General features: G+C 70.8%; 99 protein-coding genes and 1 tRNA gene (2 of these 100 running past the window's edge). 46 read left to right on the plus strand and 54 right to left on the minus strand.

Features of this window, described 5'->3' with window-relative positions; all coding sequences use genetic code 11:
* The 3 genes from ACFYZJ_RS28470 to ACFYZJ_RS28480 all read right to left on the minus strand — a co-directional run.
* Positions 1 to 12, minus strand: the start of a protein-coding gene (locus ACFYZJ_RS28470; RefSeq protein WP_388572576.1) for an ADP-ribosylglycohydrolase family protein. 1080 nt of this gene lie to the left of the window's left edge; the window shows 12 of its 1092 coding nt (coding positions 1-12); it begins with the start codon at positions 10 to 12; its stop codon lies beyond the left edge, outside the window.
* Positions 9 to 1844 (minus strand): DUF262 domain-containing protein, encoded by a 1836-nt coding sequence (locus ACFYZJ_RS28475; RefSeq protein WP_388572578.1) that lies wholly within the window; start codon positions 1842 to 1844, stop codon positions 9 to 11. The genes ACFYZJ_RS28470 and ACFYZJ_RS28475 overlap by 4 nt, the downstream gene beginning before the upstream one ends.
* 299 nt (positions 1845 to 2143) lie before the next feature.
* A complete protein-coding gene (locus tag ACFYZJ_RS28480; protein WP_388572580.1) occupies positions 2144 to 2419 on the minus strand; it encodes a hypothetical protein in 276 nt (91 codons plus the stop codon).
* A gap of 184 nt (positions 2420 to 2603) precedes the next feature.
* On the opposite strand from ACFYZJ_RS28480, the gene ACFYZJ_RS28485 reads away from it, so the two are divergent.
* The 5 genes from ACFYZJ_RS28485 (at position 2604) to ACFYZJ_RS28505 (ending at position 10707) form a co-directional block, all read left to right on the plus strand.
* Positions 2604 to 5021, plus strand: coding sequence for an AAA family ATPase (locus ACFYZJ_RS28485; protein WP_388572582.1), 2418 nt, complete (start codon positions 2604 to 2606; stop codon positions 5019 to 5021).
* A gap of 20 nt (positions 5022 to 5041) precedes the next feature.
* Positions 5042 to 5425, plus strand: coding sequence for a hypothetical protein (locus ACFYZJ_RS28490; RefSeq protein WP_388572584.1), 384 nt, complete (start codon positions 5042 to 5044; stop codon positions 5423 to 5425).
* An 80-nt stretch (positions 5426 to 5505) separates the two neighbouring features.
* Positions 5506 to 7323, plus strand: coding sequence for a DUF4357 domain-containing protein (locus ACFYZJ_RS28495; protein ID WP_388572586.1), 1818 nt, complete (start codon positions 5506 to 5508; stop codon positions 7321 to 7323).
* Positions 7320 to 8531 (plus strand): McrC family protein, encoded by a 1212-nt coding sequence (locus tag ACFYZJ_RS28500; RefSeq protein ID WP_388572587.1) that lies wholly within the window; start codon positions 7320 to 7322, stop codon positions 8529 to 8531. The genes ACFYZJ_RS28495 and ACFYZJ_RS28500 overlap by 4 nt, the downstream gene beginning before the upstream one ends.
* A gap of 40 nt (positions 8532 to 8571) precedes the next feature.
* Entirely contained in the window at positions 8572 to 10707 is a 2136-nt protein-coding gene (locus ACFYZJ_RS28505) for a UvrD-helicase domain-containing protein (protein ID WP_388572589.1), read from the plus strand.
* Positions 10708 to 10737: 30 nt separating this feature from the next.
* On the opposite strand, the gene ACFYZJ_RS28510 is transcribed toward ACFYZJ_RS28505, so the two are convergent.
* Positions 10738 to 12399 (minus strand): N-6 DNA methylase, encoded by a 1662-nt coding sequence (locus tag ACFYZJ_RS28510; RefSeq protein ID WP_388572591.1) that lies wholly within the window; start codon positions 12397 to 12399, stop codon positions 10738 to 10740.
* A 1032-nt stretch (positions 12400 to 13431) separates the two neighbouring features.
* On the opposite strand from ACFYZJ_RS28510, the gene ACFYZJ_RS28515 reads away from it, so the two are divergent.
* Positions 13432 to 15141, plus strand: a complete 1710-nt coding sequence (locus ACFYZJ_RS28515) for a recombinase family protein (RefSeq protein WP_388572593.1) — start codon at positions 13432 to 13434, stop codon at positions 15139 to 15141.
* Here ACFYZJ_RS28515 and ACFYZJ_RS28520 read toward each other — a convergent pair.
* From ACFYZJ_RS28520 to sucC, 4 genes are all read right to left on the minus strand, one after another.
* Positions 15106 to 15190, minus strand: a tRNA-Leu gene (locus ACFYZJ_RS28520). The genes ACFYZJ_RS28515 and ACFYZJ_RS28520 overlap by 36 nt on opposite strands.
* A 349-nt stretch (positions 15191 to 15539) precedes the next feature.
* Entirely contained in the window at positions 15540 to 17081 is a 1542-nt protein-coding gene (locus tag ACFYZJ_RS28525; protein WP_388572595.1) for an aldehyde dehydrogenase family protein, read from the minus strand.
* A gap of 171 nt (positions 17082 to 17252) precedes the next feature.
* The gene (gene sucD, locus ACFYZJ_RS28530) at positions 17253 to 18170 is read right to left on the minus strand and encodes a succinate--CoA ligase subunit alpha (protein ID WP_388572597.1); all 918 of its coding nucleotides are present in this window, start codon (positions 18168 to 18170) and stop codon (positions 17253 to 17255) included.
* A gap of 11 nt (positions 18171 to 18181) precedes the next feature.
* Positions 18182 to 19312, minus strand: a complete 1131-nt coding sequence (gene sucC, locus ACFYZJ_RS28535; RefSeq protein ID WP_388572599.1) for an ADP-forming succinate--CoA ligase subunit beta — start codon at positions 19310 to 19312, stop codon at positions 18182 to 18184.
* A 176-nt stretch (positions 19313 to 19488) separates the two neighbouring features.
* Between sucC and ACFYZJ_RS28540 the strand changes: the two genes are divergently transcribed.
* The 5 genes from ACFYZJ_RS28540 to ACFYZJ_RS28560 all read left to right on the plus strand — a co-directional run bounded on the left by ACFYZJ_RS28540 (position 19489) and on the right by ACFYZJ_RS28560 (position 26401).
* Positions 19489 to 21186: a thiamine pyrophosphate-binding protein gene (locus ACFYZJ_RS28540; protein WP_388572601.1), complete on the plus strand. Its 1698-nt coding sequence runs from the start codon at positions 19489 to 19491 to the stop codon at positions 21184 to 21186.
* Between the two features lie 10 nt (positions 21187 to 21196).
* Positions 21197 to 22429 carry a formyl-CoA transferase gene (frc, locus tag ACFYZJ_RS28545; RefSeq protein WP_388572603.1) on the plus strand — a complete coding sequence of 411 codons (1233 nt, stop codon included), beginning with the start codon at positions 21197 to 21199 and terminating at the stop codon, positions 22427 to 22429.
* A 4-nt stretch (positions 22430 to 22433) separates the two neighbouring features.
* Positions 22434 to 24578: an acetate--CoA ligase family protein gene (locus tag ACFYZJ_RS28550; RefSeq protein ID WP_388572855.1), complete on the plus strand. Its 2145-nt coding sequence runs from the start codon at positions 22434 to 22436 to the stop codon at positions 24576 to 24578.
* A 118-nt stretch (positions 24579 to 24696) separates the two neighbouring features.
* On the plus strand, positions 24697 to 24993 hold the full coding sequence (locus ACFYZJ_RS28555; protein WP_388572605.1) for a hypothetical protein: 297 nt from the start codon (positions 24697 to 24699) through the stop codon (positions 24991 to 24993).
* Between the two features lies 1 nt (position 24994).
* Positions 24995 to 26401, plus strand: a complete 1407-nt coding sequence (locus ACFYZJ_RS28560) for an OFA family MFS transporter (protein ID WP_388572606.1) — start codon at positions 24995 to 24997, stop codon at positions 26399 to 26401.
* A 136-nt stretch (positions 26402 to 26537) separates the two neighbouring features.
* On the opposite strand, the gene ACFYZJ_RS28565 is transcribed toward ACFYZJ_RS28560, so the two are convergent.
* From ACFYZJ_RS28565 to ACFYZJ_RS28585, 5 genes are all read right to left on the minus strand, one after another.
* Entirely contained in the window at positions 26538 to 27719 is a 1182-nt protein-coding gene (locus ACFYZJ_RS28565; protein ID WP_388572608.1) for an ROK family protein, read from the minus strand.
* 164 nt (positions 27720 to 27883) lie between these two features.
* Positions 27884 to 28561, minus strand: coding sequence for a GntR family transcriptional regulator (locus ACFYZJ_RS28570; RefSeq protein WP_388572610.1), 678 nt, complete (start codon positions 28559 to 28561; stop codon positions 27884 to 27886).
* A 113-nt stretch (positions 28562 to 28674) separates the two neighbouring features.
* Entirely contained in the window at positions 28675 to 29622 is a 948-nt protein-coding gene (locus tag ACFYZJ_RS28575) for a beta-ketoacyl-ACP synthase III (RefSeq protein WP_388572612.1), read from the minus strand.
* Between the two features lie 155 nt (positions 29623 to 29777).
* Positions 29778 to 29906, minus strand: coding sequence for a hypothetical protein (locus tag ACFYZJ_RS28580; RefSeq protein WP_388572614.1), 129 nt, complete (start codon positions 29904 to 29906; stop codon positions 29778 to 29780).
* Complete coding sequence (locus ACFYZJ_RS28585) at positions 29881 to 31206, minus strand: OFA family MFS transporter (protein WP_388572616.1); 1326 nt, start codon at positions 31204 to 31206, stop codon at positions 29881 to 29883. Before ACFYZJ_RS28585 ends, ACFYZJ_RS28580 begins: the two co-directional genes overlap by 26 nt.
* A gap of 256 nt (positions 31207 to 31462) precedes the next feature.
* On the opposite strand from ACFYZJ_RS28585, the gene ACFYZJ_RS28590 reads away from it, so the two are divergent.
* The 5 genes from ACFYZJ_RS28590 to fdhD are packed head-to-tail and all read left to right on the plus strand — an operon-like array spanning position 31463 to position 37892.
* Complete coding sequence (locus ACFYZJ_RS28590; protein ID WP_388572618.1) at positions 31463 to 32434, plus strand: 2-dehydropantoate 2-reductase; 972 nt, start codon at positions 31463 to 31465, stop codon at positions 32432 to 32434.
* A complete protein-coding gene (locus ACFYZJ_RS28595) occupies positions 32431 to 34350 on the plus strand; it encodes a molybdopterin oxidoreductase family protein (protein ID WP_388572620.1) in 1920 nt (639 codons plus the stop codon). The genes ACFYZJ_RS28590 and ACFYZJ_RS28595 overlap by 4 nt, the downstream gene beginning before the upstream one ends.
* 5 nt (positions 34351 to 34355) lie before the next feature.
* The gene (locus tag ACFYZJ_RS28600) at positions 34356 to 36179 is read left to right on the plus strand and encodes an NADH-ubiquinone oxidoreductase-F iron-sulfur binding region domain-containing protein (protein ID WP_388572857.1); all 1824 of its coding nucleotides are present in this window, start codon (positions 34356 to 34358) and stop codon (positions 36177 to 36179) included.
* Positions 36176 to 37036 (plus strand): 2Fe-2S iron-sulfur cluster-binding protein, encoded by an 861-nt coding sequence (locus tag ACFYZJ_RS28605; RefSeq protein WP_388572622.1) that lies wholly within the window; start codon positions 36176 to 36178, stop codon positions 37034 to 37036. The genes ACFYZJ_RS28600 and ACFYZJ_RS28605 overlap by 4 nt, the downstream gene beginning before the upstream one ends.
* A 7-nt stretch (positions 37037 to 37043) precedes the next feature.
* Complete coding sequence (gene fdhD, locus ACFYZJ_RS28610) at positions 37044 to 37892, plus strand: formate dehydrogenase accessory sulfurtransferase FdhD (protein ID WP_388572624.1); 849 nt, start codon at positions 37044 to 37046, stop codon at positions 37890 to 37892.
* A gap of 118 nt (positions 37893 to 38010) precedes the next feature.
* Here fdhD and ACFYZJ_RS28615 read toward each other — a convergent pair whose 3' ends face one another.
* Entirely contained in the window at positions 38011 to 38283 is a 273-nt protein-coding gene (locus tag ACFYZJ_RS28615; protein WP_388572626.1) for a LysR substrate-binding domain-containing protein, read from the minus strand.
* Positions 38284 to 38302: 19 nt separating this feature from the next.
* On the opposite strand from ACFYZJ_RS28615, the gene ACFYZJ_RS28620 reads away from it, so the two are divergent.
* Positions 38303 to 38758 carry an SDR family oxidoreductase gene (locus ACFYZJ_RS28620; protein WP_388572628.1) on the plus strand — a complete coding sequence of 152 codons (456 nt, stop codon included), beginning with the start codon at positions 38303 to 38305 and terminating at the stop codon, positions 38756 to 38758.
* A gap of 4 nt (positions 38759 to 38762) precedes the next feature.
* Here ACFYZJ_RS28620 and ACFYZJ_RS28625 read toward each other — a convergent pair whose 3' ends face one another.
* Together ACFYZJ_RS28625 and ACFYZJ_RS28630 are read right to left on the minus strand one after the other, a co-directional pair.
* Complete coding sequence (locus ACFYZJ_RS28625) at positions 38763 to 39290, minus strand: isochorismatase family protein (protein WP_388572630.1); 528 nt, start codon at positions 39288 to 39290, stop codon at positions 38763 to 38765.
* 19 nt (positions 39291 to 39309) lie between these two features.
* Positions 39310 to 39747 carry a MarR family winged helix-turn-helix transcriptional regulator gene (locus ACFYZJ_RS28630; RefSeq protein ID WP_388572632.1) on the minus strand — a complete coding sequence of 146 codons (438 nt, stop codon included), beginning with the start codon at positions 39745 to 39747 and terminating at the stop codon, positions 39310 to 39312.
* 83 nt (positions 39748 to 39830) lie between these two features.
* Here ACFYZJ_RS28630 and ACFYZJ_RS28635 point away from each other — a divergent pair, with 83 nt between their 5' ends.
* The gene (locus ACFYZJ_RS28635; RefSeq protein WP_388572634.1) at positions 39831 to 40748 is read left to right on the plus strand and encodes a zinc-binding alcohol dehydrogenase family protein; all 918 of its coding nucleotides are present in this window, start codon (positions 39831 to 39833) and stop codon (positions 40746 to 40748) included.
* Positions 40749 to 40794: 46 nt separating this feature from the next.
* On the opposite strand, the gene ACFYZJ_RS28640 is transcribed toward ACFYZJ_RS28635, so the two are convergent.
* Positions 40795 to 41808: a bile acid:sodium symporter family protein gene (locus tag ACFYZJ_RS28640; RefSeq protein ID WP_388572636.1), complete on the minus strand. Its 1014-nt coding sequence runs from the start codon at positions 41806 to 41808 to the stop codon at positions 40795 to 40797.
* A gap of 185 nt (positions 41809 to 41993) precedes the next feature.
* On the opposite strand from ACFYZJ_RS28640, the gene ACFYZJ_RS28645 reads away from it, so the two are divergent.
* Positions 41994 to 42863 carry a LysR substrate-binding domain-containing protein gene (locus ACFYZJ_RS28645; RefSeq protein WP_388572638.1) on the plus strand — a complete coding sequence of 290 codons (870 nt, stop codon included), beginning with the start codon at positions 41994 to 41996 and terminating at the stop codon, positions 42861 to 42863.
* A gap of 229 nt (positions 42864 to 43092) precedes the next feature.
* Complete coding sequence (locus tag ACFYZJ_RS28650) at positions 43093 to 44088, plus strand: aldo/keto reductase (RefSeq protein WP_388572640.1); 996 nt, start codon at positions 43093 to 43095, stop codon at positions 44086 to 44088.
* 23 nt (positions 44089 to 44111) lie between these two features.
* Here ACFYZJ_RS28650 and ACFYZJ_RS28655 read toward each other — a convergent pair whose 3' ends face one another.
* Positions 44112 to 46271 carry a condensation domain-containing protein gene (locus tag ACFYZJ_RS28655; RefSeq protein WP_388572642.1) on the minus strand — a complete coding sequence of 720 codons (2160 nt, stop codon included), beginning with the start codon at positions 46269 to 46271 and terminating at the stop codon, positions 44112 to 44114.
* Between the two features lie 294 nt (positions 46272 to 46565).
* Here ACFYZJ_RS28655 and ACFYZJ_RS28660 point away from each other — a divergent pair, with 294 nt between their 5' ends.
* A complete protein-coding gene (locus tag ACFYZJ_RS28660) occupies positions 46566 to 48338 on the plus strand; it encodes an amino acid adenylation domain-containing protein (RefSeq protein ID WP_388572644.1) in 1773 nt (590 codons plus the stop codon).
* An 84-nt stretch (positions 48339 to 48422) separates the two neighbouring features.
* Here the strand turns inward: ACFYZJ_RS28660 and ACFYZJ_RS28665 are convergent, their stop codons facing one another.
* From ACFYZJ_RS28665 to ACFYZJ_RS28680, 4 genes are all read right to left on the minus strand, one after another.
* The gene (locus ACFYZJ_RS28665) at positions 48423 to 49094 is read right to left on the minus strand and encodes a serine/threonine protein kinase (RefSeq protein WP_388572646.1); all 672 of its coding nucleotides are present in this window, start codon (positions 49092 to 49094) and stop codon (positions 48423 to 48425) included.
* A 46-nt stretch (positions 49095 to 49140) separates the two neighbouring features.
* Positions 49141 to 50376 carry a condensation domain-containing protein gene (locus ACFYZJ_RS28670; RefSeq protein WP_388572648.1) on the minus strand — a complete coding sequence of 412 codons (1236 nt, stop codon included), beginning with the start codon at positions 50374 to 50376 and terminating at the stop codon, positions 49141 to 49143.
* A gap of 240 nt (positions 50377 to 50616) precedes the next feature.
* Positions 50617 to 51366, minus strand: coding sequence for a thioesterase II family protein (locus ACFYZJ_RS28675; RefSeq protein WP_388572650.1), 750 nt, complete (start codon positions 51364 to 51366; stop codon positions 50617 to 50619).
* Positions 51359 to 53899: a beta-ketoacyl synthase N-terminal-like domain-containing protein gene (locus tag ACFYZJ_RS28680; protein WP_388572651.1), complete on the minus strand. Its 2541-nt coding sequence runs from the start codon at positions 53897 to 53899 to the stop codon at positions 51359 to 51361. Before ACFYZJ_RS28680 ends, ACFYZJ_RS28675 begins: the two co-directional genes overlap by 8 nt.
* A 312-nt stretch (positions 53900 to 54211) precedes the next feature.
* Between ACFYZJ_RS28680 and ACFYZJ_RS28685 the strand changes: the two genes are divergently transcribed.
* From ACFYZJ_RS28685 to ACFYZJ_RS28695, 3 genes are read left to right on the plus strand one after another with little or no spacing between them, the layout of a single operon-like run.
* The gene (locus ACFYZJ_RS28685) at positions 54212 to 54916 is read left to right on the plus strand and encodes a thioesterase II family protein (RefSeq protein WP_388572859.1); all 705 of its coding nucleotides are present in this window, start codon (positions 54212 to 54214) and stop codon (positions 54914 to 54916) included.
* Positions 54913 to 55737 (plus strand): SDR family oxidoreductase, encoded by an 825-nt coding sequence (locus ACFYZJ_RS28690; RefSeq protein WP_388572653.1) that lies wholly within the window; start codon positions 54913 to 54915, stop codon positions 55735 to 55737. The genes ACFYZJ_RS28685 and ACFYZJ_RS28690 overlap by 4 nt, the downstream gene beginning before the upstream one ends.
* 15 nt (positions 55738 to 55752) lie before the next feature.
* Entirely contained in the window at positions 55753 to 58506 is a 2754-nt protein-coding gene (locus ACFYZJ_RS28695; protein ID WP_388572655.1) for an amino acid adenylation domain-containing protein, read from the plus strand.
* 99 nt (positions 58507 to 58605) lie between these two features.
* On the opposite strand, the gene ACFYZJ_RS28700 is transcribed toward ACFYZJ_RS28695, so the two are convergent.
* Positions 58606 to 59787 (minus strand): MFS transporter, encoded by a 1182-nt coding sequence (locus tag ACFYZJ_RS28700; RefSeq protein ID WP_388572657.1) that lies wholly within the window; start codon positions 59785 to 59787, stop codon positions 58606 to 58608.
* Between the two features lie 793 nt (positions 59788 to 60580).
* Between ACFYZJ_RS28700 and ACFYZJ_RS28705 the strand changes: the two genes are divergently transcribed.
* Positions 60581 to 62407 carry an AMP-dependent synthetase/ligase gene (locus ACFYZJ_RS28705; protein WP_388572659.1) on the plus strand — a complete coding sequence of 609 codons (1827 nt, stop codon included), beginning with the start codon at positions 60581 to 60583 and terminating at the stop codon, positions 62405 to 62407.
* 177 nt (positions 62408 to 62584) lie between these two features.
* Positions 62585 to 63421, plus strand: coding sequence for an aldo/keto reductase (locus ACFYZJ_RS28710; RefSeq protein WP_388572661.1), 837 nt, complete (start codon positions 62585 to 62587; stop codon positions 63419 to 63421).
* Positions 63422 to 63532: 111 nt separating this feature from the next.
* Here the strand turns inward: ACFYZJ_RS28710 and ACFYZJ_RS28715 are convergent, their stop codons facing one another.
* Both ACFYZJ_RS28715 and ACFYZJ_RS28720 read right to left on the minus strand, forming a co-directional pair.
* Positions 63533 to 64234, minus strand: a complete 702-nt coding sequence (locus ACFYZJ_RS28715; protein ID WP_388572663.1) for an SDR family oxidoreductase — start codon at positions 64232 to 64234, stop codon at positions 63533 to 63535.
* A gap of 58 nt (positions 64235 to 64292) precedes the next feature.
* Positions 64293 to 65159, minus strand: a complete 867-nt coding sequence (locus ACFYZJ_RS28720) for a class I SAM-dependent methyltransferase (RefSeq protein WP_388572664.1) — start codon at positions 65157 to 65159, stop codon at positions 64293 to 64295.
* Between the two features lie 123 nt (positions 65160 to 65282).
* Here ACFYZJ_RS28720 and ACFYZJ_RS28725 point away from each other — a divergent pair, with 123 nt between their 5' ends.
* Entirely contained in the window at positions 65283 to 66059 is a 777-nt protein-coding gene (locus tag ACFYZJ_RS28725) for a phytanoyl-CoA dioxygenase family protein (protein WP_388572666.1), read from the plus strand.
* A 29-nt stretch (positions 66060 to 66088) separates the two neighbouring features.
* On the opposite strand, the gene ACFYZJ_RS28730 is transcribed toward ACFYZJ_RS28725, so the two are convergent.
* Positions 66089 to 67831: a glycoside hydrolase family 6 protein gene (locus ACFYZJ_RS28730; protein ID WP_388572667.1), complete on the minus strand. Its 1743-nt coding sequence runs from the start codon at positions 67829 to 67831 to the stop codon at positions 66089 to 66091.
* A 95-nt stretch (positions 67832 to 67926) separates the two neighbouring features.
* A complete protein-coding gene (locus ACFYZJ_RS28735) occupies positions 67927 to 69369 on the minus strand; it encodes a cellulose binding domain-containing protein (protein ID WP_388572669.1) in 1443 nt (480 codons plus the stop codon).
* A gap of 302 nt (positions 69370 to 69671) precedes the next feature.
* Here ACFYZJ_RS28735 and ACFYZJ_RS28740 point away from each other — a divergent pair, with 302 nt between their 5' ends.
* The 4 genes from ACFYZJ_RS28740 (at position 69672) to ACFYZJ_RS28755 (ending at position 74276) form a co-directional block, all read left to right on the plus strand.
* Positions 69672 to 72587 carry a glycoside hydrolase family 48 protein gene (locus tag ACFYZJ_RS28740; RefSeq protein ID WP_388572671.1) on the plus strand — a complete coding sequence of 972 codons (2916 nt, stop codon included), beginning with the start codon at positions 69672 to 69674 and terminating at the stop codon, positions 72585 to 72587.
* Positions 72588 to 72740: 153 nt separating this feature from the next.
* Complete coding sequence (locus tag ACFYZJ_RS28745) at positions 72741 to 72914, plus strand: hypothetical protein (RefSeq protein WP_388572673.1); 174 nt, start codon at positions 72741 to 72743, stop codon at positions 72912 to 72914.
* A 38-nt stretch (positions 72915 to 72952) separates the two neighbouring features.
* On the plus strand, positions 72953 to 73870 hold the full coding sequence (locus ACFYZJ_RS28750) for an oxidoreductase (protein WP_388572675.1): 918 nt from the start codon (positions 72953 to 72955) through the stop codon (positions 73868 to 73870).
* A gap of 247 nt (positions 73871 to 74117) precedes the next feature.
* Complete coding sequence (locus tag ACFYZJ_RS28755) at positions 74118 to 74276, plus strand: hypothetical protein (protein WP_388572677.1); 159 nt, start codon at positions 74118 to 74120, stop codon at positions 74274 to 74276.
* 63 nt (positions 74277 to 74339) lie between these two features.
* Here ACFYZJ_RS28755 and ACFYZJ_RS28760 read toward each other — a convergent pair whose 3' ends face one another.
* From ACFYZJ_RS28760 to ACFYZJ_RS28770, 3 genes are all read right to left on the minus strand, one after another.
* Complete coding sequence (locus ACFYZJ_RS28760) at positions 74340 to 75086, minus strand: class I SAM-dependent methyltransferase (protein ID WP_388572679.1); 747 nt, start codon at positions 75084 to 75086, stop codon at positions 74340 to 74342.
* A gap of 13 nt (positions 75087 to 75099) precedes the next feature.
* The gene (locus ACFYZJ_RS28765) at positions 75100 to 75405 is read right to left on the minus strand and encodes a 4a-hydroxytetrahydrobiopterin dehydratase (protein ID WP_388572681.1); all 306 of its coding nucleotides are present in this window, start codon (positions 75403 to 75405) and stop codon (positions 75100 to 75102) included.
* Between the two features lie 111 nt (positions 75406 to 75516).
* Entirely contained in the window at positions 75517 to 76581 is a 1065-nt protein-coding gene (locus tag ACFYZJ_RS28770; protein ID WP_388572683.1) for an ADP-ribosylglycohydrolase family protein, read from the minus strand.
* 28 nt (positions 76582 to 76609) lie between these two features.
* On the opposite strand from ACFYZJ_RS28770, the gene ACFYZJ_RS28775 reads away from it, so the two are divergent.
* A complete protein-coding gene (locus ACFYZJ_RS28775; RefSeq protein ID WP_388572685.1) occupies positions 76610 to 77452 on the plus strand; it encodes a helix-turn-helix domain-containing protein in 843 nt (280 codons plus the stop codon).
* A 124-nt stretch (positions 77453 to 77576) separates the two neighbouring features.
* The gene (locus ACFYZJ_RS28780) at positions 77577 to 78440 is read left to right on the plus strand and encodes a helix-turn-helix domain-containing protein (protein ID WP_388572687.1); all 864 of its coding nucleotides are present in this window, start codon (positions 77577 to 77579) and stop codon (positions 78438 to 78440) included.
* A 54-nt stretch (positions 78441 to 78494) separates the two neighbouring features.
* Here the strand turns inward: ACFYZJ_RS28780 and ACFYZJ_RS28785 are convergent, their stop codons facing one another.
* From ACFYZJ_RS28785 to ACFYZJ_RS28805, 5 genes are all read right to left on the minus strand, one after another.
* On the minus strand, positions 78495 to 81212 hold the full coding sequence (locus tag ACFYZJ_RS28785) for a SpoIIE family protein phosphatase (RefSeq protein WP_388572861.1): 2718 nt from the start codon (positions 81210 to 81212) through the stop codon (positions 78495 to 78497).
* Between the two features lie 426 nt (positions 81213 to 81638).
* Entirely contained in the window at positions 81639 to 83501 is a 1863-nt protein-coding gene (dnaK, locus tag ACFYZJ_RS28790) for a molecular chaperone DnaK (protein ID WP_388572689.1), read from the minus strand.
* A gap of 163 nt (positions 83502 to 83664) precedes the next feature.
* A complete protein-coding gene (locus ACFYZJ_RS28795; protein ID WP_388572691.1) occupies positions 83665 to 84090 on the minus strand; it encodes an OsmC family protein in 426 nt (141 codons plus the stop codon).
* Between the two features lie 108 nt (positions 84091 to 84198).
* The gene (locus tag ACFYZJ_RS28800; protein ID WP_388572693.1) at positions 84199 to 86286 is read right to left on the minus strand and encodes an alkaline phosphatase family protein; all 2088 of its coding nucleotides are present in this window, start codon (positions 86284 to 86286) and stop codon (positions 84199 to 84201) included.
* 78 nt (positions 86287 to 86364) lie between these two features.
* Positions 86365 to 86817, minus strand: coding sequence for a hypothetical protein (locus tag ACFYZJ_RS28805; protein ID WP_388572695.1), 453 nt, complete (start codon positions 86815 to 86817; stop codon positions 86365 to 86367).
* Positions 86818 to 86902: 85 nt separating this feature from the next.
* Between ACFYZJ_RS28805 and ACFYZJ_RS28810 the strand changes: the two genes are divergently transcribed.
* On the plus strand, positions 86903 to 87673 hold the full coding sequence (locus tag ACFYZJ_RS28810) for an MBL fold metallo-hydrolase (RefSeq protein WP_388572697.1): 771 nt from the start codon (positions 86903 to 86905) through the stop codon (positions 87671 to 87673).
* Positions 87673 to 88296: a DedA family protein gene (locus ACFYZJ_RS28815; protein ID WP_388572863.1), complete on the plus strand. Its 624-nt coding sequence runs from the start codon at positions 87673 to 87675 to the stop codon at positions 88294 to 88296. Before ACFYZJ_RS28810 ends, ACFYZJ_RS28815 begins: the two co-directional genes overlap by 1 nt.
* Positions 88297 to 88311: 15 nt before the next feature.
* On the opposite strand, the gene ACFYZJ_RS28820 is transcribed toward ACFYZJ_RS28815, so the two are convergent.
* From ACFYZJ_RS28820 to ACFYZJ_RS28835, 4 genes are all read right to left on the minus strand, one after another.
* Positions 88312 to 89388 (minus strand): MBL fold metallo-hydrolase, encoded by a 1077-nt coding sequence (locus tag ACFYZJ_RS28820; RefSeq protein ID WP_388572698.1) that lies wholly within the window; start codon positions 89386 to 89388, stop codon positions 88312 to 88314.
* Positions 89385 to 90629, minus strand: a complete 1245-nt coding sequence (locus tag ACFYZJ_RS28825; protein WP_388572700.1) for an aminotransferase class I/II-fold pyridoxal phosphate-dependent enzyme — start codon at positions 90627 to 90629, stop codon at positions 89385 to 89387. The genes ACFYZJ_RS28820 and ACFYZJ_RS28825 overlap by 4 nt, the downstream gene beginning before the upstream one ends.
* 219 nt (positions 90630 to 90848) lie before the next feature.
* Positions 90849 to 92099 (minus strand): hypothetical protein, encoded by a 1251-nt coding sequence (locus tag ACFYZJ_RS28830; protein ID WP_388572702.1) that lies wholly within the window; start codon positions 92097 to 92099, stop codon positions 90849 to 90851.
* A 126-nt stretch (positions 92100 to 92225) separates the two neighbouring features.
* A complete protein-coding gene (locus ACFYZJ_RS28835; protein WP_388572704.1) occupies positions 92226 to 92972 on the minus strand; it encodes an ANTAR domain-containing response regulator in 747 nt (248 codons plus the stop codon).
* Between the two features lie 121 nt (positions 92973 to 93093).
* Here ACFYZJ_RS28835 and ACFYZJ_RS28840 point away from each other — a divergent pair, with 121 nt between their 5' ends.
* Positions 93094 to 94206: a GAF domain-containing protein gene (locus tag ACFYZJ_RS28840; protein ID WP_388572706.1), complete on the plus strand. Its 1113-nt coding sequence runs from the start codon at positions 93094 to 93096 to the stop codon at positions 94204 to 94206.
* Here the strand turns inward: ACFYZJ_RS28840 and ACFYZJ_RS28845 are convergent.
* Together ACFYZJ_RS28845 and ACFYZJ_RS28850 are read right to left on the minus strand one after the other, a co-directional pair.
* Positions 94203 to 94472 (minus strand): hypothetical protein, encoded by a 270-nt coding sequence (locus ACFYZJ_RS28845; protein WP_388572708.1) that lies wholly within the window; start codon positions 94470 to 94472, stop codon positions 94203 to 94205. The genes ACFYZJ_RS28840 and ACFYZJ_RS28845 overlap by 4 nt on opposite strands.
* Before the next feature lie 322 nt (positions 94473 to 94794).
* Positions 94795 to 95589: an RNA polymerase sigma factor SigF gene (locus tag ACFYZJ_RS28850; RefSeq protein WP_388572709.1), complete on the minus strand. Its 795-nt coding sequence runs from the start codon at positions 95587 to 95589 to the stop codon at positions 94795 to 94797.
* 458 nt (positions 95590 to 96047) lie between these two features.
* On the opposite strand from ACFYZJ_RS28850, the gene ACFYZJ_RS28855 reads away from it, so the two are divergent.
* The 5 genes from ACFYZJ_RS28855 to ACFYZJ_RS28875 all read left to right on the plus strand — a co-directional run bounded on the left by ACFYZJ_RS28855 (position 96048) and on the right by ACFYZJ_RS28875 (position 100148).
* Positions 96048 to 97847, plus strand: a complete 1800-nt coding sequence (locus ACFYZJ_RS28855) for a thiamine pyrophosphate-requiring protein (RefSeq protein WP_388572711.1) — start codon at positions 96048 to 96050, stop codon at positions 97845 to 97847.
* A gap of 113 nt (positions 97848 to 97960) precedes the next feature.
* Positions 97961 to 98353, plus strand: a complete 393-nt coding sequence (locus tag ACFYZJ_RS28860) for a DUF2795 domain-containing protein (RefSeq protein ID WP_388572713.1) — start codon at positions 97961 to 97963, stop codon at positions 98351 to 98353.
* 89 nt (positions 98354 to 98442) lie between these two features.
* Complete coding sequence (locus tag ACFYZJ_RS28865; protein WP_388572715.1) at positions 98443 to 98883, plus strand: CBS domain-containing protein; 441 nt, start codon at positions 98443 to 98445, stop codon at positions 98881 to 98883.
* 23 nt (positions 98884 to 98906) lie between these two features.
* Entirely contained in the window at positions 98907 to 99584 is a 678-nt protein-coding gene (locus tag ACFYZJ_RS28870; RefSeq protein ID WP_388572865.1) for a diguanylate cyclase, read from the plus strand.
* A 33-nt stretch (positions 99585 to 99617) separates the two neighbouring features.
* A complete protein-coding gene (locus ACFYZJ_RS28875) occupies positions 99618 to 100148 on the plus strand; it encodes a type 1 glutamine amidotransferase domain-containing protein (RefSeq protein ID WP_388572867.1) in 531 nt (176 codons plus the stop codon).
* A gap of 109 nt (positions 100149 to 100257) precedes the next feature.
* On the opposite strand, the gene ACFYZJ_RS28880 is transcribed toward ACFYZJ_RS28875, so the two are convergent.
* Positions 100258 to 100515, minus strand: coding sequence for a DUF6158 family protein (locus ACFYZJ_RS28880; RefSeq protein WP_388572717.1), 258 nt, complete (start codon positions 100513 to 100515; stop codon positions 100258 to 100260).
* An 87-nt stretch (positions 100516 to 100602) separates the two neighbouring features.
* Here ACFYZJ_RS28880 and ACFYZJ_RS28885 point away from each other — a divergent pair, with 87 nt between their 5' ends.
* The 4 genes from ACFYZJ_RS28885 to ACFYZJ_RS28900 all read left to right on the plus strand — a co-directional run bounded on the left by ACFYZJ_RS28885 (position 100603) and on the right by ACFYZJ_RS28900 (position 104617).
* Entirely contained in the window at positions 100603 to 101709 is a 1107-nt protein-coding gene (locus tag ACFYZJ_RS28885; protein WP_388572718.1) for a Vms1/Ankzf1 family peptidyl-tRNA hydrolase, read from the plus strand.
* Between the two features lie 207 nt (positions 101710 to 101916).
* Positions 101917 to 103440, plus strand: a complete 1524-nt coding sequence (locus tag ACFYZJ_RS28890) for a bifunctional phosphatase PAP2/diacylglycerol kinase family protein (RefSeq protein ID WP_388572720.1) — start codon at positions 101917 to 101919, stop codon at positions 103438 to 103440.
* Between the two features lie 149 nt (positions 103441 to 103589).
* Positions 103590 to 104405 (plus strand): class I SAM-dependent methyltransferase, encoded by an 816-nt coding sequence (locus tag ACFYZJ_RS28895; RefSeq protein WP_388572723.1) that lies wholly within the window; start codon positions 103590 to 103592, stop codon positions 104403 to 104405.
* Positions 104406 to 104446: 41 nt separating this feature from the next.
* The gene (locus ACFYZJ_RS28900; protein ID WP_388572724.1) at positions 104447 to 104617 is read left to right on the plus strand and encodes a hydrophobic protein; all 171 of its coding nucleotides are present in this window, start codon (positions 104447 to 104449) and stop codon (positions 104615 to 104617) included.
* An 85-nt stretch (positions 104618 to 104702) separates the two neighbouring features.
* On the opposite strand, the gene ACFYZJ_RS28905 is transcribed toward ACFYZJ_RS28900, so the two are convergent.
* The 12 genes from ACFYZJ_RS28905 to ACFYZJ_RS28960 are packed head-to-tail and all read right to left on the minus strand — an operon-like array spanning position 104703 to position 112651.
* Complete coding sequence (locus ACFYZJ_RS28905) at positions 104703 to 104987, minus strand: gas vesicle protein K (RefSeq protein ID WP_388572726.1); 285 nt, start codon at positions 104985 to 104987, stop codon at positions 104703 to 104705.
* Position 104988: 1 nt separating this feature from the next.
* Positions 104989 to 105183: a gas vesicle protein gene (locus ACFYZJ_RS28910; protein WP_388572728.1), complete on the minus strand. Its 195-nt coding sequence runs from the start codon at positions 105181 to 105183 to the stop codon at positions 104989 to 104991.
* Complete coding sequence (locus ACFYZJ_RS28915) at positions 105180 to 105956, minus strand: GvpL/GvpF family gas vesicle protein (RefSeq protein ID WP_388572730.1); 777 nt, start codon at positions 105954 to 105956, stop codon at positions 105180 to 105182. Before ACFYZJ_RS28915 ends, ACFYZJ_RS28910 begins: the two co-directional genes overlap by 4 nt.
* Entirely contained in the window at positions 105953 to 106279 is a 327-nt protein-coding gene (locus tag ACFYZJ_RS28920) for a gas vesicle protein (RefSeq protein WP_388572732.1), read from the minus strand. Before ACFYZJ_RS28920 ends, ACFYZJ_RS28915 begins: the two co-directional genes overlap by 4 nt.
* Positions 106276 to 106638, minus strand: a complete 363-nt coding sequence (locus tag ACFYZJ_RS28925) for a hypothetical protein (protein WP_388572734.1) — start codon at positions 106636 to 106638, stop codon at positions 106276 to 106278. Before ACFYZJ_RS28925 ends, ACFYZJ_RS28920 begins: the two co-directional genes overlap by 4 nt.
* Positions 106635 to 106901: a gas vesicle protein GvpG gene (locus tag ACFYZJ_RS28930; protein ID WP_388572735.1), complete on the minus strand. Its 267-nt coding sequence runs from the start codon at positions 106899 to 106901 to the stop codon at positions 106635 to 106637. The genes ACFYZJ_RS28925 and ACFYZJ_RS28930 overlap by 4 nt, the downstream gene beginning before the upstream one ends.
* A gap of 4 nt (positions 106902 to 106905) precedes the next feature.
* Positions 106906 to 107670, minus strand: coding sequence for a GvpL/GvpF family gas vesicle protein (locus tag ACFYZJ_RS28935; RefSeq protein WP_388572737.1), 765 nt, complete (start codon positions 107668 to 107670; stop codon positions 106906 to 106908).
* Complete coding sequence (locus ACFYZJ_RS28940) at positions 107667 to 108089, minus strand: gas vesicle structural protein GvpA (protein ID WP_388572739.1); 423 nt, start codon at positions 108087 to 108089, stop codon at positions 107667 to 107669. Before ACFYZJ_RS28940 ends, ACFYZJ_RS28935 begins: the two co-directional genes overlap by 4 nt.
* Positions 108090 to 108132: 43 nt before the next feature.
* On the minus strand, positions 108133 to 108468 hold the full coding sequence (locus ACFYZJ_RS28945) for a gas vesicle protein (RefSeq protein WP_388572740.1): 336 nt from the start codon (positions 108466 to 108468) through the stop codon (positions 108133 to 108135).
* Positions 108469 to 108528: 60 nt separating this feature from the next.
* Positions 108529 to 109455, minus strand: coding sequence for a non-homologous end-joining DNA ligase (ligD, locus tag ACFYZJ_RS28950; RefSeq protein WP_388572741.1), 927 nt, complete (start codon positions 109453 to 109455; stop codon positions 108529 to 108531).
* Between the two features lie 14 nt (positions 109456 to 109469).
* On the minus strand, positions 109470 to 111317 hold the full coding sequence (locus ACFYZJ_RS28955) for a transketolase (protein ID WP_388572742.1): 1848 nt from the start codon (positions 111315 to 111317) through the stop codon (positions 109470 to 109472).
* The gene (locus tag ACFYZJ_RS28960) at positions 111314 to 112651 is read right to left on the minus strand and encodes an NAD(P)/FAD-dependent oxidoreductase (protein ID WP_388572743.1); all 1338 of its coding nucleotides are present in this window, start codon (positions 112649 to 112651) and stop codon (positions 111314 to 111316) included. Before ACFYZJ_RS28960 ends, ACFYZJ_RS28955 begins: the two co-directional genes overlap by 4 nt.
* A gap of 188 nt (positions 112652 to 112839) precedes the next feature.
* Between ACFYZJ_RS28960 and ACFYZJ_RS28965 the strand changes: the two genes are divergently transcribed.
* Positions 112840 to 113373: the 5' portion of an LLM class F420-dependent oxidoreductase gene (locus tag ACFYZJ_RS28965; protein WP_388572745.1), read on the plus strand. Its footprint extends 423 nt past the window's final position; only the first 534 of its 957 coding nucleotides appear in the window; its start codon is at positions 112840 to 112842; the stop codon falls past the right edge of the window.

The raw sequence follows: 113373 nt of genomic DNA on the forward strand, positions 1-113373 counted from the left end.
GCGCTCGTTCACAGCCCTTCGTTCCCCGGATCGGGTGCGTCGTCCGGCATGGCGGCCGACGCATCCGGTGTGCCGACGGGCTGCTCCCCGGAAGCCGCCACCCCCAGGAGGGCGGAGAGGCGCTGACGCATGCGCGCACGGCGTGCCTCGTAGAACTCCAGGAACCCGGTCACATCCTCGGGCAGGCCGGTGGTGTCGTACTCCCTCAGCCAGCTCTCGCGCGCGGCATCTGAGTCGAAGTGCTTCCGGAGCCAGGCGGCCGGCAGGTCGGCCTGCTTCGCGATGTTCTCGGGTCCCCTCAGCAGTTGCAGGTTCGCCGCTCTGTCGACGCGGTCCTCGACGAGCGACAGCGCGTCGTCGGAGAGGCCGGCCGCCCGCAGCTTGGTCCGTGACCGCAGGAGGCTGCGCGGGAAGATGTGGTCCTCGTGGAAGTGGTCCCTGGTGTCGACACCCGGGTAGAGCATCGCGAGCATCGGGAACAGCCGCTTCGATCCGTACTTCAGATCCAGCAGGTCGTCGATCTCGCTGGGCTCGAAGCGGAGCGATTTGCCCTGCCGGGCCATCTCACGTTCGACGGCCTCGGTCGGCCACCCCTGTCCGCCCTCCTTCTCCAGGGTCGTGCGCAGACCGGTGAGCAGCCGGTCCAGGCCACTGCCCCACACGCCGGACTTCATCAGTGAGCGTTGGAGCCAGCGGCGGATCGCCGAACGGTCGTCCCTGAACGCCTCCGAGGTGCGGTAGTTGTCCCCGAGGCCTCGGCGGTGGAGGTAGTAAGCCAGAGGGATGACCGCGCTGTTGGCCGTGAGGGTGACGCCGGAGAAACCGAAGTCGGCGAGCAGGGCCACGCCGAGGCGCAACGCGTTCTCGATCTCGGTCCAGTGCTTCTCCAGGTTGGTCATGGTGTCGCGATCGAAGTTGTCGACCTTGAAGCGGATGTCGCCCTTACCCAGCAGTACCAGTCCGGTCTTGAGGACCAGGTCCTTGCCGAAGGCGAAGCCCTGCCCGAGCCCGTTGAGTTCGTCGACGAGCCTGTGGATGGTCTCGCGCGCGTCGTGCTCGACCCACTGGGCGGTGGCCACCGAGAGAAGGAGGTCGGAGTAGGAGAGGACGGCGCCTCCCGAGTTGACCCGGATGAAGATGTTGAGGACCTTGTCCAGCTCCTGCGCTTCCTCGAGGAAGAAGTTCACCATCGGGGTGACGTGGACGACCTCGTGGAGTCTGGTGAGCACGTCGCCGGCGGTGGCGTTGTCCGCGACCCCGTGCTGCTGAAGCGTGCGAATGACGTCCCCGACAGTGCGTGCTTCGCGCATGTCCTGAACGCGGTACCACCGGGCGTGGCCGCTCTCGGTGCCGGCCTCGGCTTCTTCCTGGGTGAGGAACCGGAAATCGTACTCGACCCCCAGGTCGTCGTCCTGGCCGCGGTGCAGCAGGTTCAGGTAGAGGAGCTTTTTCGGGTACGCGAGCGGGTTGTTCGCCCACATGCGCGGAAGCTTCGCCGTGAACGACCCGCACAGACCGATGTTGAGCGCTGTCAGTCGCTGCTGGCCGTCCAGGATCGCCGTGATGGCCCGGCTGCCCAGCGGACCGGTCGGCGCGCAGTGGGCGTTGTCGCGCTCGTGGTAGTCGCGCATGAAGTCGTAGAAGGCGAAACGGCCGGAATTACCCTCATTGACCTGCCACATGAGGAATGAGCCGATGGGATAGCCACGCATCAGGCTGTCATACAGCCGCGTGATTTTGTCGCGCCCCCAGACGAACTCACGCTGAATCGCCGGCAACACGTACTCGCGACGATGGATCTTCTCCAACGCGCTGGCGATCGTGATGGGCGTCTGGAATGACATGCGTCCCCCCACTGGACTCAGGCTTCACACACACCGTAGCGTCCGAAGTCAGGGCCTCGCAGCGCGTGGTGACGCTGAGGCCACCGCCGGTTCCCAGCGGTACCCCTCGCGCGTTTCGCCGTACGGACGCAACAGCGGTTCAAGCTCCGTGCGTAGGAGTTCGGCGTCAGTAGGTGGCAGGGTCAGCGACGCCCGCCGCATGCGGACCCTCCAGGTCGCCGGGGCGGGGAAGACCGACAGCCGCGGCACCGGATCGCGCAGGACCAGACCCTCACGGAACGGGGCCAGACCCGACACCTTCAGGCGGCAACCCTCGGAGTAGGAGCGCTCGTCGAAGACGACCGGCTCGTCCAGGACGCGCACGGGACTGCGATCGTCGCCCGGCCGATGACCCGTCCCAGGTCCCGCGTCGGATTCCGGAAGCAACCGCGCGTGGTGTAGAGGAAGACCTCGTCACCCTCCCCCAGCGCACGCGCCGCCTTGGCCCGGCCTGTCGGAAACGCCATCCGCTGCCCGGTGACCACCCAACTCAGTGCGGCGCGGTCTTCGATGATCAGCAGGTGCGCGGACGCCATGCGGTCACCTTAGCGGGCCTGGGCGACCGACCCGACGACTCCGGTACGTACACAAATTCGAATACTCGGAATCCCATAAATATGTTGACAGTGCTAACGCGATATCGCCATGCTCAAATCGCCAACAAGGTGCATCAGCAGTCCGCGTGGCTCCTTCCGCCGCGCCCGACAACGGGAACCGACCATGACCGATCAGCCTCCTGCGTCCCTGCGCGATCTCCTCCTCGACCGAATGCGCGACTTCGGCCTCGTCCCTGAGGTGCGGGAGTTGCTGCGCGAGCTGGTCCCCGACGAGCCGGCCAGGAGCAGCGGAGGGCGAGCCGGACCGGTGCAGCTCCGGTCCATCACCGCGGCCGGCTGGCGCGGCATCGGTCCGCGGACCACCCTCGAACTGCCGCCCGGGCCCGGCCTGGTCGTCGTCGCGGGTCCCAACGGCTCCGGCAAGTCGAGCTTCGCCGAAGCCGCCGAGACCGCGCTGACGGGGCGCAACTCCCGGTGGGACGGGCGGCGAGCCACGGACTGGCAGAAGGGCTGGCGCAACCTGCACAGTCCCGACGTCACCCCTGAGGTCTGCGTCGAGCTGGCCATCGGTGAGCGGGGCGAGACGGTCACCGTGCGGCGGACCTGGCACGGGCTCAAGGTCGACGCGGCGCGTACCAAGGTTGAGGGATCGGACGGCTCGGAGCGGAAGCTGGAGGAGGTCCTCGACGCCGAGGCGCTGGACCTCGCCCGGCCCTTCCTGCCGTACAGCGAACTCGGTTCGATGATCAACGGCACGCTCGGCGGCCTGCACGACGCCTTCTTCAAGCTCCTTGGGCTCGAACTGCTCGCCGAGCTCGACGGCCGGGTCAAGGACGCCGTGAGCGAGAGCAAGCAGACGATCGATCACGCGGACGCGCTCACCGCGCAGCTCCTCGACGCGCTGGGCCCGCTCGACGACCCCAGGGCTCGCGAGGCCACCCAGGCGCTGTCGGGGGCCAAGCGCGACCTCGGCCGGGTACGTGCGCTGCTGGAGGGCCGTACCCCGGCCGCCGCGACCGAGGTGGCCCGGCTACAACAGCACGCGAGCCTCGCCGGGCCGGACCTGGCGGAGGTCGGCGGGGCCGTCGTCCGCCTGCGGGAGGCCGCCGCTCGTGCCGAGGAGGCTCGTTACGGGAGCGCCGAAGAGGCCCGACGCCTGGTCCGGTTGCTGGAGGCGGCGATCGAGCACCAGCGGCGCTCGCGGAGCACGGACTGCCCGGTCTGCGGCGCCGAGAACCGGCTGGACCGGGCGTGGGCCGAGCAGGCGCGGGCGGAGGTGGAGCGGCTCCAGACGGAGGCCGCCGGCGCCGAGGCCGCCCGGCAGGAGGTGGCGGTCGCCGTGCGGGCCGTGCACGACCTCGTACAGCCGGTTCCGGTGTGGCTGCGCGGCGAGACCTCCCCGCTCACGGCGGTGTGGCAGGAGTGGGCCCAGTGCCGGGACGTCACCCACCCCAGGGAGCTGGCGGACCGCGTCGAGCGTGCTGCGGCCAGGCTGGACGACGCCTGCCGGCAGGTACGAGAGGACGCCGCCGGGCGGATCTCCGAGCACGACGGTGCCTGGCAGCCGTTCGCCGTACGGCTCGCCGAGTGGCTCGGCGCGGAAGAGGCCGCCGAGGCCGCACGCGACCGGGGCAAGCATGCACGCAAGGCGCGGACCTGGCTGCGGCCGATCATCGACGAGCTGCGCGACGAGCGGCTGCGTCCCTTCGCCCAGCGGTCCCAGGAGGTGTGGCAGAAGCTGTGTGAGCACAGCAGCGTCACGCTCGGATCCGTCACCCTCGCCGGCACTCCCGGTCGCGGCAAGGTCGTACTCGACGTCTCCGTGGACGACATGTCCGCCCCCGCCTACAGCGTGATGAGCCAGGGCGAGCTGCACTCGCTCGCGCTCTCGCTCTTCCTGCCGCGTGCCACACACGCTGACAGTCCGTTCGGGTTCCTCGTCATCGACGACCCCGTGCAGTCGATGGACCCCGAGAAGGTCGAGGGTCTCGCCCGGGTGCTCGATGCGTGCGCCCAGGACAGGCAGGTGATCGTCTTCACCCACGACACTCGGCTCCAGCAGGCCGTCGCACACCTCGGCATCAGTGCGACCGTCCTGCGCGTGAGCCGCCAGACCGACTCCGTGGTGCGCGTGGAGTCGCTCACCGACCCGGTGGAACAGGCTCTCGCGGAGGCGCGGGCCGTCTCTCTGGATCCCCATCTCCCGCAGGACGTGGCCGATCACGTGCTGCCCGCAATGTGCCGGGTGGCGGTGGAGGCGGCCTGCCTGGAGACCGCGCGGCGTCGGCTCCGTGACGAGAAGGGGCTCGGTCTGCGGGCCGTCGAGGAGCGCGTCGCCTCTCTCGACCGCACCAAGACCTACGTCTCCCTCGCCCTGCTTGGGGACGAGCAGCGCCATGCCCGCGAGGCCGTCGAGCGGATCTGCCCGGGCGGTTGGGCACAGGTGGAGGCCTTCAACTCCGGTGCGCACGCGCCTCTCCCGACGGTGGAGGACCGCAAGAGGCTCGTACGCCGGACCGAGGCGCTGGCAACGGCCATCCGGCGCAGCGCCGCTGCCCAGGGTGCCGGGGGTGCCCGATGAGCCTGTCACCGGAGGCTCTCGTGGCCGCTGCCAGCCGCCTTCTGCTCCCCGAGCCCGGCACTGCGCCCAACCTGGCTCCCGGCCTGCGGGCCCGCGCCGCCGCGGTCCTGCTCCGCATGGCGCTCGACCATGCCCTGGACACCTACTGGCAGCAGGTCACTCCGTCCATGACGCGGATCGGCAAGCACCGGATGCTGTGCCTGGAGTGGTACGCGGGCCGCGACACCGCCCGCCGGTGCCGCACCACATGGTCGGCGCTCAGCGCGGCGTGCCACTACCGCACGTACGAACTGCCCCCACGCCCGGAGGAGATCCACAGCCGGATGCGGGAGGTCACCGACCTCCTGACGGCCCTGCATACCAGCATATCCCCGAACAATGGGGACACGGCAGTTCGTTCCTGATCAAGCCTCGAGGTGGTGGCCCTGTCGGTGGCGGCCAGTACGCTGCAGCAAAGATCGAACCAGCAGTACAAGGGGGGCTCATGGCCGACCACGACCCGCAGTACCCGGAGTTCCGGCTTCGGCTGCCCAACGGGGGCCCCGAGGCCCGGGGGCGGCTGCTGACCGAGAAGGGGACGAACGGAAGCCAGAAGTTCGTCGTCCTGGCCGGTTCTCCCGGCCGGTCCGAGGTGGTGCCCTCGTTCCCCGTACGCATGCCGTCGTCGTACCGGCTGCGGCAGCGCCTGATCGAGGACGACATCTTCGTGGAGTCGGAAACCTGGCCCGGCTGGATGGAACTCATTGAGGACGTCGAGTGCAACTCACCGACGGCCGCCGCCGAGATCCTGGTCGGTCGCAGTGCCAACGGATGGCGGAGGTGGAAGACGGCCGACGGCCATCCGCTCTCCGACTACCTCGACCAGGTGTGGTCGGGACCCAACCGGGCCTGGCTGGTGCGCGGTTCCAATGTCTCGGGCCTCGACCTCGTCCGGCGCCTGTGGCTGCCCGAGGGGTTGGTGACTCTGCGAGCACGTCACCTGCGGCAAGGTGTCGAGCAGGGCATCAGCAAGGACCTGCTGCGCACCGCCGTCGAGGAGGACTACGCCTCCACCGCGACGTACAACCAGAAGGTGCAGCTGGTCGAGGAACTGCACATGTTCCTCTCCCGGATGAGGCCTGGCGACACCATGTGCACCATCTCGGGCGGCCGGCTGTACGTCGGCCAGATCACGGGAGACGCCGAGCAGCTAGCTTCCGAGGACGGCCGGTCGGATCTACGCCGGCCGGTGGACTGGGCGGACGACGGACACGCGTACGAGGACCTGCCCGAGGCACTCCAGCAGAAGCTCTCCGCACAGCATGACGTCGTCGATCTGACCGCGGTGAAGGATCTCATCGACGGCCTGGGGATAAGCGACGAGGACCTGATCGAGGAGGCCGAAACCGCCGATCGGGACCCAAGCGTGGAGATCCCCGCACTCGCCGCCCGGCGTGAGCTGGAGCTGCCCGAGCCTACGGACAAGTTGGCCGACGAGCTCCTCGTGCACGACACCGCCTGGCTGCGCGAGGTGCGTGATCTGCTGTGGGACGAGCGGCAGTTGGTGCTGTACGGCCCTCCCGGAACCGGCAAGACGTATCTGGCCCTGAAGCTCGCCGAGTTCCTCGGCGGCGGGCCCGAACAGGTCAAGCTCGTGCAGTTCCATCCGTCGTACGCCTACGAGGACTTCTTCGAGGGTTTCCGCCCGCAGGAGGATCCACAGACCCGGGAGGTCGCCTTCCGGCTCACCGCCGGCCCGCTGCGCGAACTCGCCGATCTGGCCGCCCGCGAGGGCAATCGGCACATCCCGCACTTCCTGATCATCGACGAGATCAACCGCGCCAACCTGGCAAAGGTCTTCGGCGAGTTGTACTTCCTGCTGGAGTACCGCAACAAGTCGGTCCGGCTGACGTACTCCGGCGATGACTTCGCGCTGCCGCCCAACCTCTTCGTGATCGGCACCATGAACACCGCCGACCGGTCGATCGCCCTCGTCGACGCGGCGATGCGCCGCCGCTTCGCCTTCGTCGAACTGTCCCCGCGCACCGAGCCGACGAGCGGGCTGCTGCGCCGCTGGCTCACGCGCGAGGGTCGCGATACCGAGCCGGCCGATCTGCTCGACGCGCTCAACTCCCGTATCGAGGATGCCGACTTCCGCATCGGGCCCTCCTATCTGATGAAGAAGGGTGTCTATCGGGAGGGTGGACTCGATCGGACGTGGCGGACCAAGATCCTGCCGCTGCTCGAGGAGTACCACTACGGGGAGGGCTTGGACATCGAGAAGCGGTACGGTCTGGCGGCTCTGCGGGAGTCGCTCGGGTGACGCACGTCATCGAACTCGTCGAGCACGCTCCGGCCGTAGGCGTCGCGTTGCCGGACGTGGTCGGACGCGCGCTGGCGGCCGGTGACATCGTGGACGCGGCTCCTGATCCGTACGTCTCGGGGCGCTGGTCTGTGCGGGCCGGCAGCAGGGTCGGCGCCGTGGCGGTCGCGGTGCCAGGAAATGACGAGCCGATCACCGTACGCGTCGCCCCGAAGGTTTCCATCGCCCGTCTGTTCTTCCTCCTCGGGTACAGCCTCGACCCGAAGGGTGGCTGGCGAGACGGGCAGGTCGATGTCGCCGGGCACCGCGATCTGCTGCCCGCCCTCGCCCATGCCGTGGAGCGGCAGATCGACCGCGCCCTGCGGCAAGGGCTCCTCCAGGGATACCGGGCGACCGAGGAGACGTCCCTGGTCGTCCGGGGCCGCATCCGGGAAGCCGAGCAGATACGGCGGCGGTTCGGCGCGACGCTGCCGGTGGAGGTGGAGTACGACGAGTTCACCACCGATATCGCGGAGAACCGCCTGCTGCGTGCCGCCGTCGAACGCCTACTGCGGCTGCCCGGCGTACCCCACGATGCGCGTCGCGGACTGCTCCACCAGCGTGCCCGCCTGGCCGATGTCACCGTGATCGTGCGCGGTCAGCCGCTGCCTGCCTGGCAGCCGAGCCGGCTCAACTCGCGCTACCAGCACGCCCTGCATCTCGCCTGTATCGTCCTGGAGAACGCCTCCGTCGAGCACGCGCCCGGCGGGCTGCGCGTCGACGGGTTCCTCTTCGACATGAACAAGCTCTTCGAGGACTTCGTGACGGTGGCGCTGCGGGAGGCATGCCGTGGTTTCGGGTACTCGGCGCGGCTCCAGGATCCGCATCACCTCGACGAGGCGTCCGCGATCCGCATGAAGCCCGATTTCGTGCTCTACGGGCCGCACGGCGCCCCGTGCGCCGTGGTGGACGCCAAGTACAAGGCCGAGAAGCGGGACGGTTTTCCGGACGCCGACCTCTACCAGATGCTCGCGTACTGCACCGCCCTTGGCCTGCGCGAAGGCCACCTGGTGTACGCCAAGGGGAACGCGCCGCACGCGGCCCACACGGTGCGGCACGCGGGCATCGTCATCCACCAGCACGCCCTCGACCTCGGCCAGGAACCCTCCGAACTGCTCTCGGACGTCGAGAAGGTGGCCGCCCGGCTGGTGAGCACCCCGCGCGTATGATCGACTGCGGAGTGTCCGTTCAGGGTGGGGAGGGCGCCTCGTGCCGCAGCTCGCGTTCGCCAACAGCTTCTGGGAGAGCTACGACGTCCTGGAGCGGCCCGTCAAAGCCGGCGTGCGCAAGGCGATGCAGAAGTTCCAGCAGCTCACCGTGCCCGAACTGCAGGCGGACAAGGGGCTGCACCTGGAGTCCGTGGAGAACGCGCGCGATCCACGCATGCGGACCATCCGCATCAACGATTTCTGGCGGGGCGTCGTCCTCGCCCCGGACGACGGCAGTGACGTCTTCCTGCTCGTCAACGTCGTCCCCCACGACGACGCCTACACCTGGGCCGCGAAGCGGCTGTACACGACGAACTCCGCGACGCGGGCGCTGGAGGTCCGCAACGTCGCGGCGATCGAGCAGCTGACCCCGGCCCTGGAAAAGGCCGCCGCGGCCGCCGACTCACTGCTCTTCGCGAAGTACTCGGACACGGTGCTGCGTGAACTCGGCATCGACGACCAAGTACTCAGGGCCGTGCGGACCATCGTCGACAAGGCGCAGCTGCGGGCCTTCGAGACGCTGCTGCCGGAAGACCAGTGCGAGGTACTGCAGTATCTGGCCGAGGGATTCAGCCCCGAAGAGGTCTACCGGGACGTGGTCGCCGTCCGGCGGCCTGTCGACGCGGGACCCGACCCCGACGAGAGCCTGGCCGTCGTCATCGCCAACACCACGAGCCGCATCACCCTGGTCACCGGCCCGCAGGAGCTCGCTGACATCCTAGAGAAGCCGTTCGCGGCCTGGCGGGTGTTCCTGCACCCCTCGCAGCGACGCGTCGCCTACCGGGTGTCGTACGGCGGCCCGGTCCAGGTCACCGGCGGCCCAGGGACCGGCAAGACGGTCGCGGCACTGCACAGGGTCAAACACCTGCTCACCCGCTCCTCGGAAACCCGCGTCCTGCTCACCACGTTCACCAATGCCCTGGCCGCATCATTGCGGCAAAACCTGTCCGTCCTCCTGGACGACGACGAGTCTCTGCTCACCCGCGTCGAGGTGACCACAGTCAACGCCTACGCGCACGGCATCGTGACCCGCCTCGACGGCCGGGCCCCCTCCCCGATCGGCGACCGGGAGGAGCGGCAGATGTGGCAGCGGGCCGTCAAGAAGCTCGGCCTGCCATGGACGGAGCAGTTCTTGGCCCAGGAGTACCGGCACGTCGTCCTCGCCCAGGATCTGCGTACGCTGGGCGACTACCGCGCGGCCTCCCGCCGCGGTCGCGGCAGCGCACTGTCACCGACCAGGCGGGAGCAGCTGTGGCCGGCCATCGAGCTGTTCGAGTCCATGCTGCGCGACCAGAAGGCCACCACCCACCTCAGGGTGTGCGCCCGTGCGGCCGAACTCCTGGCCGCTTCCTCACCCACGCACGACCACGTCGTGGTCGACGAGGCACAGGACCTGCACCCGGCCCAGTGGCGCGTCCTGCGCGCTGCGGTGGCGCCCGGCAGCGACGACCTGTTCATCACCGGCGACCCGCACCAGCGGATCTACGACTCGAAGGTCTCACTCGGTTCGCTCGGCATCTCGGTGGCCGGGCGCACGCACCGCCTGCGCATCAACTACCGCAGTACGGAGGAGATCCTCGCCTGGTCGACGGGCATCCTCAGCCCGGTGTCGGTCGACGACCTGGGCGGCGAGGGCAGCGACACCCTGGCGGGTTACCGGTCGCTCCTGCATGGCCGCAAACCGCGCCTGGACGGGTACGCCTCGGAGCAGGCGGAGATCGCAGCGCTCGTCGAGCGCGTCGAGGGCTGGATCGCGCAGGGCATCCGGCCGTCGGAGATCGGCGTGTGCGCCCGCTTCAACGTGCTGCTCGACAAGGCGTACGACAAGCTGGCCGCGGCCCGGGTGCCGGTGGTCCGGGTCAAAGACCATCCGGGACCGGATGTGGACGGCGTACGGCTGGCCACCATGCACGCCATGAAGGGTCTGGAGTTCCGCTGTGTCGCCGTACTCGGTGCGACGGCGGGCGCGCTTCCCTTCGCCCGCGAAGTGACGCCGGCCTCCGTGGACGCGCTGCAGCACGACTCGGACCTGCTCCGGGAGCGGTGTCTGCTGTTCGTGGCATGCACACGGGCGCGGGAGGCGCTGGCGGTCTCGTGGAGCGGATCGGCCAGTCCATTCGTTCCGCAGGCGAAGTGACGTACAGCCCTTCTGATGTGAGTGGGCCCGTCAGTCTCCTGGGGCCAGCGCCCCGTTGCCCAGCCCGTCCCGTGCCAGCGCCGCAGCCTGCTTGCTGAGTTCGGCCACCTTCCGCGCCCGCTCCTCGAACTCCTGCAGTGCGCGGAACGCTGCCCCGTACCGACGCTGTTCGGCGATGTCCATCTGCGGGATGCGGGCGCCCTTGCCGTCGAGCCGGTAGGTGCCGCTGGCGCTCGTGGACCGCCTGGTGTTCGCCGCGCTGCGCAGAAAACCCTGGAGATAGTCGGTGTCGAGCTGATCGCTCACTGAGACCGGCTCCGGATCGCCGTACTCGACCAGCCCGGCACGCGCGAGGTCGGCGACGCTGACGGATGGCCCCTCCAAGGCGCTGGGGCCGACGCCCGCCATCAAGGTCGGCAGCAGGTCGGCCAGCAGCCGCACCTGCTCGGCCAACTCCCGCTGCAGAGACCGGTACTCGGTGGCGTAATCGCGGTGGGACTCCTCGACATGACGGCCGGGAGTGAGATCCACGGTGTCGTCGAGGAGTTCGATCAAGGGTACGTCCGCTGTCTGGTCGGGCCCTGGCTCCAGCGGGCCGTCCGGATGGTTCGCCGTAAGGTCGACCATGCGCACCCTGGCGACATTGTCATCCGGGCACTGCGGGCGGCGCAGAAGCCAGAGGTGCACGGGGAGCGCGTGCGAGGCAGCGCTCCCGGGTGGAAGGGCGATGATGTGCGTGAGGATACCGCGCCGCACGAGCTCTGCCCGGATACGGCGGCCGGCCTTTCGGTAGGCGACCGAGGCGGGCATGACCATGAGGACGCGCCCGCCCGGCGCAGTGTGCGCGTAGGCGTGTTGCAGCCAGGCCAATTCGCCTTCGGCACGCGAGGGCGTGCCGAACTCCCACCGGGGGTCGAGGAGCAGGTCCTCACGTCCCCAGTCGGTGGCACCGACGGGCGGATCACAGACGACCAGATCGGCCTTGAGGTCCGGCCAGTGGTCGCCGCGCAGGGAATCTCCGGCGAGGATGTCGACGCCGGTGCGCCCCGTGAGATCGGCTCGCAGCTGCGCGAATCGAGCACTTCGGGCGTCGGCCTCCTGACCGCACCGTGTCGGCCCGAGCTCGGGTCCGACAGCCAACAGGAGCGTTCCGATACCGCACGCAGGATCGAAGAGGGTCGCATCAGCGGGCACCTCGCCTGCGAAGTGCCGCACCGCATGGACGATGCGCGGTGAGGTGACCTGATCGGACCCGGCCCGGCGCACTGATTCGGTGAAGCGCTCCGTAAGCGCGCTCACCACGTCACCGGGTGATCCACTGCCTCCAAGCTGCCGCGCCAGTCGAACGGCATCTGCCGGCAGAGCTTCCGGGACGTCGCCCTCAACACCGGCGAACAGCTGGGCGACATCGGCGAGCCCGCCGACCATCTCGTCGCCGTAAGCCGCTCGCAGAGCCTGCCACAGCTGCACCTCCTCCGAGACACCCTGGCCCTTGCGCTGCTTGTCCAGCCACGCCTGCACCGCGGCCAGGTCGAACAGCGGACTGTTCGCACCGCCGCCTGCCGGTGCGGGAAAGTCCTCGTACCGCCGCCTCCAGTTGGAGACCGCGGCACGCGTAACGCCAGCGAGCCGGGCGATCTCAGAGCCGGCGACAAGCGGTCCACCGACTGGCGGGGCGGGATGGTCTGCCATGCAGGTCACCGTACACGGATCCCGTGTTTTCATCAATCAGAAGAGCTGTTGACAATGTACACGTATTTACGTCTACTGCCTGGCGACTCTCTGCTGATTGAGATCACCTGCCGCGCCTGGGCGCGCCTGCTGCGCGTGATCGCGTCGCATTATCGTGAGCGCGGCGCCTTCACTTCCCCAGCTGTCGGCAAGCGGTAGCGACGCCTCTGTCGCGGCCCCCATCCGCTGCCTATAGGCAACGACACGACCGCACACCCACCCGGCTCCGACATCACCGGCCACGGCCCATACCGCGCCCTCGGTAACGGAATCCGCAGCCGAGACACATCTACCCAACTGACGCCCCGTCAGCTACATCCAGCACCGATCCAGCAAGGGTGCGGATAACCAGGGATGACGACAGGTGACGACACGTCAGGAAATCCAGCACGGATCCAGCAGCGGATACAGCGACGGGGCCGACCCCGAACAGGAACGACCCCGTCTGACCTGCGCATTTGCCAGATCGCTACGCCGATGCTATAGCGTCAACTAAACGTTGAAGCGGAACTCAACCACGTCTCCGTCCTGGGCTATGTGGTCTCACCCTAGCCCTCTATGTGCGCATCGCCCTATCCGCGCGGGTTTCAGCCACCGAGCCTGCTCCACAAGGTCCCCGGTCGACGCAGGACGACAAATCAGCCGTGCGACGTCTCTATAGGGGATGTGCCATCACCAACGAGTTCTCCGGCCCCGGCGCCCGACGGGGCATGCCCCTCGCACCCACCCGAGCGGCACTCGAGCACGGACAGCCCCACTGGGAACCACGTGGACCTCCCCCAGGAACCACCCGAGGTGACCGGGCCCGTCGCTGCCGCCCTCCTGCAGCTCCTTCGCACCATGATCGCCTCTCCTAACCAGGCACGCCCCGAGGCCGGAGACACCTAGCAAGGGCAGGCCTCGCTGGCTCTTCTCGCCCAATCGAGGTACGACAGACCGCCACATAACACCCGCAACACGCTCCATGCCACACCCACTGGGGGCTGACCGCACGTGATCCGTTTCGCCTTCGCCGGACGCTGCTCCACCGAGGACCTTCAAGACCCCGAAGCCTCCAGAAACTGGCAGCTCACCCGCGCCCGAGCCCTGATCGAACCCGCCGGCGGCCAGATCGTCACCGAATACTTCGACATCGGGCACAGCCGCTCCCTGCCCTGGCAACGCCGCCCCCGCGCCAACGAACTCCTCCAAGCCCTCCGCGACCCCAACCGCGGATTCGACGCCGTCGTGATCGGAGAACCACAACGCACTTTCTACGGCAACCAGTTCGGCAACACCTTCCCCGTCTTCGTCCACTTCCGCATCCCCCTGTGGGTTCCGGAGGTCGGCGGCCCGATCGACCCGGACAACGAAGCCCACGACCTGGTCATGTCCGTCTTCGGTGGCATGAGCAAGGGAGAACGCAACCGCATCAAGATCCGGGTGCGCACCGCCATGAGCTCCCAGGTCCAGCTCCAGGGCCGCTACCTCGGCGGGCGACCGCCTTACGGCTACCGGATCGCCGACGCCGGAGCCCACCCCAACCCCTCGAAAGCCGCCGTCGGCCAGCGCATCCACAAACTCGAGCCCGACCCCGTCGCCGCACCCATCGTGCAGCGGATCTTCACCATGTATGTCGACGGCATGAGCGACAGCGGTATCGCCGCACAGCTCACACGCGAAGGTATCCCCTGCCCCTCCGCCCACGACGCCACCCGCAATCCGCACCGCACGAAGACCGCATGGCAGCAGGGCGCCGTGCGCGCCATCCTGATCAACCCCCGCTACACCGGCTACGAGGTCTGGAACAAGCAACGCAAGGAAGAACGCCTCCTCGACGTCGATGACGTCACCCTCGGCCACACCACCCGCATGACCCACAACCCCGCCGAGGAGTGGATCCGCTCCAACGAACCCGCCCACGAAGCGATCATCAGCCGCAGCCGGTTCGATACCGTCCAAACCCTCCGCAGACAGCGTGCCCGCAACCAGGGACGGCAGGAACGCGCCGGAAAGCAAGGCGCACGCCCCTACGCCCTGCGCGGACGGATCCGGTGCAGCCTGTGCGGGCGCAAGATGCAGCCCGCCACCATCCGCAACCACGTCTACTACCGCTGCGAATTCAAAGACCAGGAAGCCGCCCTCTACCCCGACCTCACCCACCCGCGCACCATCAACCTGCGTGAAGACATCGTCTGCCACGCCCTGGACCCGTGGATCGCCCGGGCCTTCGCCCCCGACCGGCTCACCGCCACCATCGAGGCGCTCGCCCTCGCAAGCGCCGCCGCAAGCACCGCAGAGACTCACACACCCGAGCAAGCTCAAGCACGCCAGACGATCAAGGACTGCGAGCGACGACTCGCCCGCTACCAAGCAGCCCTCGAAGCCGGAGCCGACCCTGCCGTCGTGACCCAGTGGATCAACGACGCGCAGCGAGACAAGGAAGCGGCGCAACAGAAGCTCGACGCGCTCCCTGCCGTCACCCGGAAGAAGGAGGCCCCGCTCAACGCACAACAGATCCGGCAGATCACTGAGAGTCTCGGAGGTATCGCACAGCGCATCCACACAGCCAGCGCCGACAAGAAAGGCCCGCTCTACGAAGCCTTGGGCATCACAATCAGCTACGAACATGCAACGAGGACCGCGACCGTTAGGTCGAGGCCCTCGTCGCCGTATCGTCAGTGGTTGTGTCCGAGGGGGGACTTGAACCCCCACGCCCGATAAAGGGCACTAGCACCTCAAGCTAGCGCGTCTGCCATTCCGCCACCCGGACGAGGTGTCCGTCGCCTTACCGGGGCTCTCCCCCGCGGCGACAGGGACAACAATACCAAGGTTTCGGAGTGCCTTTCACCTGCGTTTCCCCGCGGCAGCGGCCGTCACTCCCCGCCGCCGTCGCCCCCGCCGCGAGCGTCGCAGATCGGCCAGGCCGCGGTCCTCCAGGCCGTCGATCGGCGGGATCGCCGGGGAGAACCCGGCGATGGTCGAGTGCAAGGCGTACGGGCTCGCGCCGGTGCCCCTGTGGAGGGGATCGCGCGGCCCCACCCGCGGGGTGGCGCCGTGGGCCGGCAGGCGAGGTCGTCGCCGGGTGGCGCCCGCGTGCGTGGACACCACCCGTGCGCCCCTCACGGCATGAGCTGGTACTCGGGGAAGTTGCCGGGCAGCCGCTCCCCCGCCGGGCCCTGGGTCACCGCGCGGACCAGGAGTTCGCCGCCGACGAAGGCGCCGCGCCAGGACGCGCCGAAGCCGCCGAACAGCTCGTCGCGGTCGCCACGGGAGCGGGGCTTGCCGTGGCCGGTCTTGAAGGCGCGGATCTGGGGGGCCAGCCGGTCGAAGGTCGCCCGGTCGTCGGTGGACAGCGTGGCGACCAGGGCGCCGTTGGAGGCGTTCATGGCCGCCAGCAGTTCCGCCTCCGTGTCGACCAGGACGATCGTGTCGACCGGGCCGAACGGTTCCGCGTGGTGGAGCGGGGAGGACGGGGGCGGGTTGAGGAGCGTGACCGGGTGGACGTAGGCCGAGGTGTCCTGGCCGGGGAGGAAGCGGGCGTCGGCGGCCTTGCCGCGGTGCAGCGGGATCGCGCCGCGGTCGATCGCCTCGGTGACCTGGTCGGTCAGCTCCTTGGCCTTGGCGGCGTTGATCAACGGGCCGAAGTCCAGATCGGGGTGGGGGTCGTCCGGGTGCTCGACCGCCAGCGGGTGGCCGACCCGGAGTGTGCGGACCGCCGGCAGGTAGGCCGCAAGGAAGGCGTCGAAAAGGTGGCGCTGGACGACGAAGCGCGGGTATGCCGTGCAGCGCTGCTTGCCGTAGTCGAAGAGCTTGGGGACGACCGCGGTGAGCGTGTCCCAGTCGGAGTAGTTCCAGATGCCCCAGGTGTTGAGTCCCTCCTGTTCCAGGATGTGCCGTTTGCCGAGGTCGGCGACGGCCGTGGCCACCGCGGCGCCCGTGTCCCGGCCGCCCACGAAGGAGACGCAGCCGATCTCCGGCGCCCGCACCAACGCCTCGGACAGCTCGCCCCCGCTGCCGCTGACGAGGGTGACGGGGACCCCCTCGCGTGCGGCGAGCGCCGAGGCCAGGGTGAGACAGGCGACGCCGCCGTCGGTCGGGGTCTTGGCGATGACCGCGTTGCCGGCCAGGGCCTGGACCAGCATGGCGTGGACGAGGACGCTCATCGGGTAGTTCCAGCTGGCGATGTTCGAGACCGGACCGTCCAGCGGAGCCCGGTCGCCGATCATCTCTTCGATTCCGTCGACGTACCAGCGCACGCCGTCGATGGCCCGGTCCACATCGGCCTGGGCGAGCCGCCACGGCTTGCCGATCTCCCAGACGAGGAGGAGGGCGAGCAGTTCGCGGTGTTCGGTCAGGGCGTCGAGGGTGGCGGCGATCCGGGCCCGGCGTTCGGGCAGGGGTACGTGCCGCCAGGCACAGTGCTGGTCCAGCGCGGCGCGCACGGCGCGCCGGGCGGTGTCCCGGCCGAGGCGCGGCGGGCCCGCGATGGGTGTGCCGTCGACGGGGCTGGTGGCGGGCAGGGCCCGGCCGTCCGGCTGCCAGGTGGAGTTCCAGAGGTTGAGGACACGGTCGTCGCGGAACGCCTCGGGGGCGACGGAGAGAGCGCGCCGCCAGGCGTCGGACCAGGACGTGCCGGATTTGAGGGTGAGGGTGGGTGCCATGAATGAGCTCCGCTCTCGTTGCACGGGCGAGAGGAACTGGGCTCGTCCCGCACACGGCTCGCACTGTCGTGCGGGGACGTCGTGCATCGTGCGTCGTGCGTCCTGCGTCGTTCGGGGGAGCCGGTGGCGGCGCGTATCGCGACGGTCACCTCTCGTCCACTATGGGTGAGGTCAGGCCCGGTCTGCCAGTGCGCCGAGGGCCAGTCGTGCCGTTTCGGCCGGTGTGCCGCCCACCCTCACCCCGGCCGCCTCCAGCGCGTCCCGCTTCGCCCGGGCGGTGCCCGACGAGCCGGAGACGATGGCGCCGGCGTGCCCCATGGTCCTGCCCTCGGGCGCGGTGAAGCCGGCGACGTAGCCGATCACGGGCTTGGTGACGTGGTCGCGGATGTACGCGGCGGCCCGCTCCTCCGCGTCGCCGCCGATCTCACCGATCAAGACGATCAGCTCGGTGTCCGGGTCGGCCTCGAAGGCGGCGAGGCAGTCGATGTGACTGGTGCCGGCGACGGGGTCGCCGCCGATGCCGACGCATGTGGAGAAGCCGACGTCCCGCAGCTCGTACATGAGCTGGTAGGTGAGCGTGCCGGACTTGGAGACCAGGCCGATCCGGCCGGGCCTGGTGATGTCGGCGGGGATGATGCCGGCGTTGGACTGCCCGGGGGTGATCAGCCCGGGGCAGTTGGGGCCGATGATCCTGGTGCGCCTGGACTTGGCGTACGAGGTGAAGGCGACGGAGTCGTGGACCGGGATGCCCTCGGTGATGACCACGGCGAGGCCGATGCCGGCGTCCGTTGCCTCCAGGACGGCCGCCTTGGCGAAGGCGGGCGGTACGAAGACGACGGTGACGTCGGCCCCGGTCGCGTCCATGCCTTCGCGAACGGAGCCGAAGACGGGGACGGCGCCGGGGGCACCCACCGGGCCGTCAGGGCTCTGCGCAATGTCGAAGTCGACGCTGCGGCCCGCCTTGCGCGGGTTGACGCCGCCGACGACGTTCGTACCGGCCGCGAGCATGCGGCGGGTGTGCTTCATGCCCTCGGCGCCGGTCATGCCCTGGACGAGGACCTTGCTGTCCTTGGTCAGGTAGATCGCCATGTCGCGTCCCCTCAGGCGGTTCGGGCGAGTTGGGCGGCACGGCGGGCGGCGCCGTCCATGGTGGTGGCCTGCTGCACCAGGGGATGCGCGCGCTCGTCGAGGATCGCGCGGCCCCGGGCCGCGTTGTTGCCGTCGAGGCGCACGACCAGCGGCCTGGTCAGCTCGATGGTGTCCAGGGCCTGCACGATGCCCTCGGCGACCGCGTCGCAGGCGGTGATCCCGCCGAAGACGTTGACGAGGACCGACTTCACGGCCGGGTCGGACAGGATGACGGACAGTCCGTCGGCCATGACCCGGGCGGAGGCTCCACCGCCGATGTCCAGGAAGTCGGCGGGGCGGGCGCCGCAGGCCGCGACCACGTCGAGCGTCGCCATGACGAGGCCCGCGCCGTTGCCGATGACGCCGACCTCGCCGTCCAGCCTGACGTAGTTGAGACCGCGCGCCGCGGCGACGGCCTCCAGGGGGTCGTCCTGCTCGGCGGCCTCGGGTCCCCAACGCTCCTGACGGAAGCGGGCGTTGTCGTCGAGGGTGACCTTGCCGTCGAGCGCGACGATCCGGCCCTGCCGGGTGCGCACGAGGGGGTTGACCTCGACGAGGAGGGCGTCCTCGCGGACGAGTACCCGCCAGAGCCGTACGAGGACGTCGACGGCCTGTTGCGGCAGCGCGGCGGCACGGGCGATCTGGGCCGCCTTCGCGGAGGTGACACCCTTGGCCGGGTCGACGGGCACCCGTGCCACCGCCTCCGGCCTGGTCGCGGCGACCTCCTCGATGTCCATGCCGCCCTCCGCGGAGGCGATGGCGAGGAAGCGGCCGGCCGCGCGGTCGAGGACGTAGGAGACGTAGAACTCCGCGTCGATGTCCACGGGTTCGGCCACCATCACGGTGCCCACCGTGTGGCCCTTGATGTCCATGCCCAGGATCCGGCGTGCCGTCAGTTCCGCCTCGGCCGGATCAGTGGCGAGCCTGACCCCGCCCGCCTTGCCGCGCCCGCCCGTCTTCACCTGTGCCTTGACGACGGCCCGGCCGCCCAGCCGGCGGGCGATCTCGCGGGCCTCCTTGGGCGAGTCCGTGACCTCGGCCCTCGGCACCACGATGCCGTGTTCCTCGAAGAGTTGCCGTGCCTGGTGTTCGTACAGGTCCATCCCGGCTCCTGTCTGTTGAGTCGTCTGGAGGCGTCCCCCAGACCCCCGAAAAGTGCCGCACGCCCCCTGGACACCACCCACCGGATGCGGGATAACAAGCTTCATACAGTATTCGTCGACTGTATGCAATGTACCGCGAGCCGTTCCAACCCCCTACGAAGGGACAGGACTTCGCCATGCCCGACGACACCCAGGACGTCATCTCCGGTGGTCATCTCGTTGCCAAGGCGCTGAAGGCAGAGGGCGTCGACCGCATCTACACCCTGTGCGGCGGCCACATCATCGACATCTACGACGGCTGCGTCGACGAGGGCATAGAAGTCGTCGACGTACGCCACGAGCAGGTCGCCGCCCACGCCGCAGACGGCTACGCACGCATCACCGGTAAGCCCGGCTGCGCGGTCGTCACGGCGGGTCCTGGTACGACCGACGCCGTCACCGGTGTCGCCAACGCCTTCCGCGCGGAGTCACCGATGTTGCTGATCGGCGGTCAGGGTGCGCTCAGCCAGCACAAGATGGGGTCCCTGCAGGACCTGCCGCACGTCGACATGATGGCGCCCATCACCAAGTTCGCGGCGACCGTCCCGGACACGGCGCGCGCGGCGGACATGGTGTCGATGGCGTTCCGCGAGTGCTACCACGGTGCGCCCGGACCCTCCTTCCTGGAGATTCCCCGCGACGTCCTCGACGCCAAGGTGCCACTCGGCAAGGCGCGGGTCCCGCAGGCAGGCCACTACCGTGCCTCCACCCGCTCGGCCGGCGACCCGGAGGCCGTCGAAAGGCTCGCCGGCCTGCTCGTGCACGCCGAGAAGCCGGCCATCCTGCTGGGCAGCCAGGTGTGGACGACCCGCGGCACCGAGGCGGCCGTCGAGTTGGTGCGCACCCTGAACATTCCCGCGTACATGAACGGCGCCGGCCGCGGCACCCTCCCGCCCGGCGACCCGCACCACTTCCAGCTCTCCCGCCGCTACGCCTTCTCGAACGCCGACGTCATCGTGATCGTCGGCACGCCCTTCGACTTCCGCATGGGTTACGGCAAGCGGCTCTCCCCCGAGGCGACCGTCGTCCAGATCGACCTCGACTACCGCACCGTCGGCAAGAACCGCGACATCGACCTCGGCATCGTCGGCGACGCGGGCCTCGTCCTGAAGGCGGTCACCGAGGCGTCCTCCGGACACGCTCTCAACGGATACCGGAACGGCGGCGCCGCCCAGCGCAAGGCGTGGCTCGACGAGCTGCGCACCGCCGAGCAGACCGCGATCGAGAAACGGCTGCCGCAGCTGAAGTCGGACGCCTCGCCGATCCACCCCTACCGTCTGGTCAGCGAGATCAACGACTTCCTCACCGAGGACTCGATCTACATCGGCGACGGCGGCGACATCGTCACCTTCTCCGGGCAGGTCGTCCAGCCCAAGGCCCCCGGGCACTGGATGGACCCGGGCCCGCTGGGCACCCTCGGCGTCGGCATCCCCTTCGTGCTCGCGGCCAAGCAGGCACGGCCCGACAAGGAGGTCGTCGCGCTCTTCGGCGACGGCGCCTTCTCGTTGACCGGCTGGGACTTCGAGACGCTGGTCCGCTACGACCTCCCCTTCGTCGGCATCGTCGGCAACAACTCCTCCATGAACCAGATCCGTTACGGCCAGGCCGCCAAGTACGGCAAGGAGCGCGAGCGGGTCGGCAACACGCTCGGCGATGTCCACTACGACAAGTTCGCGCAGATGCTCGGCGGTTACGGCGAGGAGGTCCGCGACCCCGCAGACATCGGGCCGGCGCTGCGGCGCGCCCGCGAGTCCGGGAAGCCCTCGCTGATCAACGTCTGGGTCGACCCGGACGCGTACGCCCCCGGAACCATGAACCAGACCATGTACAAGTGAGGTGAGCCAGGTGACCACCAAGGCACTTGACGGCATCCGCGTCCTGGACATGACGCACGTCCAGTCCGGTCCCTCCGCGACCCAGTTGCTCGCCTGGCTGGGAGCCGACGTCATCAAGCTGGAGGCGCCGACCGGTGACATCACGCGGAAGCAGCTGCGTGACCTACCGGACGTCGACTCCCTGTACTTCACGATGCTCAACTGCAACAAGCGGAGCATCACCCTCAACACCAAGACCGAACGCGGCAAGGAGATCCTCACCGAACTGATCCGGCGCTCGGACGTCATGGTCGAGAACTTCGGACCGGGCGCGGTCGACCGGATGGGCTTCAGCTGGGACCGCATCAAGGAGATCAATCCACGGATCGTCCATGCCTCCATCAAGGGGTTCGGCGAGGGCCCGTACACCAACTTCAAGGCGTACGAGGTCGTCGCGCAGGCCATGGGCGGGTCGATGGCGACCACCGGCTTCGAGGACGGGCCGCCGCTCGCGACCGGCGCCCAGATCGGGGACTCGGGCACGGGTGTGCACGCCGTGGCGGGGATTCTCGCGGCGCTGTTCCAGCGGGAGAAAACCGGGCGTGGGCAGCGGGTCAACGTGGCCATGCAGCACGCTGTACTCAACCTGTGCCGGGTGAAGCTGCGCGACCAGCAACGCCTGGCACACGGGCCGCTCGCTGAATATCCCAACGAGGACTTCGGCGACGAGGTTCCCCGTTCGGGGAACGCCTCCGGCGGCGGACAGCCCGGCTGGGCGGTCAAGTGCGCGCCGGGCGGCCCGAACGACTACGTGTACGTCATCGTGCAGCCCGTCGGCTGGAAGCCGATCAGCGAGCTCATCGGGCGGCCCGAACTCGCGGACGACCCCGAGTGGGCGACTCCGGAGGCACGGCTGCCGAAGCTGAACAAGATGTTCCAGCTGATCGAGGAGTGGTCCTCGACGCTGCCCAAGTGGGAGGTGCTGGAGCGGCTCAACGCCCACAACATCCCCTGCGGGCCGATCCTTTCGACCAAGGAGATCATCGAGGACGAGTCACTGGCCGCCAACGAGATGGTGGTGCGCGTACCGCACCCGCAGCGCGGCGAGTTCGTGACCGTCGGCAGCCCGTTGAAGCTGTCCGACTCCCCCGTCGAGGTGCGCACTTCACCGCTGCTCGGCGAACACAACGAAGAGGTTTACATCGGCGAGCTGGGCCTCGGGGACGAGGAGCTGCGCCTGCTGAAGTCGGACGGAGTGATCTGACGTGATGGCCGAAGACCGGGTGCTGAGGGTGCGGTCGCTCCTCGACTCCGTTCGGGCTCAGGGCCGGACCGCGCTCACCGCGCCCGAGGGCAAGGTGATCGCCGACGCCTACGGGATCGCCGTACCGGGCGAGGAGCTGGCGAGGGACGTCGACGAGGCGGTGGCGTGCGCGGCGCGCTTCGGCGGGCCCGTCGTGATGAAGATCGTCTCACCGGACATCCTGCACAAGACCGACGCCGGCGGCGTGGTCGTCGGCGTGGAGGGCGCGGCGGACGTCCGGGCCGCGTTCCACAGGATCGTCGGGAACGCGCGCGCGTACGCCCCGGACGCCCGTATCGAGGGTGTACAGGTGCAGGAACTGCTTCCCCAGGGGCAGGAGGTGATCGTCGGGGCGGTCACCGATCCCACGTTCGGGAAGGTCGTCGCCTTCGGGCTCGGTGGGGTGCTCGTCGAGGTCCTCAAGGACGTCACGTTCCGGCTCGCGCCCGTGGACGCCGACGAGGCGCTGTCCATGCTGGACTCGATCCGCTCGGCGGAGATCCTGCGCGGGGTGCGCGGTCGGGCGGGTGTGGACCGGTGGGCCGTCGCCGAGCAGATCCGCCGGGTGTCGCAACTCGTCACGGACTTCCCGGAGATCGCGGAGGTGGACCTCAACCCGGTGATCGCCACCCCGGACGGCGCGGTCGCGGCGGACATCCGCGTGATCCTCTCGGACGCGCCCCCGAAGGAGCGCAGGCGCTACACCCGCGAGGAGATTCTCACCTCCATGCGCCGGTTGATGCAGCCGTCTTCCGTCGCCGTGATCGGTGCCTCCAACGAGCACGGCAAGATCGGCAATTCGGTGATGCGCAACCTCATCGACGGCGGCTTCTCCGGAGAGATCCACCCGGTGAACCCCAAGGCCGATGACGTTCTGGGCCGCAAGGCGTACAAGAGTGTCACGGACGTTCCCGGTGAGGTGGATGTGGCCGTCTTCGCCATCCCCGCCAAGTTCGTGGCCGCGGCCCTGGAGGAGGTGGGACGCAAGAGGATCCCCAACGCCGTCCTGATCCCCTCCGGGTTCGCGGAGACCGGCGAGCACGCCCTCCAGGCCGAGATCGTGGCGATCGCCGAGCGGTACGGCATCCGGCTGCTCGGACCGAACATCTACGGCTACTACTCGACGTGGCAGGACCTGTGCGCCACGTTCTGCACACCGTACGACGTCAAGGGCGGGGTGGCGCTGACCTCGCAGTCCGGTGGCATCGGGATGGCCATCCTGGGCTTCGCCCGCACCACGAAGACCGGCGTGTCGGCGATCGTGGGCCTCGGCAACAAGTCGGACCTCGACGAGGACGACCTGCTGACGTGGTTCGGTGAGGACCCGCACACCGAGTGCATCGCGATGCACCTGGAGGACCTCAAGGACGGGCGCGCCTTCGTGGAGGCGGCGCGGGCGACCGTCCCGAGGAAGCCGGTCGTGGTCCTGAAGGCGGGGCGTACCGCGGCGGGCGCCAGGGCCGCCGGCTCGCACACCGGTGCTCTTGCGGGCGACGACGCCGTGTACGACGACATCCTGCGGCAGGCCGGTGTGATCAGGGCTCCCGGGCTGAACGACATGCTGGAGTACGCGCGCGCGTTGCCGGTGCTGCCCACCCCCAAGGGGGACAACGTCGTCATCATCACCGGGGCCGGCGGCAGTGGCGTGCTGCTGTCCGACGCGGTCACCGACAACGGGCTGTCCCTCATGGAGATCCCGCCCGACCTGGACGCGGCCTTCAGGAAGTTCATCCCGCCCTTCGGGGCCGCGGGCAACCCGGTCGACATCACGGGGGGCGAGCCACCGTCGACGTACGAGGCGACGATCCGGCTCGGCCTCGAGGACCCGCGGATCCACGCACTCGTGCTGGGCTACTGGCACACCATCGTGACCCCACCCCTGGTGTTCGCCGAGCTCACCGCGCGCGTGGTGGCCGAATTCCGGGACCGCGGCATCGAGAAGCCGGTGGTGGCGTCGCTCGCCGGTGACGTCGAGGTCGAGGAGGCCGGCCAGTACCTGTTCGAGCGCGGGGTCGTGGCATACCCGTACACGACCGAGAAGCCGGTGGCCGTGCTCGGCGCGAAGTATCGGTGGGCGCGCGCGGCCGGGATGTTGGGGGGCGGTTCATGAGGTGAGTGAACGACGGGGCGGGCGACGGTGCGCGTCGGCCGCCCCGGGACCCGTGCGCGCACGAAAGGCATGGGACAGGGGGCGCTGGCCAGAACTTTCGACGCAAGAGGTGCACGACATGACATCCATCGATCACTCGACGTCCGTCACCTGCAGGGATGTGGCGGACACCAACGGCCGCGCGTACCGGATCGGCGAGTCGGACGCCGGCCTTCCGGAGCGGCAGGACTCTCGAACGACCCGGCGGTTCTTCGGGATCGCCCTCAAGGTGCCCTTCCGCGCACACCGCTGCGGGCGCCGCGACACACCGGTCACCGCCACCGCGATACCGGCCCGCTTCCTGAAGGCACCGGGCAGGCGCAGTGTCCGGCGCATCGTCCCCAACCCGCACCCGCTCGGCGAGGAGATGGCGTGACATGACGGCAGACCCCATGGCGACCGACAACTCGTCGGCCGGATCCGGCATCGCGAACCGTCCCTACCGGGAGGTGACGGACGCGCACGGCCGCGTCTACCGCATCGGCGAGACGGACCGCGACATACTCGGTCATTCACGCAAGCTCATGGTGTACCTCCCGTGGATCTCCATGATGGCCATCAGCGTCTCCGAGTACGCGTACGGCTCGGCGGAGGACACCCTTTCCACGGCCCACGGCTGGACGCAGAGCAACACCTTCTGGATCCTCAGCGTCTGGGTCCTCTTCCAGGCGGGCATCGCCTTCCCGGCCGGGTGGTTGCGCGAACGGGGCATCCTCACCGCCCGCAGGGCCATGTTCACCGGCGCGGCGCTGTGCCTGCTCGGCTTCCTGGCGCTGTCCCATCTGGACAACGTGCCGGCGGCCGTCCTCGGCTTCGGTGTCGTGGGCGGTGTCGGCTCCGGGCTGATCTACGCCACCTGCATCAACATGGTCGGCAAGTGGTTCCCGGAGCGGCGCGGCGCGAAGACCGGTTTCGTCAACGGCGGCTTCGCCTACGGCTCGCTGCCGTTCATCTTCATCTTCAACTACGCCTTCGACACCGGTAACTACGACGAGGTGCTCGACCTCATCGGCGTCTACGTGCTGGTCGTGGTCGCCTGCTGCGCCTGGTTCTTCCGGGACCCGCCGAAGAACTGGTGGCCGGCCGACGTCGACCCGCTGTCGTACTGCGGGAACGCCAAGAGCGCGGCGAGCCTCGCCAAGAACCCTCCGGCGGTGCGCCAGTACACGCCCAAGGAGGCCATCGGGACGGGCATGCTGCCGCTGATGTGGCTGACCGTCGTGATGACCGCCGGCGTCTCCATCTTCGGGATCTCCTTCCAGGTCGACTTCGCCAAGGAGATCGGCTTCGGACCGCTGGTCGCGGCCTCCTCGATGGGCGTCATGGCCGTCATCAACGGCGTCGGCCGCGCGGTGGTGGGCTGGCTGTCCGACGTGTGGGGCCGCAAGACGTCGCTCGTGTTCGTCATCGTGGTCCTCGGGCTCGCCCAGTTCGGCGTCATCTGGGCCGGTGACATGAAGAACGAGTGGCTGTTCCTGTTCTTCGCCTTCCTCTCCGGTTTCGGCGGCGGCGCCTTCTACCCCATGTTCGCCGCCCTGACGCCGGACTACTTCGGCGAGAACTACAACGCCACCAACTACGGGCTCGTCTACAGCGGCAAGCTGGTCAGCGGTCTGTTCGGCGGCGGCCTGGGCTCCATGGTGGTGGGTGCCTGGGGCTACAACGGCGCCTACGCGCTGGCGGGCGGCGTCTCCATGGTCGCGGCGGCACTGGCGCTGCTGCTGCGGCAGCCCGGTCGCAGCGGCAAGGGTGCACCGGAGCCGGGGTCGCAGACGGCGGGCTGACGGCACCGCTGATGTGAGGGGGCCCTCCCCGCTCGGCGGGAAGGGCCTCCCGACTGTGCGCCCGCGCTGGGCAGGCGGTCTACGGGCACGGCAGAGCAGGGCGCTGTGCTGATGAAGTTCGGTACCGCGGGTGTCTTTACGCGGGTGAGAACAGGTGGTCGCTGATGAGGCGGGCCGCGCCGATCACGCCGGCGTTCTGGCCCAACTCGCCGAGGACGATGGGCAGGTTTCCGGTCGCGAGCGGTAGCGACTGGCGGTAGACCTGGGTGCGGATGGCGGCGAGCAGGGTGTGGCCGAGGCCGGTCACCCCGCCGCCGATCACCACCAGGCCGGGGTTGAAGAAGCTGACCAGGCCGGCGATGACCTGGCCGGTGCGGGTGCCGCCCTCCCGGATGAGGTCGAGGGAGGTGGCGTCGCCCGCGGCGGCAGCGGCGGCGACGTCGGCGGCGGTGAGGGTGCCGTTGGTCTCCAGGCGGGTGGCGAGTTCGGCCGAGAGTCCCTGGTGGGCGGCCTCCAGCGCGTCGCGGGCCAGTGCCGCGCCACTGAAGTGGGCCTCCAGGCAGCCCCGGTTGCCGCAGGCGCACGGGCGTCCGTCGGGCACGGCCTGGATGTGCCCGATGTCGCCGGCGCTGCCCGTCGTGCCGCGGTGGACCTCGCCGCCGACGACGATGCCGCAGCCGATTCCCGTGCCGATCTTGACGCAGAGGAAGTCGCCCACGGTGCGGGCGACGCCCGCGTGCTGCTCCCCCATCGCCATCAGGTTCACGTCGTTGTCGACCATGACCGGGCAGCCGAGTTCCTGGCTGAGGGCCTCCCGCACCGGGAAGCCGTCCCAGCCGGGCATGATCGGGGGCGCCACGGGGACACCCTCGGGGAAGCGGACCGGTCCGGGGACGCCGATGCCGGCCCCGTCGAAGCCCTCCGCGAGGCCGGAGCTCTTCAACTTGCCCGCCATCGCCAGGACTTGCTCGAACACCGCGACGGGGCCCTCGCGCACGTCCATGGGCTGGTTGAGATGGCCGAGCACGTCCAGCTCGGCGTTGGTGACGGCGACGTCGACCGAGGTCGCGCCGATGTCGACGCCCAGGAAGCGGAGGTTCGGAGCGAGGCGGATGTTGTGCGAGCGGCGGCCGCCCCGGGAGGCGGCGAGACCATCGGTGACGACCAGTCCCGTCTCCAGGAGCCGGTCGACCTCCACGGCCAGCTTGGACCGGGACAGGTCGACCTGGTCACCCAGCTGCGCCCGGGAGTGCGGACCGCCGTCGCGCAGCAGCTTGAGCAGGCGGGCCTGGTGCGCGTTCGCCGGTCGTGCCGTCATCCGTCTCACGCCCTCCTCCCCGCCTCAATTCGGCCACCAGTTGCCGGGCTTTCGAGGGGCACGTAGCAGTGGTTGCCGAGGCTGGGAAGAAGTTTCGGCAAGTGTTGACCCCCCACTTTCTCCATTCACAGGACAAAGATGGAGTCGGCCGGGCCGGCCAGTGCTCAGGACGCCGACCGGGCGTGGTACGACCGCCGTGTGTGCTCGGTGTGTTCGCGCATGAGGTGGGTGGCGCGCTGTTCGTCACGGGCCGCGATCGCCGCGATCAGCTCCCGGTGTTCGATCCACGACTGACGGCCGCGCTGCCGGGCGACCGGCGTGTAGTACCAGCGCACCCGGCGATCGACCTGCCCGGCCAGCTCGGCGAGCACCGCGTTGCCCGCCAGCTCCATCACCTTCGCGTGGAAGCGGGCGTTGAGCGCGACCGCCCCGTCCACGTCGTCGTTCGCCACCGCGCGCTCACCCTCGGCGCACAGCTCCTCCAGAACCGCGACACCGGCGCCGTCCGCGTTCGCGGCGGCGAGCCGGGCGGCCTCCGCCTCCAGCAGCGTACGGACCGTGAGGAGCTGGTCGGCCTCCTCCTCCGTGGGCTCGTGCACGAACGCCCCCTGGGCGGGCCGCAGATCGACCCAGCCCTCGGTGTTCAGCCGCTGCAGCGCCTCGCGCACCGGCTGCCGGGAGACGCCGAGGTGCCCGGCGAGCTCGCTCTCGACCAGGTGCTGGCCCGGCTGCAGGGCGCGCGTGGTGATGAGTTCGAGCAACGCCTCGTAGACACGGTCCCGCAACGGGCCGGGCCGCTCCAGCCTGGGCACCGCTCCCTGCGGCAGTCCTGTCGACAACATCGCGGTCCCCCTCCAGGGCAGCTGCGGCGCGGTAGCCGGAAAGCCAGTATGAATTGTCTTTCGTCTACAGTCTACGGCGCACCAGGGCCGGGGCGGCGGGGAGTTGGCATCGCTCAGGGACAGCGAACCACCTGTCCCGCGTAGGAGAGGTTCCCGCCGAACCCGAACAGCAGCACGGGTTCGCCGCTCGAGATCTCCCCGCACTCCACGAGCTTCGACAGGGCCAGCGGGATGCTCGCCGCCGACGTGTTCCCCGACTCGGTGACATCGCGCGCGACGACCGCGTTCACGGCGCCCAGCTTCTCCGCGAGCGGTTCGATGATGCGCAGGTTGGCCTGGTGGAGCACGACCGCGGCGAGCTCCTCGGGGGCGATCCCGGCCCGCTCGCACACCCGGCGCGCGATGGGCGGCAGCCGGGTCGTCGCCCACCGGTACACGCTCTGCCCCTCCTGCGCGAACCGCGCGGGTGTGCCCTCGATCCGGACCGCGCGCCCCATCTCGGGCACCGATCCCCACAGCACGGGCCCGATGCCGGGCTCGTCACCGGCGGGGCACGCCTCGACGACGGCGGCGCCCGCGCCGTCCCCGACCAGCACGCAGGTCGTACGGTCCGTCCAGTCCGTGACGTCGGACATCTTCTCGGCGCCGATGACAAGTGCCCTGCCCGCCGCGCCCGCGCGCACGGCGTGGTCGGCGGTGGCGAGCGCGTGGGTGAAGCCGGCGCAGACGACGTTGACGTCCATCGCGGCGGGCTGCGGCATGCCGAGCCGGGCCGCGACGCGGGCCGCCGTGTTCGGGGAGCGGTCGGTGGCGGTGCAGGTGGCGACGAGGACGAGGTCGATGTCACCGGGCGCCAGGCCGGCCGCCGCGAGCGCCTTGGCGGCGGCGTGCGCGGCCAGCTCGTCGACGGGCTCGTCGACCCCGGCGATGTGGCGCGTGCGGATGCCCACCCGGGTCCTGATCCACTCGTCGCTGGTGTCGACCATGCCCGCCAGGTCCTCGTTGGTGAGCACCTTGGCGGGCTGGTAGTGGCCGACGGCGGTGATGCGTGAGCCGTTCATGGGTGGTTCCCCTCGTTGCCGTGGGTGTCGGGATCCACCAGTCTGATCAGTGACTCACGGGTAGGACGGCAGGTGAAACGACAGGAATGGGGCGCCCGGCTTGTCGGCTTCCCGCAGTTCTTCGGACGCCCGAACATGTCCCGGACCGGGCACTGTCACCCGGTGAAGAGCTGCTTGGCCTTCAGGACGAGCTCGTACAGGCCGTAGCCCAGCGGCGCCCCCACCCACAGCCAGGCGAGAACGATCAGGGGACGCCGCTCAGGCGGGCTGCTCTCGGCGGCCATCGGCGGCCTCCTTCGGTACGGGGACGTGGTGACGGGAGTGGACGGGCCGGACCAGCTCGTTGGCGACGAACCCGATGGCGAGCAGCCCGATCATGATCATGAAGGACACGCCGTAGAGGGACGACCCGTGCTTCCCGGCTTCCTTCTGGTGGTCGGCGATCCAGTTGACGATCAGCGGTCCGAGGACTCCGGCGGTCGACCAGGCGGTGAGCAGCCGACCGTGGATCGCGCCGACCTGGTACGCGCCGAACAGGTCCTTCAGATAGGCGGGAACGGTGGCGAAGCCGCCGCCGTAGAAGGAGAGGATCACCAGCGCGCAGAGGATGAACAAAGGCTTGGAGGAGTCGCCGAACAACGCGATGAGCAGGTACATGAGCGCGCCGACGCCCAGGTAGACGCGGTAGACGTTCTTGCGCCCGATCAGGTCGGAGGCCGACGACCACCCGATCCGGCCCGCCATGTTGGCCGCCGACAGCAGGGCGACGAAGCCGGCCGCGGCGGAGGCCGACACGGGGGTGGAGGTGTCCGCGAAGAAGTCGGTGATCATCGGGGCGGCCTTCTCGAGGATGCCGATACCGGCGGTCACGTTCATGCAGAGCACGATCCACAGGCACCAGAACTGCGGGGTGCGCACGGCGCTCCGGGCGGAGACCTGCACTCCTTCCAGGGCGCTCGGCCCGTCGTCCACCGGCTTCTCGCTGCGCGGCACCCGCACCAGCAGCACCCCGAGCGACATGAAGACGGCGTACGACAGCCCGTGCACGAGGAAGGCGAGCGCGATCCCGGAATGGTCGGAGCCGAAGGATTGGAGCATCTGGGCCGACCACGGCGAGGCGATGAGCGCGCCGCCGCCGAAGCCCATGATGGCGATGCCGGTGGCCGTGCCGGGCCGGTCCGGGAACCACTTGATCAGGGTGGAGACGGGTGAGATGTAGCCGATGCCGAGGCCGATGCCGCCGACGAACCCGTAGCCGAGGACGATCAGCCAGTACTGCCGGGTCTGCGCGCCCAGCGCGGAGATCAGGAAGCCGGTCGAGAAGCACACCAGGGCGACGGTCATGGCCCAGCGCGGGCCGTTGCGCTCGACGAGCGTGCCGCCGAATGCGGCCGACAGCCCGAGCATCACGATGGCGAGCTGGAAGGGCAGCGCGCTCTGGGTGCCGCTCAGGTGGAGCGCGGATTCGAGCGGCGGCTTGAACACGCTCCAGGCGTAGGCCTGGCCGATGGACAGGTGGACGGAGAGAGCGGCCGGCGGCACCAGCCAGCGACTCCACCCCGGGGGTGCGACGGGAGGGCTCATGATCCCGAACAGTACGAAGGGGAACGGGAGTTGAGAACCCCGCACGTCGACCGTATGCGGTGAGCGGTATCCGGTGTGCGCCGAACGGTCGTGCCGACCGGTTTTCGGTGCTGCACGAACCCTTGCCACCCCAACTTCCATACTGTAGACAATATTTCGTCGACACCTGGTGTCATCGTCTCTCTTCGGCAGTTCCTGCCACCTCCGCAGTTCCTGCCACCTCCGCGGTACTCCCTCGACCGAACGGAGTGTTCCTGTGAAAGTCGCAGTCCTCGGCGCCGGTGCGATCGGCGCCTACGTCGGCGCCGCGCTGCACCGTGCGGGCGCCGATGTGCACCTCATCGCCCGTGGACCGCATCTGGCGGCCATGAGGCGGCACGGAGTGCGGGTGCGCAGTCCGCGCGGCGACTTCACCGCGCACGCCCACGCCACCGACGACCCGGCCGAGGTCGGCCCGGTCGACTATGTGTTCCTGGGCCTGAAGGCCCACTCGTACGCGGCGTGCGGGCCGCTGATCGAGCCGCTTCTGCACGACACCACGGCCGTCGTCGCGGCCCAGAACGGAATCCCCTGGTGGTACTTCCACCGCCACGGCGGCCCCTACGACGCCCGCCGCCTCGAGAGCGTGGACCCCGACGGCGCGGTCAGTGCGGTGCTCGCGCCGGAGCGGGCCCTCGGTTGTGTGGTCTACGCGGCGACCGAGCTCGAAGGGCCGGGCGTCGTACGGCACTTGGAGGGCACCCGGTTCTCTGTCGGCGAGCCCGACCGCAGCATCTCCACGCGCTGCACGGCGTTCAGCGAGGCCATGAAGGCCGGCGGCCTGAAGTGCCCCGTCGAACCGGACCTGCGCGGCGACATCTGGGTCAAGTTGCTCGGCAACATCTCCTTCAACCCGATCAGCGCGCTGGCCCGCGCCACCATGCGGCAGATGTGCCTGCACGGTGGCACCCGCAGGGTCATCGAGACCATGATGCGCGAGACGCTGGCGGTCGCCGAGGCCCTCGGCTGCACGGTCGGCGTGTCCATCGAACGGCGCCTCGCGGGCGCCGAGCGGGTCGGCGACCACCGCACCTCCACGCTCCAGGACCTGGAGCGCGGCAGACCGCTCGAACTCGACGTACTCCTCGCCGCCGTCGTGGAGCTGGCGGAGATCACCGGGGTCGAGGTGCCCACCCTGCGGACCGTGCACGCCATCTCGGACCTGCTCGCGCTGAGGAGCGCCGCATGAGGAAACGCGAACCGAAGACGTACACCCGGCTCACCCACCCGCTCGTCCGCGACTCCCGCGACGAGCCCTTCCGCCGGGCGACGTGGGAGGAGGCACTGGAGCGCACCGCGCGGGGCCTCGGGCGCAACCGCGGCGCGTTCGGCATGTTCTCCTGCGCCCGCGCGACCAACGAGATGAACTACGTGGCGCAGAAGTTCGCCCGGGTGGTGATGGGCACCAACAACGTCGACTCCTGCAACCGCACCTGCCACGCCCCGAGCGTCGCGGGCCTGTCGGCGGCGTTCGGCTCGGGCGGCGGGACGTCGTCGTACGAGGAGGTCGAGCACACCGACGTCATCGTGATGTGGGGGTCCAACGCCCGCTTCGCGCACCCGATCTTCTTCCAGCACGTCCTGAAGGGCATCAGGAACGGCGCCCGGATGTATGCCGTCGACCCGCGCCGCACGTCCACCGCCGAGTGGGCGGAGAGCTGGCTCGGCATCGACGTCGGCACGGACATCCCGATGGCGCACGCGATCGGGCGCGAGATCATCCACGCGGGCCTGGTCAACGAGGCGTTCGTCGAGCGGGCCACCACCGGCTTCGAGGAGTACAGGGCGCTGGTCGAGCCGTGGACGCCGTCGCTCGCCGAGAAGGTGACGGGCGTACCGGCCCGCGCCATCCGCGAGCTGGCCCACGCCTACGCCCGTGCCGAGCGCGCCCAGCTGTGCTGGACCCTCGGCATCACCGAGCACCACAACGGCACCGACAACGTCCGCGCCCTGATCAACCTGGCCCTGCTCACCGGCCACGTGGGCCGCTACGGCTCCGGGCTGCAACCCCTGCGCGGCCAGAACAACGTGCAGGGCGGCGGCGACATGGGGGCGATCCCGAACCGTCTGCCCGGCTTCCAGGACATCCTCGACCCCGAGGCACGCCACCGGTTCGAGTCCGCCTGGCACACCGTCATCCAGCCGCACCACGGGCTCAATCTGACGGAGATGTTCGAGGCGATGGAGGAGGGCACGCTACGGGCGGTGTACTGCATCGGGGAGAACCCGGCGCAGTCGGAGGCCGACAGCGAGCAGGCCGTACGGCGGCTGAAGCAACTGGACTTCCTCGTCGTGCAGGACATCTTCCTGACGAGGACGGCAGAGCTGGCGGACGTGGTGCTGCCCGCGACGGCCGGCTGGGCGGAGACCGAGGGCACGACGACCAACAGCGAGCGGCGGGTGCAGCGGGTACGGCGTGCGGTCACCCCGCCCGGTGAGGCGCGCGAGGACATCGACATCCTCTGCGACCTGGCGGCACGCCTCGGCCACGAGTGGAAGTACGCCGACGCGGAGGCCGTGTGGAACGAGCTGCGCTCGGTGTCGCCGGACCACTACGGGATGACGTACACCCGCCTGGAGGAGCACCAGGGCATCCAGTGGCCGTGCCCGAGCACGGACCGGCTGGAACCGACCTACCTGCACGGCCGGTTGTGGCGGACCGACCCGAAAAGACGAGGCAGGCCCGCGCCGTTCGGGATCGTCCGGCACGACCCGCCGGTCGACCTCACCGACGAGGAGTACCCGATCCGGCTGACCACCGGGCGGCGGCTCGACTCGTACAACACCGGTGTGCAGAGCGGCGCTTACGCCTCCCCGCTGCGGCGCGGCGAGTACGTCGAGCTGTGCCCGGAGGACGCCGAGCGCTATGGGGTCGTCGTCGGCGAGGAGGTGCGGGTGACCTCGCGGCGCGGGTCCGTGGTGGCACCGGTGTGGATCGACACCGGTCTCAGGCCCGGGCTCGCCTTCATGACGATGCACTTCCCCGACGAGGTGGACACCAACCGGCTGACGATCGAGGCGAACTGCCCGATCGCGGGCACGGCGGAGTTCAAGGCGTCGGCGATCCGGATCGAGAAGCTGCCCGTCGCGACCATCGTGAGGTGACGCAAGTGGACCTGCACTTCGGTGACAGCAAGCCGACGGACGAGGAACGGGCGGCCGTCGACGCCCTGTTGGGCCCGCCGGAGTCCTCGTGGGAGGGGGCCGACCGTACGGGTGCCGACCTGAGGTGGGCCCGCGGCGGGCGCGCGGCCCGGGACCGCCGCGACCTGCTGTTGCCGGGGCTGCACGCGCTCAACGACCGGGTCGGCTGGATCAGCGAGGGCGGCCTGGACTACCTGTGCCGGCGGCTGACCGTGCCGCCGGCCGAGGCGTACGGGGTGGTCACCTTCTATTCGATGTTCTCGGTCAGGCCGCGCCCGGCGACCGTTGTGCACGTCTGCACGGACCTCGCGTGCACGGCCGCCGGGGCGCCCGGTCTGTGCGATGGCATCGAGTCCCGGCTCGGACCCGGCAGCGGTGTCTCGGTCGAGCGCAGCCCGTGCCTGGGCCTGTGCGAACGCGCCCCTGCGGCGCTCGCGATCAGGGCCGGCGACCCGGTGCGTACGGCGGTGTCGGCGCCGACGACGGTGGAGGGGGCCGTCCTGGCCGCCGGCGCGCCCGACTCGGCACCGCAGGAGCCGGCGGCGGCGACGGCGGTGCCCCAGGTCGGAGACCCGTCGTTGCTGCTGCTGCGCCGGGTCGGCGTCGTCGATCCGTCCTCCCTGGACGACTACCGCGCCCACGGCGGATTCCAGGCCCTGCGCCGGGCGTTCGAGCTCGGTCCCGCCGGGGTGATCCGCGAGGTCACCGACTCGGGTCTGCTCGGGCGTGGTGGCGCCGCCTTCCCCACCGGCCGCAAGTGGCAGGCCACCGCGTCCCAGCCCGACCACCCGCACCACCTGGTCTGCAACGCCGACGAATCCGAGCCGGGCACCTTCAAGGACCGGGTGCTCATGGAGGGCGACCCGTACGCGCTCGTCGAGGCGATGACGATCGCGGGGTACGCGATCGGGGCCCACCGGGGCCATCTGTATCTGCGCGGCGAGTACCCGCGGGCGCTGCGCCGCCTGGAGCACGCGCTCGCGCAGGCACGCGCGCGGGGCCTGCTCGGCGACGACGTCCTCGGACAGGGATACGCCTTCGACATCGAGATCAGGCGGGGCGCGGGCGCCTACATCTGCGGGGAGGAGACGGCCCTGTTCAACTCGATCGAGGGGTACCGGGGCGAGCCGCGCTCGAAGCCGCCGTTCCCCGTGGAGAAGGGCCTGTTCGGCGGACCGACCGTGGAGAACAACGTCGAGACCCTGGTGAACGTGCTGCCGATCCTCACGATGGGCGCGTCCGCCTACGCGGCGATCGGCACGGAGCAGTCCACCGGGCCGAAACTGTTCTGTGTGTCGGGCAGCGTGGAACGGCCGGGCGTCTACGAGCTTCCGTTCGGCGCGACGCTCGGCGAACTGCTGGCGCTCGCGGGGGCCCGGGAGCGGTTGCGCGCGGTGCTGCTCGGCGGCGCTGCGGGCGGTTTCGTGCGCCCCGACGAGCTGGACATCCCGCTCACCTTCGAAGGCACACGGCAGGCGGGCACGACGCTCGGTTCGGGCGTCGTCATGGTCTTCGACGACACCGTGCCGCTCCCCCGGCTGCTGCTGCGCATCGCGCAGTTCTTCCGCGAGGAGTCGTGCGGGCAGTGCGTGCCGTGCCGGGTCGGGACCGTGCGCCAGCAGGAGGCGTTGCAGCGGATCGTGGAGCGCACGGGCGTCGACGCCGCCGACGACATCGCCCTGCTCCGGGAGATCGGCCGCGCGATGCGGGACGCCTCGATCTGCGGTCTGGGGCAGACCGCGTGGAACGCCGTGGAATCCGCCATCGACCGTCTGGGGGCGTACGCATGACCGCGATACCGCTGGGGGTGCCGCGCAGGCTCGTCGAGTTCACTCTCGACGGGCAGGAGGCCAGGGTGTCCGAGGGGTCGACGATCCTGGATGCGTGCCGGGCCGCCGGGAAGGACGTCCCGACCCTCTGCCAGGGCGACACGCTCACCCCGAAGAACGCCTGCCGTGTCTGCGTGGTCGAGGTGGAGGGCGCCCGGACCCTCGTCCCGGCCTGCTCGCGGAAGGCCGAGCCGGGCATGGAGGTGCGCACCGACACCGAGCGCATCCGGCACAGCCGGAGGGTCGTGCTCGAACTGCTCGCGTCCTCGGTGGACCTGTCGACGACGCCGAAGGCCGCCGAGTGGATCAAGGAGTACGACGCGAAGCCGGATCGCTTCGGCCCGGACGCGGCCCGCGTCGAGGAGCAGCCGAGGATCGACAACGACCTGTATGTACGCGACTACGGCAAATGCATCCTCTGCTACAAGTGCGTCGACGCCTGCGGCGAGCAGTGGCAGAACACCTTCGCGATCTCCGTCTCCGGGCGCGGCTTCGACGCCCGGATCGCCGTGGAGCACGACGCACCACTGACCGACTCGGCGTGCGTGTACTGCGGCAACTGCATCGAGGTGTGCCCGACGGGGGCGCTGTCGTTCAGGTCGGAGTTCGACATGCGCGCGGCGGGTACGTGGGACGAGTCGGCGCAGACGCGGACGACGACCGTGTGCGCGTACTGCGGTGTGGGCTGCAACCTCACCCTGCACGTGCAGGACAATGAGATCGTGAAGGTCACCTCACCGCACGACAACCCGGTGACCCACGGCAACCTCTGCATCAAGGGCCGTTTCGGCTACCAGCACGTACAGAACCGGGGCTGATCAGGACATGGGACGAGTCACGGAACGACGCAAGGTGATCCGCATCCGGGACGGGGCGGTCTCCACCCGCCCGGACACGCTGGTGGCCGAGGAGCCGCTGGAGATCCGGCTCAACGGCAAGCCGCTGGCGATCACCATGCGTACGCCTGGTGACGACTTCGCGCTGGCGGCGGGCTTCCTGGTGAGTGAGGGTGTGCTGGGCGCCGCCGACGACCTGCAGAACATCGTGTACTGCGCGGGCGCGACGGTGGACGGTTCGAACACGTACAACGTGGTCGACGTGAAGACCGCGCCCGGTGTCGTGATCCCGGACATCACGCTGGAGCGCAACGTCTACACCACCTCCTCCTGCGGCCTGTGCGGCAAGGCCAGCCTGGACGCGGTCCGTACGACGGCGCGCTGGCCGATCGCGGACAAGCCCCCGGTGCGGGTGGAGCCGGAACTGCTGGCGAGCCTCCCGGACCGGCTGCGCGCGGCCCAGCGGGTCTTCGACCGGACCGGGGGCCTGCACGCGGCGGCCCTGTTCGCCGAGGACGGCGAGCTGCTCGACGTCCGGGAGGACGTGGGCCGGCACAACGCGGTGGACAAACTGGTCGGCCGCGCCCTGCAGAACGGGGACCTGCCGCTGTCCCGCGCGATCCTGCTGGTGTCGGGCCGGGCCTCCTTCGAGCTGGCGCAGAAGGCCGTGATGGCGGGCATCCCGGTCCTCGCGGCGGTCTCGGCGCCCTCCTCGCTGGCCGTGGACCTGGCCGCGGAGGCCGGGCTGACCCTGGTGGGCTTTCTGCGGGGCAGTTCCATGAACGTGTACGCGGGCGAGGACCGCATCGCCCTGCGGGCCGCGGCCACCCAGGGCTGACCGCCTCCCCGCGACACGGCGGCGGGGGCACCGGCCGGCGGGGAGCGCCCCCTGCGCCGCCGGGGCCCCGCCGTGCTCCTCGGCTCGCTCGCCTACGGGCGCTTTCGGCCGGTGCGGCTCACCGGCCGCCGACCTCCCGCGCCACCTGCGCGATCGCCGGGATCAGCGGGGAGCGGCGGCCGGCCTCCCAGGCCGGCAGCACCTCGTCGCGCGCCGCGTCGGGGACGGGCACGTGGGTGATGTGCGGGCGCGAGTAGTGCCGGGCGACGGACTCCGGGACGAGGGTGATGCCGGCCCCGCCCGCCACGCACTCGAACTTCTCCTCCATGGTGCGGATCGGCAGGTCGTCGGGGCGGGGGTCGCCGTAGCTATTCGACCACCTGGTCCACACGGCCGGTGAGTCGCTGCTGATGGAGGGCTTCCTGGGGTCGGACGTGGCGAGGGCCAGGCGGTTCCTGGACACCCGGCTGTGGGGCGCGTACACGGCGGTCAAGCATGGTGCGCCCGCGATCCGGAAGGGCGGTTCCGTGGTGCTGACCACGGGGAGCGCGGGGCGCCGGCCGCTGCCGGGCACGACCGTCGCGGCGAGCCCGTGCGGGGCGGTGGAGTCGCTCACCCGGGCCCTGGCCCTGGAGCTCGCCCCGATCCTGGTCAACGTGGTCTCCCCGGGCCTGGTGCACACCGAGTTGTGGCGGGACATGCCCGAGGAGGGCCGGCGAGGTCTGTTCGAGTCCGGTGCCGCCTCGCTGCCCGTCGGGCGGGTGGGTACGCCGGAGGACGTGGCGGAGGCGTACTTGTATCTGATGCGCGGCGGCTCCAGCACGGGCTCGGTGGTGGTCGTGGACGGCGGCGGGGTGCTGGTCTGAGGAGTCAGCCGGCGGTGAGGCGCACCTCGGAGGCGGCCACGACCGATCCGAGGCGCGGGAAGTCCAGCCCGACCGACGCCTCGTGCTCGGCGGCGGTGAAGGCGGCCATGGCGTCCTCGACGAAGACGAGGTCGTAGCCGAGGTCGGCGGCCGCACGGGCGGTGGACTCCACGCCGAGGTTGGTGGCGATGCCGCCGAACACCAGGGTGGTGATGCCGCGTTCGCGCAGCCGCTCGTCCAGGCCCGTGCCGTGGAAGCCGCCGATCGTCCGCTTCACCACTTCCAGGTCACCGTCCCGGAGCAGCCCGCCCACCAGGCCGCTGCCGGGCGGCTGTTCGGCGACACCGGGACGCTCGACACGGATGAGGACGACGGGAGCGCCGGCCGAGCGGAAGGCGTGCGCCAGGCCCTCGGCCGCGGCGAGGACGTCCGTGCCCTTGCGTGGCTCCAGGGGCAGGGCGACGATGCGGTCCATCAGGTCGACGAGTACGAGGGCGGTGCGCGCGGGATCGAGTGCGTCAGCTGCGGTCATGACGGAACGTTAGCCGCCGTCAGCCGTCCGTACCGGAAATACGGATCAACAGATCCATGAACTGGTCGCGTTCGGCCGCGGAGAGCGGGGCGAGCAGCGTGTCGTTCGCCTCGCGGGCCGCCTTCTCACAGCGCTTCAGCAGCCGGCCACCCTCCTCGGTGAGCGACACCGCGTTCTTGCGGCGGTCCTTGGGATCGGGCTCGCGGACGACGAGACCGGCCGCCTGCAGGTCGTTGAGGACGCCGACCAGGTCCTTCGGATCGAGTGCGACGCCGCGGCCGAGGTCGGCCTGGGCGACGGGGGCGAGATCGCGGACGGCGGAGAGCACCACGTGGTGCCACATCCTCATGCCCTCGGTGGCGAGGGCTTCGGCCACCAGGGCGCGACCGCGGGCGGCGGCACGGCCGAGGAGCCAGCTCGGCAGGGAGCGGATCGCGGGGAGGGGGGCTTCGGCCATGGCCGAAGCCTAGCGGAAAAGTCGTTGGGAGTCCCTACGAGTTTGCGATACCGTTGGTGTTCCCAATGACCTCTGGAGGTGCGATGCGTCGCGTCCGGTACGAGTCCACCGGCGGCCCCCTGTTCCTGGAGGAGGTACCCGTCCCCGAGGCGGGCCCCGGTGAACTCCTCGTGCGCTGCGAGGCCGTCGGGGTGACCCTCCCCGTCGTGCGCAAGGTCACCGAGGCCGCCGAGCCGGTCCCGCTCGGCGGCGAGACAGCCGGTGAGGTGGTCGCGACCGGCGCCGGCGTCACCCGCTTCAGGACGGGCGACCGGGTGACGGGACTGTGCTTCGGGCACGGTTACGCCGACTTCGCCGTCCTGCACGAGGCCATGGCCTCTCCGGTCCCCCGCAAGGCGAGCGCCGTCGACGCCGTCGCGCTGGTCCGCAGTGGGCTGGTCGCGCTCGGCGCGCTTCAGGCGGCACGCCCCGAGCCGGGCGAGTCGGCGCTGGTCACGGCGGCGGCGAGCGGGGTCGGCCACCTCGCGGTGCAGCTGGCCCGGGTGCACGGGGCGTCACGCGTCGTCGGGGCCGTGTCCGGCGCCGGCAAGGCGGAGTTCGTGCGCGCGCTCGGCGCCGACGAGGTGGTCGCCTACGACGCCCCGGGATGGGGCGAGCCCGTCGACTACGCCCTCGACGCGGTGGGCGGCGACCTGCTCGGCCCGGCCGTCGCCGCGCTCGCCCCGGGCGGCAGGCTCGTCGCGTACAGCTCGGGCGGCGGGACCATTCAGGCGTACGACCTGCTCGTGGGCGCCAAGTCCGTGATCGGCTTCCAGATGGCGCGGATCGCCCGCGGCAAGCCGGAGCTGTACGAGCGGTGGCGACAGGAGCTGTGGCGGCTGTTCACCGAGGGCGCGCTGAAGCCCGTCGTGCACGCCGAGCTCCCGCTGGAGGAGGCGGCGAAGGCCCATGCGGTCATCGCGTCGCGGAGCAACCTCGGCAAGGTGGTGCTGCGCCCCTGAACCGCCGGAGTGGCGCCGACCGGTGGTGTCCGGCCGTGGGCGAACCTCAGCCGGAACGCGTCGCCGTACCGACCGCGGTTCGTGACGCCGCGGCCGGCTCCGGGCTGACCGCCGGGCCGTCCACGTCGTGGGAGCGGCGCTTGGCGATCACCGCGCACACCATGAGCTGCATCTGGTGGAAGAGCATCAGCGGGAGCACGGCGAGGGAGGCCTGTGCGCCGAACAGGACGCTCGCCATGGGCAGCCCGGAGGCGAGCGACTTCTTCGACCCGGCGAACTGGATCGCGATCCGGTCCTCCCGGCCGAAGCCGAGGGCACGGCCGCCGTACCAGGTCAGCACCAGCATCACGGCGAGCAGCGCGGCCTCGACGACGAGGAGCCCGCCGAGCCGGAGCGGACTCACCTGGTGCCAGATGCCGCGCACCATGCCCTCGCTGAACGCGGTGTAGACGACGAGCAGGATGGAGCCGCGGTCGACGAGCCCGAGCGCCTTCTTGTGCCGGGTGACGAACCCCCCGATCCAGCGTCGCAGCACTTGTCCCGCGAGGAACGGCACCAGCAACTGCAGCACGATCTTGACGAGCGAGTCCGCGGAGAACCCGCCGCCGCTGTTGCCCAGCAGGGCCGCCGCGAGCACTGGGGTGACGACGACGCCGACGAGCGAGGAGAAGGAGCCCGCGCAGATCGCGGCGGCCACGTTGCCGCGGGCGATCGAGGTGAACGCGATCGACGACTGGATGGTGGAGGGGACGAGGGTGAGGAAGAGCAGGCCGGTGTAGAGGTTGTGCGTCAGGAAGACCGGCACCAGGCCGCGCGCCGCCAGACCCAGCAGTGGAAAGACCACGAAGGTGCAGGCCAGCACGGTGACATGGAGCCGCCAGTGCCGGAGCCCTTCCACCGCCTCACGGGTCGAGAGCCGGGCCCCGTACAGGAAGAAGAGGAAGGCGATCGCGGCCGTGGCGGCACCGGAGGTGACGCTCGCGGCCGTGCCCCGCGCCGGGACGAGGGCGGCGAGCCCCACGGTCCCCAGCAACAGGAGGATGTACGGATCGACGGGCATCCGACGCGGCCATCGCAGGCGTTTCACAGTGCTCCACTACTTCGCTGTACGTCCGGTGCAGGTACACGATCGTGTCCGGTGCGGGGCACGGTCGTGCCCTCTCCATGCTCCTCCATCGCTCGGTGATCGGGAATCCCACATACCGCTCTTACTGTGATCGCGTTCCGCGATAAGCTGGGTTAGCCATGTACGACCCCTCCCACCTGCGCACGTTCCTCGCCGTGGCCCAGACGCTGAGCTTCACTCAGGCGGCCCGGCGGCTCGGGCTGCGCCAGTCCACGGTGAGCCAGCACGTGCGGCGGCTGGAGGACGCGACCGGGCGACCGCTCTTCCTGCGGGACACGCACTCCGTGGAGCTGACCGAGGACGGCGAGGCGATGCTCGGCTTCGCACGGCGCATCCTGGAGGTGCACGGGCAGGCGACGGCATTCTTCACCGGGACCCGGCCACGCGGCCGGCTGCGGTTCGGTGCCTCCGAGGACTTCGTGCTCACCCGGCTGCCGGAGATCCTCGAGGGCTTCCGGTACGAGCATCCGGAGGTGGATCTGGAGCTGACGGTCGAGCTGTCGGGCACGCTGCACGAACGGCTGGCGGCGGGCCGGCTCGACCTGGTGCTGGCCAAGCGGCGCCCCGAGGATCCGCGCGGCGAGCTGGTCCGGCACGACAAGCTGGTGTGGATCGGCACGGAACGGCTGCGCCTGGACCCCGACCGCCCCGTTCCGCTGATCGTCTACCCGCCGCCGGGCATCACCCGCGCCCGCGCCCTCGAGGCGCTGGAGAGACAGGGTCGGCCCTGGCGCATCACCTGTACGAGCGGCAGCCTCAACGGCCTGATCGCGGCGGCCCGCGCCGGCCTCGGCGTGATGGCCCACTCCCGGGGCCTCATCCCTCCGGGCCTCGCCCGGATCCCCGAGCGTGCGGGCCTGCCGGACCTGGGCGAGGTCGACTTCGTCCTGGTCCACGGGGAGCGCAGAGGCCCCGCCCACACGGCGGCCCAGGCCCTGGCGTCCACGATCCTGGCGGGCGGCGACCGGCTGCACCGGCGGGGCGCATAGCCGGCGAGAATCCGCCGGGCCGACTCCGGGTTGCGCCGACCGGCAGTCCTCCCGGCGGACTTGCGGCGCGGCGTCCACACGACTCCACTTCGTGGCTTCCCGCACGTGTGCACTTGAGCTGGGTGAGCGTTCTCGGCCAGCGTCGGCTGAACACTTGCGAGGAAGTCTGCGCCCTTGTCAACATCAAGTGTTTGTCGTTCCGGCACTGATCCAATCAAGGAGGAACCACTTGAAGTACGTCAAGCTGGGCTCGACCGGTATGGACGTGTCGCGGATTTGCCTGGGTGCCCTGAGTTTCGGCGCACCCGGCCAGGGCGTCCACCGCTGGACCCTGGACCTCGACCAAGCACGGCCGTTAGTGCTGCACGCCCTGGAGTCCGGCGTGAACTTCCTGGACACCGCCAACGTCTACTCGGCCGGGAGCAGCGAGCAGATCGTCGGGCAAATACTGCGCGAATACGGCCACCGCGACGAGATCGTGCTGGCGACCAAGGTCAACGGGCGAACGCGCCCCGGACCCAACGGCGTGGGACTGTCCCGCAAGGCGATCATGGCCGAGATCGACAACAGCCTGCGCAGGCTGGGCACCGACTACGTCGACCTTTACCAGATCCACCGATGGGACCCGGCAACGCCGATCGAGGTCACCATGGAGGCGCTGCACGACGTGGTGAAGGCGGGCAAGGCGCTGCACATCGGCGCGTCTTCGATGTGGGCCTGGCAGTTCGCCAAAGCCCAGTACGTCGCCGAGCGAAACGGCTGGACCCGTTTCAGCACCATGCAAAACCACTACAACCTCATCTACCGCGAAGAAGAGCGGGAAATGCTGCCCCTGTGCGACGACCAAGGCGTCGCCGTCATCCCTTGGAGCCCCCTGGCCAGGGGACGACTCACCAGGAAATGGGACAGCGTCAGTGCCCGCAGCGAAACCGACGAGTTCGGCAAAATGCTGTACTGCGACACCGATCGCGAGATCGTCGACCGGCTCGGACAACTAGCCGCCAAACGTGAGCTGCCGATGGCACAGCTCGCGCTGGCGTGGCTGCTCTCCAAGCCGACGATCGCCTCCCCCATCGTCGGCTTCACCAAGATGCGCCATCTCGAAGACGCCATCGCCGCGCTGGACGTGGAACTCGACGACGAAGAGATCAACTACCTCGAAGAGCCGTACCAGCCACACAACGTCGTCGGACACCCCATCACCGAGTTGCCTGGCCAGCACTGAGGCGCTCCCCTCACGGCGTCGGCTCAGCCACGACGCATGACCGGCTCGTTCAGGGCCTTCGGGAACCGGGCCAGCAAGGCGGCAAGCTCGTCGGCCAGTTCCCGGGCATGTTCGGCGCCGAGCTGATCTCCGCGATAGGCCATCAGACCGATCAACTGGCCGTCCTGCTGCACCATGGTCACCGTCAGGCCGAACTTGGCGTTGTTGCTGCGCAGCGAGTCGTCCACCACCGGCGTCAGCCGCGTCCCACCCAGCACAGCGGCGTGGCTGTCCAGCAGGTTCATGTTCAGCGTGACGTTCACATAGGGGGTGTGCCCGAACCGCCGGACCGGATTCAGCCGGGTGATCACGTCGTCGAACTGGACGGCCTGGTGTTCCAGCGCACCCAGCGCCTCGCCGCGCATCCGCAGCAGTGCGTCCAGCAGTGTGCTGTCCGCGGTCACCCGAGAGCGCAGCACCGCGGTGTTCAGACACGGGCCGAGCAGTTCGGCGAATCGGGGCTGATTCCGGTTCGCCGTCGGAGATCCGAAAGTGACATCGTCGAGGCCGGTCCACCGGTGCAGGGTCACCGCCAGCGCGGTGGCCGCCACCATGAACCAACTGACGCCGTGCTCGGACTGCACCGCGCGCAGTGAATCCAGTAGTCCCACGGGCAACGGGATCTGGAACGCCCCGTTCGGCTCCGGCTGCCGCGGCGCGGGCAGCGGCGTATCCGCGCACGCTCCCTCCAATGTGGACGCCCAGTACTCCAGATCGGTGCTCCAGGAATCGCTCTCCCGCTGCCGCCGTTGGTAATCGGCGAATTCCCGGTACTGCACGACCGGTTGCGACCTGCCCGAAGCTGTGTAATGACGGTCCAGCTCCGCGAGCAGGACGGGGATCGACTCCCCGTCGATCACCAGGTGGTGCAGGCAGAACAGCAGCACCTGCCGGCCATCACCAAGATCACCGAGGGCGACCCGTAGCAGCTGTCCGGACTCGAGGTCGAACGGCACGCGCAGGGCGGCCTCCAGCCAGTCCATCATGCCGTTGGGGGCGTTCCGCAGGTCGAGCAGTTCCAACGGCGGCACCCACGGTTCCCGCAGCCGCACGGACAACCCGTCTTCGTCATCGACGAACCGGGTACGCAGTATCTCGTGCTCGGCCACCAGTCGACCCAGCGCCACGCGCAGCCGGCCGGGGTCCAACCGGCCCTCCACCCGCCAGGCGAGCGGCACATGATTGCGTACGCTCGGATCGATCAGCTCGGCCAGCCAGATGCGCCGCTGGAAAGCGGTCATCGCCAAGGGAATATCCGGGGATACGGCATCCGGGAGCGGTGCCGTAGGCGCCGTCAGCCCCAGCACATGCTCGGTGAATTCACCCAACCGGGAGTGCTCGAACAGCGTCCGGATCGGGATCCGCACCCCGAACCGCTCCCCTGCCGCACTCACCAGGGCACCGGCCATGACGGAATGCCCACCCAGGGTGAAGAACGAGTCATCCGGCTTGATCCCATCCTTCTTCAACACCTGTTCCCACACGGCGGCCATCCGGCGCAGCTGCTTTGTCTCCACGGCGCTCGCTCGCCGAGCCTCGGCCCGCCCGGGCTCGGCCGGCGCGCTCACCGCGTCCAACCGCCTCCAGCGCGCTCGATGCGCATCGCCTGCCGGCGTATCCGCCAATTCCCTCGGCCGGCGGGCGAACTCGGTCAAAGGGCCATTGTGGTCGGCGGTCTGGAGGCGCTCTCCCGCATAAGCCTTGCGCAGCGCGTCGGCCAACACCGGCACGCTCGCCTCATCGAACACAATGTGATGCGCGGTCAGCAGCAGAACGGTGTAGCCCGGCCCGTGCAGAACGTGCACCCGCGCCAGAGGCCCGGCCGTTAGGTCGAAGGGTCGCTGCCAGGCCTGCCGCACCGCCTCATCCCGCCCCAGCGAGATGTTCCGCTCGGCCACCGGAATTCGCGGCGCGTCGGCCCAGGTGAGTATCGGCCCGTCCGCGGTGTGCTGAATCCGGCCCCGCAGGTGGGGATAAGCCACGCCCAGCGCGTGAACCGCCGCGCGCAATCGGGGCATATCCAGCGTTCCGTGTACCTCTAACGGGGTGGGCATAATGTGGACAGGCGCTTCGGGCTCGTTTTTCCAGGCGATCCACATCGCCTCCTGACCAACGGACAGCGGAATACTCGACACGGAGTCCATGAGCGTGGTGTCTCCTCATCTCGCGGCGTGAGAGACCTGCGCAGATGCTCTGTTCACAGGCCGGTCTGCAAGCGCACGCGGCCCCGCACGGAGATCCCGGCCGCGGTGCGTCCATGCGGTCATCTGAGGCATTTCCCCATCCTTTTTATGCTACAGCCCGGGCTCGGGCGGGACATCGTTCTGTGCGATACGCGGCTGCTTGTCGACCGCCCCTGACGTTCGACAGGATGACTCGGTCCCCGGACTGTGGTCGGATCGAACCTCGGTGAGTGCTCCACCCGCGGGGGGATGAGGATGTCGGACGACGGCTTGTTGCACACCAGGGTTTTCGATGCGGCGCAGGCGGCCACGGCCTGGCTTGACAGTGCCGGACGGCCGCTGAGCTACCAGGAGTTGATCGAGCGGTCGGGACGGCTTGCGAGGCGTCTGGTCGAGGCGGGAGCCGGCCCTGGCGAGCGGGTCGCGCTCTTCCTGGAGCGCGGGGCCGACATGGCGATCGCCATGCTCGGTGTGCTGCGGGCGGGTGCGGCGTTCGTGCCGCTCGGTCTGCAGGAACCCGCCCCTCGGCTGGCACGGATCCTCGCGGACTGCGCACCGGCCGTAGCGCTGGTGCACGACGCGACGGCGGCCCAGTTCCGGCACGACCGTGTCCGCACACTCGGTGTGGACGGGAACGGGGAAGGCGAAAGTGAGGCGCCCACCGTCGGCACCCCGGACGATCCCGCGTACGTCATCTACACCTCCGGATCGTCCGGCACGCCCAAGGGCGTGGTCGTCGAGCACCGTAACCTCACGCCCCACCTGGACTGGCTCGCCGAACGACTACCGCTCGGGCCGGGCGACCGGCTGTTGCAGGTGGCGCCTTACACGTTCGACGCCTCGCTGACCGACTTCTTCTGGCCACTCGGTGCGGGCGCCACGGTGGTCTCACTCGCCGAGGGCGATCATCTGGACCCGCTCGCCATCGCCACCGCACTCGTCGAGCACGAGATCACCGCGGTCCGGCTCCCCCCGGCGATACTGCCGTTGCTGCTCGATGAGCCGGAATTCCGGAAGGCCACTGGCCTGCGGTACCTGATCAGCGGTGGGGACCGGCTGCCAACCTCGGTGGCACGCCGAATCACCGAACTACTGCCCGGGGTACGGCTGTTCAACCGGTACGGACCGACCGAAACGGCCGTGGCGGTCACCTACCACGAGTTCGATGCCGGCACGGACACCGGGCCGGATGTGCCGATCGGCCTCGGCGTCACCGGGGCCGAGCTGCATATCTCGCCGGACGAGGAGTTGCTGATCGGCGGCGCCTGCGTAGCGCGTGGCTACCTCGGCGATGCCACGCTCACGGCGGAGCGTTTCGTCCGGTTGCCGAACCAGGGCCGAGTATTCCGGTCCGGAGACCGTGTCCGGATGACCGCTTCGGGCGTGTTGGAGTTCCTCGGCAGGGATGACGACCAGGTTCAGATCAACGGACACCGGGTGGAGATCGGGGAGGTCCAGTCCGCTCTGCGCACGCATCCGGACGTCGAGGACTGTGTGATCCTGCCCCAGGACCAGACACTCGCCGGGTACGTGGTGGCCACGCTGAACCGGCGGTCGACCGATGAGATCCTCGACTACCTGCGGGACAGGCTGCCGGGCCACATGGTGCCCAACGTGATCACGTTCGTGGACCGGTTGCCGATGACCGACCGGGGCAAAGTAGATCTCGCGGCCTTGCGCGCCACGCACGCCACAAGCACGGTGCGCACCACGAACAGCCCGGCACCCTCCGGGAACCCGGTGCGGGAGGTGGTTCGACGGGTGTGGTCCCAAGTTCTCGGCGGCATCGAACTGGGGGACCACGATGACTTCTTCAAGCGCGGCGGACACTCGTTGCTCGCGGTGAACGCGGTCGGCCGGATCCGCGCGGAGCTGGGCCACCGTATACCGGTGCGGATCATATTCGAGAAGACGACCCTGGATGAGTTCGCCAAGGCGGTCACGGAGATCGTCGGCTCCGCCGAGGCGGTGTCGCCGGCATCTGTGGCCTGTGGCGCTGACGGCGGTGGTGTCCCTGTAGGAGAGTGAGCCCGCCGGGATACGTCTTCACGGCGTATGAACCCCGGGTTCACACGCCGTGAAGACGGTGCGACCCGGGGCGGTTTCCCGAGATCACTCATTTCCACCGGGATGGGCAGCCGGAACGCCTTCTCCCGGAACAGGCCCGGGAAGGAGACCGAGATGCTCGGGGCGCACCAGGTCGAACTTCAACGCCAGCGTCACCAGCGTGGCTCGCTTCCACGCCCGGGTCATCCCGCGCGGGGCCACAATCCCGAGTTTCGTGGCCAGGTAGTCGATGTGATAGTTGACCGCCGAGCGGCCGAGCGGCCGGTCGGAGGCGGACAACCGGGCCGAGACCTGCGCCGGGGTCGGTATCGCCGCCACACCACAGTCCCGCAATCTCGGCTCGCACAGGCAGACCAGCACCTGGAAATACCGGCTTTCCTCGTCCAGCAACGGAATCCCGGCGTCACCCGGCCCGGCGGTGGGCCGGCGTTCCGGGGCGTAGACGGTGAAGCTGTTGTCCCCGGCACCCACGGTCAGTGTCACCCGGCTCAGCTCGAAGGGAATCGGCACCCCGGCCCTGCCCGCCCGCACCTTCACGTACTCCCCCGCCCCCTCCAGGTTGTCCACGCAGTAGGTGCCCGCCGTGCCGCAGTTCGACATCAGCCAGTAGTCGCCGAACGCGTGGATCCGGCCCGCGGTCAGCGCCTGGTCGGTACCGACGGTGATCTCCCCGCCCCGCCAGCCGAACAACACGCTCTCGCCGTTGGGTAACTCCACCGGTGACCGCCCGTCAAGGCAGATCAACAGTGACCGGGCGGTGGGTTCAGCCCTCGACATGGCCGGCGTCCACAAAGGATGCACGGAGTACGTCGGCGATTCCGGTCGCGGCGGCACCAGGCACGATCGTGGGATCGTGATCGATGCGCAGCGACAACTCCCCCCGGTCATGGACGGCCGTGACGATCACCGGTTCCTCCATCCTGTTGCCCGGCGGATACCTGAACCGGGCGGGCACGCCGTCCAGCACCGGCGCCGGGCGGCGCGTGCGATCGATGAGGGTCAACACGAGATCGAGGTGGCCGGTCCAGGACGCATGACACGCCCTGGCGGCCCGGACGACTTCGTCGAACGGGGTGTCCACGAATTCCAGATCGTCCCACCAGCTCTCGCGAACGCCGTCGCCCTGCGGGTTGGCCAGCACCGTGTTGATGAAGCAGCCGACCACACCCGCCTCATCGTGGCCTCCCCAGGTATAGGCGACCGGCGCGGTTCCCGGTGTCCGGGCCAACGCCGTATGGCAGGCGGCCAGCAGCACCGGGAACGGCCGATCCGTGGCCGATCCCGGCAGCGCGACGCGTTGCCAGGCCGAGGAGACCCGCCCGCCCGGTTCGCCCGCGTCCCTGCCCCACAGACCGGGCCCCGCGTCACGCACCCGGGACGTCCAGTGCGCCAACGCCTCCGGCCCGCTCGCCGCGTGTTCCTTTTCCAGCTGCCGCTCCACCACTTCCCGGTAGCGGCGCAGTTCGGCGGCGGCCAGGGAGTCCGGCTCCCGCACCCCGCTCTGATAGCCGGACATCAGGTCGTCCAGCACCAGGCCGGTGGACTCGCCGTCACAGACCAGGTGGTCGAACCCGATGGCCAGCAGATCCCGGCGATCGTCCCTGGCCAGAAGCACCCGGAGCGAACCACGCCCGGCGGGCCAGTCATCCAAGGCGGCCCATACGGCGGCGTCGTCCGAGGCCACGATTTCCCGCACGATCGGCCCCGAAGGAACTGGACCTATCCGCAGTACCGGCACCCCGCCGACCGTGTCCGCCGCCCCGCGCAGCGCCGGATGGCGCAGCAGGACCGACCGCGTTGCCTGTTCCAGCCGGTGAGTCGACAACAGGCCGGGCGGGAATTCCAGAAAGACCGGCAGGATCCTGACCCGGTCGTGTGGATCGGCGGACCTGGTGTGGTGGAACCTCCGCTGCGCGCCGGTCAGTGGCATCAGCTCGTCGGCTCCGTTGTGGACGTTCGAGTAATGCTTGAGATAGGTCCCGGTGATACTCCGATGCACGGCTGATCTCCACTGTGTGTTCTTCCCACGTCGGGTCATCCACCCGCGTGGGTGGGCGGCCAACGTCCCTACCGGGAGCGATCCAGCGAGGGCAGGCCTGACGGCCAGCCCTCGCTGGATCGCGGTGGATATCCCTCACTGACGTGATCACTGCGGGAACGATGGCCGCTCAAGGGGAACGATGGCCACTCAGGGTCGACTCCAAGCGGCACACAGCCGCCCCGACGACCCCTACGCCTTTCATCTGCTCATATCTCGTTCGGCTCGGATCAGATCGGCGCGTACCGTGTCGCCGAGCAGCCTGCCCAGGCCATCGAGGTCCTCCCGGGTGTGAAAGTGACCTCCCGGCCGCTCGCACGACTCGAAAGCTCCGTCGGTGTGTTCCCGCCATCCCGTCATCAACGCCCCGCCCCTCGACTCCTCGGCACCGGCGATGGCGGTAATGGGGCAACCCAGCCGGGGGCCGGGCACGTGCTCATAGGTCTCCAGTACCTGGAGATCCGCGCGATAGCAGGCCAGTGCGGCGGAGAGCAGGTCCTTGTCGGATCTGGCCGTTGCGGGCAGCGGGCCCCACCGTCGTTCGATCTCGGCATGCAGCGCGGAATCGTCCAGCAGGTGCAGCGGCTGGGCCCGCCCGGGCAGTGGCGGAGGCTCGCACGATGAGACGAAAAGCCGTAACGGCCTTTGCCTCAGGGCCCTGGCCACCTCGAACGCAACGAGCGCGCCAAGGCTATGGCCGAAAAGGGCGAACGGTGGGGTGAACCGCACCCGCGTGAGGATCTCGCGTACCAACTCCGGCATCGCGGTGAACGCCTTCGCCCCGAGATTGTGTGCCCTGCCCGGTGGTTGGACGGCCACCAGTCGCAAGCCAGGCGTGTGCGCCGCCCACCGCGCGTACTCCCCCGCCGAACCACCCGCGTGCGGAAAGCAGTACAGGGTGGCCACCGCGGTTTCCGGTACCGGGGGCTCGATCACCCGTAATTCAGTCATGACGTACCGCCGAGTCGCGCATCCGCTCTTCGATCAGCGCGGTGAACTCCCGTACCGATGGCGCGAGATACATCGACCGCACCTCCAGTTCCACCGGCAGCAACTGCTCGAGCCTGCCCACCAGCTCGGTCGCGACCAGCGAGTCCCCGCCGAGATCGAAGAAGCTCTCCTCCGGGTCGACGTCTGGCAGGCCGAGCATTTCGGTGAACAGCATGGACACCGTCTGTTCCGTGTCCAGCCCGGCCTCCGGAGTGGACGATGGCGGCTGTGCGGACGATGGCGGCTGTGCGGTGGGCCCCGCCTCCAGCAGATAGCGCTGCCGCTGGAAGGGATAGCCGGGCAAGGGCACCCTTCTCGCCTGTCCCGTGTGGGCTGCCGCCCAGTTGATCGGCAGGCCGGCGAGCCATAGCTCACCGAGTGCTGCCAGTGGGTCGGTGACCGTGATCGCGATGTGCTCCGGCGTCCACTGTGGATGCTCCCGCAGCCGCGCGGACAACTGGGAGTCGCCGATCTCCAGGAACAGCCTGCCCGGAGTCTCCAGAGCGGACCGGATCTCGGCGTCGTCACAGTCCGGCTGCAGGGTGAGGTCCGGATTCAGACCGAGGGCCTTCCAACGCCGCACCACCTCCACGTCGACCGTCTCCGGCACCAGCAAGGCCACGGCTCGCCCGTCCCTGGCGTGGTCACCGGTGACCAGCCGCTCCGGCGCATCCCCGCTGAGCACCCGCAGTGCGTCCTGCCGATCACGGACGACCGCGTACCGGCGGTACCCGTGCAGCCGCCTGCCGACCTGCAGGGTCCACGCCACGTCCCGCAGTTCGAGCTCGGGATGTTCGGCCAGCCGGCCGGCGAGCCGCGACGTCAGCTCGTCAAGGGCGGCCGGGGTGTGCGCGGACAACACCAGCACCTGGTCATCCGCGGTCTCCGCCCTCGGCAGCGGTGACGGCGGCTGCTCCAGCACCACGTGCGCGTTGCCACCGCCGAGCCCGCGCGCGGTGACACCGGCCCGGCGCGGTATCCCGGTGGGCGCCCACGGCGTGGGCTCGGTCACCACGGCGAACGGGCCCGCCGCGAAGTCGATGTCCGGGTTCGGCTCGGAGTAGTGCAGGCTCGGTGGGATGATCCCGCGTTCCACGGCGAGCACCGTCTTGATGAACCCGGCGATACCGGCGGCGGCATCGGTGTGCCCGATGTTGCCCTTCACCGAGCCGAGCAAGCACGGCTGCTCGCGTGGCTTCCCGTCGGCGAACGCCTGGTTCAGCCCGGCGACCTCGATCGGATCTCCCACCCGGGTGCCGGTGCCGTGTGCCTCGACGTAGGTGATGGACGAGGGCGTGACGCCGGCGGCGCTCTGGGCGGCCCTGACCACCTCGACCTGCCCTCTCACTCCCGGCGCGGTGAACCCCGCACGGTCCCTGCCGTCATTGTTCACTGCGGAACCACGCAGCACGGCATGGATGTGGTCGCCATCGGCGATGGCCTCGGACAGCCGCTTCAGCACGGTGATCCCGCATCCCTGACCACCGATCACCCCATCCGCGGCCGCGTCGAACGGGCGGCACGTGCCGCTGGGCGAGGTGATTCCGCCGACCCGGTAATTGTCCAGCTTGGCGGGCAGCCGTACCGAAGTGCCGCCGGCCAGTGCGATATCGCATTCACCGGCGAGCAGTGCCCGCGCGGCGAAATGCACGGCGTACAGCGAGGTCGCGCACGCCGCCTGCACATTGGCGGTCGGTCCCCGCAGACCCAGCTTGTAGGCGACGCGACTGGCCAGATAGTCGCTGGTGGTGCCGGTCAGGATGTCCCAGCTGGTGATCGAGCCATCTTCCTGTTGCCTGGCCCGCAGGGTCTCCGTGTAGGTGGACAGGCTGCACCCGGCGTAGATGCCGATCAGGCCGGGGAATCGGTCCGGGTCGTAGCCGGCGCCCTCGATCGCCTCGACCGCGCACTCCAGCAGGATCCGATGCTGGGGATCGATGAGCAGGGCCTCACGCGGGGTGTAGCCGAAATAACCCGCGTCGAACCATTCCGGTGCCTGAAGCAATCCATACGCGGGCACTTGTTCCCGCGTGCTGCCGCCGGGACCGGCGATGCTTTTCGGGGGGAGACGGCTGACACTGTCCACGCCGGACACGAGATTGTCCCAGAACTGGTCGACGTCCACCGCGTCCGGGAAACGGCAAGCCAGTCCGATGACGGCGATATCCGTATCACGCTGACCGGCTGCTGAATCCACGGAATCCGAACTTCCCACCGTTTCCCGCGGAAGTGTAGCCGGTTCCTGCTCCTGTGTCGATCCGTCAATAAAAGCGGCGCATGACCGGATCGTGGAGTGGATGAACAGTTCGGGCAAGGTCGGCCGGATACCGATACGCTGTGCGATCTGCTCGCGCACCAGCTGCATGAGCATTGAGTACCCGCCAACTTCGAAGAAGTTGTCGAGCACGTCGACCTCGTCGAGTTCGAGCACGTCACACCAGATTTCGGCGAGTATCCGCTCCGTCTGGGTGACCGGGGGCCGGCGGGTGCTCACCGCATCACATCCCGACGTCGCCCGCTTCCCTGATCAGCGGATATCGCCCAATATAAAGAAACCATCACATCACCCCGTCCGATAAACCCCAGCGGCTTTCCCGAACATCAACGCGAGCCACCGTACCCTCGTCGGTGGAACCTTAAACCTCACATTCCATATCACGCCAATCTTGGCTCACATTCACGCCAGTACGGCCACCCGTTATTCACGACCTTTACAGCTGATCATTCACCGAGTTACGCTCCGAAGTGGCACTGGGAACTGGGATTGTCGGGACACGTCGCGAATGACGAGGAAAGATGGGGGCCCATGGGTGCACAGCAGCCCTTTCTCGCCTGTCTGCCTTTTGCGGGCAGCGGTGCCGGTTTCTTCCGAGAATGGGAAAAGTTAGGCATATCGGAAGTCACCGTGCTTCCGGTCCAGCTGCCGGGGCGCGAGGAGCGATTCACGGATGACCCGTTCACCGACGTCGCCGACGCCGTCGCCGAACTGACGCCGAAGATCCTGGCCGACGCCGGCGAACGAGCGGCCATCGCGTTGTTCGGGCACAGCCTCGGCGCGGTGCTCGCCTACGAGATCGCCAGGGAACTCGAGCGGATCGGTCACCCTGGACTGTGTCACCTGTTCGTCAGTGGATCACCGGGGCCGCACCACGGACGGGCCGAACGAGCCACCGGCCTGGCCGACGAGGAGTTCCTGGCCGGGGTACAGCGGTTCGCCGGTTACCGGCATGCGGCCTTCGACGACCCCGAACTGGTCGAGGTCCTGCTCCCGGTGCTCCGCGCCGACGTGGAGATGCACGAGAACTACCGGGCGACCGGCACCGAGCCGCTCTCGGTGCCGGTCACCGCCCTGCGCGGCGATCGGGACGAACTCGTCTCCCGTGAGCAGGCCGAACAGTGGGCCGAGGTGACGCGGGGTCCGTTCGCCTACCGAGAGCTTCCCGGCGGCCATATGTATCTGGTCGATGAGCCGGAACGGGTGCTGCGCCTGATGGCCGAGAGTTCGGCATGAGGCTGGCCGGCAAGACCGTGATCATCACCGGCGCGGCCCGCGGCCTTGGCCGTGCCTGCGCGCTCAGGTTCGCCGACGAGGGAGCCGACCTGCTCCTGCTGGACATCACGCGCGATCTCGCCGACGTACCTTATCCGCTCGGATCATCCGGTCAGCTGGAACACACCGCGACCCTGTGTGAACGCGCGGGCGCCGCGACCGTGATCGCCGCCGTCGACGTGCGAGACGCCCGGCAGTGCGCGCTGGCGGTCGACCAGGCGCTGGACCGGTTCGGCACGGTGGACGCGCTGGTCAACAACGCCGGGATCGCCTCGCCCTCCGGGAAGATCGCCCATGACATCACCGAGCGGGAGTGGTCGCTCATGCTGGACATCGACCTCTCCGGTGCCTGGCGGATGATGAAGGCGGTCGCGCCGGTGATGGTCCAACGCAGATCCGGCAGCATCATCAACGTGTCCTCGACCGCGGGCACGGTCGGATACCGGCATTTCGCGAGCTACGTCGCGGCCAAGCACGGGTTGATCGGACTGACCAAGGCCGCGGCCTTGGACTACGCCCCGATGCAGGTGCGGGTGAACGCGTTGTGCCCCGGGTCGGTCCGGGACGATCCGGTGCTGGAGGGCCGGATGCTCGCCGAGATCGCCCGATCGCTGGAGGTCCCGGTCGCCGAGCACGAGCGGATCTTCGTCCGGGACCAGCCGATGAACGCGTTGATCGAGCCGTCCGACATCGCGAGCGCGGCGCTGTGGCTCGCGGCGGACGAGTCCCGCCAGGTCACCGGCAGCGTGCTGACCGTGGACGGCGGCTTCACCTCCCGATGACCAGGAGACACACCCGTGACGACTTCGACGATCGATGATCCCGCCGCCGGATGCCACAGCCTCGTGCTGCGGCTCCCCGGCACGGCGGATGCGGAGCGCCTGCTGTCCGGGGCGATGCCCGATCCGCTCCAGGTCTGGCAGACCGCGGTGCCGGTCGGCGCGGACGAGCCGATGGCCGAGGACCGGAGGCGCGCCGAGTCCCTGCGGCCGATTCATCGGGATGGTCCTCCCTTACGAGTCGTGGCCCTGCGGTACGCCGACGGGACCGTGGACCTGGTACTGGTGGCCGTCCGCGCGGTGATCCCACCGGCCGCACTGCGGCCAATCGCCCGGCTGCTGCTGGACGGACGCGGCGAGGGCGTGCCGCGCCGGGCCGCCGCCGCCCGGCCGGGCTTCGTGCATCGCGGCGGCCTCGAGTGGGGCCTGGGCGATCCGGAGCTGCGCGGGGTCGTCGGCAGTGCGCGGATCGATCTCACGGCCCTCGGCGGGCAAGCCGAACGGCTCTTCCTTCCCGCGATCGCACTGGCCGTGAGCCGATACGGAGGCGGGAATCGAGCGGAGCTGGGTGTCCTGGACCTGGACGACGACACGGGCGAACAGATCCGCGTTCACTCGGTGGACGAACACCCGGAGTGCTCGACCGCGGACTTCCTCCGCCGGTTCGACCAGGCGCCCGTCACGCCGCAGGAGCCGCCGTCGGTCGGGGTCATCCTGAGCCCGGCCTTCGAGGAGGGCAGCTACACGGCTTGTCTGACGCCGATCTTCCCGCTCACCATCCAGCTGGATCGGGGCTCGTCACACGCGATCTGCCGGTTCGACCGGGGCATCGTGGACGCTTCCATCGCGCAGCGGTTCTGCGCGCACGTGGCGCACCTGGCCGGGCAGTTGGCGGACGGCGCAGCGGATCGGCCACTGTCCGAGCTGGAACTGTTGCCGCGCGCCGAACGGGCGGCGCTCCTCCGGGCGGGCGGAGCGGGTACCGCTCCGCCCGTGCGGGGGCGGATCGATCGCGCCTTCGAGGAGGTGGCCGCCAAGCAGCCGGAAGCCGTGGCGTTGCTGGCCGGCGATGAGCGGTTGACCTACCGGCAACTGGACGATCGAGCGGACGCGGTGGCGGCAGGCCTGTGTGCGCTGGACATCGCGCCGGGCAGCCGGATCGGTGTCTGCCTGGAACGGGACGCCGATCTGGTGGTCACCCTGCTGGGCGTGCTCAAGGCGGGCTGTGCGTACGTGCCGATGGATCCGCGCTATCCGGCGCAGCGCCTGCGCTTCACCGCGGAGAACGCGGGGATGCCCGCCATCATCACGACCGCACCGGAGTTTCCCCCGGTTCCCGGGGTTCGGCTGCTGACCCCCTCCGCACTGACGGAGCTGGGGGCAGGTCAGGCGATGGCCGGTGCACGTCCTTCCGACGGGGGCGACGACCCCGCCTACGTGATCTACACATCCGGTTCCACCGGCACGCCCAAGGGCGTGGTCGTGCCACATCGCAACGTGCTGGCATTGTTGCAGGCCACCGCCGAGGATTTCGCCCTTGGCCGGGACGACACCTGGACGCTGTTCCATTCCAGCGCCTTCGATTTCTCCGTATGGGAGATCTGGGGTTGCCTGCTCACCGGCGGTCGCCTCGTCGTGGTCCCCTATTGGACCACCCGCGATACCGAGGAGTTCTACACCCTGCTGGCCGAGCGACGCGTCACGGTGCTGAACCAGACGCCGTCGGCGTTCGCGCAACTCGTCCACCACGATCAGCGCGTCCGCGGGGACCTGGCCCTTCGATTGATCATCTTTGGCGGCGAACCACTCGACGTGCGGATGCTGGCTCCCTGGTTCGCCCGGCACCCGGCCACCGATTGCCGGGTGGTCAACATGTTCGGCATCACCGAGACCACCGTGCACGTGACCGCCCAGGCGGTGACCCCGCAGGAGGTCGTGGCGGGCTCGCGGTCGGTCGGCCGTCCGCTGCCGGGGTGGTCGGTGTCCATCCGGGACGAACGGGGGCGAGTCCTTCCGCCCGGCCCCTCAGGTGAGATCTACGTGGGCGGCGCGGGGGTGGCCGGCCATTACCTCGGCCGGCCGGAGCTGACCGAGCAGCGGTTCCTCCTCGATGAGCTCACCGGTGAACGGATCTATCGCAGCGGCGACAAGGGGCGGCTGCACCCCGACGGGCGTCTTGATCACCTTGGCCGGCTGGACAACCAGGTCAAGGTGCGCGGGCACCGCATCGAATTGGATGAGATCCGCACGGTGCTGCTGGGTGCACCCCAGGTGACCGCCGCGGTGGTCGTGGTCAACCGGGAGCAGCCGGATGATCCGGCGAGCAGCCGGATCGACGCCTACGTCGTCCTCGAGGCGGCCGCGGACTCCGCACAGGTGCTCGCGCATGCCAAGGCGATGCTTCCCGACTACATGATGCCCGCGACGATCACCGAGGTCGCCGAGATTCCGCTGACGATCAATGGGAAGCCGGACACCTCCAGGCTGCCGGATCCACGTACCGGGTCGGCCGACGCACCCGACGCCCAGGAGCCCGCATCCAGCGGAATCGCCGATGACATCCTGAGCATCTGGAGCAAGCTGCTGAACACCCGGGTGAGCCTGCAGGACAATTTCTTCACCCTGGGCGGAAACTCGTTGCTGGTCGTCCGGGTCCTCGCCGAGATGCGGGAACGCAACCTGCCGAAGGTGTCACCGAAGCAGTTCTACGGTCATTCGACCGCGGCGCAGTTCGTCGAGCTCGTCCGGCGGCTCAGCGAGGCCGACCGGTGACGTCGGGCGCCGGGCCCGATCACCTCTGGTCGGTCGAATCGGTTCCGGTGCCGGGCGTGGCTTCACGACGCGCCGAGTACAGCCCGTCATCGGGGGTTGTCAGCCGACCCGGGCCACGCGGGCCGCGGCCACGGCCACCAGCAGTCCCAGACCGATACAGGCTGCGCAGACGAGGAACATCGCCTGATATCCGGTGGCCTGGGCAACCAGCCCGAGGGAGCTACTGCCGGCGGCGAGGCCCACGGTGAAGCAGGCCCCGAAGGTCGACAGCGCCGTGGCGCGCCGGCGTTCGCTGACCGAGCGCACCACGAACAGTCCCAGCACCGGGTAGATCTGCCACATGCCCACACCGATGAGTACGCCGCCGATCACACCCACCCCGAGACCGTCCGACACCCCGATGAGCGCTACCCCCAGAGCCTCGACGAGGAAGAGGCCGGCGAGCGCCACTGGTCGCGTGGCCTCCCAACGGATCCAGGTGCCCGCTATGCGCAACAGCACCACGGTCAGGGAATACGCGGTGACCACGACTGCTCCTCCGGCGATACCGAGGGCGTCGAACTTCGCGACCGCGAAACTGGAGACAGCCGCGAAGCCGAACGCGGTGAAGACCAGCGCGACGCTGGGCAGCACGGTGCCGAGCAGTGCCCGGCCCTGCGCGATGCCGGTCCGCTCCGTCTTCGGGGAGAAGCGCACCTCGGGTACGCACAGGGCGATGGGGATGACGAGCAGGGCGATCAGCCCGGCGATCACGAACGTGTTCGCCGTGCCCACCAGGTGATCGGTCAATGTACCCAGCGGAGCGCCCAAGCCGATGGCCACATAGTTGACGGTGCCGCCCAGTCCCAGCGCCCAGCTCTGCCGATCCTTGGCGACCAGCTGCACCGGCCAGACCCCGGTCGCGGCCAGCATCACGCCCATGCCGACGCCCACCAGCATGCGCAGGCCGATGAGCGCGGCGATCGATCCAGCGAGCGGATAGCAGGCGGTGGCGAGGGTGGTCAGCACCGCTCCGCCGATGGTCAGGGCCCGGGCGCCGAGGCGGTTCATCAGCGCGCCCGACACCGGGCGGGACAGCAGCGCGGTCAGCGCGTAACCGCCGACGACCGCGCCGACCTCCGCCGGGCCGCCGTGCAGCCGGCCTGTGACGTAGCCGGGCAGGATCGGGATGGTCAAAGCGAACGGCATGTAGCCGATCCCACTCGCCAGCGAGATCAACAGCGCGTGCCGCATGGATCGCTTGTCGGTGGTTTCGACCGCAGGCTCCAACTCGGTCCGCACGGATTCACTCCCCCATGTCCGGGAATGAACCTGGGCGGGATAACGCGCTCAGAGCTTGTGATCTCCCTAACTCCACGATCAGCGAGCCGGATCGACTTCTCCGACTCGCCGGATTCCACCCGTTCAAGGCGTCGCTCCCAGCCCGGACGGCGCACGTCCACCTTCCACGCCGACAACCCGCCTGAAGCCGTTCACCCAGCGTCGCCCCCACCCGCTCATTCACCGTGCCGTTATCCGGCCGCTGCGTCTCGACCTTCTCCAACGCACCCGTCTCCGGGGCACGCGACAACCTACCGCAAGAGTCCACACCAACGGCCGATCATCACCCTGCCCAGCGTTGACACTCGGCCGCGGTCCAGGGCCCGGTGGGACACCGTTGGGGCGGTGGTCCCGTGGTCGGCAGCCGCGGGAGCGAGTGACGGGATCGGCGCCGCGGACGCTGAAGAAGTGGTACGGCAGCGGTGACCGCCGGGGGTCGTGGTCGGCGGAAGGAACTGGCCACCGCCCGCCCCTACTCGCCGGTAGGGCGTGGGGTGCGGTAATCGCGCCGTACAGATTCGGTGGAGATTACGGGACCGGAACTTACGCCGCCGTAAGGGATTCTGTCCTCCCCTTCCCCTTGTGCTCGCATTTTCCATGGCTGACCTGTGGGTTTGTGAGGAGTTCCCGGGTTTTCAGCCCCCTCCCGCCCGCTGCCGTGGTGGGGTAGCTTTCACGGCGCTGTGCGGGGTGCCACCAGTGAGCTGACCGGCTGGAGGGTCCCGCAGGCGAACCGAGGAGCCGGGAGCGGGGATTGCGCGAGTTCACCAACCCTCCGTTGGCGTCGGCGCCGCCGGTGGGCGGCCTGGCCGATGTCGTCTTCGAGTATGCCCAGGAAGATCCGCTCCGTGTCGCCCTCGGCCGCAAGGACGAGCAGGGCCGGTGGCGCGATGTGACCGCCGCCGAGTTCCGCGACGAGGTACTGGCGCTCGCCAAGGGGCTGCTGGCCCAGGGGGTCCGCTTCGGGGACCGGGTCGCGATCATGTGCCGTACGCGTTACGAGTGGACACTCTTCGACTTCGCGCTGTGGACGATCGGCGCGCAGGTCGTCCCCGTCTACCCCACGTCGTCGGCCGAGCAGGTCTTCTGGATGCTGCACGACGCGGAGGTGGTGGCCGCGATGGTGGAGCACGAGGACCACGCCATGACGGTCGCCACGGTCATCGACCGGCTGCCGCAGCTGCGCCGGCTGTGGCAGCTCGACGCGGGCGCCGTGCAGGAGCTGTACGACGCGGGCGCGCACATCGAGGACGAGGTGGTGCACCGGCACCGGCAGGCGGTCACCCCGGAGACGGTGGCGACCGTCATCTACACCTCCGGCACCACCGGCCGCCCCAAGGGCTGTGTCCTCTCGCACGGCAACTTCATGTTCGAGGCCGACACGGTCATCCGGCGGTGGGAGCCGGTGTTCCACTCCAAGCGGGGCGACGAGGCGGCCACCTTGCTGTTCCTGCCGCTGGCGCACGTCTTCGGGCGGATGGTCCAGGTCGCGGCCATCCGCGGCCGGGTCAAGTTCGGCCACCAGCCGCAGCTGAACGCGGCGGCACTGCTGCCCGACCTGGCCGCGTTCAGACCGACGTTCTTCCTCGCCGTGCCGTACATCTTCGAGAAGGTCTTCAACGCGGCCCGCCGCAGGGCCGAGAAGGAGGGCCGCTCCGGGCCGTTCGAGAAGGCGGTCGAGGTCGCCGTCAGGTACGCGGACGCGGTGGAGGCGAAGGCGTGGGGCACCGGCCCCGGCCCGTCGGCGAGCCTGCGCATGCAGCACCAGTTCTTCGACAAGGTCGTGTACGCCAAGATCCGCGCCGCGATGGGCAGCCGGGTACGGCACGCCATGTCCGGCGGCTCGGCGATGGACCGCCGGCTGGGACTGTTCTTCGCGGGCGCCGGCGTGCACATCTACGAGGGCTACGGGCTGACGGAGTCGACGGCGGCGGCGACCGCGAACCCGCCCGAGCGCACCCGCTACGGCACGGTCGGACAGGCCATCCCCGGCACCACCGTGCACATCGCGGACGACGGCGAGATCTGGCTGCGCGGCCCCCATGTCTTCCAGGGCTACCTCAACAACCCCAAGGCCACCGACGAGACCCTGCACGACGGCTGGCTCGCCACCGGCGACCTGGGCTCCCTCGACGAGGACGGCTACCTCACCATCACAGGGCGCAAGAAGGAGATCCTGGTCACCTCCGGCGGCAAGAGCGTCTCGCCCGGGCTGCTGGAGGAGCGCGTACGGGACCACCCGCTGGTCGCGCAGTGCATCGTCGTCGGCAACGACCGCCCCTACGTCGCCGCACTCGTCACCCTGGACTCCGAGGCCGTCGAGCACTGGCTGCAGATGCAGGGGAAGCCGAAGCTGTCCCCGGCCCAGCTGGTGCGCGACCCGGATCTGGAGACGGAGGTACGGCGGGCGGTGGTCGCCGCGAACACGCTCGTCTCGCAGGCCGAGTCGATCCGTACGTTCCGTATCCTCGCCCACCAGTTCACCGAGGAGCACGGACTGCTCACACCGTCGCTGAAGCTGAAACGCAAGGCCATCGAGAACGCCTACGCCGCCGAGGTGGAGGCGCTGTACCGGACCTGAGCCCGGCACCGCCGGTGGTCGCGTCGCCCGCGGCCGGGCCGGGCCGAGCCGACGTGACCTTGGCCATTCTGTGGTTGTCGTCAGGACATCGTGGGAAACCCGCCGGTCGGGAATGCACGTAAGGTGGTGATCGTTGACGATAGGAGCACCACCCGACGACTGAAGGATCGAGAGCTCGTGAGCAGCAAGGTCCCCCCGATCATCCTGAACAACGGCGTCGAGATGCCCCAGCTGGGCTTCGGCGTCTGGCAGGTGCCGGACGACGAGGCGGAGAGCGCGGTCACCACCGCACTGGAGGCCGGCTACCGCAGCATCGACACAGCGGCGATCTACGGCAACGAGGAGGGCGTCGGCAAGGCCGTCGCCGCGTCCGCCATCCCGCGCGAGGACCTCTTCATCACCACCAAGCTCTGGAACAGCGACCAGGGGTACGACGCCACGCTGCGCGCCTTCGACACGTCGCTGGAGAAGCTCGGCCTGGAGTACGTGGACCTGTACCTGATCCACTGGCCGCTGCCGTCGCGGGGCACGTTCGTCGAGACGTACAAGGCCTTCGAGAAGATCCACGCGGACGGCCGCGCCCGGGCGATCGGCGTCTCCAACTTCCTTCCGGAGCACCTTCGGACGCTGATTGACGCCACCTCCGTCATCCCTGCGGTCAACCAGATCGAGCTGCACCCGCACCTGCAGCAGCACGCCGCCCGTGAGTACCACGCGGAGCAGGGCATCGCGACCGAGGCCTGGTCGCCGCTCGGCCAGGGCAAGGGTCTCCTCGAGGTTCCGGCGATCGTCGCCATCGCGCAGAAGCACGGCCGCACCCCGGCCCAGGTGGTGCTGCGCTGGCACGTCCAGCTCGGCAACATCGTGATTCCGAAGTCCGTGACCCCGGCCCGGATCAGGGAGAACATCGAGGTCTTCGACTTCTCGCTGGACACCGAGGACATGGCGGCGATCAGCGCGCTGAACGAGGACCGTCGCCTCGGCCCGGACCCGGCGACGTTCGACATGGGCTGAGCCGCCCCGAGGCCCCCACGCCGTCCGACGGCCCGGCCGCGTTGCGCGCGTCCGGGCCGTCGCCGCGTCCGGGCATCTGCTGCCCGCCCGCCATGGGACGCCCAGCCCTCGTCAGTTGGGCTGCCCGATCGGTCGTACGACCACGGTGTTGACATCGACGCCCGCGGGCTGCCGGATCGCCCAGACGATCGAGTCCGCGAGCTGGTCGGCGGTGAGGAGATGACCGGGCGGGAGACCGCCGTAGCTGTCCCAGAAGGGCGTCTCGACGCGGCCGGGCGCCACCAGGGTCACGCCCACCCCCCACTCGGTGACCTGACGGCGAGTGTTCTCGGCGAGCCCGGTGACCGCCCACTTGGTCGCGCCGTAGATGTTGCCGGGCGTGTTCACGAACCCGGCGACGCTGCCGACCAGCACGATCCGGCCCCGGGTCTCCTTGAGGGCGTCGATGGAGGCACGGATCAACAGCGCCGGACCGAGCACGTTCGTCAGCACCATCTCCGTCCAGCCCGCCGGATCACCCTCGGCGACCGTGTCGTGGGTGCCGAACCCGGCGTTGGCGACGACCGTGTCGAGTCGGCCGAACTCCTTCAGCGTGGTCTCGACGGCGGCCTTCACCTGGTCGTACTCGGCAGCGCTCCCGGGAAGCGTCAACAGGCCGTCGGGGTTGCCGAGTTCGTCGGCGAAGCCGCGCAGCCGCTCCTCCCCACGTCCTGTGACGGCCACCCGGTGCCCGGCGTCGAGCAGCCGCCGGGCCACGGCGGCACCGATGCCGCTGCCGCCACCGGTGATGAGCGCAACCGGAGAGTCGGTCATGGTTCCCCCCTTGTCGTGATGGACACCGGGCAGTCCATCACTTGGAGCGCTCTCCAAGTCAAGCCCTCACGGCCGTGTGCATCGTGTGCGCCTCCAGGACGAAGACATCGGGGCGGTGGTGCAGGCTCGCCTTGTCGTCCGGGTCCAGGAGGCGGTCCAGGGTCGCGCGGTCCGTCGCGTCCAAGGCGTCCGCGAGCTTGTCGCGACGGCGCTGGAACTCGGCGACAACGCAGGCGCGGGCCTCGTCGGAGAGGGGGGCGGGCAGGTCGAACAGGAAGGTGCGGGTCATCGGTGCGCGCAGGCCGACAGAGGTCATGAGCGCGGCCCAGTCCTCGGTCTCCGCGACCACGCCGGGCAGCTCCGCGCGCATGGCGGTGAACCGCTCGGTCTCCACCGCGTCCAGCCGGGCCTCCAGACCCGGGCGTCCGATGCCGATGTCGCGAGGCAGCGAGCGGGAGGGCAGGCCGCCCTCCAGCAGGGCCAGGACCCCGCCGGGAGCGAGGCGGTCCGCGAAGGCGGCGAGGGCCGCCCGCTGGTCACCGAGGTGGTGCAGGCTGCGGCTCGCCCAGATCAGGTCCGCCGGGTACTCCAACTTGTCGAGAACGCCCGGAAGTTCACCTGTCAGTGTGCTGAAACGGTCGGCCAGTCCCAGCCGGGCGGCCCGCACGCGGGCGCGTTCCAGCAGTGGCTCGGACCCGTCGACCGCCACGACCCGGGCATCCGGGAAGGCCTGGGCGAGGACGCAGCTGACGGCTCCGGGTCCGCTGCCCGCGTCGACGATCAGCCCAGGCCGTGCACCGCGCTCCCCCAGCCGGCCCGCGATTTGCCGGTACATGGGGGCCAGCAGTTCGGCCTGCGACTCCAGCAGCGGAGCCAACGCGCCCCAGTCGACGTCGGTGTGGTGATGGTGGTGCTCGTGCGCCATGGTGGTCACCCTCTCTTCTCGGTGTCGCCAGCCTGCGCCGACGTGCCGCGAGGGGCCACCTTCGTTGCCGGTACGGCAAAAATGAGGTGCGTCCCGGTCGGCCGGTCGCCCACGATGAGCCCCATGGACGACCGCATGGTGGAGCGTTTCCTCGAGGACGGGTTCGTGAAGGTCGAGGGCGCCTTTCCGCCGCGGGTCGCGGAGGACTGCGCGCGGCTGCTGTGGCAGGAGACGGGATACGCGCCGGAGGACCCGCGCACCTGGAAGGATCCGGTGGTATGGGTGGGTGGCATGGCCCAGGGTCCGTTCGCCGCAGCCGCCAACTCCCCTGCGCTGCATGATGCGTTCGACCTGCTGGTGGGTGAGGGACGCTGGGTGCCCCGCTATTCCCTCGGCAGTTTTCCGTTGCGGTTCCCGCACGAGGAGGAACCGGACGACGCGGGCTGGCACATCGAGGGCAGCTACCTGCCCGAGGGGGTCGAGTCGCGCTGGTACCACGCCAACCTGCGCTCGCGCGATCGCGCCCTGCTGATGCTGTTCCTCTTCTCGGAGGTGACCGAGCAGGACGCGCCCACCCGCATCCGGGTCGGCTCGCACCTCGACATCCCGCCCGTTCTTGAGCCGTACGGCGAGGAGGGCGTGTCCATGCTGGAGATCGCTCCGCAGGTCGTCGAGGCGTCCGCGCACCGCCCGCTCGCGTACGCCACCGGCAGCCCCGGCGACGTCTACCTCTGCCACCCGTTCCTGGTGCACGCGGCCCAACCGCACCACGGTACCCGTCCCCGCTTCATGGCCCAGCCGCCGCTGATGCCGGCCGTCCCCTGTGAGCTTCGGCGACCGGACGGCGACTACTCGCCGGTCGAGTCGGCGATCCGCCGGGGCCTGGCCCTGGAGGGCTGACCCCGGCGGATCACCCGGGCGTCACCGCGTCACGGCAGCGGCGGGTAGGCGTTCTGCATGAGTTGCTGGAACTGGGCGGAGAACCAGTGCCCGGACAGCGGCGCGTTCGGCAGGGCGCCGGACATGTTGTTGTTGTTCCGCGGGTTGCCCGTGTACGTCGGGTCGCACATCCGGTCGAAGCCCTTGCCCTCGTTGTTCGGGATGGCGGAGCTGGAGCCGTCGGACTCGCCCGGCGGCTTGACCCAGACGTAGGCGTCGATTCCGGCGGCCGGGGCCGCGGTGGGCCGCTGACCGAGTCCGGCGCCGCTCTGGTTGCACCAGTTGCCGACGTGGATGCGCCGGTCGATGCGGCTGCCGTTGACGTAGTCGTCGACGGAGGTCATCGGGCCGGGGCCGGTGGGCCGGGCGGAGCCGCCCCAGCCGTTGCGGGAGGTGTCGATCAGCATGCCGATACCGGAGTTGAACCCGGCCGCGACCAGCTTGTCCCGCAGTGCGAGCGCGAAGGACTGCTCGTCCACGTACTGGTTCCAGTCGACCCACTTCGACTGGCGCACGGTCTGACCGTTCACCGTGTCGGTGACCTTGAAGTTGGGCTCCACGGTGGGGCCGTAGTTGGCGGTGTTGACGATGAACCCGGCCACGTCGTTCACGCCGGCGCCGTTGGTCGTGGCGACCTTGGCGAACTCCTGCACGGCCGGGCCCAGGTTGCTGTCCCAGCCGAGCCAGCCGTGGTGGCCGGCGTCGATGTAGTTGTAGACGTTGGGGATGGCGCCGAGCTTGTCCAGGGCGTACGAGACGCCCTTCTCGTAGTTGCCGTTGCTCTTCATGGTCACGCAGGCGTCGGTGGTGGTGTTGGTGCCGCCGGCGTTGGTGACCAGGTTGGGCAGCGAGTCGGGCTCGATGACGGTGGCGATCCGCAGGCCCGCGTACTTCGGGTCGGACAGGATCGAGGCGATCGGGTCGATGTACTGGCTCTTGTACTTGTCGATGTCGTTCGGCCCGAGTTCGCCGTTGGAGGCGAGGGCGGCACAGTCACGGCCGGGCAGGTCGTAGATGACCAACTGGACGACCAGGTCGCCGGAGCCCTTCTGTTTCAGCGCCTCGTCGAGGTGGGCGCGCAGGCCCATGCCGCCGCCCGCACCGTCGATGGTGGCGATCCGGTCCAGCCAGACGGCGGTGGGCTGGTTGGCGATGCGGCTGCCGCCCGGCTCGGCGGCGGCGTTGGCCGACCACTCGGGGTCCACGTACACCTTGGCCCCGACATAGGGGTTGTCGACCCGGCTGCCGGTGTTGCCGCCGCCGGTGCCACCTCCGCCCCCGGTGCCGCCCCCGGTGCCGCCTCCGCCGCCCGAACCACTGCCGTCGTCGACATTGCAGGCGACGCCGTCGAGCGTGAAGGTGGCCGGGACCGCGTTGGTACCGCTGTAGGTGCCGTTGAAGCCGAAGCTGACCGAACCGCCCGTCGCCAGGGAGCCGTTGTAGCTCTCGTTGGCCGCGGTGACGTCGGCGCCACTCTGGCTGATCTTCGCGTTCCAGCCGCTGGTGACCTCCTGGTTACCGGCGTAGGACCACTTCACCGACCAACTCGACTTCGCGGCCGAGTTGTTGGTGACGGTGACGGCGGCCGTGAAGCCGGTGTCCCACTGGTTCTGCACCTTGTAGTCGACGGTGCAGGGGACGGCGGCGTGCGCGGGCGTGGAGACGACCGCGGTTCCCATCCCGCCTGCGACGAGCGCCAGGGCGGCCAGTAGCGATGTTCTGGTACGACTCATGAGTGCGGGTTCCTGTCTGGTTGTGACCTGTCTGGTCGTGACCTGTCTGGTCGTGACCTGTGTGGACTGCGAACTGTGTCTGCGAACTGTGTGGACTATCCGTTGAGGGCGCGCAGGTGGTCGCGCAGCCCGATGCCGTACGACGTGGGTGTGCCGTCGTAGTTCGAGATCAGGGACGGCCCGGAGGAGCAGTCCCAGGTGTTCCAGGTCCAGCCGAGGTAGGACAGACTGCGGTCGTCGAACCACTTCATGACCTGGTCGACGAACCCGTGCGAGCAGGTGTTCTCGCCGGTCTCCCCGGCCACCAACGGCACTTGGGCCGCGACCGGGGCGAGCGTGGAGTTCCAGCAGGTCTCGCCCGCGCAGGTGTTGAAGTTGTAGACGTGGTAGGCGGCGACGAGATTGCCCGCCGGGTCGCTCGGCCGGTACGTCAGCCACTGGCTCAGGTCGTTGGAGTACGCGAGCCCGCCCGCCAGGATCACGTTCTTGGCGCCGGTGGAGCGCACGGCGTCGACGAGGTCCTGCATACCGGCGACCTCGTACCCGATGCCGGGGCAGGTGCCGCCGTCCTTCCAGCACTTCCACGCGTCCGTGACGGAGGACGTGGCCCGATCCGGATACGGCTCGTTGAACAGGTCGAACGCGACCGCCTGGTCGTCCTTGAAGGTGCCGGCGACCGACGACCAGAACGACGGTGTGTACTGCGCGTCCGGCATCGGCTTCTGGCAGGTGGCGTGCACGTCGGAGCAGCCCGCCGAGTTGCCGGTGTACTGGCCGTAGGTCCAGTGCAGATCGAGGACCGGCGTCATGCCGTGCGCCTCGACGCGGGCCACCAGGTCCTCGACGGCCTTGATGTAGTTGGCGCCCGCGTACTCCGGCTTGATGTTGGAAAGGCCCAGCCAGCACTCCTCGTTGAGCGGGATGCGGATCGCGTTCGCCTTCCAGTCGGCGATCGCCTTGATCGCCGCGTCGTCCACCGGGCCGTCGAAGATGCCGTAGCCCTGGACGCACATGAACTCGCCGCCGGACCGGTTCACGCCGAGCAGCCGGCGGGCCTTGCCGGCGGCGTCCACGAGCTTGTTCCCGGATACGTGCAGGGCCGGGGGCGAGCCGCTCGCCGGGGGCTCGGTCGGGGGCGGCGTCGGTGTCGGTTCGGAGTCCACGTCGCACGTGGTCCCGTTGAGCTTGAACGCCGGCGGTACGGCGTTGCTGCCCGACCAGGAGGCCAGGAACCCGGCGCTGACGCTCGCGCCGGTGGCCAGCGAGCCGTTCCAGCTCTCGTTGGCCGCGGTCACCGTCGTGCCGGACTGGGACCACTTGGCGTTCCAGCCCTGGGTGACCTTCTGACCGCTCGCGAAGTCGAAGGTGAGGGTCCAACCGCTCACGGCGGCGCTGTTGTTGGTGATCTTCACGGCGCTCTGGAAGCCGTTGCCCCACTGGCTGGTGACGGAGTACTCCACCGTGCACGCGGGGGCGGCGCCGGAGGCCGTGACGACCGGTGCGACCACGCTGCCGACGACGGCGACCGCGCCGGCCATGGCTAAAAGTGCTGAACGAGGGGGGTGTCGCATGAGCGATTCCTTGCAGCTCGGGCGCGCCCGTGACGGACGCGTCGACTGATGGAGTCGCTCCCACTGGTGCCGGTGAAGGTAGCGCCAAGTGACGGCAAAGAACAGAGGAGTCGCTGACTTTCCTTCAGCGCAACGCGTCGAATCTTTTCGACTCTTCAAGCACCTTGACCCCTCCCGACCCCCTCCCCAATATGGGAGCGCTCCCACTGGTTCAAGGCTTGTTGCTCCTCCCCCCACCTCTGCTCCGAGCCGCAAGGAGGAACCAGCACATGGCACCCAGACGGAGACGCCGCGTGGCGCGGCGGCTCTGGACCGCCGCCGTGGCGGCCCTCGCGCTCCCCCTGACGATGCCGGCCAACGGCACGACCCCCGCCCACGCGGCGGCCCTTCAGTGCAGCGTCGACTACAAGACCAACGACTGGGGATCCGGCTTCACCGCCGACCTCACGATCACCAACCGGGGCACCGACGCCATCAACGGCTGGACGCTGACGTACGACTACGCGGGCAACCAGACGCTGAGCAACGGCTGGAGCGGCACCTGGTCCCAGTCCGGCAAGTCGGTCACGGTGAAGAACGCCTCCTGGAACGGCACGATCGTTGCAGGCGCCGCCGTGAACACGGGCGCTCAGTTCACCTACAGCGGCACGAACGCCGCGCCTGCGAACTTCGCGATCAACGGCACGACCTGCGCGGGCGCGCACCAGCCGCCGGTCACCGTGCTGACCAGCCCGGCCGCCGGCGCCGTCTACACGCAGGGCGACGCGGTCCCGCTGGCGGCCACCGCGGCCGCCGCCGACAACGCGACGATCAGCAAGGTGGAGTTCTACGACGACACGACACTGCTGGGCACGGACACGAGCGCGCCCTACTCGCTCCCGGTTTCAAGTTTGACCGTGGGCAGTCATTCACTGGTGGCGAAGGCATACGACAGTCTCGGCGCGTCCGCGGAGTCCACGCCGGTCGGTATCACGGTCGCCTCGGGTCCCGCCGTGGTGGCCTCGCCGACCCAGCTCGGCGTCCAGCAGGGCAAGACGGGCACGTTCGGCGTCACGCTGTCGAAGCAGCCGAGCGCCGACGTGACGGTGTCGGTCGCCCGCACGGACGGCAACTCGGGCCTGACCGTCACCGGCGGCTCCTCCCTCACCTTCACGCCGTCCAACTGGAACACGGCCCAGACGGTGACCGTCACCGCCGACGCCTCCGGTACCGGCTCGGCCACTTTCACGGCCTCCGCGACCGGCTACGGCAAGGCCACGGTGACCGTCACGGAGCTGGCGGCCACGAAGGCGTACGACGCCCGTTTCCTGGACCTCTACGGCAAGATCACCAACCCGGCGAACGGTTACTTCTCCCCCGAGGGCATCCCGTACCACTCGGTGGAGACGCTGATCGTCGAGGCGCCGGACCAGGGCCATGAGACGACGTCGGAGGCGTACAGCTACCTGCTGTGGCTGCAGGCGATGTACGGCAAGGTGACGGGCGACTGGGCGAAGTTCAACGGCGCCTGGGATCTGATGGAGAAGTACATGATCCCGACCCACGCCGACCAGCCGACGAACTCCTTCTACAACGCCTCCAAGCCGGCGACGTACGCACCCGAGCTGGACACCCCGAACGAGTACCCGGCCAAGCTCGACACGTCGGTCTCCGTCGGCTCGGACCCGATCGCGGGCGAGCTGAAGAGCGCCTACGGCACGGACGACGTCTACGGCATGCACTGGCTGCAGGACGTCGACAACGCCTACGGGTACGGCAACGAGCCCGGCACGTGCGAGGCGGGCCCGACGGCCACCGGACCGTCGTACATCAACACCTTCCAGCGCGGACCGCAGGAGTCGGTGTGGGAGACGGTGCCGCAGCCGACCTGCGACGCCTTCAAGTACGGCGGCAGGAACGGCTACCTGGACCTGTTCACCGGCGACTCGTCGTACGCCAAGCAGTGGAAGTTCACCGACGCCCCGGACGCGGACGCGCGCGCCGTGCAGGCCGCGTACTGGGCCGACGTGTGGGCCAAGGCCCAGGGCAAGGGCAGCGACGTCTCCGCGACCGTGGGCAAGGCCGCGAAGATGGGCGACTACCTGCGCTACGCGATGTACGACAAGTACTTCAAGAAGATCGGCAACTGCGTGGGCGCCTCCTCCTGCCCGGCCGGCACCGGCAAGGACGCCTCGCACTACCTGCTGTCCTGGTACTACGCCTGGGGCGGCGCCCTGGACACCTCCGCGGGCTGGGCCTGGCGCATCGGCTCCAGCCACGTCCACGGCGGCTACCAGAACCCGCTCGCCGCGTACGCGCTCAGCAGTTACGCCGACCTGAAGCCCAAGTCGGCGACGGGTGCCTCGGACTGGTCCAAGTCGCTGCAGCGGCAGTTGGAGTTCTACCAGTGGCTGCAGTCCTCCGAGGGCGCGATCGCGGGCGGCGCGACCAACAGCTGGCAGGGCCGGTACGCGACTCCGCCCAGCGGCACCTCCACCTTCTACGGCATGTACTACGACTGGGAGCCGGTCTACCACGACCCGCCGTCCAACCAGTGGTTCGGCTTCCAGGCCTGGTCGATGGAGCGGGTCGCGGAGTACTACCAGCAGACGGGGAACACCACGGCGAAGGCGATCCTGGACAAGTGGGTGAAGTGGGCGCTGTCCAAGACCACGGTCAACCCGGACGGCACCTACCGGATCCCCTCCACGCTGCAGTGGTCCGGGCAGCCCGACACGTGGAACCCGTCATCGCCCGGCAACAACAGCGGGCTGCACGTCACCGTCGCCGACTACACCAACGACGTCGGTGTGGCCGCCGCGTACGCCAAGACGCTGACGTACTACGCCGCCAAGTCCGGTGACGCGACGGCGAAGTCCACGGCCAAGGCGCTGCTGGACGGCATGTGGAACAACTATCAGGACAGCCTGGGCATCGCCGTCCCGGAGACCCGTACGGACTACAGCCGGTTCGGCGACAGCGTGTACGTGCCGAGCGGCTGGAACGGCACCATGCCGAACGGCGACGCGATCAACTCCTCGGCCACCTTCACCTCGCTGAGGTCCTTCTACAAGAACGACCCGGCCTGGTCGAAGATCGAGGCCTATCTGAAGGGCGGGGCGGCGCCCTCGTTCACGTACCACCGGTTCTGGGCCCAGGCGGACATCGCCCTGGCCATGGGTTCGTACGCGGAGCTCCTCGAATAGGTCGCCGCTGACGCTTCGCGTACCGCGCCGGGCGGACCCCACCGGTACTGGGGTCCGTCCGGTTGTCGCGTCCTCCCCCACGCGTCCTCCTCACGGCAGGAAGGTCCCCCAACCGTGCGAAGAAGTCCTCGCGGAGGCCGCATCCTCACGGCCGTGGTCACGCCTGCGGCCGGCCTGTTCGCGGGCACCGGTCCCGCACTCGCCGCCCCCACCTCGCAGGTGACGCCCGCCGCCGACACCTACGCCGACCGCACCCGGTCGGGTCTGTGGTCGTCGATCCGTGTCCCGATGCGGGCTGCGTTCCACCAGACCCGGGTGATCCGCTGACGGTGGACGTCTGCCTGCGCTCTCCCGAGGGCCCTGCCGTGACCTGGGTCATCTCGCGTGACCTGCTCCACGAGGGCACGCAGGGGCGCACCGGCATAGGAGACGACATGCCCCGCACGTTCCTCATCACCGGTGTGAGCAGCGGCCTCGGCCGCGCCTTCGCCACCGCCGCCCTCGATGCCGGCCACACCGTCGTCGGCACCGTCCGCAAACCGGACCAGGTGACCGCCTTCGAGCAACTCGCCCCGGACCGCGCCCACGCCCGCATGCTCGACGTCACCGACACCGATGCCATCGCGCCGACCGTCGCGGCCGTCGAGAACGAGTTCGGCCCCATCGATGTGCTCGTCAACAACGCCGGTTACGGTGTCGAGGGCACCTTCGAGGAGACCCCGCTCAGCACCTTCCGCCACCAGTTCGACGTCAACGTCTTCGGCGCCATCGCGGTCACCCAAGCCGTCCTGCCGGGCATGCGCGAGCGCCGTGCCGGTCACATCCTGTTCGTCACCTCCATGGGCGGTCTCCGCGCCTTCCCGGGCCTGGCCGCCTACCACGGTTCCAAGTTCGCCATGGAGGGCATAGCCGCCACGCTCGGCCAGGAGGTCGCGCCGCTCGGCATCCACGTCACGGCGATCGAACCCGGCCCCGTCCGCACCGACTGGGCAGGGCGCTCCATGGACCGGGTCGAGAGCACCATCGCCGACTACGAACCGATCTTCGCGCCGATCCGCGAACGCCGCATGGACATGAGCGGTCAGGAGCTCGGCGATCCCGCCATGGCCGGCCGTGCCCTGCTCACGGTCGTCGAGGCCGAGAACCCGCCGACCCACCTGATCCTCGGCAGCGACGCGCTCCGGCTGGTCGCCGACGCCCGCTCCGCCTTCGACGCGGAGACGGCCGCCTGGAGCGAGGTGTCGAAGTCCACCGACTACCCCGACGGGGAACAGATCGCGTGACAGTCGCTACGGGAGCCCATGGCAGGCGGCATGCGCAGGTGGCAGGTAGCACGGGGACCGCAGGCTCCGGCATCGCCACCGTCCACGACCGGCGTCCGGCTCCGATGTCGCGAACGCCGGTCCTGGAGGACACTGAGGGGCGTACCGAGCCCTGAGGCAAGTGAGAGCTGATGATCATGGCTCCACCTCATGCCGCCAACCGCAGCGGCCCCCGCGACGGCGTCTCAAGTACCCAGGAGCCCTGCGCGTGGTCGAGTTCGACATCACCAAGGTGGTGCAGATCGACCACGCCAGCTCCCTCAGGTGGGCGTTCCACGCCTGCTCGCCGGTCAATCCGCCTGCCCGCGCCGGCGGTCGGCCCAGGGGGCCGTTGCCGGCCGGTGGCACCTCATGCGTTGCGGACTGACCCGAGCAGACCGACGGATTGCCTGAGGCCACCGGGTCCCGTCGTCAAGCTTCGGGTTTGTCGTCAAGCTTCGGGTTTGCGGAACGCCCGCAGGGTGAACACCGGGTCGGGGCGCGGCCGGTCCTGGTCCGGCAGCGCCGCGAGTTCGCCGGCGATCCGTTCGGTGAGCGGGTCGCCGGGGCCCAGGGTGACGAACCAGCCGCGGCGCAGGTCCGCCAGGGTGCGGCGGGGGCTGCGGCCCTGGCCGACCCCGGTGAAGCGAGCGCCTCCGGCCGGGACCAGGCCGCAGGCGGCGGCGTGCGCCGCGACCGCGTCGGCGGCGTCGTGCGCGGGGCGGCGCGGGCGTGGCGCGAGGACGGCGTCGATGTCACTGCCCACGTTGTGGGAGGCGGCCTTGTCGACGGTGGTGACGCAGACACCGCCCGGCCGCAGTACGCGGGCGCACTCGGCCAGCACGGCCCCTACGGCCTCGGGGCCGTCCAGGAGATGCAGCAGCCACACGCTGGTGACCGCGTCGAACGCCCCGTCCGCGAACGGCAGTCGGCGGCTGTCGGCGAGGACGACGGTACCGGGCAGCCGGGCGGCGGCCCGGCACGCCATCCCGTACGCCAGGTCCACGCCCACGACCCGCAGCCCGGGCCGCGCGGCCGCGAGCCGCCGGGTGACGATGCCCGTGCCGCAGGCCACGTCGAGCAGTCGGCCGGCGCCCTCGGGTATCAGTCCGAGCACGGCGTCGGCCGCCGCCGCGGCCCGGGGTTCGCCGCCGCGCAGGGCGTCGTACTGCGCGGCCTCCTCCTCGTAGTCCAGCACCCACGCCGTCCGCTCAGTGCGCGCCGTGGCCGGGTGCCAGCTCCTCGACCCTGCGGGCGAGTTCGAAGTCGAGGTCGGTGACCGTGCCGCCGGCGCTGTGCGTGTTGACCGTCAGGGAGACGGTGTTGTAGCCGAGGGTGAGGTCGGAGTGGTGGTTCAGCTCCTCCTGCACCTGGGAGATGTGCACGACCATCGCGGTCGCCGCGAAGTGCGAGCCGAGCCGGTAGGAGCGGGCGATCCGGTCGCCCTCGAGGGACCAGCCCGGCAGCTCCGCCAGCCGGTCCTCGATCTCCTTCTGCGACAGTGGTTCGACGGGCATGACCTGGCTCCTTCCGTACGACGCGACGCGGGGTGGCCCCACCCTGTCACATCCCCTCCGTGCGGCCCCGTACGCGCGGCCGTGCCCTCAGGGCCCGCCTGGGACAGGCTCTCAGCGCCGTACGCACTCCGCGGCGAAGTCGTCCGCCAGGACGGTGATCTCGGCGCGGCCCTCGACACGCTCCAGCCACTCGTGCGGCAGCCCGTGGTCGCCGTGCAGGGCGCCGAGGAGGTTGCCGCAGATCGCGCCGGTGGAGTCGCTGTCGCCGGAGTGGTTGACGGACAGCAGCAGCGCGGCCCGGACGTCCGGCTCGGCCAGGGCGCAGTACACGGCGATGGCCAGGGCCTCCTCGCCGATCCAGCCCCCGCCGAGCGTCTCCACCTTCTGCGCGGTCGGCGCGCCCTCGGCAGCCAGGTCCAGGGCGCCCCGCAGCGCGGCCGTGGTCTCCTCGTGGCCGGGGTGACGGGCCAGCAGGCGCAGGGCGCGCAGCACGGCGCCCTCCAGGGAGTCGCCCTCCACCAGGTGCGCGACGATCGCGGCGAAGGCGCCCGCGGAGTAGTACCCGGTGGGGTGGCCGTGGGTGGTCTGGGCGCACAGCGCGGCCATCAGGAACGCGGTGTCGGCCGGCACCCGGGCGAGGCCGAAGGGCGCCGAGCGCATGACCGCGCCGCAGCCCTTGGAGTCGGAGTTGACCGGGCCGGGGCGGCCCAGCTCGGCGTCGGGATCGGGCACGAAGTCCTGGGCGAGGCCGGCGAGGCAGGCGTTGCCGGGGGCCCGGCGCGCGTACAGCCACTGCTGCGCGGCGAGGCCGACGGCGCCGGGGGGCGGGCCGGGCAGGCGCTGGGTGTCGAACCAGCGGCCGTACGCGTCCCGCACCAGCCGGGGCCAGCCGCCGCCGGTGCCCTTGTGGCGTTCGCGCTCGTGCGCCTGGTGCAGGCCCTCCACGGTGAACAGGGTCATCTGTGTGTCGTCGGTGACGCGGCCCACGGTGCCCTGGTCGCCGGGTACGAGACCGGTGACGCCCCTCGCGCCGTGCGTGGCGCGGATGCGGTCCAGGGAGGAGAACTCGATCGGATAGCCCAGGGCGTCGCCCACGGCACCCCCGAGGAGGCATCCGCGCACTCGGGACCGGTAGATCGCGGTCGCCTCCCAGGACGGGTTCAGCCGGTCGTACATGCACCACTCCTCGACTACGGTCCTCCGTATGAGCATTGTCGCGTCCTCACCCGCCGCCTCCACACCCGCCCCCTCCGAGCAGGGGATCGGTCCGCTGCTGCGCGGCTGGCGCGAGCGACGGCGGGTCAGCCAGCTGGAGTTGGCGCTGCGGGCGGGCTCCTCGGCGCGCCACATCAGCTTCGTGGAGACGGGCCGGTCGCGGCCCAGCGAGGAGATGGTGCTGCGGCTGGCCCAGCATCTGGACGTGCCGGTGCGGGAACGCAACGCCCTGCTGCTGGCGGCGGGTTACGCCCCGCGTTACCCGGAGACGCCGCTGGACGACCCGTCGATGGACGCGCTGCGGGCGGGTGTGGAGCGGCTGTTGCAGGGCTACGAGCCGTATCCGGCGCTGGTGGTGGACGCCACGTACGGGGTGGTGGCGGCGAACCGGGGCATCGCGATGTTCCTGGAGGGCGTGCCGGACCACCTGCTCGCCCCGCCCTTGAACGCGATGCGCCTGACGCTGCACCCGGAGGGCCTGGCGCCGCGTATCCGCAACCTGGTGGAGTGGCGCGGCCATCTGCTCGCGCAGATGGAGCGCCAGATCGCGTTGCAGCGCTCGCCGGCACTGCGCGCGCTGTACGAGGAGGTGGCGGCGTACCCGGTCCCGGGCCGGGCCGGCTCCGCACCGGGACCGGAGGAGGAGCCCGAGGAGGTCCCGTACTTCGCGCTGCCGATGCGGATCGAACACGACGGCCGGGTGCTGTCCTTCGTGTCGTCCATCTCCACCTTCAACACGCCGATGGACGTGACGGTCGCGGAACTGGCCATCGAGACGTTCCTGCCGGCGGATCCCGCGACGGTGAAGTACCTCCAGTCCCAAGGCACCTGATGTGCGTTCCCCGACTTCCGGTGCATGCCGCCGTCGCCGCAACCCGGGTGTCACCGACCCCGTGAGACTCGCCCGGGAACATGCCACACTGCTCGCGTACTTCGACGCGTAGGGGAGGCGTGGCGTGAGTGAGCGGCGGGCTGCGCCGACCGTCGGGCAGGTGGTGCTCGGGCGGCGGCTGCAGGAGTTGCGGGAAGCCGCCGGGCTGAAGCGCGAGGAGGCGGCGAAGGTGCTGCGCGTCGCGCCGGCGACCGTGCGGCGTATGGAGACCGCCGAGGTCGCGCTGAAGATCCCGTACGTGCAGGTGCTGCTGACGACGTACGGTGTGCCCGAGCAGGAGATCGCCTCCTTCGTGCGGCTCGCCGAGGAGGCCAACGAGCCCGGCTGGTGGCAGCGGTACCACGACGTGCTGCCGGACTGGTTCAGCCTGCACGTCAGCCTGGAGGGCGCCGCCCGGGTCATCCGGTCCTACGAGCCGCACTTCGTGCCCGGGCTGCTGCAGACCGAGGACTACGCGCGGGCCGTGCTGGAGGCCGGGACGGTCGGTCAGGTCCGGCCGCAGGACATCGAACGGCACGTGGCGTTGCGGCGGGCCCGGCAGAGGCTGCTCACCCGGGAGAACCCGCCGCACCTTTGGGTGATCATGGACGAGACGGTGCTGCGGCGCCCGGTCAGCATCCGCTCGAAGGTGATGCGCGAGCAGCTCGACCGTCTCCTGGAGGCCTCGGAGAACCCGGCGATCACCCTGCAGGTGGCGGAGTACGCCTCCGGCCCGCACCCGGGGACGTACACGCCGTTCGTGCTGTTCCGCTTCGCGGAGCCGGAGCTGCCCGACATGGTCTACAGCGAGTACCTGACCGGCGCCCTCTACCTCGACTCGCGCGCCGAGGTGGCCCTGCACCTGGAGGTCCTGGACCACATGTCGGCGAAGGCGGCCTCCGTGCCGCGCACGCGGGAGATCCTGCGGGAGTACCGCGACAGGTTCTGACCCGGCGCCGCCCCGGCCGGCAGCCCGGTCAGGGCCGTTCGTCAGGGCCGTTCGTCAGGGCCGTTCGTCCGTCCACATGTCCAGCAGGTCCGCGTCCGAGTCGGGCGATGTCCGCGCGGGCGTCCCGGTTGCTCCGGGGAGCGCCTGTTCGGCCCAGATCACCTTGCCCTGCGGCGTGTACCGGGTGCCCCAGCGCTCGGTCATGCGCGACACCAGGAACAGGCCCCGGCCTCCCTCGTCGGTCGTCGCCGCGTACCGCAGGTGCGGCGAGGTGCTGCTGCCGTCGGCCACCTCGCAGATCAGCGCCCTGTCGTCGTGGATCAGCCGCACGTGGATCGGCGGCGAGCCGTAGCGGATGGCGTTGGTGACGAGTTCGCTCAGGACGAGTTCCATGCCGAAGTCGAGTTCGGCCAGGCCCCACTCGTCGAGCTTGCGGGACAGGGCGACGCGCATCCCGGCGACGGCGGACGGGTCGGGCGGCACGTCCCAGTCGGCGATCCGGTCGGCCGGCAGCGCCCGGGTGCGGGCGATGAGCAGGGCGACGTCGTCCTTGGGCCGTCCGGGCACCAGCTCGTCCAGCACGGCCTGGCAGCTCTCCTCGGGCGAGCGGCCGGGGTGGCCGGCGAGTACGTCGCCCAGCAGTTCCATGCCCACGTCCAGGTCGCGGGCGCGGTCCGCGAGGAGGCCGTCGGTGTAGAGGACGATCTGGGCGCCCTCGGGGAGGTCCAACTCGGCCGTCTGGAAGGGCATGCTGCCGAGGCCGAGTGGTGGTCCGGCCGGCAGGTCGGGGAAGGTGACGCGGCCGTCGGGGTGGACCAGCGCGGGCGCCAGGTGTCCGGCGCGTGCCATGGCCACGCGGCGCGTGACCGGGTCGTAGATGGCGTAGAGGCAGGTGGCGCCCACGACGCCCGCGGCCGTGTCGGTGCCCGACTCGTCCTGGTCGATGCGGCCGACCAGGTCGTCGAGATGGCTGAGCAGCTCGTCGGGCGGCAGGTCGAGGGCGGAGAAGTTGTGCACCGCGGTCCGCAGCCGTCCCATCGTGGCGGCGGCGTGCAGTCCGTGGCCGACCACGTCGCCGACGGCCAGCGCCACCCGGCTGCCCGGCAGCGGGATCACGTCGAACCAGTCTCCGCTCACGCCCGACTGGGCGGGCACGTAGCGGTAGCCGACCTCGAGGGCGCTCTGCTCGGGCAGGGCCCTGGGCAGCAGGCTGCGCTGCAGGGTGACCGCAAGGGTGTGCTCGCGGGTGTACCGGCGGGCGTTGTCGATGCTGACCGCGGCCCGGGCCACCAGCTCCTCCGCCAGCGACAGGTCCTCCTCGTCGAAGGGCTTCTGCTGGGTGGAGCGCCAGAAGTTGGCCATGCCGAGCACCACACCGCGGGCCTGGATCGGGGCGGCGATGAGGGAGTGGATGCCGTAGTCCACGACCTCCTTGGTGCGCTCCGGATCCTGCGCGTGCCAGTCCGTGGCGGTCGCCAGATCGGTCACCAGCTCGGCGCGGCCGGTGCCGTAGCCGCGGGCCTGGGGCGTGGAAGGCACGAAGTCGAACAGCCGGCCCCGCTCGTAGAGGGGGTGGTCGTCGCGGACGCCGCGCACGGCGGTGCGCCGCATGTCGGTGGCCGTGGGGCCGGGCTCCTCGCCGTGCAACACGGCGTCGGCCAGGTCCACGGTGACGAAGTCGGCGAAGCGGGGAACGGCGACCTGGGCCAGCTCGTCGGCGGTGCGGACCACATCGAGCGTGGTGCCGACGCCGAGTCCTGCGTCGTACAGCAGCTTCAGCCGCTCCCGCGCTACCTCGGCCCTGCCGGACACGGCCTGCAGCTCGGTGGAGTCGCGCAGGGTCACCACCGTGCCCTTGGGGCCTCCGTCGCGGTCCGTGGGCCGCTGGTTGACCGCCAGCAGGCGTTCCCCGGCGAAGAGCACCTCGTCGGTCGCCTCGCGCCCGGAGACGAGCAGCGCCACCGTCGCGGGGTCGAGGGCCGCCAGGTGCGACACGTGCTGTCCCTCGGCGTCCAGGGGGAGCTCCAGCAGCCGTCTGGCCTCGTCGTTGGCGAGCAGCAGCCGTCCGTCGCCGCCGATGATGAGGACTCCTTCGCGCACCGAGTGCAGCACCGCGTCGTGGTGCTCGTACATGCGGGTCATCTCGTCGGGGGCCAGGCTGTGGGTCTGCCGTCGCAGCCGCCTGCCGACCAGCGCCGTGCCGCCGGTGGACACCACGAGCGCGCCGGCCCCGGCGCCGAAGATGATCGGGAGTTGCCGGTCCACCTCGTTGGTCACGTTCGTGACCTTCAGACCGGCGGAGACGAGCGCCACCACCTTGCCGTCGGGGTTGTCGATGGGAACGGTGGCCTGGACCTCCTCGCCGAGCGGACCGTGGACGCTCTCGGTGTAGACCTTCCCGGCGAGCGACGGGCCGATCGTGCCGACGAACCTGTGGCCGATCCGGCTCGGCAGGGGGTGGGTGTAGCGGATGCCCTTGGTGTTCATGACCACGATGAAGTCGACACCGGCGGACTTGCGCCCCGCCTCGGTGAGCGGCTGGAGCACTTTCGTGGGGTTGGGGGTCCTCAGTGCCTGCAGGATGCCCGGAGAGTGCGCGAAGGTCTGTGCGACGGCTATGGAACGGCGCTTGGCCTCGGAGCCGGTGTCCCGCTGCGACTGCAGGACGAGGGCGACCACGGCGCAGACCACGAGCAGCACGACCAGCGCCACCTGCAGGACGAACACCTGCCCGGCGACGCTTCGTGGGCTTCTGCCGATCAAGGACCGCATTGATATGCGCCGGAATCGAGCGTTTCCGCTCGCCATGCGACATTTCTAGCACAGCAGTCCGCGTGGCCCGCCGGAGAGGCAGGTTCACGCCAGGTCCTACGCCGGCCCCGCGGGGGCCCTGCGGCCCGGTCGCATGGCGCCGGTGCGGGCCTGCATGACCGCGCCCACCTGCGGAAATGGCGGTATGCCGGGCAATCTCCAGGGCTGTCCGTCCGCTCGGGATCAACCCTCGCTCCGCGTGGAGAACACGCGAAATCCACACACCGGTCCGTCATGCTCCGACCAGCCGGGGCCCGGGCCGCCGCGAACACCGCATGACGACCGGATCGAAGGCGGCACCCGCCCGCACCGACACCAGCCGGTTGCCGCACCGAAGCCCAGCGGCGGCGCAGCCCGGCGGCAGGTCGCCCGGCGCCGGGCGTGGGCTCAGGCCGCACCGCCCTTCGTGTCCCTGTCCTCGTCGACGATCTCCGCGTCCACCACGCCCTCCTCGTCCTGCGGTGCCGTCTGCTGCCGGCTGCCGTCCGCGGACGTCTGCCGGGACTGGGCGTACATGGCCTGGCCCATCTTCTGGCTGACCGTGGCGAGCCTGTCCACGCCGCCCCGCAGGGCCGCCGTGTCGGCGCCCTCCTTGAGCAGGTCCTTCAGTTCGGTGACCGCCGCCGTCACCTCGCCCTTCGTGTCGGCCGGGACCCGCTCCTCGTTCTCCCGCAGGAACTTCTCGGTCTGGTAGACGAGCTGCTCGGCCTGGTTGCGCGTCTCCGCCGCCTCCCGGCGCCTGCGGTCCTCCTCGGCGTACTGCTCCGCGTCCCGCATCATCCGGTCGATCTCGTCCTTGGGGAGCGCGGAGCCCCCGGTCACCGTCATCCTCTGTTCCCGGCCCGTCGCCATGTCCTTCGCCGAGACGTGCATGATCCCGTTGGCGTCGATGTCGAAGGTCACCTCGATCTGCGGGACCCCGCGCGGCGCGGGCGGCAGCCCGGTCAGGTCGAAGACGCCGAGCTTCTTGTTGTACGCGGCGATCTCCCGCTCGCCCTGGTAGACCTGGATGCCGACCGACGGCTGGTTGTCCTCGGCGGTGGAGAAGATCTCCGAACGCCGCGTGGGAATGGTCGTGTTGCGTTCGATCAGCTTGGTCATGATGCCGCCCTTGGTCTCGATGCCGAGGGACAGCGGGGTCACGTCGAGCAGCAGCACGTCCTTGACGTCGCCGCGCAGGACACCGGCCTGGAGGGCCGCGCCGACCGCCACGACCTCGTCCGGGTTGACGCCCTTGTGCGGGTCCTTGCCGGTGAGTTCCCGCACCAGGTCGGTGACCGCGGGCATGCGGGTGGAGCCGCCGACGAGGATCACGTGGTCGATCGCGGAGAGCTCCACGCCCGCGTCCCGGACCGCCTGGTGGAAGGGCGTCCGGCAGCGGTCGAGGAGGTCGGCCGTCAGCTCCTGGAACTGGGCGCGGGTCAGCCTCTCCTCCAGGTGCAGCGGGCCCTCGGCGGAGGCGGTGATGTAGGGCAGGTTGACGGTCGTCTCGGTGGAGCTGGACAGCTCGATCTTGGCCTTCTCCGCGGCCTCCCGCAGCCGCTGCAGCGCCATCTTGTCGGCGCCGAGATCGATGCCGTACTGGCCCTTGAACCGCTTCACCAGATGGTCCACGACCCGCTGGTCCCAGTCGTCGCCGCCGAGGTGCGTGTCACCGTTGGTCGCCTTGACCTCGATCACTCCGTCGCCGATCTCCAGCAGGGACACGTCGAAGGTGCCGCCACCGAGGTCGAAGACGAGGACGGTCTGCTCCTCACCGCGGTCGAGCCCGTACGCGAGGGCCGCCGCCGTCGGCTCGTTGATGATCCGCAGGACCTTCAGCCCCGCGATCTCCCCGGCCTCCTTGGTGGCCTGCCGCTGGGCGTCGTCGAAGTACGCGGGCACGGTGATCACGGCGTCCGTGACGTCCTCGCCCAGATACGCCTCGGCGTCCCGCTTCAGCTTCTGCAGGACGCGCGCGGACAGCTCCTGCGCCCGAAAGCGGGTGCCGTCCACGGACCCGTGCTCCGGGAAACGCCAGTGCGCGTCGCCCATGTGCCGCTTCACCGAGCGCGCGGTGCGCTCGACGTTCGTCACGGCCTGCCGCTTGGCGACCTCGCCGACCAGCACCTCGCCGTTCTTGGCGAAGGCCACGACCGACGGCGTGGTCCGCGCGCCCTCGGCGTTGCTGATCACGGTGGGCTCACCGCCCTCCAGGACGGCCACCACCGAGTTCGTCGTCCCCAGATCGATCCCGACCGCGCGTGTCATCGCCGTCCCCTTCCGCACAGCGCGTGTCCCGCACTCCATCACAAATCTTGAGTGGCCCCGCGTCAATGCACGCGACGGGCCTCCCGATGCGATGCCGGGTACCCGGAAACGACGGTGCCGCGCCCCCTCGGCGGGAAGCGCGGCACCGTCGGGAACGTGGGGCTCAGGCGAGCTTGGCGTCCAGCGTGATCGTCGTACCGGCCAGGGCCTGGCTGACCGGGCAGTTCTTCTTGGCGTCCTCGGCGGCGGCGGCGAACGCGTCGTTGTCGATGCCGGGGACGGTGCCCTCGACGGTGAGGTGGATGCCCGTGATCCCCTCACCCGGCTGGAAGGTGACGTCGGCCTTCGTCTCAAGCTTGGTGGGCGGGGTGCCGGCGCCGGCCAGGCCGTGCGACAGCGCCATGGAGAAGCAGCTGGAGTGGGCGGCGGCGATCAGCTCCTCGGGGCTGGTCCTGCCGTTCGCGTCCTGGGAGCGCGAGGCCCACGTGACCGGCTGCTGGGCGATGCCGGAGGAGTCGAAGGTGACGACGCCGTTGCCCTCGAGCAGGTTGCCTTCCCAGACGGTGTGAGCGGTGCGCGTGGTTGCCACGGTTCTTCCTTTCGATGGGGTCCCCGTTTCCGGGGTTCCGTCGCTCCCATCCGATCACACCCGGCCCCCGCGGACCCAGTTTCCCACCGCGTTGCATCCGGCCCGTCGTCAGGCGGCGCGTTCGTCCTCCTCCGCGGCGGCGGGCAGCGGCACTTGGGGGCCCTCGCACTCGCGCAGCCAGCGGCGGAACACCTGGTGGACCTGTTCGGCGCCGACGACTTCGGTGCCCGCCTCGGCAGGGGCGGACAGCTCCACCGGCCACAGCAGGAAGGGCCGGCCCTGGGCGCCGCCGAGCCCGCCGTGCGAACCGATCTGCTCCTCGAAGGCGAGGACTTCGCCCTCGGCCGGGTCGTACCAGGAGTTGACCATGATGTCGGCGGCGTGCGGGAAGGAGTGCGTGCGGCGTACGGCGTCGGCGGCACCCGGTCCGAAGCCCGTGAGCGGACCGGTCTCGTCGGTGAGCCGGTCCACCGGGATCTCGGCGCCGAACGCGCCCAGCACCACCCCGCCGTGCTCCTCGCTGCGGACGAGGACGAAACCGATGCCGGGATGGTTGGCGAGCGTGGAGAGCAGCGCGGGGTACCGGCGGTCGATCTCCTCCTTGCTCATCCGGTGCGGCACATCGGGGAAGGAGACGAGCCCGAGGTTCCCGGAAGCCAGCACGATGGGCTCCGAGCGGCGGCGCGCCGCCCTGTGGTGCTCGGCCTTCTCCTCGACGGGCCGGCGCAGCGCGGCCCGTACGGCGGCGCGCGCCTCCGCCCCGCTGTGCGTGCGGTCCACCTTGCGCGGCACATGCAGCCCGCACCCGGCCCGCACCAGGTTGCCGAGGCTGAGCCCGTACCGCGTGCGGAAGGTCTCGCCGGGGCTCTGCCCGTGGTCGGACAGGACCACGATCCGGTACGGGCGCGGGGCGTGCTCGGCGACCTGCGCGAGCAGCGCGAGCGAGCGGTCGAGCCGGCGCAGCACCTTCTCGGCGTCGCGGCTGTGCGGTCCGGAGTGGTGGGCCACCTCGTCGTAGGCCACCAGGTCCGCGTAGACGGCGCCGCGCCCGGCAAGCATGTCGCCGATCACCGCGGCGACGACCACGTCCCGTTCGACGACGGTGGCGAAGGCGCGCACGAAGGGGTACAGGCCGCCGCGGCCCACACGCGGCCGCTGTCGCTTCAGCCGGGCCCGGGTCGACTGGCCGATCTCGCGGGCGACCTCGGCGGCGAACGACATGGCGGTGCGGACGGCATTGGCGGGGTCGCTGAAGTACGCGAAGTAGCCGGCGCGGGAGCGGTTCTCCCGGCCCCGCCGGGCGGAGACCGACAGCACCAGGGCGAGCTGGTCGGCGCCGCCGCTGAACAGGTTGCCGCGGCTCGCGCCGTCGACGGTGAGCAGGCCGCCGTCGCCGGTCCGCTCGATGGCGCGGCGCTGGAGTTCCGCGGCGCTCGTCGGGCGGTTGCACACGACGACCTCACGGGTCTCCTTCTCGTACCAGCGGAACGCGGGGACGTCATGGTTGGAGCCGTGCAGGATGCCCAGCTGGCTGGCGCCGGTCTGGCTGGACCAGTCGGTGCGCCAGGCGGTGACGCGGTGGGTGGGTGCACCGCCGTCGCGTGGGGCGAGCCAGGAGGCGACGGTCGGCATGAGGCCCTTGTCGACGGCCGCCCGCAGCACGTCGTGTCCGACGCCGTCCAACTGGACGAAGACCGCGCCCGGGGTGATGTGGCCGCAGTGTCCGTCACCGCGTCTGCGGCGGCGGTCGGCGAGCCGGTAGAGCCTTCTGCGGTACGCGTCGTCGTCCCGTACGGCGAGGGCGGCGCCGGTGGCCGAGGCGACGGCCGACATCGCGGCGGCGACCACCACGGCGGTCTCGGGGGCGGCCTCGGCGTCCCCGGAGGGGCTGAGGCGGAGGGCGACGAGCAGGAGGGAGCCGTTGAGGAAGAAGACCAGCAGGCCGAGGACGAGGGCGGGCACGAGCAGCAGGAGCCGTACCAGCAGGGGCCACACGAGGGACGACAGCAGACCGAAGACACCGGCACCGGCGGCTGCGGTGACGGCTATGCGGGTCGCGCTGTCGCCGCCGGGGGACTCCAGCCGGAAGTCGGGCAGGACGGCGGCGAGGACGAGCATGGTTGCGGTGGAGGCGGCCCACACGGCGACACTGCGGCCCACCCCGCTGAGCAGCTTCCGCCCACGCCCGTGCCCCACGCCCAGCTCACCTCACGTCACGGCCCTGCCGCCCTCTCGGATCGGCCCCCACCCTGTCACAACACCCGGGGCGCCCGGTCAGCGGCCGTCGTACCCCGCCGTCGGCAGCGACAGGCGGCGGTGGACCCGGGCCTTCATCCCGGCGTCGTACGACGGTTCCGCACAGCCCACGGTCTCGACGCGGACCCCTCGCCGGGCGCACTCCGCGGTGAACTCGTCCACCGAGGTCAGGGCCCGCTCCAGGACGCGGCGGCTGGGGGCCACGAACAGGTCGACCAGACCCGCCTCCACGTCCGTCCACAGCGCGCAGTGGTCGGGACGCAGACCGCGCACGAGCAGTTCCCTCGTCACCACGTATCCGCGCTCCGCCGCCCAGCGCGCGCACATCGCGTGCTGGCTGCGGGAGTCCACGAGGAAGGGGTCCGCGTCCAGTTCCTCGAGCGGTGTCAGGCTGGCGATCGCCGTGACCCGGACCGTGCCCGCCCGGCCGCGGGTGTCGCGTGCGCCGGCGGTGCCGTGCGCCTCTCCCATGGGGTCCCCCCTCACCTCAGGGTTTCCCCGCCGACCCTACCCCTGCCCGTAGGCTCGGGGGGAGTCGCGCGAAGGAGGCAATGGAGTGCCGGTGGAGGTCACGTGGTGGGGTCACGCCACCTGCACGGTCGCGGACTCCGGTGTACGGGTGCTCACCGATCCCCTGTTCGCGCGCCGCCTCGCGCATCTGCGGCGCCGCCGCGGTGCCCCGCCGCCGCCCGAGGCCACGGTCGCGGACGTGACGCTGGTGTCGCATCTGCACGCCGACCATCTGCACGTCCTGTCGCTGGCCCGGCTCGCCCCCGGTACCCGGGTGCTGGTGCCGCGCGGTGCCGCGGCCCAGGTGCCGGGGCTGCGCCGGCTGGGCCTGCGGCTCACGGAGGTGGTGCCCGGGGACCGGGTGCGGGTCGGTGACCTGGTCGTACGGGTGGTACCGGCACGGCACGACGGACGCCGGCTGCCGCTGGGGCCGCACCGCTCCCCCGCGCTCGGGTTCGTCGTCGAGGGGGAGGCGCGGACGTACTTCGCCGGCGACACCGGTCTGTTCCCGTCGATGGCCGAGGAGGTCGGGCCGGTGGACGTGGCGCTGCTGCCGGTCGGCGGCTGGGGGCCGTACCTCGGCGAGGGGCACCTGGACGCGGGGCGCGCCGCGCAGGCGCTCGCAGAGTTGATGCCACGCAGCGCGATACCGGTGCACTACGGCACGTACTGGCCGATCGGGATGGACGCCGTGCGCCCCCACGAGTTCCACGCGCCGGGCGCCGAGTTCGCCCGCCTCGCCGCGCGGTACGCCCCGGACGTCAGGGTGCACCTGCTGTCGCACGGTGAGAGCGCCCGTCCGGAGGTCGCCCGGTGATGCACCTCGCCGCCACGACCACCCTGGTGCCCACGGAGTCCACCCAACAGGCCGTCGGCTACCCGTCGTTGTTCCTGCTGGTGCTGATCGGGGCGCTGGTACCGGTGGTGCCGACCGGGGCGCTGGTCAGTTCCGCGGCGGTCGTGGCCTTCCACCGGACCGCGCCCTTCGGGCTCGCGATGGTGTTCGTCGTCGCCGCGCTCGCGGCCTTCCTCGGGGACATCGCACTGTACTGGCTCGGGCGGCGCGGCATGCGGTCGAAGAACGGCTCCCGCTGGCTGGAGGACCTTCGCGGCCGCGCCCCCGAGGACCGGCTCGCCCAGGCGCAGGAGAAGCTGAACGAGCACGGCATCGCAGTGCTCACCCTCTCCCGGCTGGTCCCGGCGGGCCGCATTCCGGTGATGCTCGCCTGCCTGCTGGCCCGTATGCCGCTGCGGGAGTTCGCCCGTGGCGACGCCCCGGCCTGCCTCGCCTGGACCGCGACGTACCAACTGATCGGCATCCTCGGCGGCTCGCTGTTCCCGAAGCCGTGGGAGGGTGTGGTGGCGGCGGTCGTGCTGACGGTCGTGATCAGCGCGGCACCCGGCCTGTGGCGCCGGATGCGCAGGGCCGCCACCTCGTGAGGCCCGGCGGCTGTCTCACTCCATGACCCGTGACGCCCCCACCGGCAGGTCCCACAGGTCCTCGCGGGCCAGTCCGGCCTGCTCCCATGCCGCCCGTACCCGGGTCAGCGGTTCCAGGACCGGTTCCGCCGACAGCACGAACGTGGCCCAGTGCATGGGTGCCATCCGCCGTGCGCCGAGGTCGAGCGTCGCCCGGACCGCCTCCTCCGGGTCGCAGTGGACGTCGCTGAGCCACCACCGCGGGTCGTAGGCACCGATCGGCATCAGGGCCAGGTCGATCCCCGGATAGCGCTGCCCGATCCGCTCGAACCAGTGCCCGTACCCGGTGTCGCCCGCGAAGTAGATCCGTTGGCCGTCGGGCGCGGTCAGCACCCAGCCGCCCCACAGCGAACGACACGTGTCGGTCAGGGTGCGCTTGGACCAGTGGTGGGCGGGCACGAAGTCGAACCGGACGCCGTTGACCTCGGTGGCCTCCCACCAGTCCAGCTCGGTGACACAGGCGAACCGTCGGCGGCGGAACCACGCGGCGAGTCCGGCCGGTACGAGCACCGGGGTGTCGCGCGGGAGGCGGCACAGGGTCGGGGCGTCGAGGTGGTCGTAGTGGTTGTGGCTGATGACGACCGCGTCGACGCGCGGCAGGGCGTCCCAGTCGATCCCCACGGGCGTGATCCGGGTGGGTGTGCCGAGGATGCGCCGGGACCAGACGGGGTCGGTGAGGACCGTCAGCCCGCCGATCCGCACCACCCAACTGGCGTGGCCCGCCCAGGAGACGGCGACCGTGCGCGCGTCGACCCGCGGCAGCGGGCCCGGCGCGTACGGCAGCAGGGGAATGTCCTTCAGGCCCTCGGGACCGGGCCGCAGCGCGCCCTCGCGGGCGAAGCGGGCCATGGCCCTCAGGCCGGGCAGCGGTGTGGTCAACCGGTCCAGGAAGGAGCGCGGCCAGATGCGGCGCTCACCGAGCGGACGCGGTGCGGCGAGCGGCGGCGCGACCAGCGGCGCGGGGTCCCGGCTCAGCAGGGGCGTGGACGCGGGCTCACCGATGTCCCGGTGTGCCGCAACGGTGCTCGTGGTCGACTCGGACTGCTGCGTCATCGAGGAGGCTCCCATCGCTGAGCGTCGTCGCGTAGATCGGCGAGGACCGATCCCACATGGGTCAACGCGCGTTGTACGTGTGGCAGTTCCAGCGGCTCCGGTGAGGTGAGGCACTGCGCCCGTTCCTCGGCGGTCGCGCCGAGGAGGGGGCCGGAGGACAGACGGACGCGGAGCGCCGCGAGGTCGTCCCCGAAGCGGTGGCCGCCGGGCGCGGGCATGCCGAGCCGGGCGGTGAGGAGGTCCTCGAGTTCCTGTGCGTCGTCGACGCCGCGCGCGTCGAGCGCGGAGCGCAGCGGCTCCAGGTCGGCGTAGAGGTGGCGGCCGGCCTGCGGGGGCAGGGCCAGGGCGCCCGCCGCGACGACGGCTCGGCGCGCGGCATCGGCCACGCGGGCGTGCAGCGCGGTGGCGGCGGTGAGGCGCTGGGTGACGTCGGGGGGCTCGTCGAGGGCGTACGCGGCCGCCGCGGCGACCGGGTCGGCGATCCGGGCGCCGAGCGCGGTGAGCACGTCCAGGGCGCGGGCGCGCAGTCCGGCGCCGTCGGCGGTGGCCGGGAAGCGGGCGACGGCCGCGGGCCAGCCGGGCGGCAGGAAGGGCCCGGCGAGGTCGGTGACGACGGTGACCCGGTCGGGCAGCATCTCGGCGGGACTGAGCAGCACGGTGTCGTGCGGCCGGTGCACGGTGTCGCGCCAGGTCTCGTCGCTGACCAGGTGCAGCCCCTCGCCGGCGGCGGCTTCGACGGTCTCGTGCACGAGTTCGGGCGGGGCGACGGTGGCGGTGGGGTCGTCGGCGACGGCGAGCACGAGGAGGCGGGGATCGCCGCCCTCGGCGCGGATTCTGCGGATGGTCTCCAGGAGGGCGTACGGGTCGGGGACGCCGCCGCACTCCATGGGGGTCGGCACATGGAACACCGACCGTCCCAGCGCCCGGGCCTGGGGCGCCCACCAGGCCGGACAGGGCCGCGGGACGAGGACGTCGCCGCCGAGCGCGGCGGTGACGGCGACGAAGAGCGCGGGGGCGCCGGGGGCGGCGGCGATGTCATCGGGCTCGGCGGGCAGCCCGCGCCGGGCGAAGTAGCCGCAGGCGGCGTCGAGGAAGGCGGGCAGCCGGGAGGGGCCCGAGCCGTCGTGGTCGGCGGCCTCGGCGAGCGCCGCGGACAGCCCCGGCAGCAGGGGCAGTCCCTGCTCGGGAAAGGGCGGCCCGAAACGGACGGGACCGTGCCCCTCCGGATCCGTCCGCCGCATGCGTGCCTCCGCGCAGTCCCTGGTGCCGTCGCCGGTCCCCCGTGTTTCCGGTTCGCTCCACGCCTTCGACCCGTGGCAGCCGCCCGCTGTCGTACTCCCTTTCCGCTACGGGGTCGAAGGTGCCCTCGGGCTCTGAGTACCCCGGGTTCGGGCCGGTCATGGGCGTCCGGCCGGGTCGCCCGGATCACAGGCTCAGGTGTTCGGACCACGGGCGCGGCGTCAGGCGTGGCCGGACCGCGCGCGCCCCCAGACACGGTGGACCGTGGCCCCGAGGGCGGCGACGATCAGGAGGCCGCCGGCGACCAGGGCGGGCACGGAATCGGTGAAGGCGCCGCCTGCACCGGCGTGCACACCGTGCTGGGCGCCGACGGGAGGCTGTGCCGCGTTCTGCTTCTCCTGGTCGTCGTGCTGCTTGCCGGTGGCCTGCTTGCCCTGACTGTCGCCCTGCTGCTTGCCCGACGCCTGTGACTGACCGTCGCCCTGCTTGCCCTGCCCGTCCCCCTGCTGCTTGCCCGACCCCTGGGACTGACCGTCACCCTGCTTGCCCTGCCCGTCCCCCTGCTGCTTGCCCGACCCCTGGGACTGACCGTCACCCTGCTTGCCCTGCCCATCCCCCTGCTGCTTCCCCGACCCCTGGGACTGACCGTCACCCTGCTTGCCCTGACCGTCCCCCTGCTGCTTCCCCATCCCCTGGGACTGACCGTCACCCTGCTTGCCCTGACCGTCCCCCTGCTGCTTCCCCAACCCCTGGGACTGACCATCGCCCTGCTTGCCCTGCCCATCCCCCTGCTGCCTGCCCTGACCATCCCCCTGCTGCTTCCCGGACACCTGGGACTGCCCGTCCCCCTGCTGCTTCCCCGACCCCTGGGACTGACCGTCACCCTGCTTGCCCTGCCCGTCCCCCTGCTGCCTGCCCTGACCATCCCCCTGCTGCTTCCCGGACTGCTGCGCCTGCCCCTCCTCCTGCTGCTGCCTCCCGCCCGGCGGGGCGTCGCCGTCGCCATGGTGGTCACGGCCCTCACGGCACACGGTGAAGGAGACGGTCCACGCTCTTGCACGGCCGCCCGGGCCACCGGGGCACCGTCCGAAGACGCCCCACTCGGCCTCGCGGCCGGCCATGCCGGCGACGGCGTCCACGCTTCCGCCGGCCGGGACGCGGGCGGTGCCGCTGTAGCGGACGGCGCCCCGGCGCTCGGTCCAGTCACGGTCGTCACGCTCGTCACGCTCGTCGCGGTCGACCCGGTGCAGCCTGACCCTGCCCCCCTCGAATGCCTGGGAAGCACCCTCGATGGCGTCGGGCAGGCCGGCGCCCTCCGCTTCGCAGGACACCGAGACGGTGACCGTGCCGCCGGGCGCGACCGAGCGCGGGCTGACGTCGGCGGAGGAGTCGGCGGACGCGGACGGGGCGACGGCACCCAGGGCGGCGCCGGCCAGAGCGGTGGCGGACAGGACTCGGGCGGTGCAGCGCATGGGCAGGCTCCTTCGGCCGGGTTCCTCCCATGACAGCCCGCCCGGCCCTGGGCCGCGCGCGGCCGTGCCCCATTCGCGCGACCGGCACCACCGTGCGGGTGACGGGTCGGCCGCGCGGCGAAGGGGTCAGCCGGCCAGCGAGACCAGCTCCCGCTCCAGGCCGCGGCCCCGCTTGTCCACGACGCCGGCGGCGACGTCGGCGAGTTTGCGGTTGGCGCCCTGGGAGATGCGGCGCAGCACGTGGAAGGCGGTATCGGCGTCGCAGCCGAGGACGTGCATCACGATCCCGCACGCCTGGTCGACGACGGGCCGGGAGCGCAGGGCGGCGCCGAGCTGGTCGAGTTCCGTGAGGACGGCACGGTAGGAGCGGTCGCGCACCAGGCAGCCCACGGCGAGGTCGCCGAGCACCCGGGCGGGGCCGTGCGGGGCGTCCTTCAGAGTCCCGGGCCGGAAGCTGTAGAGGCTGAGCGTGACGGCCAGTCCGGGCCGCCGGAAGGGGATCGTGACGCTGGACCGTACGCCGGCGTCCAGGGCGAAGGCCCGGTACTCCGGCCAGCGCTCCTCGACCAGCAGGTCCGAGGCGTCGACGGGCTCCTCCGACTCCAGGGCCGTGGGGATCGGCCCGTCGCCGCTGCGGAGCTGGGCCGTGACGAGCGGGGCGAGATCGGGGTGGGTGACGGCGGCGGGCCGGTCCGTGCCGCTCTCGACACCGCCTTCGACGACCGTGGTGCTGGCGCCGCAGCAGTCGGGGGTGCACCGCGCGGCCTGTTCGACGAGTTCCGACAGCCGACGCCCCGGGAGGGCGGACTCGGGGGACTCGGCCGCCAGGCGGTCATGCCCCGGGTGGTAGACGAGTTGTGCGGTCTGCGGCATTCTTCACCTCCTGTTCGGGCGGCTGCCCGCTCACCCCGGTGGAAAACGGCGTCCGTGACGCGTGGCCGGTTCCGTGTACGCGAGCCCCCGGGAAGTCACCTGTCCGGGTTAGGTTCGTCGTATGGCGCAGACGGACGAATTCGGTGAAGAGCTGGCGGATTTCGTCCGCCGGGTGGCGGAACTCAAGGCTGCCCGCGCCATACCGACGGACGATCTTCCCTCGGTGCTCGACGCGGCGATCTTCGAACTCGACCATGTCGCCGGGCAGTTGTGGCCGTGGTACCAGCGGTTGTCCACGGACGCCGGGGCCGCCGCGGCCGGCTCCGGTGAGCGCCAGGAGCAGCAGTTGCTGAAGACGCTCTTCCAGCGGCTCCCGGTGCCGGTGGCGCTGGTGGACCGCGAGACGGTGGTGCGGCGGCTGAACTTCGCGGCCATCTCCTTCACCGGGGTCCGCGCGGGCTACGCGACGGGCCGCCCGCTGACGGGACTGCTGGCGCACGCCGACCGGGCCGCGTTCCGCTCACAGACGGCCGCGGTGGCGCGCGGCGAGGGCGACCGCAGCTTGACGGTACGGCTGCCGCAGCATCCGTCGGTGCCGGTACGGGCGACGCTGGTCGCGGTGCGGCCGAGCGGGGAGCCGCGCACGGCGGTCATGGTGGTGCTGCAGCCCGCGGACACCCGGGTGCCGGCCGGTGAGCACACGCCGCCCGGCGGCCTGCCGGACCTGGCCGAGACCACCCGGCACGCGGCGCTGATGGACCTGCTGGACGCGATGACAAGTGCGCTGCTCACCGCGCCGGCCGGGGCCGCCCTGGAGCGGGCGGCCCGGGTGCTGCACGGCCGGTTCGCGGACTGGGTGGTGGCGGACGCGGGAGGCGGGCACCTGACCCGTACGGCGGTGCTGGGGCCGCCCGGTGAGGACGTGGACGCGCTGGTCGCGCAGGAGCCCGCGGGGTGCCCCCTGCTCGTCGAAGTGGCGCGCGGCGGGTCCACGGTCCTTCGGGTGCGGCCGGAGGACCCGGAGGCGTTCGGACATGACGCCTCGGGTGCCCCTGTCCTGATCCGGGCGAACGTGACGTCCCTGCTGTGCGTGCCGCTCACCGACGGGGGCACCGTGCGGGGAGTGCTCACGCTGTTCCGCAGCGGGGCCCGGCCGGCGTTCTCGATGGCGGAGGCGCAGGCGATGGACCTGATGTCCCGTCATATCGCGCTGGCGCTGCGCGCCGTGGGTTAGAGCTCCCTCTGGCTGACCAGCACACCCGCACCTGCGTTGACGTTGACCAGCAGGAACTCCGCTCCCCGCCAGAACGGCCGATGAGCCGACAGCCTGGCCACACGTTCGCGCCCCACCACAGGTACCCGGGCGCAGCCCCGCATGCCGTTGCCGTCGGTCAGGCTCACGGCATCGGGGGCGAGGAGGGCCTCCAGCGCCGCCACGTCCCCCGTCCGGGCCGCTGAGACGAAGGCGGTGAGGAGGCGCCGGTGCCCGGCCGCGTCCACGCTCTCCCGCTGCTCGTCCGGCAGGGCCGCCCCGGACTTGGTGCTGGGCGACCGCGGCTACGACCACGACACATAACGCCGGGACTTCGGTGTGAAGCCACCGATCGCCCGCCGGGGCACCGGGTCCGGGTCCGGACCCGGACCCGGACCCGGACCCGGACCTGACGCTGGGACGTGGAGCGTGCGTTCGCCCAGCGGTGCTGGTTCCGCCGCCTGCGCATCCGCTGTCAGATACGCGACGACATCGACGAAGTCTTCGTCACGCTGGGCCGGCTGCGCACTCATCGGCTGGCGAGGCCTGAACTCGTTCCGAGGGGACTTCTCAGACGGCGTCCCGCATCACCTGCTCGCGCAGCCGGGAGCAGCAGCGGCTGATCAGGCGGGAGACGTGCATCTGGGAGATGCCGAGGCGCTCGGCGATGCTGCTCTGGGTCATGTCGTCGAAGAAACGCATGTACAGGATGGCGCGTTCACGCTCCGGGAGGGCCTGGATGCGGGGCTTGACCGCCTCGCGGTCCACGACGGTGTCGAGCGCGGGGTCGGGCGAGCCGAGCGAGTCGCCGAGCGAGTAGCCGTCCTCGCTGCCGGGCAGTTCGGCGTCCAGGGACAGCGCCGTGAAGCTCTCCAGGGCCTCGAGGCCGACCAGGACGTCCTCCTCGCTCATGGCGGCGTGCTCGGCGATCTCGGCGACGGTGGGCCTGCGGCCCGAGACCGTCTGGGAGAGGTCCTGGACGGCGAAGCGGACGCGGTTGCGCAGGTCCTGGACGCGGCGCGGCACGTGCAGGGTCCACATGTGGTCGCGGAAGTGCCGCTTGATCTCGCCGGTGACGGTGGGGACGGCATAGCTCTCGAAGGCGTGCCCGCGCTCGGGGTCGTAGCGGTCCACGGCCTTGACCAGGCCGAGGAAGGCGACCTGGCGCAGGTCCTCGAAGCTCTCACCGCGGCTGCGGAACCGTCCCGCGAGCCGTTCGGCCATGGGCAGCCAGGCCTCGACGATCTCGTCGCGGAGCGCGTCGCGTTCGGGGCCCGGGGGGAGCGAGGCGAGCCTGCGGAAGGCCTCCGTGGTGTCGGGGGCGTCGTCGTGGGGGTGGTGCTTCACGCTAGCTCGGTTCTGCATGGTGCGTCGCAACTCCCTTGCTGGTGCCTTGCTTGGTGCCTTGGGTGGACGGTCACCGTGGGAGGGGCGTGGCGGGTGCGACAGGGCACACCGTGGCGTTGTTCACCGCTCCCACGGACGTGCCTCCTGTCCGAAGCACTGAGTCGCGCCTGCCCGGGCGCATTCGACGCAAACACCGGTCTTCCGAAAGTCCTCGGCCCCGCCTGGGCGTGCCGCGCGATGCATCACGCGGGAGCCGTGCCGCCCCGGCGCCTTCGACGGCTGCGGGGGCGTGCCACCGGCCCCCGGCGCACGGACACCTCGCGGACACCCGGCCACCGGCGGCGCCGCACCGGAAGGCCTGCCCCGCCGTCCCCGGCGCCCGCGCCCACCGGTTCCCGCGGCAGGTTTTCCCCGCACCGGCCGGGTGACTCGACAGGTGCGATCCCTACGCCCCCTCTTCCCACCGGAGGTTCCCGATGGCCACCAAGGTCGCCGACCACGTCCTGGCGCGTTTGCGCGAGTGGGGCGTGGAGCAAGTCTTCGGCTACCCCGGCGACGGCATCAACGGGCTGCTCGCCGCCTGGGGCCGCGCCGAGGACCGGCCGCGGTTCCTGCAGGCGCGGCACGAGGAGATGGCCGCGTTCGAGGCGGTCGGCTACGCCAAGTTCAGCGGCCGTCTCGGTGTGTGCGCGGCCACCTCGGGACCCGGCGCGATCCACCTGCTCAACGGCCTGTACGACGCCAAGCTCGACCATGTGCCCGTGCTCGCGCTGGTCGGTCAGACGCACCGCACCGCGATGGGCGGCTCCTACCAGCAGGAAGTCGACCTGCACACCCTGTTCAAGGACGTGGCCTCGGACTTCGTGGAGACCGTGATGGTCCCCGAGCAGCTGCCGAACGTGCTGGACCGCGCGATCCGCACCGCGTACGCGCGCCGCGCCCCCACGGCCCTGATCATCCCCGGTGACGTGCAGGAGCTGGACTACTCGCCGCCGACGCACGAGTTCAAGATGGTCCCCTCCAGCCTCGGCCGCAGCGCGTGGACGGCGGTCCCCTCGCAGGAGTCCCTGGAGAAGGCCGCGGAGGTCCTCAACGCCGGCGACAAGGTGGCCATCCTGATCGGCCAGGGCGCGGCCGGCGCGGTGACCGAGGTGCAGCAGATCGCCGAGCTGCTGGGCGCGGGCGTGGCGAAGGCGCTGCTCGGCAAGGACGTGCTCAGCGACGAGCTGCCGTACGTCACGGGCTCGATCGGGCTGCTGGGCACCCGCCCCTCGTACGAGCTGATGCGCGACTGCGACACCCTGCTCACCATCGGCTCGTCGTTCCCGTACACGCAGTTCATGCCGGACTTCGGCAAGGCGCGGGCCGTGCAGATCGACATCGACCCGCACATGATCGGCATGCGCTACCCGTACGAGGTGAACCTCGTCGGCGACGCCAGGGCGACCCTGCAGCGCCTCGTCCCGCTGCTGGACAAGGACCGCGGCCGCGAGTGGTTCGACACGGTGTGCGCGAACGTGTCCCGCTGGCACGAGGTCATGCAGAAGCGGGCGGAGCTGTCCGCGGACCCGATCAACCCGGAGTACGTGGCCCGCGCCCTGGACCCGATGCTGCCGCACAACGCGATCATCACCTCCGACTCGGGTTCGGTGGCGAACTGGTACGCACGGCACCTGACGATGCGGCCCGGTATGCGTGGATCGCTGTCCGGGACGCTGGCGACGATGGGCAGCGGGGTGCCGTATGCGATCGGCGCGAAGTTCGCCCACCCCGACCGGCCGGTGATCGCGCTGGTCGGTGATGGGGCGATGCAGATGAACGGCCTCGCGGAGATGATCACGGCGGCGAAGTACCGGGACCGCTGGGAGGACCCGCGGCTGGTGGTGGGTGTGTGGAACAACCACGACCTGAACCAGGTGACGTGGGAGATGCGCGCGATGGAGGGCGCCCCGTCCTTCCTGCCGTCGCAGGAGATCCCCGACGTGCAGTACGCCGCGTTCGCCCGCTCCCTGGGCCTGACCGGCGTCCGGGTGGAGAAGCCGGAGGACGTCGAGGCGGGCTGGCGCGCGGGTCTGGAGGCCGACGGCCCGGCGGTCGTCGAGTTCCTGACCGACCCGGCGGTGCCGCCGATCCCGCCGCACGCCAGCTGGGAGCAGATGCAGGCCACGGCGGCCTCGATCCTCAAGGGTGACGCGGACCGCGCCGGAATGATCCGCCAGGGCTTCAAGGCGAAGGTGCAGGAGTTCCTGCCCGGACGCGGAGACAAGGAGTCGTGAGGAGCCGTATCGGGACCGGACACGGCCGGAAGCGGACCATCACCCGCCGCACGGCCGTGTCGATGGCCGCCCCTCGGGTACACGCGGGGGCCACGCGACATTTGGAGGGACTCATGCAGCGAGGCAGCGACCGGCTGAACGTCCACCGCGACGACGAGATGAAGCACGAACTCCAGGGGCTGCTGCGCTCCGGCCACCCGACGCGGACCGAGGAGTGGCACGATCCCGAGCCTGCCGCCGACGACGACCCCGCGGTGTGGGCCGGTCCGGTGATTCCGGGCGGCGCGCGGTCGGTGGCCGATGTGCGTTTCGAGCTGGCACGGATCCTGGGGCGTACGGCGTTCCCGGGCCGCCCGCCCGAACTGATCGACGCCCTGCGCCGCCACCACGCCCCGGACGCGCTCGTCGCGCCCCTGGAGCGGCTGCCGCGCTCGTCGCGCTACGCCAACGCCCAGGAGCTCGCCGAGGCGATCGTCGGCGGCGAAGGGGCGGGGCGCGGCGCATAGGCGTCCGACGCGCGGGTACTGCGGGCGTCGTCCCGCTGACGCACCCACCCCCTGCCGGGCGCGGGGAAGCAGGAAAGGACAGCAGGCCAATGGCTGATTTCGTCAGGGAGGTCATGACGCCGGGCGTCGTGGCGGTCCTCCCGGACGCCTCCCTGGTGGAGGCGGCGCAACTGATGCGCGCCGAGGACATCGGGGACGTCCTGGTCGCCGAGGACGGGCACGTCGTCGGCGTGCTCACGGACCGTGACATCGCGCTGCGGGCCGTCGCGGACGGCGCCGACCCGCTGACCGTGAGCGCCCGGGCGGTGTGCACCCCGGACCCGGTGGTGGTCGGCCCCGACGATCCCGTGTCCACGGCCGTGGACCTGATGCGCGGGCATGCCGTGCGTCGGCTGCCGGTCGTCCAGGGCGGTCGGCCGGTGGGCATGGTGAGCCTGGGCGACCTTGCGGTCGCGCAGGACCCGGCGTCGGTGCTCGCGGACATCAGCCAGGCCGAGCCCGGAGGCGGGCGCGGCGGGGTGCCGGTGTGAGCGCGGCCGAGCGGGTGACCGGCATGATCCGCCGGGGCCGGGCCGACCGGGTCAGCGACTACGGCGCCACCGTGGACGTCGGCGACGCGACGACCCGCTACCTGCTGTACGGGCTGCTGCCGTTCTGGTTCGCGCCGGGCCTCGCCGACTGGGTGATGCACCGGCGCACCAGGATCGAGGAGACGTCCGGTACGAAGGAGTCGTTGATCCACGCGCTGATGATGACCGAAGTGGGCGTGCCCATCGCGCTCACCCTGCGCTACGAGGTCAACCCGCTGCTGCTGTGCGTGCAGTTGGCCGGGACCGCGGTGCACGAGGCGACCGCGCTGTGGGACGTACGGACCGCCGAGGACAGCGACCGGGAGGTCAAGCCGGTGGAGCAGCACATCCACAGCTTCCTGGAGTCGCTGCCGTTCGCGGCGCTCACGGCGCTCGGGTGTCTGCACTCCGACCAGGTGCGGTCGCTGCTGCGCGGCGGCCGGGGCGACGCGCGCGCCTGGCGGCTGGTGCGGCGGCGCCGGCCGCTGCCGCGGGGCTACCTGCTGGGCGTCACGGCGGCGATCGGCGCGTGTGTCGCGCTGCCCTACGGCGAGGAGTTGCTGCGCTGTCTGCGGGCCGGGCGGCGCCGGGCGCGGGGCGAGAAGGTGCTGGAGGCGACGGGCGACGAGGCCGTGTGGCAGGCGGAGGACCAGGCCGTGTGACAGGCACGGGCATGAGGAAGGACGGTGAACATCATGCGTATCGCGTTCCTGACCGCGCCCGAGGGCGTGGAGCAGGTGGAACTGACCGAGCCGTGGCAGGCGGTGAAGGACGCCGGCCACCAGCCCGTCCTGGTGTCGACGAAACCGGGACAGGTACAGGCGTTCAACCACCTGGACAAGGCGGACACCTTCCCGGTGGAGGCGGTGGTCGGTGAGGTGCCGGCCGAGTCCTTCGACGGGCTGGTGCTGCCGGGCGGGGTGGCGAACCCCGACTTCCTGCGGACGGACGAGCAGGCGGTGTCTTTCGTCCGGGCGTTCTTCGACCAGGGGCGGCCGGTCGCGGCGATCTGCCACGGCCCGTGGACCCTGATCGAGGCCGACGTCGTACGGGGCCGCACCCTGACCTCGTGGCCGAGCCTCAAGACGGACGTCCGCAACGCGGGCGGCACCTGGGTCGACGAGCAGGTGCACATCGACCGCGACGGCAACCTGCTGATCACCAGCCGGAAGCCGGACGATCTGAAGGCCTTCGACGAGGCGATCGTGAGGGAGTTCGCGGCGTGAACCGTCGCAGGCACACCCCCTGACCATCGCCCGACCGGGCGGTACAACCGGACAGGACCCGCCCAGTGGCCCCCTCGGGCGCCCGCAGGGCGGGTTTTCGCGCAGGTGGTCAGCGGGTCGGTTCGGCTTCCTGGGCCTCTTCGCAGGTGCCGCGCTCCCGGGCGCCGTCACGGGTGCGGCCGGCCGTGGTCAGGCGGCGCGGATGGCGGCGGAGGTATTCGCCCTCCAGTTGCGCCATCCGGTCGTTGTGCGCGCGCAGCGCGTCGTTCGAGCCGTGGAGCAGTGTGTCGTGGCGCGTGCGGTGGATCGTCTCCAGCTCTTTCATGAGCTGCTGGTCGGTCAGCCGGCCCGGGTCGACTCCGGTCATCGTGGTACCCCGCTCGTCGTGTTCGTCGGTGCGGTCCGGGTACCCGCCCGGCAAGAGCAATACCCGAGCGGCATCCGGGAGGGAGCCATGGATCTCGCCTTTCTTCATCCACTGTACGAACATGCCGGCCCCTGGGCCTCCGTGTACGTCGACACCTCCCGGCATACGGAGTCCACACCTCACGAACGCTCCCTCACCGCTCAGTCCCTGTACCGGGAACTCGCCGAGCAGGGCGCGGACGAGCCGACGTGCCGGGCCGTGCGGTCCGCCGTCGAGGACCTGGCCCACTCCCCCGAGCCACACGGCAGGGCCCTGTTCGCCCGTGCGGGCGAGGTGGTCCTCGATCCGCCGCTGGCCGCGCCGCCGCAGGGCTCCTCCGCGCTGTGGGCCACGCTGCCGCACACGGCGCCGTTGCTGGAGCTCGCGAACGAGGAACCGGTGTGCGTGGTGGCGTACATCGACCGCAAGGGCGCCGAGTTCGAGCTGCGCGGGGCCCTGGGCAGCCATCAGGCCGGGTCGGTGACCGGCAAGCAGCATCCGCTGCACCGTACGAGCAGCGCCGACTGGTCGGTACGCCACTTCCAGCTGCGCGTGGAGAACACCTGGGAGCACAACGCGGCGGAGATCGCGGACGCGCTCGCCGTCTGCCAGGAGGAGACCGGCGCCGACCTGGTGGTCCTCGTCGGCGAGGAGCGCGAGAGGCGCTCCGTGCACGAGCGGCTGCCGCGGCGGCTCCAGGACCAGGTGGTCGAGACGACGCACGGTGCGGGCAGCCGGCTGCTGGACGAGGAGGTGGAGCGGATCCGCACGGAGCATGTGCAGCGCCGCGCCGAACAGGAGCTGGAACGATTCCTGGCCGCCCGAGCCCCGGACGAGGAGGGGCGTGCGGGCGCGGTCGAGGGCGTGCCGGCGGTGGTCGAGGCGGCACGCGAACACCGTATCGACGAACTTCTGATCAATCCGGAGGGCCCGGACACCCGCCGTGAGGTGTGGATCGGCGAGGACCCGGACCAGGTCGCCGTGCGCCGCACGGATCTCAAGGCGGTGGGCGAGCGGCACGCCTGGTCGGCCCGCGCGGACGACGCGCTGCTGCGGTCGGCGGTGGAGACGGGCGCGGTGGCCGTCTCGGTGACGGCCGCCAGGGGCCAGGAAGGCCCGGTCGGCGGAGTGGGCGCGTTGCTGCGCTGGGCGTAGGCGGCGCCTGGCGCACGCCCGGCGTGGGCCAGGCGCACCGCCCGCCAGGCTGCGCGGGCGGTGCGCCTGGCGGGCACTTCTCGGCCCGTCCGGCGCTTGAGGACGGAGCCGTCCAGGCCGAAGCGGGGGCTGGGGGCGGCAGCTCCCAGGGACGGGTACGGTGGCGCGGCGGGGGCGAAATCGTTCCGTCGGGGTACCCGCAGGGCCATGAGCCCTGACGTCGACCTCACCACCCAGCCCCCCGGCCCCCACCCCCTCCGCAACCGCCTCCTCGGCCTCGACTGCCGCCTGTTCGAGGCCGTCGCCGCCCGCCACTGGCCCGGTGCCGACCCCCTGCTCCCCCGCCTCAGCCGGGCCGCCAACCACGGCGTGCTGTGGTTCGCCACCGCCGCCGCCCTCGCCGCCACCCGCAGCCCCCGGGCCCGCCGCGCGGCCGCCCGTGGTGTCGCCTCCCTCGCGCTCGCCTCCGCCACCATCAACACCCTCGGCAAGCGGTCGGTCCGTCGCCCCCGTCCCGTCCTCGATCCGGTCCCGGCCGTGCGCCGGCTCAAGCGGCAGCCGATCACCACTTCCTTCCCGTCCGGTCACTCCGCCTCGGCCGCCGCGTTCGCCACCGGTGTCGCCCTGGAGTCGCGCGGCTGGGGTGCCGCCGTCGCGCCGCTCGCCACCGCCGTCGCCGTCTCCCGCGTCTACACCGGCGTCCACTTCCCGAGCGATGTCCTCGCGGGCGCGGCCCTCGGCGTGGGCGCCGCCTACGCCGTACGGGGCCTCGTCCCGACCCGTGATCTCCTCCCGCCGCCCGGCCGCCGGCGCTCCCCGGAGGCCGCCGCCGCGCCGGAACCCCTCGCGCCCGCGCTCGACGACGGCACGGGGCTCGTGGTCGTCGTGAACAAGGGCGCGGCGACCTGGGACCGGGTACGCGCCCTCACGGACGCGCTCCCCGGCACCGAGATCGTGGAGTGCGAACCACCCGATGTGCGCACCGAATTGGAGAAGGCGGCGGCTCGCGCCCGGGTGCTCGGCGTGTGCGGCGGCGACGGCACCGTGAACACGGCGGCGGCCGTCGCCCTGCGCCACGGCCTCCCGCTCGCCGTGTTCCCGGGCGGCACCCTGAACCACTTCGCGCTCGACCTCGGCGTGGAGGACCCCGGTGACCTGGTGGGCGCCCTCACGCGGGGCGACGCCGTCCGGGTCGACGTGGGCCGGTTCACCTCGGGTGAGACACAGGGCTGCTTCCTCAACACCTGCAGCCTCGGCGTGTACCCGGAGCTGGTGCGCGAACGGGAGCGCTGGTCGCCCCGGATCGGCGGCTGGCCGGCCGGAGTTCTCGCCGCCCTGCGCGTCCTGCGCGCCGACCGCCATCCCCTGGCCGTACGCGTCGGTGACCGTACCCACCCGCTGTGGCTGCTGTTCGCGGGCAACGGCACCTACCACCGCATGGGCCTGGTGCCCGGCCGCCGCCACGACCTGGCCGACGGGCTGCTCGACGTGCGGGTCGTGCACGGCGGGCGTCGGCCCGCCGCCCGTCTGCTGGCGGCCGCGTTCGCGGGCCCGCTGTCGCGCTCACCGTTCCACGCGGCCGTACGGGTGCGGCGGCTGCACCTGGACGGGGTCGCCCCCGGCACCCTGCTCGCCTACGACGGAGAGGTCACGGCCGTCCAGGGCGAGGTGACCCTCGAGGCCCTGCCCGAGGCGCTGACCGTCTACCGGCCGTTGCCCGCCGCCGGCTGATCCCCGCGCCACCCGGCTTCAGAGCACGCGCACCAACACTGCTGTCCACATTGCAAGATAGAAGTCTCATTATTCGGTTCGATCGCCTACCGTGACGCGTACCGCCCCGCGGCAACGCCCGGGGCCCGTACGAGGGGAAGAGGATCGCCATGCCGAAGGAGACGGCCGTCTACACGCACGGCCACCACGAGTCCGTGCTGCGCTCGCACACCTGGCGGACCGCCGCCAACTCCGCGGCGTACCTCCTCGGCTCGCTGAAGCCGCACATGAGGATCCTGGACATCGGCTGCGGGCCGGGCACCATCACCGCGGACCTGGCCGCCCTGGTTCCCGACGGTCATGTCACCGGTGTCGACCGCGCGCCGGAGATTCTGGACCAGGCCCGGGCGGCGGCCGAGGCCCGCGGGGTCACCAACGTGGACTTCGCGGTCGCGGACGTGCACGCGCTGCAGTACCCGGACGACACGTTCTGCGTGGTCCACGCCCACCAGGTGCTCCAGCACGTGGGCGACCCGGTGCAGGCGCTGCGCGAGATGCACCGGGTCACCCGGCCGGGTGGTTTCATCGCCGCGCGTGACGCCGACTACGGCGCCATGACCTGGTATCCGGCGTCGCAGGGCCTGGACGACTGGCTGGAGCTGTACGAGCGTGTCGCCCGCGCCAACGGAGGGGAGCCCGACGCGGGGCGGCGCCTGAAGTCCTGGGCACTGCGGGCCGGTATCAGGGACGTCACCACCACCTCCGGCACCTGGACCTTCGCCACCGCCGAAGAGCGGGCCTGGTGGAGCGGGCTGTGGGCGGACCGCACGCTCGCCTCGGCGTACGCCGACCGGGCGATAGGTGGTGGCCATGCGACCGCGGAAGAACTGCGGGCCGTTTCTGCGGCCTGGCGGGAATGGGGCCGGCACGAGGACGGATGGTTCTCGGTGCTGCACGGAGAAATTCTCTGCCGGAAAGAAGTCTGATTCTCGCAGTTCGGGAAACTTGAACGACAGGAGGTGTGATTATGGTTCCGATCCTGCTCGTTCTGCTGCTGGCCGTGATTCTCTTCGGCGTCGGATTCGCGGTGAAGGCACTGTGGTGGATCGCCCTGGCGGTGCTGGTGGTCTGGCTGCTGGGCTTCCTGGTGCGCGGCACCACAGCGGCCGGCGGCCGGGGCCGATGGTATCGCTGGTGAATCGGCGGTGCCCGGGCGGCGATCCGCCCGGGCACCTCGTTCCCGTGATCCGTTGATCCCGGTGATTCCCGTGATCCGTCGGCGATCACTCCCGCGGCAACAATGTTCCCAGCGGCCCGAGGTCCAGATTCAGGTCCTCGGGCCGCAGTCCGTAGCGCTCGCGGAGTTCCGCCATGCGGTCCTCGAGCAGCATCAGGGTGAGCCCGATGCGCTCCTCCTGGTCCTCCGTCAGCTCACCGGTGTCGAACCTGCGCAACGCCTGCCGCTCCATGAGCTGCCGCAGCAGCTCGACCACGGTCAGCACGAGCTTGACCAGGTCGCGCTCCACCGTGTCGGGTTCCAGGTCGAGTCGGTTGCGTCCGCTGCTCATGTCACCGTTCCTCCGGCCAGGGGGCCGGCACCTGGCCGCCGACCGAGCTGATCAGCGCGTTGAGGTCGATACGGACGAGGTCCACGTCCGCGATGCGCAGGGTGAGGTCGCCCGTGATGACGACGCCGCCGGCCAGCAGCCGGTCGAGCAGGTCCACCAGCGCGACCTGGCGGTGCTGAAGTCCGCCGGCGGTCACGGCTCCTCCCGCCCCTCGACGCCGCTGAACGAGTACGCCGCCCAGGGGCCGGTGAGTTCGACCCGGACCCCGGGAATTCCGCTTTTCTCCTGCCCCACTTTTGCCACGAACGCCTCGGACTCGGAACGCGGCACAAGATAGGCCGCGTTGAGCACATTGCGACCGGAAGTACCGGAGAGTGCGGGATTCTGCGGGGCGTGCAGACGGAAATCCTCGGCACGGCCGGCGAGAGTCTCATGCAGTCGGTGTGCGAACCGTTCCGTGTTCTCCCGCATTTCCTCGTGGGCGTGTTGGCGCACCCGGCGCTGCCGCAGATAGTCCCGGCCGGAGACCGGTTTCCGGGGCTCGGGAGCCCTTTCGTTCTCTTCCGTCCGGTCAGGCTGTGCGTACACCTTGACGCCCCATTCGACCCGGCCGTCGAGGCGGTCGAGGGCGCGGTGGAAGTCGTCCGCGCGCTCCTGGAGCATGGCGCGTACGCCGCTGTCGTCCCGGAACACCGTGGCGAGCCGCAGCGGCAGGGGCGTGGTGACGGCGGTGAGCGCGTCCACGACGCCCTGGTGGGCGCGCGCGGTGGCGGCCAGCCAGTCCAGGTCCTCCAGATGGGCGCGGAGCGGCTCCTCGGCGAAGTCCCGCTCGGGGACCGTGCTGACGACGGCGACCAGGCCGTCGTGCGCCAACTGCCGGGGCGGCACGCCCGCGACGCCCGCCGGGCCGTCCTCGAGCGCCGCGTGAAAGGGGCGGCAGACGGCGTACACGTACCGCAGTCCGTTCACGGAGCCTCCTTCTCGCCGCGCGCGCCCTCCAGTTCGGTTAGCCGGTCGCGCAGCTCGGCGTTCTCCCGGGCGAGTTCGTTGTTGCGGGCGCGGGACGACAGCGCCGGGTCGGTCTCCCACCAGTCGATGCCCATCTCCTTCGCCCGGTCGACGGACGCGACGACGAGGCGGAGCTTGATGGTGAGCAGTTCGATGTCGAGCAGGTTGATCCGGATGTCGCCGGCGATCACCACGCCCTTGTCGAGGACGCGTTCGAGAATGTCGGCGAGGTTGGCGCCGCCGCCCTGCCCGTAGGGCTCGGGCAGTCGTCCTGGGGTGGTCACGGGCCGCTCCCCTCCTCGAGTTCCCGGGGCGCGGGCTCGGGCCCGGCCGCGGGGAGCGACCGGGCCCGGCTCCGGGTGACATGGCGGCCCACGGCGAGTGCGACCCGCCTGAGCGCTGGGCTGTTGCCCTCGGCGACGTCGCTGAGCCTGACGCTGAGCGCGCCGAGGCTGCGCCCGGCAGCGGCCAGCAGGGGCTGGGCCCGCGTCAGCAGATAGGCCCGCACCTCCCGCTCCAGGCGCTCGACGGCCGGGTCGCGACCGGCCGTCGTCGTACGGGTCGTATCCAGCGTCTTCGTCCTGCTCCTGCGCCCCAGGGCGTAGGCGATGCCCAGGGCGAGGCCGAGTTCCAGTCGGTTCATCGTGTCGTCGTCCCGTCGGCTGTTCCCCGGCCGCGCCCCAGGCCGGTCTCCAGCCGGTCCAGGAGCGCGTCCTCCAGCCGGTCGAACTCCTCCTCGTCGATCTCCCCGGCGTCCAGCCTCTCCTCCAGCCGTGCGAGTTCGGCGCGGACGGCCGCGGGGTCGTAGTACTGTCGCTCGGCCTCGGCGAGCACCTGTCTCACCGCCCAGAGGCTGCCGCGCACCGGGGCGAACGGCAGCAGCAGCACCTCACCGATCAGGCCCATGCGCTCACCCCTGGGCGGCGGCCGTCCGGCTGCCCGCGGGCTCGGACGGTCCCGGCTCGACGAAGCTGTACGGCGGCAGCGGCCCGTTGACCCGCACTTCGAGGTGCGGATGCGCCTTGCGGAGCTGTTCCACGGCGGTCAGGAACACGTCGGCCGCGTCCCGCGCCACCAGGAACGAGACGTTGGCGAGCCAGCCGGTGGACTCGGGACCCACGCTGACGGCCTCGGCGGCCGGCTCCAGGGCACGCTGGAGCTCCCTGGCGTCCTCGGCCTCGCGGCTCTGCACCGCGGCCGCCACCATCTCGCCGAGCCTGAGCTTCTCCTCGTAACTCCCGCCGCCCGCCTTGCGGTTGGCTTCCGCCAGGGACCGGACCTCGGGGTTCTCGGCCATCACGCGGTGCAGGACGGCCTCCTGGTCGTGGCTGGCCTTGATGTTGTACTCGACCTTGCCGTCCAGGGTGCCGAGCCGCTCCCGGTAGTGGCCGGCGCGCTCTTCGAGAACGCCGGTGACGGCGTCGTCGTCCGGTGCCAGGCTGCCGAACCGCATGGGCAGGATCGGGCCGCCCGCGGCCGCCTCGCTCAGTACGTTCTGGTGGGCGAGCAGGTCACGGCGCTTGGGGCGCAGCCCCTCGGGCGCGTCACTGACGATCGCCGCCAGTTCGTCCCGCTTCAGGATGCGTACCGTCCGGGCGGGGTCGCCGACCCCGCCCATCCCGTCGGGGAGCGAGGGGTGGTCGGCCGCGGCGATGCCGTAGACGTACGTGCTCACTCCTGCTCCTCCTTCTCCCGCGAGGCCGTCGACTTACGGGTGCGCCGGCTCGGTTCGGCCTGCGCCTCCTCGCGGGCCTGCCGGAAGGCGTCCGAGATGGTCTCGGCGGCTCCGGACAGGGCACCCTTGGACTTGCCGCGCGCGCCGGACTCGGTCATCTCCCCGACCAGGTCGGGCAGTCCGGGGTTCTTGCGCGGACCGGCCTCCAGGTCGAGCCGGTTGCACGCCTCGGCGAAGCGCAGATAGGTGTCGACGCTGGCGACGACGACCCGGACGTCGATCTTCAGGATTTCGATTCCGACGAGGGACACGCGGACGAACGCGTCGATGACGAGTCCTCGGTCGAGGACCAGTTCCAGGACGTCGTACAGGCCGCTGGAGCCGCCTCCGGAAGTCTGTTGTGCCGGGACAACGGTCATGCCGACCGGTCCTCCTTGTCTGTGTGTCGGTGCGTGCGGCGGGCTAACTGCCGCCGCCCCTGCGCGGATCGGCCCTCCCGCGTTCGTAACGGCGAACGCGCCGGTATCCGGTGAGCTCACCGTCGGCGGAGACCTCCACCTGGTAGCTCGCGAGCAGACTCATGGTGTCGGGGACCCTGGCGAGTTCCAGGACCTCCATCTCGAGCGTCCAGCCGTCCTCGGTCTGTTCGAAGGACGACACGGACTCGGCGGCCAGGCCGGTGAGCTCCGTGAACTGTGCGCGCGCGTTGCGCAGCACCTCCATGGGGCTCGGCCGGCCGTCCGCCCGGTCGCTGTTCTCGGGAGAGTTTCGTGCATGTGTGCGTGATGTGTTCGACATGGCCACCTCGACCACCGGGTGGCCGCAAAGGCGTTGGCCAAACCTTCGATGTCCGGGACTTCAACCGCGCAGGCCGTCGAGCCGCCGCCGGGCGGGCCCGAGGGAGCGTCCCCGGGAGGGCACGTCCGCCCAGGGGTCGGTGCGGGCCTGGTCCACCGCGTCGGCGATGGTCCAGCGGCGGGCGTTCAGATCCGGGTCGTCCAACTGGCCCCAGGACAGCGGCGTGGCGACCGGGGCGCCCGGCAGCGCCCGTACGGTGAAGGGGGCGACGGCGGTCTGCGCGTACGCGTTGCGCTGCACATCGAGGTAGAGGCGCGCACCGCGGTCCTTCTTGCGGGCGGCGGTGGTGAGCAGGTCGGGGTGGGCGGCGGCGAGGACGTCGGCGACGTCCCTCGCGAACTGGCGTGCCTCGTCGAAGTCGTGGTCGCCGCTGACCGGAACGACCACGTGCAGGCCCCGCGAACCGGTCGTCATCAGACCGGACGGCAGCCGCAGTTCGTCCAGCAGCTCCCCCACGAGCCGTGCGGCCTCGCGTACCCGGCCGAAGTCGTCGTCCGCCGGGTCGAGGTCGAACACGATCCGGTCGGGACGCTCGGGCCGGTCGGCGCGGGAGAGCCAGCGGTGCAGCGTGAGGCAGGCCTGGTCGGCGAGGTAGAGGAGGGTGGCGGTGTCGTCGCAGACGGTGTGGCAGACGGTGCCGCCCTCCTTGGGCAGTTCGGCGCGGTGGATCCACTCCGGGTAGTGCTCCGGGGTGTTCTTCTGCATGAAGCGGGGCCCGTCCACGCCGTCCGGATGCCGCTCCAGCATCAGAGGCCGGCCGCGCAGGTGCGGCAGCATGAAGGGGGCGGCGGAGCGGTAGTAGGCCACGAGGTCGGCCTTGGTGTACTCCTTGCCGTCCCTGCCCCCGTCGCCGGGGAAGAGCACCTTGTCCGGCCGGTGCACCTCGACCGTGCGATGGCCGGCCCGCACGGTCCGCGTGCTGTTCATGTCGCTTCCCCCGGTCACGGCACCACGGCGTGCTCCACCAGCAGCCGCGCCGAGGCGGCGATCGACTCGGCGTCGATGCCCGCGGCGTGCAGCTGCTCCTCGGGGGTCGCCGAGCCGGGCATCGTACGGACGGCGAGCCGCACCAGACGCGGTACGGGCCGCCCGTCGAGGAAGGCGTCGAGGACCGCGTCGCCGAGGCCGCCCTCCTCGCGGTGGTCCTCCACGGTCAGCAGGCAGCCGGTGCGGTTGGCGGCCTCGCGCAGGGTCTCGCGGTCGACCGGCTTGACCGAGTACAGGTCGATGACCCGCACCGGGATGCCCTGTTCGGCCAGGGCGTCGGCGGCCTTCAGCGCCTCGTGGACGGTGACCCCGGCGGCCACGATCGTGAGCCGGTCCTCGAAGGAGGCACGCAGCACCTTGCTGCCGCCGACGGGGAACTCCTCGGTGGGCCCGTAGATGACCGGGGTCTTCCCGCGCGAGGTGCGCAGGTAGTGGATGCCCTCGCGGCCCGCCATCGCGGCGACGAGCTTGGCGGTCTGGTTGGCGTCGCACGGGTACAGGACGGTCGAGTCGTACACCGATCGGAACATGGCGAGGTCCTCGAGGCCCATCTGCGAGGGGCCGTCCTGGCCGATGGCGCAGCCGGCGTGCGAGCCGACGAGGTTGAGGCCCGAGCCGCTGATCGAGGCCATGCGCACGAAGTCGTGGGCACGGGTGAGGAACGCGGCGAACGTGGAGGCGTACGGCACCCAGCCGCGCGCGGCCATGCCGACGGCGGCGGCGACCATCTGCTGTTCGGCGATGTAGCACTCGAAGTAGCGCTCGGGATGCTCCTTGCCGAAGTACTCCGACCGGGTGGAGTCGCCGACCTCGCCGTCGAGGGCGACCACGTCGCCGCGCGCGTTGCCGAGCGCGGCGAGCGCCTGGCCGTAGGCGTCGCGGGTGGCGACCTCGTCGCCGATGTCGTAGCGCGGCAGCTCCAGGTGGCCGCTCTGCACGGCGTGCAGCACGCGGGCGGCGGGCGGCGCCTGCACCTCGACGTGGAGGTCGCGTACGCCGCCGAGTTCCGCGATCGCCTCGTCGGCGTCCGGCAGCGGCTTGCCGTGCTGGCCCTCGCGGTCCTGGACGGCGGTGACGCCCTTGCCCTTGAGGGTGCGGGCGAGTATGACGGTGGGCTGTCCGGCGGTGGACTCGGCCTCGGCGAAGGCGCGGTCGATGGCCTCCACGTCGTGGCCGTCGACCTCCACCGTGTGCCAGTCGAATGCCTTGAAGCGGCGTGCGTAGGCGTCCAGGTCGTGGCCGTGGCGGGTGGGTCCGCGCTGGCCGAGCCGGTTGACGTCGACGATCGCGATCAGGTTGTCCAGGTGCTCGTACCCGGCGTGCTCGGCGGCCTCCCACACGGAGCCCTCGGCGAGTTCGCTGTCACCGCACAGCACCCAGACCCGGTAGCCGGTGCGGTCCAGCCGCTGCCCGGCGAGTGCGATGCCGACCCCGACGGGCAGCCCCTGGCCGAGCGAGCCGGTGGCCGTCTCCACCCAGGGCAGTCGGCGGGGCGTGGGGTGCCCCTCCAGGCGGCTGCCGAGCTTGCGGAAGGTGAGCAGCTCGGTCTCGTTGATCGCACCTGCGGCCTTGTAGGCGGCGTAGAGGAGGGGTGAGGCGTGCCCCTTGGAGAGGATGAACCGGTCGTTGCCGGGGTGGGCGGGCCGTTCGAAGTCGTAGCGGAGGTGGTGGGCCAGCAGGACGGCCATCAGGTCCGCGGCGGACATCGAGGAGGTGGGGTGCCCGGAGCCGGCCGCGGCGGAGGCGCGGACGCTGTCGACGCGCAGTTGCTGGGCGAGCTCGTGGAGATGACGGGGGTTCATGTGTCTTCCTCCCTTCCGGGCTGGTTGTTGCCGCCCGGTACGCGGGCCAGTTCGGGCGAGGACGACTCCAACGGCACGGACCAGGAACGGACCAGTCCGAGCTGGACGGCCTGGCGCGGCAGTACGGCGTCCAGGAGCCAGTCGGCGGCGACCCGGATGCGGTTGCCGGGCATCGCGGCGAGGTGGTAGCCGTGCGTGACGGCCGAGGCGAGCGGCCCCGACAGGGGGATGCCGAGCGGGTCCGCGGCGGCCTGCGGGCCGCCGAGGTCCACGACGAAGCCCAGGTCGCGGTGGCGGTAGGCGCGCCGGGAGCCGATGCCGAGGGAGGCGGCGACGTTGCGCGCGCAGACCTTGCCGTGCCGCCAGGCGTGCTGCGCCGTCATCGGCGTGTACTGGCCGGGTTTCTCCAGGTCGGGTACGGCGGCCGCGTCACCGCAGGCGAACACCTCGGGGTGCCCCGGCACCTGGAGGTAGGGGTCGACGAGCAGCCGGCCGCGCTCCAGGGGCTTGCCGAGGCCCTCCACGAGCGGGTCGGGTCGTACGCCGACGCACCACACCAGGGTGCGGGTGTCGACGAACTGCCCGTCGGTCAGCAGCACTCCGTCGTGCGTCGCCTCCTTCACGGAGGTGCCCATCCGCACGTCGACGCCGCGCTTGCGCAGGACGCGGTCGGCGGTGCGGGAGAGCCGCTCGTCCATATCGGGCAGCACGCGCGGGGCGATGTCGAGCAGCATCCAGCGCGGCTTGATGCCCTGGCGCAGCGGCTGCTTGCGCACCAGGGCGTCGGTGAACCGCTTGCCCTGCGCGGCGACTTCGGTCCCGGTGTAGCCGGCGCCGACCACGACGAAGGTGCAGCGCGCGGCGCAGGTCTTGGGGTCGTCGGACGTGGCCGCCAGCTCGACCTGGCGGGTCACGTGGTCGCGCAGGTACAGCGCCTCGGGCATGCCCCGGAAGCCGTGGGCGTGCTCGGAGACGCCGGGGATCGGCAGCAGCTTGTTGACGCTGCCGACGGCGAGGACGAGCCGGTCGTAGCCGAGGGTGCCGCCGTTGCCCTCCGGGTCGGTGTAGTGCACGGTGCGCGCGTCGAGGTCGATTCCGTCGGCCTCGCCGAGCACCAGGCGGACGTGGCGCAGGGTGCCGGAGAGCGAGACGGCGACCCGTCGAGGTTCCAGGATGCCCGTGGCCACCTGTGGCAGCAGGGGCAGGTACAGAAAGTAGTCCGTCGGGTTGAGCAGAGTGATGTCGGCCCGGTGCCGGGTCAGCCGGGACAGGGTGCGGGCCGTCTGGTACCCGGCGAATCCGGCACCGACGATCAGGATGCGGGGTCGACTCACGATTCGCCTCCGGCGTGCTCGCGCGTACGTCGTCTGCCTGGTGGGCGCACGGATGAGCCACCCGTGCGAGACCTTCCGCGTCCCCCGGGTCAGGGCGCCCAAACGCCGCCGGGCGGGCGTTTCGTCCATGTTCCGCACGGTTACCCGGCCGGTGACCGACGCGGTACCCCTCCCCGGAGGTTCACCACATGACCGAGTACGGCTACTTCCTCTCGTGCGAGGAGTTCGGCCCGGCGGATCTGATCGAGCAGGCGAGGATGGCCGAGCAGGCCGGATTCCAGCGGCTGTGGATCTCGGACCACTACCACCCGTGGAACGACGCACAGGGTCAGAGCCCGTTCGTGTGGTCGGTGATCGGTGCGCTCTCGGAGGCGGTGTCGCTGCCGATCGAGACCGCGGTGACCTGCCCGACCGTGCGGATGCACCCGGCGGTGGTGGCGCAGGCCGCCGCCACCAGCGCGGTGATGACCGGCGGGCGGTTCCGGCTGGGCGTGGGCACGGGCGAGGCGCTGAACGAGCACATCCTCGGTGACGCGTGGCCGCCGACGACCGTACGCCTGGAGATGCTGGAAGAGGCGATCCAGATCATGCGGCGGCTGTTCACCGGGGAGCAGGTGACCCACTACGGCAGCCACTACAAGGTGGAGAACGCCAGGCTGTACACGATCCCGGACGAGCCGGTCCCGATCGACATCTCGGGTTTCGGGCCCGCGGCGACGGCA

Source organism: Streptomyces sp. NPDC001848 (assembly GCF_042891915.1).
In the GTDB taxonomy this organism is placed as follows: domain Bacteria; phylum Actinomycetota; class Actinomycetes; order Streptomycetales; family Streptomycetaceae; genus Streptomyces.

What these genes read in the sequence shown, in the direction of transcription:
- ACFYZJ_RS28475 (WP_388572578.1), bottom strand. Translation starts at nt 1,844, where the DNA reads ATGTCATTCCAGACGCCCATCACGATCGCCAGCGCGTTGGAGAAGATC.
- ACFYZJ_RS28480 (WP_388572580.1), bottom strand. Translation starts at nt 2,419, where the DNA reads ATGGCGTCCGCGCACCTGCTGATCATCGAAGACCGCGCCGCACTGAGT.
- ACFYZJ_RS28485 (WP_388572582.1), top strand. Translation starts at nt 2,604, where the DNA reads ATGACCGATCAGCCTCCTGCGTCCCTGCGCGATCTCCTCCTCGACCGA.
- ACFYZJ_RS28495 (WP_388572586.1), top strand. Translation starts at nt 5,506, where the DNA reads ATGGCCGACCACGACCCGCAGTACCCGGAGTTCCGGCTTCGGCTGCCC.
- ACFYZJ_RS28510 (WP_388572591.1), bottom strand. Translation starts at nt 12,399, where the DNA reads ATGGCAGACCATCCCGCCCCGCCAGTCGGTGGACCGCTTGTCGCCGGC.
- ACFYZJ_RS28525 (WP_388572595.1), bottom strand. Translation starts at nt 17,081, where the DNA reads ATGGCACCCACCCTCACCCTCAAATCCGGCACGTCCTGGTCCGACGCC.
- sucD (WP_388572597.1), bottom strand. Translation starts at nt 18,170, where the DNA reads ATGGCGATCTACCTGACCAAGGACAGCAAGGTCCTCGTCCAGGGCATG.
- sucC (WP_388572599.1), bottom strand. Translation starts at nt 19,312, where the DNA reads ATGGACCTGTACGAACACCAGGCACGGCAACTCTTCGAGGAACACGGC.
- ACFYZJ_RS28540 (WP_388572601.1), top strand. Translation starts at nt 19,489, where the DNA reads ATGCCCGACGACACCCAGGACGTCATCTCCGGTGGTCATCTCGTTGCC.
- ACFYZJ_RS28550 (WP_388572855.1), top strand. Translation starts at nt 22,434, where the DNA reads ATGGCCGAAGACCGGGTGCTGAGGGTGCGGTCGCTCCTCGACTCCGTT.
- ACFYZJ_RS28555 (WP_388572605.1), top strand. Translation starts at nt 24,697, where the DNA reads ATGACATCCATCGATCACTCGACGTCCGTCACCTGCAGGGATGTGGCG.
- ACFYZJ_RS28560 (WP_388572606.1), top strand. Translation starts at nt 24,995, where the DNA reads ATGACGGCAGACCCCATGGCGACCGACAACTCGTCGGCCGGATCCGGC.
- ACFYZJ_RS28565 (WP_388572608.1), bottom strand. Translation starts at nt 27,719, where the DNA reads ATGACGGCACGACCGGCGAACGCGCACCAGGCCCGCCTGCTCAAGCTG.
- ACFYZJ_RS28570 (WP_388572610.1), bottom strand. Translation starts at nt 28,561, where the DNA reads ATGTTGTCGACAGGACTGCCGCAGGGAGCGGTGCCCAGGCTGGAGCGG.
- ACFYZJ_RS28575 (WP_388572612.1), bottom strand. Translation starts at nt 29,622, where the DNA reads ATGAACGGCTCACGCATCACCGCCGTCGGCCACTACCAGCCCGCCAAG.
- ACFYZJ_RS28580 (WP_388572614.1), bottom strand. Translation starts at nt 29,906, where the DNA reads ATGGCCGCCGAGAGCAGCCCGCCTGAGCGGCGTCCCCTGATCGTTCTC.
- ACFYZJ_RS28585 (WP_388572616.1), bottom strand. Translation starts at nt 31,206, where the DNA reads ATGAGCCCTCCCGTCGCACCCCCGGGGTGGAGTCGCTGGCTGGTGCCG.
- ACFYZJ_RS28595 (WP_388572620.1), top strand. Translation starts at nt 32,431, where the DNA reads ATGAGGAAACGCGAACCGAAGACGTACACCCGGCTCACCCACCCGCTC.
- ACFYZJ_RS28605 (WP_388572622.1), top strand. Translation starts at nt 36,176, where the DNA reads ATGACCGCGATACCGCTGGGGGTGCCGCGCAGGCTCGTCGAGTTCACT.
- fdhD (WP_388572624.1), top strand. Translation starts at nt 37,044, where the DNA reads ATGGGACGAGTCACGGAACGACGCAAGGTGATCCGCATCCGGGACGGG.
- ACFYZJ_RS28620 (WP_388572628.1), top strand. Translation starts at nt 38,303, where the DNA reads ATGGAGGGCTTCCTGGGGTCGGACGTGGCGAGGGCCAGGCGGTTCCTG.
- ACFYZJ_RS28625 (WP_388572630.1), bottom strand. Translation starts at nt 39,290, where the DNA reads ATGACCGCAGCTGACGCACTCGATCCCGCGCGCACCGCCCTCGTACTC.
- ACFYZJ_RS28630 (WP_388572632.1), bottom strand. Translation starts at nt 39,747, where the DNA reads ATGGCCGAAGCCCCCCTCCCCGCGATCCGCTCCCTGCCGAGCTGGCTC.
- ACFYZJ_RS28635 (WP_388572634.1), top strand. Translation starts at nt 39,831, where the DNA reads ATGCGTCGCGTCCGGTACGAGTCCACCGGCGGCCCCCTGTTCCTGGAG.
- ACFYZJ_RS28640 (WP_388572636.1), bottom strand. Translation starts at nt 41,808, where the DNA reads ATGCCCGTCGATCCGTACATCCTCCTGTTGCTGGGGACCGTGGGGCTC.
- ACFYZJ_RS28645 (WP_388572638.1), top strand. Translation starts at nt 41,994, where the DNA reads ATGTACGACCCCTCCCACCTGCGCACGTTCCTCGCCGTGGCCCAGACG.
- ACFYZJ_RS28655 (WP_388572642.1), bottom strand. Translation starts at nt 46,271, where the DNA reads ATGGACTCCGTGTCGAGTATTCCGCTGTCCGTTGGTCAGGAGGCGATG.
- ACFYZJ_RS28660 (WP_388572644.1), top strand. Translation starts at nt 46,566, where the DNA reads ATGTCGGACGACGGCTTGTTGCACACCAGGGTTTTCGATGCGGCGCAG.
- ACFYZJ_RS28675 (WP_388572650.1), bottom strand. Translation starts at nt 51,366, where the DNA reads ATGACTGAATTACGGGTGATCGAGCCCCCGGTACCGGAAACCGCGGTG.
- ACFYZJ_RS28685 (WP_388572859.1), top strand. Translation starts at nt 54,212, where the DNA reads ATGGGTGCACAGCAGCCCTTTCTCGCCTGTCTGCCTTTTGCGGGCAGC.
- ACFYZJ_RS28690 (WP_388572653.1), top strand. Translation starts at nt 54,913, where the DNA reads ATGAGGCTGGCCGGCAAGACCGTGATCATCACCGGCGCGGCCCGCGGC.
- ACFYZJ_RS28715 (WP_388572663.1), bottom strand. Translation starts at nt 64,234, where the DNA reads ATGACCGACTCTCCGGTTGCGCTCATCACCGGTGGCGGCAGCGGCATC.
- ACFYZJ_RS28720 (WP_388572664.1), bottom strand. Translation starts at nt 65,159, where the DNA reads ATGGCGCACGAGCACCACCATCACCACACCGACGTCGACTGGGGCGCG.
- ACFYZJ_RS28725 (WP_388572666.1), top strand. Translation starts at nt 65,283, where the DNA reads ATGGACGACCGCATGGTGGAGCGTTTCCTCGAGGACGGGTTCGTGAAG.
- ACFYZJ_RS28730 (WP_388572667.1), bottom strand. Translation starts at nt 67,831, where the DNA reads ATGAGTCGTACCAGAACATCGCTACTGGCCGCCCTGGCGCTCGTCGCA.
- ACFYZJ_RS28735 (WP_388572669.1), bottom strand. Translation starts at nt 69,369, where the DNA reads ATGGCCGGCGCGGTCGCCGTCGTCGGCAGCGTGGTCGCACCGGTCGTC.
- ACFYZJ_RS28740 (WP_388572671.1), top strand. Translation starts at nt 69,672, where the DNA reads ATGGCACCCAGACGGAGACGCCGCGTGGCGCGGCGGCTCTGGACCGCC.
- ACFYZJ_RS28765 (WP_388572681.1), bottom strand. Translation starts at nt 75,405, where the DNA reads ATGCCCGTCGAACCACTGTCGCAGAAGGAGATCGAGGACCGGCTGGCG.
- ACFYZJ_RS28770 (WP_388572683.1), bottom strand. Translation starts at nt 76,581, where the DNA reads ATGTACGACCGGCTGAACCCGTCCTGGGAGGCGACCGCGATCTACCGG.
- ACFYZJ_RS28775 (WP_388572685.1), top strand. Translation starts at nt 76,610, where the DNA reads ATGAGCATTGTCGCGTCCTCACCCGCCGCCTCCACACCCGCCCCCTCC.
- ACFYZJ_RS28785 (WP_388572861.1), bottom strand. Translation starts at nt 81,212, where the DNA reads ATGCGGTCCTTGATCGGCAGAAGCCCACGAAGCGTCGCCGGGCAGGTG.
- dnaK (WP_388572689.1), bottom strand. Translation starts at nt 83,501, where the DNA reads ATGACACGCGCGGTCGGGATCGATCTGGGGACGACGAACTCGGTGGTG.
- ACFYZJ_RS28805 (WP_388572695.1), bottom strand. Translation starts at nt 86,817, where the DNA reads ATGGGAGAGGCGCACGGCACCGCCGGCGCACGCGACACCCGCGGCCGG.
- ACFYZJ_RS28815 (WP_388572863.1), top strand. Translation starts at nt 87,673, where the DNA reads ATGCACCTCGCCGCCACGACCACCCTGGTGCCCACGGAGTCCACCCAA.
- ACFYZJ_RS28820 (WP_388572698.1), bottom strand. Translation starts at nt 89,388, where the DNA reads ATGACGCAGCAGTCCGAGTCGACCACGAGCACCGTTGCGGCACACCGG.
- ACFYZJ_RS28825 (WP_388572700.1), bottom strand. Translation starts at nt 90,629, where the DNA reads ATGCGGCGGACGGATCCGGAGGGGCACGGTCCCGTCCGTTTCGGGCCG.
- ACFYZJ_RS28830 (WP_388572702.1), bottom strand. Translation starts at nt 92,099, where the DNA reads ATGCGCTGCACCGCCCGAGTCCTGTCCGCCACCGCTCTGGCCGGCGCC.
- ACFYZJ_RS28835 (WP_388572704.1), bottom strand. Translation starts at nt 92,972, where the DNA reads ATGCCGCAGACCGCACAACTCGTCTACCACCCGGGGCATGACCGCCTG.
- ACFYZJ_RS28840 (WP_388572706.1), top strand. Translation starts at nt 93,094, where the DNA reads ATGGCGCAGACGGACGAATTCGGTGAAGAGCTGGCGGATTTCGTCCGC.
- ACFYZJ_RS28850 (WP_388572709.1), bottom strand. Translation starts at nt 95,589, where the DNA reads ATGCAGAACCGAGCTAGCGTGAAGCACCACCCCCACGACGACGCCCCC.
- ACFYZJ_RS28855 (WP_388572711.1), top strand. Translation starts at nt 96,048, where the DNA reads ATGGCCACCAAGGTCGCCGACCACGTCCTGGCGCGTTTGCGCGAGTGG.
- ACFYZJ_RS28860 (WP_388572713.1), top strand. Translation starts at nt 97,961, where the DNA reads ATGCAGCGAGGCAGCGACCGGCTGAACGTCCACCGCGACGACGAGATG.
- ACFYZJ_RS28865 (WP_388572715.1), top strand. Translation starts at nt 98,443, where the DNA reads ATGGCTGATTTCGTCAGGGAGGTCATGACGCCGGGCGTCGTGGCGGTC.
- ACFYZJ_RS28870 (WP_388572865.1), top strand. Translation starts at nt 98,907, where the DNA reads ATGATCCGCCGGGGCCGGGCCGACCGGGTCAGCGACTACGGCGCCACC.
- ACFYZJ_RS28875 (WP_388572867.1), top strand. Translation starts at nt 99,618, where the DNA reads ATGCGTATCGCGTTCCTGACCGCGCCCGAGGGCGTGGAGCAGGTGGAA.
- ACFYZJ_RS28880 (WP_388572717.1), bottom strand. Translation starts at nt 100,515, where the DNA reads ATGACCGGAGTCGACCCGGGCCGGCTGACCGACCAGCAGCTCATGAAA.
- ACFYZJ_RS28885 (WP_388572718.1), top strand. Translation starts at nt 100,603, where the DNA reads ATGGATCTCGCCTTTCTTCATCCACTGTACGAACATGCCGGCCCCTGG.
- ACFYZJ_RS28890 (WP_388572720.1), top strand. Translation starts at nt 101,917, where the DNA reads ATGAGCCCTGACGTCGACCTCACCACCCAGCCCCCCGGCCCCCACCCC.
- ACFYZJ_RS28895 (WP_388572723.1), top strand. Translation starts at nt 103,590, where the DNA reads ATGCCGAAGGAGACGGCCGTCTACACGCACGGCCACCACGAGTCCGTG.
- ACFYZJ_RS28900 (WP_388572724.1), top strand. Translation starts at nt 104,447, where the DNA reads ATGGTTCCGATCCTGCTCGTTCTGCTGCTGGCCGTGATTCTCTTCGGC.
- ACFYZJ_RS28905 (WP_388572726.1), bottom strand. Translation starts at nt 104,987, where the DNA reads ATGAGCAGCGGACGCAACCGACTCGACCTGGAACCCGACACGGTGGAG.
- ACFYZJ_RS28925 (WP_388572734.1), bottom strand. Translation starts at nt 106,638, where the DNA reads ATGAACCGACTGGAACTCGGCCTCGCCCTGGGCATCGCCTACGCCCTG.
- ACFYZJ_RS28930 (WP_388572735.1), bottom strand. Translation starts at nt 106,901, where the DNA reads ATGGGCCTGATCGGTGAGGTGCTGCTGCTGCCGTTCGCCCCGGTGCGC.
- ACFYZJ_RS28940 (WP_388572739.1), bottom strand. Translation starts at nt 108,089, where the DNA reads ATGACCGTTGTCCCGGCACAACAGACTTCCGGAGGCGGCTCCAGCGGC.
- ACFYZJ_RS28945 (WP_388572740.1), bottom strand. Translation starts at nt 108,468, where the DNA reads ATGTCGAACACATCACGCACACATGCACGAAACTCTCCCGAGAACAGC.
- ligD (WP_388572741.1), bottom strand. Translation starts at nt 109,455, where the DNA reads ATGAACAGCACGCGGACCGTGCGGGCCGGCCATCGCACGGTCGAGGTG.
- ACFYZJ_RS28955 (WP_388572742.1), bottom strand. Translation starts at nt 111,317, where the DNA reads ATGAACCCCCGTCATCTCCACGAGCTCGCCCAGCAACTGCGCGTCGAC.